This is a genomic window from Arthrobacter sp. Leaf337 (assembly GCF_001423745.1).
In the GTDB taxonomy this organism is placed as follows: Bacteria; Actinomycetota; Actinomycetes; order Actinomycetales; family Micrococcaceae; genus Arthrobacter.
In genome coordinates this window covers 1-115,343 of sequence record NZ_LMPC01000023.1, presented here as the reverse complement: position 1 = coordinate 115,343, position 115,343 = coordinate 1, and the positions used below count along the sequence as shown (strand labels likewise).

Genomic DNA, 115,343 nt, shown 5'->3' with positions numbered 1-115,343 from the left:
TGGCCCGCTGTTGCACGCCGGTACCCCCCGATCCCATCCTGGGGTTCGTGACCAGGGGATCAGGAGTGTCGGTGCACCGCACGGACTGCACCAATGTCTCCGATCTGAAGGACCAGCCGGACCGCATCGTGGAGGTTGACTGGGCTCCCACCCAGTCCAGCGTGTTCCTCGTGGAGATTCAGGTGGAGGCCCTGGACCGGAAGTCGCTGCTGTCCGACGTCACCAGGATCCTCTCCGAAAATCATGTCAACATTCTTGCCGCCAGCGTGCATACTTCAACGGACCGGGTGGCCATCTCGAAGTTCGCATTCGAGATGGGGGACCCCAAGTACCTCAGCCACGTGCTCAGTGCCGTGCGGCGGATCGACGGCGTGTTTGACGTTTACCGGACCACTGGAAACAGGCGGCGCAGCTAACAACACGTCGGGGTAACTGGGTTCGGCCATCCGGGCTCGGGCTTCAGGGCCGAAAGTATTTCCAGGGCCGCCTTCTTATGCGGAACCCGGGGAGTGGCCTCGACGGCCAGGGTGAGCAGCCGCAGCCTGACATCCAGCTCGGGACGCGCCAGCATCTTCCGCAAGGCCGGCAATGCCCGCTCTGCGTCCACGTGCAGCGCGATGTCCAGGGCTGTCCGCAGCGGGCTGGAAACCATCAGCCCGCCCAGGCTGACGACGTCGAACGGGCCGAGCCTGACTTCGTGCAGGGTGCAACCGCGGGTGGACCTCAAGCTGGACACCCGGCGGGTGGCATCCACGAGGAGCGCAAGCCGGTCGGGTTCCCCGGCGCAGCCGTAGATCCATGCCGCCGTCATCCTGCCCGCAACGACCCGCTGCCTGATACCCGGCGGGACGGCAAAGGAGGCCGCGCGGGCCCGCAGCTGCGGAGTCGCCGCAGTTCCAGGCAGCATGTACCCCCGCTGGTACAACTGGCTGAGCAGACCGTCCGCGGCCATTGCCTGCAATTCCGGCCACGAGAATACGCGGCCGGGCGAATAGAGCTCTGTGGGCCCGGAAACGGTGGGCCCGGGGACTGCGAGCCCGTTGTGTGCTGGCGCGGTGCGTGGGGTGAGCGGAGACGAGGTAGCCATTCAGCTATCTTTTCCTGCCGCCTTAAACGGGTACAGGCCCCGTTCCGGATATGTGGATAACCGGAACGGGGCCTGTACTTGGAGCCTGCGTGCTTACGACAGTTCGCTGGCCGAGCGGGAAATCTGGTCCAGCCACGCCTCGCGTGCCTCCAGGGCTTCCTGGGCGGCCTTGATCTTACGCTGGTCGCCGGCCTTCTCCGCCTTCGCGAGGTCTTCCTTGAGCCCGGCGATCGCGGCCTCCAGCTGCGACAGGGCGCTGTTGGTCCTCGCCTTGGTCTCCGGGTTGGACCGCTTCCAGTTTTCGTCCTCGGCGTGGCGGACAGCGTCCTCCACCTTCCGGAGACCGGCTTCGATCCGGCCCATGTCCGCGCGGGGAACCTTGCCGGCTTCCTCCCAGCGGTCACGGATGGACTGGAGCGCCTTCTTGGCTGCGGCAAGGTCCTTGATGGGCAGCAGGGCGTTCGCCTCGACCAGAAGGGCTTCCTTCACAGTCAGGTTCGCGCCGTACTCCTGGTCGATCTCGTCGTTGGCTGCCTGCCGCGAGGTGAAGAAGACGTCCTGCGCGGCGCGGAAACGCGCCCACAGTGCGTCGTCGTCCTTGCGGCTTGCCCGCGGTGAGGCTTTCCATTCGTCCATCAGGCGGCGGTATTCACCGGCGGCGAACCCCCAGTCCGTGGAGGAGGACAGTGCTTCAGCTTCAGCGATCAGCTTTTCCTTCGCGGCCTTGGCTGCGGAGTTGTTGCTGTCCAGCTGGGAGAAGTACGCCCGGCGGTGGCGGTCGAAGACCGTCCGCGCTGCCCGGAACCGCTTCCAGAGAGCGTCCTCGTTGCTGCGGCCCAGCCGGACGCCGTTCTTCTGTGCTGTCTTCCAGCTTTCGAAGAGCTCGTTCATCCGCGCGCTGGAGGTCTTCCACTGGATCTGCGCAGGATCGTGGCCGGAAATTTCTTCCGCTTCCGCAACGATCGCTTCGCGGGCGGCCAGTTCGGCAGCGCGCACGGCGTCGTGTTCAGCCTTTTCGGCCTTCTCGAGTTCCGCGATCTGGGTGGACAGCGTGTCGAGACGGGCTTCGGCCGAACGGAGATCGCCTACCATGTTCCGTTCGGCAAGCTGCTCGCGCAGGTGTGTCACGGTCTTCTGCATGTCGGTGGTCGGGGCCTTGGAGCTTACCCGCTGTTCGAGCAGCACAATCTGGGCCACGACGTCGTCGTACTTCCGGGCGAAGTAGCCGAGGGCTTCCTCGTCGCTTACATCCGGGTACTGGCCGACGGGGTGTTCCTCGCCGTCGATGGTCAGGAAGACGTGGCCGTCGCCTTCAACCCGGCCCCAGCGTGCGGCTTCGGCCAGGGACGCAGCCGAGGAAACCGGTGCGGGCACAGGGACGGCAGGGGACGAGGCAGCCTTCGGCCGCGCCGCGAAGGCAGCCGGTGAAGGCGCCGGGCGGGCTGCCGGACGCGGAGCCGGAGCGGCGGGCGCCTCAGCCTCCGCGGCGGCCGCCTCAGCCTCCGCAACCGGTGCCTCCGCAGCGGAAGCCTCCGCAGCGGAAGCCTCGGCCGGAGCGACGGGCACCTCAGCCTCTGCAGCCGGCGCTTCAGCAGGTACCTCAGCCTCAGCGGCAGGGGCCTCAGCCTGAGCCTCCGGTGCGGAAGTTTCCTGGTCCGCTGACTTCGCATCTGCCGTAGCTTCGGGAGCTGCGTCGTTGCCAGCCGCCTGTGCGTCGTCAACCACCTGAGCGCCGGTCTCGGCTTCGTCGGAGGCTGCTGTTACTGTTTCGTCGGATTTCTGACTGTCTGTCACCGCTAAAAGTCTTTCGCTTGGAGGGAAATACCTGCACCCGCAGCGTGGAGGCCGGGGCTGGTTACTTCAGAGAGAACGAGTCTATCGTGACTGGTTCCGCAGGAGCGCCGTCTGTTGCGCTTCCGCCTGTCTTAATACCGCCGGCGGCGATCTTTGTCACCACATCAAGGCCGGATGTCACCTTGCCCACTACCGTGTACCCACCGGCCGCATCGGACGGAATGACCGTGTCCTTGTAGACGATGAAGAACTGGGTGCCGTTTCCATAGGCGTTGCCTCCGGTCCGCGCCACGGCAATGGTGCCGGCCGGATAGTTGTTGTCCGCCGGCGTGTTTTCCAATGGACCCCAGGTGTACGCGGGGTCGCCCTGTCCGTCACCGGTTTTCGACCCGCACTGCAGGACGCCGAACGTCTCGCCCGTGGTCAGCCGGTGGCAGCTGATGCCGCTGTAGTAGTTCTCGTCGGCAAGGGATTTGAAGACCGCCGCCGCCTGCGGTGCCTTGGTTCCGTCCAGTTCAACGCCCAAAGCCCCGCTGTTCAGCTTGAGCTCGCCGGTAAACACCTTGCCCGCCGCAGTCTCCGCTTTGGGGATGTTGGGGCCGTTTGTGGCCGCTGGCGTCGGTGACGCCGAAGGGCTGGTCAGCCCGGCCTGCGCTGCCGCGTACTCGTCCTCCGAGGGGTTGCTGGCGAAGACGGTGAGTTGGAGGACGACGGCGAGGACCAGCGCCCCGGCGCCCGCCCCGACAGCAAGGAGGTTGTCGCGCTTACGGCGTTTTTCCTGCTGCCGCCGCAGCTCGCGCTTCGCTTCCATCTGCAGGATGCGCCGCTTTGCCTCGCGGGCGCTCCGTGAACTGGCCGCCAAAAGTCCTCCTGGGTGTCGGGCCGGCCCGCCGGACGGGCCAAGGGCGACGTCCGGTGTCCGGCAGCAAGCGGCAGGCGGTGCTCCGGCCCCTCCATTAGAAGTTGCAGGCGCCGAAAGCATAAACTGACTGCCGCACATAGTTTATGCATGACTGGCTGGACTCCCGCCCTTACCGCCGCTTTTTGATCACATGGCGGAATCGGATCACCGGGCAGGGTACTCCGGCCTTCTGTTACCTGAGGAGAAAATCCACCATGGCACGCACCGCCTCCCTGTCCGGATTCCCCGAGTGGCTTCCCGAGGAGCGGCTGGTGGAGCTGCATGTGCTGGACACCCTGCGGCGTATCTTCGAACTGCACGGCTTCTCCTCGATCGAAACGCGCGCAGTGGAAACCGTGGGCCAGCTGCTCCGCAAGGGCGAGATCGACAAAGAAGTGTATGGTCTCAGCCGCCTGCAGGATGATGAAGAGGAATCCAGGGCCGCCAAGGGTGACCACCATGCCCTCGCCCTGCACTTCGACCTGACCGTGCCGTTCGCCCGTTACGTCGTGGAGAACGCCGGCTACCTTGCGTTTCCGTTCCGCCGCTACCAGATCCAGAAGGTGTGGCGCGGCGAGCGTCCGCAGGAGGGCCGTGCCCGCGAATTCACCCAGGCGGATATCGACATTGTCGGCGACGGCGAGCTGCCGTTCCGCTACGACGTCGAAATCGCGCTGGTCATCGCCGAGGCCCTGGGCGCCCTCCCGATTCCCGACTTCCGCCTGCGCATCAATAACCGCAAGCTGGCCGAAGGCTTCTACCGCGGCATCGGCCTGACGGACACCGCCGGAGTCCTGCGGAGCATTGACAAGCTCGAGAAGATCGGCCCTGCCAAGGTGGCCGAGCTGCTGAAGACCGAGCTGGGAGCCTCCGAGGAACAGGCGCAGGCCGCCCTGAGCTTGGCCGGCATCCGCACCGAGGACACCTCCTTCGTCGAAAAGGTCCGTGCCTTGGGCGTGAAGGACGAGCTGCTGGAGGAGGGCCTGAACGAGCTGGAGCAGGTCATCGCAGCTGCGGTGCACCGTGCGCCCGGCAAAGTGGTGGCGGATCTCAGCATCGCCCGGGGCCTCGACTACTACACCGGAACCGTGGTGGAAACCGTCCTGGTGGGCCATGAACAGCTCGGCTCCATCTGTTCCGGCGGGCGCTACGACGCGCTGGCCAGCAAGGGAAACCGGAAGTTCCCGGGCGTGGGCCTGTCCATCGGCGTCACCCGCCTCGTCTCCAGGATCCTGAGCCAGGAACTGGCCCAGGCCACACGCAAGGTACCCACGGCAGTGCTCGTCGCCCTGAACAACGACGACAGCTGGGGCGCGGCCCAGGATGTCGCCGCACAGCTTCGTTCCCGCGGTATTTCCACCGAGGTGGCCGCCAAGGCCGAAAAATTCGGCAAGCAGATCAAGTTCGCCGACCGCCGGGGCATCCCGTTCGTCTGGTTCACGGACGACGACGGCAAGCACCAGGTGAAGGACATCCGCTCGGGTGAGCAGACGGACGCCGACCCCGCCACGTGGACTCCGTCGGACGAGGACCTGCACGTCCGGGTCCTTAACGCCTAAGCGGCCTTCAACGACGCAGCGGCCGTTTCCGGAAGCGCAGCACCAGGAAGCGGCCGGCAACTCCGGCGGCCAGTACTGCCGCCATGCCGGCCACCGAGGCCGGCGGCAACGTGAAGGCCAGGACCAGGCACCCGCCAAAACCCGCGGCATTCAGCCAGCGGGGGGCGCTTCCCGGCCGTTCGGTCATGGTGAAGGCGGCAGCATTCGTCACCGAGTAGTAGATCAGCACGCCGAAACTCGAGAAGCCCACCACGGTGAGGACATCCGTGGTGACAAGCAGTGCCACCACGGCGGCGGCCACTGACAATTCGGCGACGACAGGCACGGTGTGGCGTCCGCCCACCCGGGCCAGGGGAGCCGGGAGGTCGCGTTCCCGGGCCATGGCCAAGGCTGTGCGGCCCACTCCCGTAATGAGGGCCAGCAGGGCTCCCAAGCAGGCGGCGGCTGCTCCGGCCTGGACGAATGGTCCCCCCGCGCTGAAGCCGGAGAGGGCCACAGCGTCCAGCAATGGCGACACGGATTCCGCCAGGCGGGCAGGGGAGAGGTGCCAGAGCAGCAGCACGGCAAGGCCCAGATAGACCACGAACGCACCGGCCAGAGCCGCCAGTATTGCCCGCGGTATGGTGCGGGCGGGGTCCTTGACCTCTTCGCCCAGCGTGGCGATCCGCGCGTAGCCGGCAAAGGCGAAGAACATCAGTCCCGCGGCCGGGAGGATTCCCCAGGCGCTGCCAACGCCCGCCCCGGGACCGTCGGGTTCAGGATGGGGCCCCGCAAGGCCCGCCACTGCCACGAACACGAGGGTGGCAAGGACAACGCCGAGCAGGATCCTGGTCAACAGCGCGGTGCGGGTGATGCCCATGAGGTTGACCACTGTGAGCACGGCGACGGCGGCGATGGCTACCGGCGTTGCATAGCCCGGTGCCACGTAATGGCCGAAGGTCAGGGCCATGGCCGCGCAGGATGCCGTCTTTCCGGTGACAAAACCCCAGCCGGCGATGAAGCCCGGCCATTGGCCCAGCTGTTTGCGGCCGTAAACATAGGTTCCTCCGCTGGCCGGGTATTTGGCAGCCAGCTGGGCGGACGCAACGGCATTGCAGTAGGCAATCGCGCCGGCGACCAGCACAGAGACAATCATGAGCGGGCCGGCCAGGGCGGTGGCCGGGGAGAAGACGACGAACACGCCGGCGCCGAGCATGGAGCCAAGCCCGATTGCGGTGGCGTCAAGCACTCCGAGCCGGCGCTGAAGCCGGTGATGGGTCTGCATGGCGGAAGGAAAGCCTCTCCAACGGGTAAACTCGAACGGGGCTGTTCCCGTAACGTTCCTATTCAACATCATCTCTGTATTCCTGCTGTCTCCTTCAGAAAGGCGTGCTGTGCTGCGCACACATGACCTCGGATCCCTTCGTTCCGAGCACATTGGACAAACCGTAACCCTGGCCGGCTGGGTGGGCCGGCGTCGTGATCACGGTGGTGTGGCATTCGTTGACCTTCGCGATGCCTCCGGCGTCGCCCAGGTGGTAGTCCGGGAAGAAGAGGTTTTTCACGGACTCCGCAATGAGTACGTGCTCCAGGTCATCGGCACGGTTTCGCAGCGTCCGGAGGGCAACGAGAACCCGGCCCTGGCCACCGGCCAGATCGAGGTCATCGCAGAGAAGGTGACCATCCTCAACACCTCGGATCCGCTGCCCTTCCAGATCGACGAGCACGTCGAGGTGGGCGAGGAAGCCCGGCTCAAGCACCGTTACCTCGACCTGCGCCGCCCTGGCCCCGCCCGCAACATGCGCCTGCGTTCAGAGGCCAACCGCGTGGCGCGCGAGCTGCTTCACCGGGACGGTTTCGTGGAGATTGAAACCCCCACGCTGACGCGCTCGACGCCGGAAGGCGCCCGCGACTTCGTGGTCCCCGCACGCCTCGCGCCGGGTTCCTGGTACGCCCTGCCGCAGTCACCGCAGCTTTTCAAGCAGCTCCTGCAGGTGGGCGGCTTCGAGAAGTACTACCAGATCGCGCGCTGCTACCGCGATGAGGACTTCCGCGCGGACCGCCAGCCGGAATTCACCCAGCTGGACATCGAAGCGAGCTTCGTGGAGCAGGACGACATCATTTCGCTCGGCGAAAACATCGTCAAAGCCCTGTGGCAGCTGATCGACGTCGAAATCCCGACGCCCATCCAGCGCATCACCTACGCCGACGCCATGGCGCGCTACGGCTCGGACAAGCCGGACCTCCGCTTCGGCCAGGAACTGACCGAACTCACGGAATTTTTCAAGGACACCAACTTCGGCGTGTTCAAGGCGCCCTACGTCGGTGCCGTGGTCATGCCGGGCGGCGCCTCGCAGGCACGCCGTGCCCTGGATGCCTGGCAGGAATGGGCTAAGCAGCGCGGAGCCAAGGGCCTTGCTTACGTCCTCTTCAAGGAAGACGGCGAGCTGACCGGTCCGGTGGCCAAGAACCTCACGGACACTGAGCGGGCCGGCCTGGCCGACGCCGTCGGTGCCAAGCCGGGGGACTGCATCTTCTTCGCTGCCGGCGAGAAGACGCCCTCCCGCGCGCTCCTCGGCGCCGCACGCGTTGAAATCGGGCACCGCACCGGACTGATCAACCCCGCGGACTGGGCGTTCTGCTGGGTTGTGGATGCCCCGATGTTCGAGCCCGCCGCAGCCGCAGTGGCCTCGGGCGACGTAGCCGTCGGTGCCGGCCAGTGGACCGCCGTCCACCACGCCTTCACCTCGCCCAAGCCCGAATTCATGGATTCATTCGACCAGGATCCCGAGTCGGCCCTGTCCTACGCCTACGACATTGTCTGCAACGGCAACGAAATCGGCGGCGGCTCCATCCGTATCCACGAGCGTGACGTGCAGGAACGCGTGTTCGAGCTCATGGGCCTGGACAAGGCGGATGCCGAGACCAAGTTCGGATTCCTCCTGGAGGGCTTCAAGTTCGGCGCTCCGCCGCATGGCGGCATCGCCTTCGGCTGGGACCGCGTGGTCGCACTGCTGGCCGGCGTGGAGTCGATCCGCGACGTCATCGCCTTCCCGAAGTCCGGCGGCGGCTACGACCCGCTGACCCAGGCTCCCGCGCCGATCACCGCGCAGCAGCGCAAGGAAGCCGGCGTCGACTTCAAGCCCGAGGCCAAGAAAGCCGCGCCCGTCCCGCAGGACCCCGAGGACGCAGCAAAGTAGCGGTAACTGAATGCCAGCAAAGGCTCTCCGGGAAACCGGGGAGCCTTTGCTGTCCCCCCAAAGCAAAATGAGGAGTCCGATGGAACGGCAGACGATACCTGCCCTAGAGGCATTGATGGATGCCGCGTGGCCCGCTCCCGATCGGGAGGACTCCGGCGGCTGGGTGTTTCGCGCTGCGGGCGGCGTGACCCAGCGGGCCAACTCGGTCTGGCCGCGGTCCGAGCCGGACGGAACCCTGCACCAGCGGATGGCCATGCTCCGGGATGCCCGGGCCTGGTACCGCAGCCGCCGTCTTCCCGTTATCTTCCAGGTCTTCGACGATTTCCGCAGTGCGGCCCTGAACGCTGCTCTCGACGAGGAAGGCTTCACCCGGCAGTCCGAGACCGTGATCCTGGTGCGCGACGCCGGCGCGGAGACCGCAGTTCCGGTGGCGGCACCTGACGCCGGCGTCACGCTTTCAGCAGAGCCGTCGGACGAATGGCTTCGGCTCTGGTGGAGCGTGGACGGCCGCGGTGGCGAGGAACCCCTCGCCACCGCCCGCACCATCCTGGAAGGCTGCCGGTCGGTTTACGCCCTGGTGAGGGACGACGACGGGTTGCCGGCCGCCGTCGGACGCCTTGCCGTTCCTCCCGTCGGAGAGGTGGGTGGCCTGTACTGCATGGCCACGCGTCCGGATGCCCGACGGCGGGGCTTCGCCTCGCGGGTCCTCGGGTCCCTGCTGCGTGAAGGTGACGCCCTGGGCATCCGCAGCTACTGGCTCCTGGTGACGGCGGCCAACGCCGGCGCCCGGGAGCTGTATGCCCGTTCGGGATTCACGGAAGCGGGCCGCTACTACTACCGGCAGGAGCGGCCCAAGCGGCACCTGACCGGCTGCTAGGAACCCTCGGCTGCCGTGCGGCGGGCGGTACCGGCCAGGTAGGGAGCGCCCAGTTCCTCGATCGGCGTCCTGAATGTCTCGCGGGAGTAGTACACCGAGGCTGCCGCGACCAGCATGCAGGCTGTGCCGAAGACAGCCACGGGAACCCAGCCGGTGACACCCGGGGTCAGGAGCATGCCGGCGATCATCGGGGCGAAGCCGGCCAGGACGAGTCCCAGCTGGTTTCCCATCGCCATGCCGGTGTAGCGCACGGGTGCGGCAAACTGTTCGGCGAAGAACGAGGGCCAGATGCCGTTGAACCCCGAGTACAGCACGGTCATGTTCAGGAAGGCCGCCAGGAACACCAGGACGATGTTCCCGGAGGACAGCGCGAGGAAATACAGGAAGATCGTGGCTGAGCACCCGAAGGCGGCGGTCAGCAGCAGCGGCCGGCGGCCGATCCGGTCCGAAAGCCTTGCCGCCAGCGGCATGGCGAACATCGACAGACCAATGGCGACGGCGTTGACGGTCAGGATGGAGGCGCGGTCGAAACCTGCCGTGGAGGTGGCGTATGCCAGTCCGAAGACCGTGAAGATGGTCTGCATGACCGACATGATCGACATGCCCACAACACGCAGCACGTCCGGGCCTTGGAATTTGAGCACTTCCTTGAGCGGCATCGGGGCGACCTGGCGGCTCTCCTGGGCTTCCTCGAAAACCGGTGTTTCGTCCAGGTGCGTCCGCACCCAGTAGGCGATCGCCAGCACCACGATGGAGAGCCAGAACGGGATGCGCCAGCCCCAGCTCAGCATCGCTTCCTGGGGGAGTGCGGTGACCGGAATGAAGACCAGGGTGGCCAGCACCATGCCGGAGGCGTAGCCGGTCATCACGAAGCTGGTGAAGAAGCCGCGCCTGCCCTCGGGTGAGTGCTCCAGCGTGAGGGTGGAAGCGCCGGCCGACTCCGCGCCCGCGGAGAAGCCTTGTGCCAGCCGTCCCGCCACCAGCAGGATCGGGGCCCAGACGCCGACCTGTTCGTAGGTGGGCAGGAACCCGATGCCGAGCGAGGCCAGGCCCATGATGCCAAGAGTGAGCAGCAGGATCTTCTTCCGGCCCAGCTTGTCTCCGAAGTGTCCCATGACCAGGCCGCCCACCGGCCGTGCCACGTAGGCCACGCCGAAGGTGGCAAAGGCGCCGATCAGGCCGATGGCGGGGTCCGCGGAAGGGAAGAACAAGTGCGGGAAGACGAGCGCGGCGGCGGTCCCGTAGATGAAGAAGTCGTAGTACTCCAGGGTGCTGCCGAGGAATGATGCCAGGGCTGCCTTGCCGGGCGTCTTGCGCGGGGTGGTGCTTTCGGTCTCGCGCCGGGTCTCGCGCGGTGCGCCGTGAGTTGCGGGTGCTGTGTTCATGGGGATCTCCTTAAGACGTCTGTGTCTTAGTGGAAGCCGGCCGGGAATCCCCGAGGCGGAAGTCCACCGACAGGATTTGCTGGCTGTTGGGGAATGAGTAGGCCTTGAGCGGCTCGTGCAGCGGATGGGTGTTGTACACCGCAATGTCCTCGACCGTTTCGAAATCGGCCACGATGGCGTAGTCGAAGGAGCGCTCGGTGTTGAGCACGTCCGGGCCGTGGGTCAGGCTGAGCATGCCGGGGATGTTCCCGGTCATCCTGTTGAGTCCGGCGATCCAGGCATGCTTGTCGGCGGGCGGGAAGTCCGGTTTGAACTTGAAGAGCACGGTGTGGCGGATCATCTCAGGCTCCCACCAGTTCCACGGTCGCTTCGTTCTGTTCAGCCGGACGGTAGTCCGGTGACTGGCCGGTGATGGTGCGCCCGGCTAGGTAGCCCATGGTCATGATCGGTCCAAGGGTGGCGCCGGCGCCCGGGTAGCCCGCGGCGTAGGCGTTTTCGGTGGTGTTGCCTGCGGCGAACAGGCCGGCTATGGGCTGGTTGTCGACGTCGAGCACGCGGGCCAGCCCGTCGGTGGCCACGCCGCCGTTGGTGCCGAAGGCGCCGTTGACCACTTCCATGGCGTAGTAGGGCCCGGTCTGTAGCGGTCCCAGGGACGGGTTCGGGTACAGGTACTCCTCGTCGCCCCAGTATTTGTCGTACGCGCTTTCGCCGCGGCCGAAATCGGGGTCTTCGCCCCTGACGGCGTATTCGTTGAACCGGGCCACGGTTGCGGTGAGGTTCTCTGCCGGTACGTTGATCTTTTCCGCCAGTTCTTCCAGGGTTGCCCCTTCGGTCAGGTACCCGGGGGTGGGCTGGCCGGCGCGGTGGGCCAGGATGCCGTAACGCTCCATGTAGGCGTGGTCCACGATCACATGCGCGGGCGTGTTGAGGGTCCGGTTTGCGGCGGAATCCCAGGACTGCAGGCTCCGGGCGAGGTCGTTGTAGTTTTGCGACTCGTTGGCGAAGCGGCGGCCGTGGCGGTTCACCATGATCGATCCCGGGCCCTGGCGCTCGAAGCGCAGCAACGTGCCGATCGGCTGGCCGTCGCGGGTGTCGCCGGTGACGGACATCGGGGCCCACCAGGCCTCCCTGGTGCCCCGGGTCTGGCCGCCGATCCGCTGGGCCATCCGCAGCCCGTCGCCGGTGTTCGATGGCGGCGAGCACATCGTGTAGAGCCGCGAGGCGAGCATCGAGTCGGCCAGTGCCTTGTCCCATTCGAAGCCCCCGGTGGCCAGGACCACGCCGTCGTTTGCGTGGAACACCTCACCGGATTCAAGCTCGACGCCGGTCACCCGGCCGCCGCCGGTGAGCAGGCGGTGCCCCCGTGCTCCGGTGACGAGCGCTGCGCCGTCGCGGACCAGGCTGGCGAGCAGCATGGACACGAGGGCCTGCCCTTTGGCCACCAGCCCCTCTTCCTGGCGCTGGTTGAGGTCGTCCCAAGGGAACTTGGTGAAGGCGCCCCAGTTTTCGTATTCCTGCATCGTGAACGGGGCACGGCCGTCGCTGCGGACGTGTTCCTTGAGGCCGCCCAGGGCTTCCCGGCTGTTGAACAGTTCCGGTTCCACTGTGCGGCCGCCTTCCACGGCGCCGGGGAGGTCCTGGCGGTAGTCGGGGAAGTTGTTGAGGAAGATGAAGCGGAGCCCGCACTCCTCTTCGACGAAACGGAGCATCCGGTCGCCGTAATTGAGTGCCGCATCCAGCAGCTCGTCGCGGCCGCGTCCCCGGGCCACGGCCCGCACGTACTCTGCGGCCGCTTCCTTGGAATCCCAAATACCGGCCTCGCGGGCGTGGTGGTTGTCCGCCACCCACAGCATGCCGCCGGAGACGGCCGACGTCCCGCCCAGCAGGGCGCTCTTTTCCAGGACGACGACGGACTTGCCGGCGCGGGCAGCGGTGGCCGCCGCGGTGAGGGCGCCGGCACCGGAACCGACGATGACGACGTCGTACTTTTCGGCTGCGGTTCCATTAACGAATTTCATGGGTGTTGCCTTTCAAAAAAGAAAAAGTGCGGAAGATGAGGGGCCGGGTCAGACGGCGGTGTAGCCGCCGTCGATGACGAGCTCGGAACCTGTGGTGAACCGTGATTCGTCGGAGGCCAGGTACAGCACGCCGTAGGCGATTTCGTCCGGCTTGCCCTGCCGGGGAAGGGGGTTGGAGCCCACCAGCTGCTTGTAGTAGGCCTCGGCGCCGATCTCCGACTGCTCGGCGGAGCGGCGGCTCATCCGGGTGTCCATGGATCCGGGGTGGATGGAGTTCACCCGGATGCCGTGGGCTCCGTACGCCGCGGCATCGGACTTGCTCAGGAGCCGGACGGCGCCCTTGGTCGCGTGGTACAGGGGCACGTTCCGTCCGCCCGTGATGCCGTGGATGGAGGAGAAGTTGACGATGCTGCCGGCGCCTTTTTCGATCATGCCGGGGACCACATGCTTGGTCATCAGCCAGACACCCTTGACGTTGACGTTGAAGATCGTGTCGAAGTCCGTCACCGATGCGGTGTGGGAGGCTCCGGCGGGGCCGATGATTCCGGCGGCGTTGACCAGGATGTCCGGCGTGCCCAGGTCGTCACGGACCCGGCGGATAGCGTCCGCGACGCTGTCCTCGCTGGTGACATCGACGTCGTACTCGCTGATATTTGCATGGGCCGCCCCGGCCGGGATGCCGGCAACGTCCAGGCTGGCTACCTTTGCGCCGTGCTGCGCCAGCAGGGCGGCGGTGGCGCTGCCCAGGTCGCCGCGGCCGCCGGTGACGATGGCAGTCTTGCCGGCCACGCGGTTCGCTGTGGTGTTCATGTGGTGTGCTCCTCCGTAACTCCTGCAGCCTCATTGCTGCGTCCTAGCCAGAGTTGCAGGGGAGGTGTGACTGGAACCACATGATTGCCGATGAACGGAAAAGACGGCACTGGCTGGATCTGCTCAGTGCCTCTGCTCAGTGCCTCTGCTCAGTGCCTCTGCTCAGTGGCTCTGCTCAGTGGCTTTGGCGAAGTGTGCCCTTCAGCTCGCCCCGCCAGCCAAGGGCCCGTGAGATGCCCCGGGCCGCAGCCATCAGGACGGGGACCCGGGCGGCCGCGTTCTCCTCGTTGCGCGGCACCACCACGCTGAGCGCGGCGCGAACAGTGTTGTCCGGTCCGAAGACGGGGACGGCGATGCCGCTGGATTCGGGCACGATCACGCCCGGCATGGCCGCAAAGCCGCGCTGCCTGATCTCGGCCAGGTGGCGGCGCAGCAGGGATGGTTCGGTGAGGGTGGTTTCGGTGAACTTCGTCAGCGGCCGGGCAAGGAAGCTGTCCTGGTAGGCGGCCGGGGCGTGTGCCAGCAGGACCAGGCCCGACGACGTTGCGTGCAGCGGCAGCCTGCCGGCGATTTTGGTGATATCCACGATGGTCTTGTCGGAGCCAAGCCGCTCGATGTACAGCACCTCGTCCGAATCCAGGATGCCGAGGGTGGTGGAGTGCTGCACGACGGCCTGCACGTCCTCCATGAACGGCAGGGCCGCCTCCCGCAGTCCGAGCATTTTGGACCCGCGGGAGACGAGCTCCCACATCCTGGTTCCGATGTGGATGTCTCCGCCGGGTTCGCGTTCGAGGAGCCGTTCCCGGAGCAGGTCGTTGACCAGCCGGTAGGTGGTGGTGACGGGCAGCCCGGTCCGGCGCCCGAGTTCGGCGACGGTCATGGAGGTGTGGCGGTCGTCGAACGCGCTCACGATTTTCACGAAGCGGCCGATGATCGACTCGCCGGACGCGGAATTGGCCACTGTTCCTCCTCAGGATTACCGCTCAATGGTAATCCTCCTGCCAGTGGCCGGAACTGCCGGGTCTACTGGGGCTTTAGCCTTCCACCCGGCTGCCGCGAGGATGCGGTCGGCTGACTGAATGGAGCAGGATCTATGAGCACGGCAAGCAACAAGAGCAAAGCACCAGTCACGGGGACCACCGTTTGTGATGTCCTCGTTATCGGCTCCGGCGTGGCCGGGATGGCAGCCGCATTGAAGGCCGCGTCGCAGGACCTGACGGTAATCGTTGCGGAAAAGGAGCAGTACTTTGGCGGGACCACGGCCATTTCCGCCGGCTGGGCGTGGGTCCCCGGCAATAAGCAGGGTGTGGCGCAGGGCGACACCCGGGAGGACGCCGAGACGTACCTGAGGAACCTGGCCCCGGAGACGTTCAACGAAGCGGGCGTTCGGGACTTCCTGGATACGGTGCCCGAGGCGATCTCCTTTTTCGAGGACGAAACCGAGGTGAAGTTCACATACCCGGAGAAGTCCCCGGACTACCAGATGGACCTGCCCGGGGCGAAACTCTCGGGCCGTGCCATCCTGCCGCAGGATGTTGACGCACGCGTGCTCGGGGACAAGCGGCTCCTGATGCAGCCGTACATGAGCTCCTACACGGTGTTCGGCTACATGCCGCAGGTGGGTCCCGACATCAACGAGTTCTTCCACGTGAACCAGTCGGTGAAATCGTTCGTCTATGTGGCGAAGAAGCTGCTGCGCACGTGGGCCGACGCTGCCCGCTACAAGCGTCCCGTCCTGCGTTCCAACGGCAACGCCCTGATGACCCGCATGGTGAAGAGCGCCGACGACCTGGGCGTGCGGTTGTGGAAGTCTTCGCCCGCCCTGTCGCTGACCCGTGACGATGCCGGAACCGTGACCGGGGCCGTCCTTGGGGGAGAGCATGCGGGCACGGTGACAGCACGGCTCGGCGTGATCCTCGCGGCCGGCGGCTTCTCGGGCAATAAGGAGCTTCGGCAGCAGTACTTCCCGCACGACGCCGACGGCGACGACCACTTCACGCCGACAGTGGGCCACGGCGGGGACGCCGCCACCCTGGCGATGAGTGCCGGCGGACATATCGATGACTCCGTGTTCAGCGTGGGCTCCTGGGCACCGGTAACCGTGTTCAAGTACCTGAGCGGCAAGGAGCGGCTCTTCCCGCACCTGCGGGCCATCGGCCTGCCCGGCCTCATCGCCGTCGACCGTCACGGCAAGCGCTTCGGCAACGAGGCGCTGAGCTACCACGACTTCGGCGGCGCGATGATCCGGCACAACAAGGACGAAGACAAGACGTTCGGCTACGTGATCGGCGACGCGAAGACGATGCACAAGTACGGCATCGGCTACGCTAAGCCCTGGCCGATGCCCCGCGGTTATTTCTACCGGACCGGATACCTGGTCAAGGGGAACACGCTGGCGGAACTGGCCGGAAAGCTCGGCATCGATGCACGGGGCCTTGCGGCCACAGTGGCTGAATTCAACCCGGCAGCTGTGCGCGGTGAGGATCCGGCGTTCGGCCGCGGCTCCACCCTGTACAACCACTTCCGCGGCGACCTTGAACACAAACCGAATCCGAACCTGGCCCCGATCGGCAAGGGTCCGTACTACGCCGCAAAGATCCAGATGGGCGACCTGGGCACCTTTGCCGGAGTGGGGGTCAATGAGCATTCGGAAGTTGTCACCACGGAGGGAACGGCAGTCCCCGGCCTGCTTGCCGTCGGCGCGGCTGCCGTGAGCGTTTTCGGCGGCGGCTATCCGGGCTACGGTTCGCACATCGGGCCGGCCCTTGTATTCGGGTACCGGGCGGGCCGGGACATCGCCAAACTCGCGGTCGGCCGGGATGCGGACCGCGCGGCCAGCGTCGTGGCGGGCTAGGGGAGCGGCCGGAGGCCGGCCTGCCCCTGACCACAGCCCACCGGCGCGTGGACGATCTGGTCCTGCACGGCCTGATTGAGCGGCTACCGGACGGGAACCTGCGCTCCGCGATGCGGACTCCTTACATGACAGGGTCGCCCTGTGCCTGTGGCACGAAAGGCTCGCGACGGACTCCCGGCATGGTGGCGGCGGCCGGTGCAGGCTGCGTTGGCCGATAGACGACCTTGGAGTGGTAGAGATACCTCACGGTGAACGCAGCCAGCAGCGTCAGTCCCTGGGCAACGACGCTGTTGATCATGAGCGTTTCGACGGCGACCATCAGAACAGGCAGCCGCAGCAGTGCCTCGGCGTTGTTGAACCCGAAGGAGTGCAGGAACCGGGTTGTCCGCGACCTCGCTGTGGGCAGGCTCGCGCCGAAAACCAGCCGCTCCTGCATGACGAAGTTCGAAACGATGGTCAGTTCCGCAGCGACGACGGCCGCGAAAACGTAGTGTGTCCCCGCTGCCAGCAGGAGGCCCATAATCAGGAGGTTGAGCACCGCGCCGACTGCGCCCACGCCCGCAAAAACCCCGGCCCGGCCAATGCGAAGCTGCACGAGTTGAAGGAGGAAGCCCATGCCTGCGCGGACGCCTGCCTTGGATGTTCCGGCCGTGCGCTTGTCGAAGATGAAGGGAACTTCCGAGACAGCCAGGCGATGCCTGCCGAGAATCTCGAGAAGGATTTTGAATCCACCGGGGCGGAGCCTGTCGTAATCCACTGTCGAGCGGCGCAGGGCGAAGAATCCGGTCAGGGGGTCGGAACAGTCACGCAACTTTGAGGGGAACAGGCAGCGTGTCAGCAGGGACGCACTGCCGGAAACTATCCGCCGGTAAAGGCTGGGGAGCCCATCGGCGCTACTGCCCGGGCCGCAATACCGGGAGGCCAGGGCTACATCATGGCGGCCGCCTTCGAGCTCTGCGAGCAGGACGGGAATCAGCTCCGGCGGGTGCTGGAGATCACCAGCCATGACGAGGCAGTAGTCGGCTGAGCTCGACTGCAACCCCTCGACGACGGCCCCGCTCAAACCGCCCTCGGGCTCTGTCCGGTGGATCATCCGGACCGGAAGGGCCGCGGTCGACGCAACGCGGCCAATGACCTCGGGCGTGTCGTCCGTGGAGTCATCAACGAAGATGATTTCGGCGTCGATATCCTTGCAGGCTCCCGCCACACGGTTGACGAGCTGCTCGATGTTGGGTGCTTCATTGGCAGTGGGTACGATCACTGAAAGTTTCACGGTACCTGCTCCTATCGCTCGTTGGCCTGTGGCCGGACGGGGGCTTCCACCCTGCGGATACTCCACTCGCCAAAAGTCCGGACAGTCGTGGAATGCTGCAGGGCGGAGGCTGCCCGGTTCAGGCCCAGGCTGTCGATGTTGGCCGTGACGGACGGTCCGACGATGATCCAGTCGATCTCCTGCCATCCGTCGGGATGGGCTGTTTCAAATTGTTTGTCGAGGTCGGGTTTCTCCGTGGCGATCATGGTCCAGGAGTCGTTCCAGCCGCTGGAATTGAGGTCGTACCACATGGAGTATGGCGCCAGGACGACGTCCTCGCGGGAGATGTTGTCCTGAACCCAGGAGAGCGTCTGCCGCCAGTTGGCATTGTTTTCGGCCGTCAGGAGGTCCCTGTCCTGTTCGAACCATTGCGGCACGGACATGAGCACCAGCGAGGAGCAAAGGACCGCCACGAACGCTGCCCGCAACGGCCTTCGTAGGCTCGGCCGGGTCCTTACGTACTTCTCAAGCCCGGACCACGCGATGTCGACGCCGGTGCCCAGCGCCAGGGCGAGGAACGGGATCACCCCGATGATGTACATCGCCGGGAGGTAGCCCTGGCCGAGAACAATAGGAATGGCGAAGGAGAGAATTGCGACTGTTAGGACCCGGGCCTGTTTCCTCAATAGGCAGAGGGCGGCTGCCACAAGGCCGGCGGCAATGAGGTACTTGTCGAAGTAGAGCCAGCCCGCCAACAACTCCGCGCGGCTCGAACCGGCTTCGAAGATTCTTCCCGAACCTGAGCGTTCCAGGAACTGGTACGAGAGGGCGTCCTGCAAGGAGACGTGGTTGGATCCGGAGAAGAGCTCGTTCCTCAGCAGCGCCGACAACGGATAGAAGGCGAGGATCAGCCCTCCCACCGTAAGGAATCCCACCACGGAGAACGAACGGTTGCTCCAGCGCGGACGGTAGGTGAGCGCCATCAACAGCGCCGGGCCGAAGATCGCAAGGGTCTCCTTCGAAAGGACCGCCACGGCGAAGCAGATCCCCGCGCACACGTGGTGCCACAGGGCGTCGCGGGAAGAGAGGGCCAGATAGAAGGCCAGCAGGAGCCAGGGAACGCCGATGTTGTCGAGGTAGATCTGCCGTCCCAGGACCAGGGAAAGCGGTGACAGGATGAAGATCACGGTTGTCAGCGCGGCGAAGGGAATACGGACTTTCAGGCGCCTGGCAACCATGTAGAGCAGGACGGCGCTGGCAACGAAGAATGCGGCGATGACGTACCTCGTTGCACCGATGGCCGTCCCGTCGCCCAGCCCCAGCATCGTCGGGAGCCAGTTGAGGGCCGCGATCTGGATCCACCCCAGTGGCGGGTGGTCATACCAGTAGGTGTAGGGGGCCAGGCTTCCCGAATGAACGGCAAAGGCCTGGGCCGTGTAGGTCCCCTCGTCGTCCTGGTAGCTGGGGGCGCCGGTCAAATTCCACAGGCTGAGGACGGCCGCCGCTGCTGTGAGCACCCACAACGTGATGCGGTCCCAGAAGGACAGCTGCGTCAGGGAAAACGGTGCATCGGGTCCCGGGCCCCGGTGCTGGGGTGAGCCGCTGTTCTTGCCTTCAATGACGGCCGGTTCCATCTCCGCAACTGCCATGATTTCCTCCTTCTTTGCCTGGTTGCTTCGAATCTAGGGACGGACGGGGGTGAATTTAGGGACGGACCGGGGCGGCCGCCGCGGGTTCGAGGTAGGAAAGATGCGCGCCCGAGTGGTCGGTCTTTTCCCAGCCGAAGTCGCGGCGGATGAACTTGAGCAGGGCGCGCAGGGCGGAAAACGCAAGTACCAGCTGGTAGAGGGGTGTGCCGACAATGAGGCGCAGGTAGTCGTACCAGATGATGGTGAACTTATGGTCCCGGCCGAATTCCTGGAGCATGCAGATGTCGAAGGCAATGGTCGCCAGGGTGGGGATGAGGGGGAGGAAGGCCACGAGCGTGACAACGAGCGGGAACCCGCCCCACACTGCTGCGAAGATTGCCACGGGAATGCAGACGCCGGCGAAGGCCATGAAGTGCTGCTGCATCAGCGTCCACCAGGCAATGGCACGCATCTTTCGGGTGGGCAGGTTCTTCCAGTCGCCTTTGGCGAATACCTGCATGAAGCCCAGCGACCAGCGGGTCCGCTGGCGCACCAGGGCCTTAAGGGTGTCCGGAGTCTCCTCGCGGGTGACCAGTTCGGGGGAGTAGGCAACGATGATTTTCCGGCCGAGGGTGGATAGTCGGACCCCCAGGTCGCAATCCTCGGCAAGGCAGTTCCCGTCCCAGCCGCGGACTTCGTTGAGGAGCTCACGTTTGATGAACACTGTGTTGCCGCCCAAGGGAATGAACCCCTGCCGGGAGTGGGCATGCAACCGGGACCTGAACCACGTGAAGTACTCCAGGCAGTTACGCAGTGAGTACCAGGTGTCACGGTAGTTGATGAGCTGGACGGCCCCTTGGACCACGTCGGCATTCTTCGTCGCGAAAACGCTGTCAATGTGGGCCAGTAACTCTTTCGCCGCGATCGATTCGGCATCGAACACGCCCACCACGCTGTTGCGGCACATGGACAGCGCCTTGTTGAGCTGCCGTGGTTTGTTCTTGGTTTCACTGACGTCCACGCTTACCCGGACGAGGTCCGGGTGTTCACTGGCGAGCTTGTACGCCGTCTGAACGGTTTCCGGGTCGTCGTGGCCCACCGAGATGACCACTTCCTTGCGGGAATGCGTCTGGGCCAGCAGCGCTGAAAGGGTGGCCCGCATCACGTCCTCCCGCTCGTTCCTGCACGGCATGATCAGCGAGAAGGAGCACGCTTCCGTCTCCTGCAGGCCCGAGTAGGACGTGCGGATTTGGGTCTTGGGATCCCACCACGCATACGTATTGAGGTACAGGGTGGACAACGCAATGGCGAACAACGCCAAAGCGATCAGGACGACCAGGGCGCTGGCCAGCACGGAAACGGGCATGGGGTAGCTCCAATGAAAGGTGGCGGGCCGGGAATGGCTTGGTGGGTGAAACTCAGGTGGGGGCGGCTCGGGGTGCAGTGCTGTGCTCAGTCGGCCGGGCCGCAGGCCATCCCGTCGTCGTTCGGGTCCAGCTTCTGGGGGTCGACGCCTTCCTGCCGGACGACGATGCCATTCGGGAAGTACTCGCGGACTTCAGCGCAGTTCCAGTCGTGGGCCATCGAACCGGGGTCCATGCCTGCGCTCTTCATGTCCTGGAGATGCTGGCTTTGGCTTGGCGGAACAGCGGGCAGGCACTGGCCGTCCGCGCCGTACTGGGGGAGGCAGCCGCCAAGGGAAACGTCCCCGGAGCCCAGCACCGCGGCCGGGTCCACGGCAGCTTGCTCCGCGAGGCCGGACGAACGGTCCCGGCCGTCGCGCCTGGCGCCTGCTGCCGGACCTACTTCAGCCCCTGCAGCCTCACTGAGTGAAACCTCAGCCCTGTTCCCGAGCCCGGGTGCTTCATCAGCGCGGCCCGCCGCAGTGCTGTCGTTCCGGGCACTCTCCGGGAGTACCTCCGGTTGGCCCGCCGGCCGTGCGGCGGAGTCGTGGTGTGTGGGGCCGGCCGTCCCGCCGGACACTGACGCCGGTACTGGTGCAGGCAGGGGTTCCCCCGGGGCCGCGGCCAGGTGTGCGGCAGCATCAACTGTCGCCACGGTGGAGACGGCGGATATGCCGCCCCATGTCACGACGGCCGCCACGGCAAGGCCTGTAGTGGCCAGCACAGTGGTCCAGCGCCTGCCGCGGCCTGGTGTGCGCCGGTCTACTTTCCTGAGATTCATCATGAGATCCACACCCACTTGGAGATGCTGGGGACGCCGTCAGTATCGAGGACCGAAAGCATGTAGGGTCCCGGTGGAAGAAGGTTCGGGTTGTCCGGTATCTGTGCTGTGCGGCTGCCGCCTGTTCCTGCGATGGGGAGGTCGACCAGACGGGCGTTGGTGTCCGTCTGATGGGTTGCGGACATCGGCGACATGAGGGAGGCGGAGGAGACGTTGCCCGCGACCCCCAGTTCAATGGTCTGGCCATAGCGTGCCGATCCCGGAACAGCCGTGACCGTGGGGCGCGTGCCTTTGAACAGGTAGGGCGGGCTGTAGACGGAGATCCGAAGCTCGAAGGAGTTGTCCAGCGGATTCGAACCCAGGATGGCCACCTTGCCGTCGGGCAGCAGGATCGACGTCGAGTGGTAGTTGCGTCCCACCGGATCAGCCCCGATTTCCTTCCAGGAGTTGCTCACGGGGTTGTACAGGGAAGCGGTCTGAACATTGCCGGCGCGGTTCAGTTGCGCGCCGTTCGCCGCGAGCACCGTCCGGTCCGGAAGATTGACCAAGTTGACGTACGTCTTGCCGGGCCCGGGAAGGTCCGGGCCGGGGACGTAAGCAGGTGTTGCCTGCTTGAAGTCGATGATGTCCACGAGGTTGATGCCCGGGGCGTTTCCGTCCGTATTACCGCCGCCCACAATCATCAGCTTCTGGTCCTGGGCGGGCCCGATGAAGACGGAACCGGCCTGGTCCCTCATATCCTTTTGCCGTAGCCCCGGGACGTCCCACATCTGCGCCGTGGTCCAGTCGTATACCCTGGCGCCGGTGCCGGGCAGGCCGTTTCCGAAGGTATGGCCGCCCGTATAGAACATTTTGCCGTCGTCCAGCAGGAACATGTGCGGGTAGGTGCCCCAGTAGCTCCACGTCTGCGGGACCTGGTTCTGCGGCAGCCAATCCATAGCCGAGGTGTCAAACATTTCCGTCAGGACGGTTCCCTGAGCCTGCTCGTCGATTCCGCCCGCGGACCACACATCCCCGTTACCCAGCTTGGTAAGCGACGGGTACCAGTGGGCGCCGGTCATATCGCCGATCTGGTGGAACTGGTCGTCTGCCGGATCGAAGTAGTAGCTCTTCTTCGCGCCCTTGAATGCGGTCGGTCCGTCAGTGCCGGCCGGGAAGGCTTCAGTGCCGCCAGCCAGCAGGACCTTGCCGTCAGGCAGGGTCACGTGGCCGGCGCAGAACATGTCGTAGGGGACCGGGACGTCCTTGAAGGCGTTGGTGCTTGGCGTCCAGACCACGGCCTTGAACGATCCCGCCGTGAAGGCTGCCCCGTCGTTCCCCGAACCCGCGATCAGCAGCAGGCGCCCGTCATGAAGCAGGGTCGAATGGATGGCGCGGATGGGGAGCTGGGTGGTCAGGACGTCCCACGAGCCCACGAGTTCCGGTCCGCCGGCAACCGGAGGCGGTGAAGGGTCGTACTTGACCATGGAGTAGTTGGTGGTCTTCAGCGAACCGTTGGCGCTGAGGGACAAACCAAAGGAGATCCGGTCAACGCCCTGGGGTATCACCGGGGTCCGTGCCTGGGCCGTGGTCCAGGCCGCACTGGCCGGCAGCGTCTTCAGGTCGGTCCAGTATTGCCAGCCCGTGGCAGTGTGAGCGAAGACCGTCAGGTTTGTGCCTGGAACGGCGGTTGTCTTGTAATCGACTTTGAGGTCGTATTGCGCTCCAGGTACGACGGCGGGGGCGCAGCCGGCCTGCTCCGACTGAATGAGTTTCGCGTCGCCGGAAACGTAGGAAGCAATTGTCAGGTCCTGCGACCGGGTGCCGACGGTTGAATTTGCGGGCACATCGGTGGACAGTGAAGAGGTCAACTGGCGATTTCCCCAGCCGCCTATGCTAAAGCAGGTCGGCATTTGCGCACCGGCGGCCAAGTTGCCATTAATAACAAGTTGCCCCGTGTTCGGCACCGGTTCAGTAACCACATTTTGCACTAATGAATAGTCGTCGGTGATTAACGTCCCATTAGCCGAGAGCGAAAGGCCGAAGGCAATTTGATCGGTACCTTCAGGAACTACCGGAGTAGTGGCGGCGGCAAGGGTCCAGCCGACCGCTGGCGCCTGCCGCTCGATGTCGCCCCAATAGCTCCACCCCTGCGCAGTATGCCGGAAGACGGTGAGCGACACAGATGCGGTGGACTTGTACCAGATGCCCATCTCGTAGGTTTGTCCCGCGGTGACCTTGGGGGCGCAGTCAATGCTCTCCGTCTGAAGCAGCTTGCGATCCCCCTGGGTGTACCCAGTGACCGTCACCCCATAAGATCGGCCGCCGTTGCGGCCTTGGGCGAAGGCCCACTTTCCTGGTGTTCCCCAGCCTGAGGGCTTGAAACAGGTGGGCTGGCCGTTGCCTAGTTCCAGCGAGGGATTCTTCACCAAATTCACGGGTTCGGCGGCGGAGGCAACCCGTGGATCGCCGGCTAAATAGTTTGCCGTAAACAGGAGCGCAAGGGTTGCCGCAATGATGCCGCTAATTCGAGGTGACTTTTTCATCACGCTGCCCTTGTCCACGGGGCGCGGATAGTCAATGAAAAGACACCGTAGCGGAATTGCCGAACATTCGCGACCGATTCCATAAAGGCATCCATTGAGCGACCCCCCGCTATTATTCGAGACGTGAGACGAATTGATGGAGTGAGTCTAACTTTGGGAATATTTGGCAGAAACGAGTGGTGACTACTTGTTCCTTGCACGCGCGAACTCTCAGGAGGCCACGCCTACCTGATGAGTAGCCTGAGTGCGCCTGTTGCAGTAGTGCGCAACGAGCAGGAAACGCTAAGCCGGATCGGTCACCAGGATCCGCACCGAGCAGGCGTCCGCCGCGGCCTGCTTCAACACGGCGGCGCGCGGATCCGGGACATCCAGGAACGGCAGCCGGGTCAGCGCCGCGTAGCGTTTCAACGCCGGTTCGCCGAGTACCTGTTCCGCCAGGGCCCGGTCGCCGCCCGGCACCAGATATTCGATCCGGTGCTCGCTGAAGATCCGGCCGGCGTGCTCTGCGACTGCCTCCACCAGCGCATCCGCCTGGTTGGCCCGCCGCCGGGCGAAGCGCTGCTGGGACCAGCCGCCGGCAGCGGTCCTGGACGGGATGTGGCGGGTGCCGGTCTTCGCGGCCAGGGCGGCACCGTCACGGACCACGGCCACGGAGTATCCGCCGCGGCGGACCAGCACCAGCCCGAGCGTCCGGGACTGGGCGGCCAGCGATGCCATGCGAGGCACGGCATCGCGGCCGCTGCCGGGCCGTCCGTCCGCAGGCCACGGCGGCTGCAGCAGCGCCACGGCACCGTCCGCCGCGGACAGTTGCAGGCCGCCGTCGACCTCTTCCGCGGCGACGCTGCCGTGGCTGGCAGCGAAACGCTCCACCCAGCCGGGCAGGCGCTCACCGGAGACGAACGCCACACGGGAGTCTGGGGTGGGCATTTCGCGGGTCTCCGTTGTTAGTGGGGTGATGAACTAGAAGTAGCCTATCTATGTGGATGATCTCTTTGGCCAAGGGCCGGACAACGACGACGACGGAACGGCGGCGCCGTCCGGGTCGGCGGTTTCCGGGCCGGCCGCCGGGCGGACGCAGCCCCGGAGCCCGCTGGCCGTGCGGATGCGGCCGAGGACCCTTGACGACGTCGTGGGCCAGCAGCACCTGCTGGGGCAGGGATCGCCGCTGCGCCAGCTGGCCGCCGGCGCAGGAGCCGACTCCTCCGGACCCGCGGGACCGACATCACTCATCCTGTGGGGACCCCCGGGAACAGGAAAGACCACTCTCGCGCATGTGATCGCCAAGGGTCCGGGCCGGAAGTTCGTCGAACTTTCCGCAATCACCGCGGGCGTCAAGGACGTACGCCGCGTGATGGACGAGGCGCTCACGGCCCGGGACCTTTACAAGACCACCACCGTGCTTTTCCTCGACGAGATCCACCGCTTCAACAAAGCCCAGCAGGACGCGCTGCTGCCTGGCGTAGAAAACCGCTGGGTGGTGCTCGTGGCTGCAACCACCGAGAATCCGTCCTTCTCGGTGGTCTCCCCGTTGCTGTCCCGTTCGCTGCTGCTCACGCTCCGCCCCCTGACGGATGCCGACGTCGAGGGGCTGGTCCAGCGGGCCGTGGCTGATCCCCGCGGGCTGAACAGCGCGGTCAAGCTCAGCGAAGAGGCACTGGCCCACCTTGTCAGGTTGTCCGGCGGGGACGCTCGCCGCGCGCTGACAGCGCTGGAGGCGGCTGCCGGTGTGGCGTTCGGTGACGCAGACGACGCCGACGAGGGCCCGGTGGCCGTGGAACTGCGGCACACCGAACGCGCCCTTGATGTTGCCGCCGTCAGGTACGACCGCGCGGGTGACCAGCACTACGACGTCGCGAGCGCCTTCATCAAATCCATTCGCGGATCCGACGTGGATGCCGCATTGCACTACCTGGCACGCATGCTGGAAGCGGGGGAGGACGCGAGATTCATCGCCCGGCGGATCGTGATCTCGGCCGCGGAGGATGTCGGCATGGCGGATCCCACCGCGCTGCAGACCGCCGTCGCCGCGGCGCAGGCCGTGCAGCTGATCGGCATGCCCGAGGGGCGGATTGTGCTTGCCGAGGCGGTCGTCCACCTGGCAACGGCCCCGAAGTCCAACGCCGCGTACATGGGCATCAACAAAGCCACTGCCGACGTCCGGGCGGGCCTGGGCAACGGCATCCCGGCGCACCTGCGGGACGCGCACTATCCGGGATCCAAACAACTCGGGCACGGCCAGGGCTATAAATACGCGCACGACGCCCCGCACGGCGTGGCCACACAGCAGTATCCGCCGGACGACCTCGTCGGCCGGGACTACTACCAGCCCACCGCGAATGGCGCCGAACGCGATATTTCCACCCGGCTGGAGCGGCTCCGGAAGATCATCCGCGGCGGCTGAGGGATGGCGCCGGGACCCGGACTGCCGCGGCGGACAGCCGCCGGCGTCCGCCCCGTTGACTTCCGGCGGGGGAGGGCTAACGTTGAATTACGCCAGCACAGATCTGTTGGACGTGCGTGCCTTGAGGGGGACATCGCACAAATGCCGGTTACTCGCATCCTCAGGCCCCAGGTCGGCGGCCGGCACAGAATTTGCTTGGCACAACCTTTATGCGTCTCCGTCCCAGTCTTCAGGTAGTGTCCCATGTCCGTAAATTTCGTCACAGCAGTATCCGTTAAGTCCTTCGATCTCCCGGACAAGAAACGGTGCCCGGACAAGGCGGAATTCGACCTTGTCACCGTCAACGACTACTCAGTGGCCCGGCTGATCCTCAACCCCGGCTGGCGGTGGTCCGAAAGCATCAAACCGTTCGAGAAAACCGACTTCTGCCAGCACAACCACCTCGGATTCTGCGTGTCCGGTGTGATGGAGGTGGAAACCTCCGACGGTGTCCGTTCGACGATCCATGCCAACGACACCTACACGCTGCCTCCCGGCCACGATGAGTGGGTGGTGGGCGACAAGCCGTTCATCGCCGTCGAGTTCCTGGGCGCCGCTTCCTTCGGCCGGCAGGCAAGCCGCGGAGTCCACGCGCGGATCTGACAGCAGGCGTCGGTGGGGGCAGGCCGCATCATGGTAGGATAGTTCGTTGTCTGGCAAGGCACGGACGCGCAATCCACCAAATTAACTTTGTTGAGGTTATGCCCTGTGCCCAGTAGCAAAAGGCGGCGGTTGGCCGATGCTCTCCATCGTGGAGGCCAGTAACACTGACACACCGCAGATATTGGAAGGACACAAGTGGCTAACAACACTCGTGCTCGCCGTACCGCACGCCTCTCGCGTGCACTCGGCATTGCTCTGACCCCCAAGGCCGCCAAGTACATGGAGCGCCGCCCGTACGGCCCCGGTGAGCATGGCCGTGCCCGCAAGAAGCAGGACTCCGACTACGCCGTACGTCTGCGCGAAAAGCAGCGTCTGCGCGCCCAGTACGGTATCCGCGAAGCCCAGATGACCCGTGCCTTCGAAGAAGCACGCCGCACCAAGGGCCTGACCGGTGAAAACCTGATCGAACTGCTCGAAATGCGTCTCGACGCCCTGGTGCTGCGTGCCGGCTTCGCCCGCACCATCGCCCAGGCCCGCCAGCTGGTTGTGCACCGCCACATCCTGGTTGACGGCATCCGCGTTGACCGCCCGTCCTTCCGCGTCGGCGAGGGCCAGCTGGTCCACGTTCACAGCCGCAGCGAAACCATGCCTCCGTTCCAGGTTGCAGCGGCCGGCGCGCACCGCGACGTCCTGCCCCAGGTTCCGGCTTACCTGGACGTCAAGCTCGACGCCCTGCAGGCTCGCCTGGTTCGTCGCCCGAAGCGCTCCGAGGTTCCCGTAACCTGCGAAGAGCAGCTCGTCGTCGAATTCTACGCACGCTAAATACCAGCAGCGTATACAGAGAAGCCCGTGGCAAGCGCCGCGGGCTTCTTTGTATGTAAGGTACTGGGGGGAGTTCCGCAAGGGCGGCCATCAGGCTGCTGCGGGACCCGCCGCAGTCCACGGAAACACAAGGAGATGAACGTCTATGTCTGGTGGCGATATTGCCGGCCTGATCGCGGCAGGGGTGTTTGCGCTCCTCGTGCTGATACTCGCCGTGCCCATCCTGAAGCTCGGACGGGTTTTCGACGAAGTCCGGACGTCCATCCGTGCGATCAGCGACGGCGCTACGCCGCTCATGGACGAAGTGACCGCCACGGTTTCCACCACCAACCAGCAGCTCAAGAAGGTTGACGGCATCTCGTCCAACGTCTCGGACGCCTCCGCCAATATTTCCGCGTTGTCGTCCCTGGTGGCGGCCACTGTCGGATCGCCGCTGATCAAGGTGGCAGCGTTCAGCTACGGAGTCCGCTCCGCCCTCTCCGCCCGCAAGAAACCCGCCACCGGCCGCCGCAGCCGCTAATTCCGACGGAGCACTCAATGAAAAGAATCCTCTGGATGGGAATCGGCGTCGCCATTGGCGTGATCGCCTTCCGCAAGATCACCGAGGCGCAGACCACCCTGGGGCCCGAAGGCCTCAACCGGGCCGTGGGCCGGCTGGCCGACGGCATCTACGATTTCGCCGACGCCGTCCGTGAAGGCATGCAGGAACGGGAAACCGACCTGAGGGCAGCCCTGGGCATCGAATCCCAGGACATGGTGCGGCGCTAGCCGCCGCTGCGGGAGAATTAAACGGGCAGTATCCGTTGTTCCGGTACTGGCCATCAGAATCAAACTGTCGCGCGGCAGAACGCGTGAACCAAGAAGGGTAAGTAACCAGGTTATGAAGTCGCAGGAGATCACCAAGCGCTGGATCGACTTTTTTGTCAGCAAAGGCCACACGGCGGTGCCTTCGGCGTCCCTGGTTTCCAGCGACCCCTCCCTGCTGTTCACGGTGGCCGGCATGGTCCCGTTCATTCCGTACCTGACGGCACGCGAAGAGGCGCCTTACAACCGGGCCACCAGCGTGCAGAAGTGCATCCGCACGGGTGACATCGAGGAAGTCGGCAAGACGGCACGGCACGGCACCTTCTTCCAGATGTGCGGCAACTTCTCCTTCGGCGACTACTTCAAGGAAGACGCCATCAAGTTCGCCTGGGAACTGCTCACCACGAGTGTTGCCGATGGCGGCTACGGCCTGCCGCCCGAGAAGCTGTGGGTTACCGTCTACGAAGAGGATGACGAAGCCGAGCAGCTGTGGCTCAAGAACACCGGCATGCCGGCAGAGCGGATCCAGCGGATGGGCAAGGCGGACAACTACTGGTCCACCGGCCAGCCCGGCCCGGCCGGTCCCTGCTCCGAGATCTACTACGACCGCGGCCCGTCCTATGGTGTCGAGGGCGGCCCCATCGCCGACGAGAACCGTTACGTGGAAATCTGGAACCTGGTGTTCATGCAGTACCAGATCGATAACGTCCGCTCGAAGGTGGACTTCGACATCACCGGCGAACTGCCTAAGAAAAACATCGACACCGGCCTCGGCATGGAGCGCCTCGCGATGATCCTGCAGGACGTCGAGAACATGTACGAGACCGATCAGGTCCGTCCCGTGATCGACCGGGCCGCGGCACTCTCCGGCCGGGAGTACACCTCGGCGGAATCCGCCGAGGACCCCCACCACACCGACGACGTCCGGATGCGTGTTGTTGCCGACCACATCCGCTCCTCGCTCATGCTGATCGCCGACGGCGTGACGCCCTCCAACGAGGGCCGTGGCTACGTGCTGCGCCGTCTCATCCGCCGTGCCGTGCGCTCCATGCGCCTCCTCGGCGTCGAAAAGGCCTGCCTGCCCGAGCTGTTGCCGGCCTCGCGGGACGCCATGAAGGGCGTCTACCCCGTAGTGGAGACCGACTTCGAACGCATCAGCCGCATCGCCTACGCCGAAGAGAAGGCGTTCCTGCGCACCATCGCGTCCGGCACCGCGCGCCTCGAGGACGCCGTGAAGGATTCCAAGGAAGCCGGCCGGCCGCTGTCCGGTGCCGATGCCTTTGCCCTGCACGACACCTACGGTTTCCCGATCGACCTGACCCTGGAAATGGCCGAAGAAGCCGGCCTCAAGGTTGACGAGCCCGAGTTCCGCAAGCTGATGCTCGAGCAGCGCCAGCGCGCCCAGGCCGACGCCAAGGGCAAGAAGGGGTCCCACGCCGACCTCAGCGCCTTCCAGGAGCTGCTGGCCGAGGGTGAGACGGTCTTTACCGGCTACACGGAGCTGGCCGGCGAATCGAAGGTCCGCGGCATTCTGTCCGGCGGCCGCAAGGTTTCCCAGGCCTCCACGGGCGACGAGATCGAACTCGTCCTCGCGGAGACCCCGTTCTATGCCGAGGCCGGCGGCCAGGCCGCCGACACCGGTCTGATCACGGGCGACGGATTCGTCGTCGAGGTCTTGGACGTCCAGCGTCCCGTCAAGGGATTGAGCGTGCACAAGGCGATCGTCCGCGAGGGTGAAATCGGCGCGGACTCGCTCGTGCAGGCCGCAGTGGACCGGGAGCGGCGCCACTCCGCAGAGCAGGCCCACACCGGAACGCACATCGTGCACGCGGCCCTGCACCAGATCCTCGGCCCGGAGGCCCTGCAGCGCGGTTCCTACAACAAGGCCGGCTACCTCCGCTTCGACTTCGCCTGGGGCGAGGGGCTCAGCGCCGCCACGCGCTCCGAGATCGAGGAAGTTTCCAACCTCGCCATCCGTAACAACTTCACCGTTGAGACCAAGGTCATGCAACTGGCAGAGGCCAAGGCCCTCGGCGCCATGGCGCTCTTCGGCGAGAACTACGGCAATGAAGTCCGCGTGGTGGAGATCGACGGCGCCTGGTCCCGTGAGCTTTGCGGCGGCACCCACGTGGCCAACACCTCGCTCATCGGCAGCCTGTCCCTGCTGGGCGATCAGTCGGTAGGGTCCGGAAACCGCCGCGTGGAGGCTTTTGTGGGAATGGAGGCGTTCCGGCACCTCGCCGCTGAGCGCGCCCTCGTCACGGAGCTCACCGAAATGCTGAAGGTACCCTCCGGCCTGCTGGCGGACCGCATCGCCACCACGCTGACCAAGCTCAAGACGGTTGAGAAGGAACTGGAGCGCCTGCGCAAGGAGCAGCTGACCGCTGCCGCGGCGCAGCTGGTCGGTACGGCCAAGGACGCTTCCGGAGTAAAGGTCATCGCGCACGACGCCGGACAGGTCAGCGGCGCTGACGACCTCCGCGGACTGGCCCTTGACCTGCGCAGCCGGCTGGGGTCCGAGGCAGCCGCCGTTGCAGTGGCCGGCGTGAGCAACGACCGTCCCGTCATCCTGGTCGCCACCAACGAGGAAGCCCGCGCAGCGGGTGTCAAGGCAGGGGCCCTTGTCCGGCTCGCGGCCGGGATCCTCGGCGGCGGCGGCGGAGGCAAGGACGACGTCGCCCAGGGCGGCGGCACCGACGCTTCGAAGGTGCCGGCGGCTCTTGCCGCCGTCGTGGACGCCATCACGAGGCGATAACCGAACCGTGAATGAATCTGCTGCACCCGACGCCTACCCCCGGGGCATCAAACTGGGGGTGGACGTGGGCACCGTCCGTGTGGGCGTTGCCGTCTGCGACCGCGACGGCATCCTTGCCACACCCTTGAAGACGCTCGAACGGAATGCCAAGAAGAACACGGACGTCCGGGTGCTGGCTGCCCTGGCGACAGAGCTGGGCGCCGTCCAGATTTTCGTTGGCCTGCCGCGCACGCTCAAGGGCGAAGAGCACGCTTCGGCCAGGATGGCTACGGACTACGCGGAACTTCTGGCCGGAGCCCTTGCGGGACTCGGGTCAGACATTCCGGTGCAGCTTATTGATGAGCGTTTGAGCACGGTGACGGCCCACCGCAACCTGCACGAAGCTGGCATGAGCAGCCGGAATCACCGTAAGGTGGTGGATCAGGTTGCCGCCGCAGGAATTCTGCAGCACGCGATCGACATGCAAAAAGCCAGGGGAACGGATGTTGGAAGCCGCGTGTTCGCGGTTTCGCAGACGGGGCTTTCGGGGGACGCCGCAGCGGGAAACGCTGAGCAGGCAGTCTCCGGAAACAATGTGCAATCTTCAGAAAATGGAAGGCTACAGTGAGCCCGGTCAACAGCGGCGAGTCCTCAGGTGAGGAATTCAGTGACTCCGGACGTCAACTGACGCGCAAGGAAATTCGTGCCAGGGAGAAATTCCTGACAACCGAAGGCAATGACGTCGTCCCACCGCAGGCGTTCGAGACACCCGGTGACGAGCCGCAGGTGCCGCCCGCCATGCCGGCGGAGCCGCCCACGGTGCAGCAGCAGGCGGTCCCGCTCCACGACGAACGTCCTGTGCACCCTGCGGCAGCAGTGCACCCCGAGGATGCCGTGCCCGCTGCGCCGCTCCACCACGAAGAGGCAGTGCACCCCGAGGAAGCCGCGCCCGCTGCGCCGCTCCACCACGAAGAGGCTGTGCACCCCGAAGGCTCCGCGGAGTTCGATGCACATGCCTACGACCCGCACACTGAGCTGCACCCGGAAGCCGGGCACCACGACGCCGGGCACCACGAGTATGTGGAGCACGGCTACGCAGAGCACGGTTACGCTGACAACGCCGCTTACGCAGGGCACCACGAGGACGAGGCACACCATGTCTACGACGACGCCGACGTCTATCCGCCCGCGGAGCACCACGAACATCACGCTGACGAACCCGGCCACCCGCTGATGGCCGGTGCCTCTTCCGTTGGCGTCGCCCCGGCCAAGTCCAAGAAGGTGCGCCGCCGCCGCCGCTGGCTGGCGCTCCTGCTGACGCTTGGGGTCTTCGTCACCGCCCTCGTGGTGGGCGCCCAGTTCTTGAAACCGCTGCTCGGCGCGGACACCATCGCCGATTACCCCGGACCCGGTGCAGGAGAAGTGAACGTGTCCGTGGAGCCCGGCGAAGGCACCAGGTCCGTTGCCACCAAGCTCCAGGACCAGAAGGTCGTGGCCAACGCAGACACCTTCCTGCGGGAGCTCACCGCTTCCGGCGGGACCATTGCTCCGGGGCAATTCCAGTTCCGCCAGGAAATGAAGAACTCCGACGCGGTGGCCGTCCTGCTGGGCAAGGGCGAGGGCAAAGTCATGTACTTCGCCCTGAGCGCGGGACTCCGGATTGGCGAGTCGTTGCAGGCAATTTCCCAGGGATCCGGAATCCCCGTCGCGGAGCTCAAGGCCCTGAGCGACTCCCCGGCGCAGTTCGGGCTGCCGGAGAAGGCCAAGAACCTGGAAGGCTACCTGGCCCCCGGTGAGCACCGGTTCCCGGTGGGGACGCCGGCCAAGGAGATCCTCCAGAAGCTCGTCACCGTTACGACTGACGAGCTGAAGGCGCAGGGAGTCACCGACCCCGCAAAACAGTACGACGTCGTCACGGTCGCCAGCATCGTCCAGGCCGAAGGCGGGCAGGCCGAGTACGGAGATGTTGCCGGCGCCATCTACAACCGGCTCAAGCCGAACAACACCGAGACGGCCGGCCTGATCCAGTCCGACGCCACGGTGACCTACGGGCTGGGAATCAAGAGCTTCCACATCGACGAGGCTCAGAAGGCCGATAAGTCGAACCCCTACAACACGTATGCCAACCAGGGTCTTCCGGTGGGACCCATCGGTTCACCGGGCAAGAACGCCATCGACGCGGCAGCGAAGCCAAAGGCCAACGAGTACATGTACTGGGTGACCATCAACCTGGACACCAAGGAGACGAAGTTCTCCAAGACGCTGGCTGAGCACAATGTGTATGTGGAGCAATACAACACCTGGTGCGCCGCCAATGCGGGACGCTGCACGTGACCCTGAAGGCTGCCGTCCTTGGGCATCCGATCGGCCATTCGAAGTCCCCGGCACTCCATCGGGCCGCGTACGCCCGCCTGGGCGTTGACGTGGCGTATTCCGCCATCGACGTGACCGTTCCTGAGCTTCCGGCATTCATGGCGGCCGTGCGCAACGAGCCAGGCTGGCGCGGACTGTCCGTCACCATGCCGCTCAAGACCGCCATGGTTTCCGAGGTTGACGAGGTCCGCGGAGTGGCAGGCATCCTGGGCGTGGTGAACACCGTGGTGTTTGAAGCCGAAGGCGGTTCCGTGCGCCGGGTCGGCTACAACACCGACGTCGCCGGCATCGTGAACGCCGTGCGGCATGCCGGCGTGGCCGCCGCACCGTCCGCGGTGGTCCTGGGCGGCGGCGGCACAGCTGCGGCTGCAGTCGCCGCGCTCAAGGACCTCGGCGCACCGTCTGCGGACATTTACGTACGCGACGTGCGGCGGGCGGCGGAAGCCCGGGCCGCGTCCGACGGCGTGGGCCTTCCGGTCCGTATCCTTCCACTGACCGGCGCGGCCGACGCAATGGCCGCCGCCGACGTCGTAATTTCCACCCTCCCTCCCCACGGGGCAGACGCCCTGGCGGAGCAGCTCGCGGGCCTCAGGACCCCGACTCCCGGGGTCCTGCTCGATGTCGCCTACGATCCCTGGCCCAGCCGGATTGCCTCCGTCTGGCAGCACGGGGGAGGATCCGTGGTTCCCGGCCTGGAGATGCTGCTGTACCAGGCGGTGGAGCAGGTGCGGTTTTTCAGCGGCCTCGGCGACGACGTCACGGCCGATGTCATAGATGTGATGTGTGACGCAGTCGGGGCACCCCGACGAGTGTTCTAACCGCCCTACGTGGCAGGATGGATTTTATGTTGCGTTGGTTGACTGCCGGTGAATCCCATGGCCCGGCACTGGTCGGAATAATTGAAGGCGTGCCTGCCGGTGTAGAACTCACCAGCAGCCAGATCGCCGATGCCCTGGCCCGTCGGCGCCTCGGCTACGGCCGCGGTGCCCGGATGAAGTTCGAGCAGGACGTCGTGACCGTGCTTGGCGGCGTCCGCCACGGCATCACGCAGGGCGGTCCCGTGGCCATCCAGGTGGGCAACACCGAATGGCCCAAATGGGAGCAGATCATGGCCGCGGACCCGGTGGCGCCGGAAATCCTCGCCGACCAGGCGCGCAACGCACCACTGACCAGGCCCCGCCCCGGACACGCGGACTTCACGGGAATGCAGAAGTACGGCTTCGACGAGGCCCGCCCCGTTCTGGAACGGGCCAGCGCCCGCGAAACCGCCACCCGCGTAGCACTCGGAACCGTGGCCGCGCAGTTCCTCAAGCAGCTGGGCATTGAGCTTGTCAGCCACACCGTCTCGATCGCCAGCGTGACCGTGCCCGAAGGACGGCCGTTGCCGGTTCCGGACAACGTCATTGCCCTTGATGCGGATCCGCTCCGCTGCTTCGACCGGGAAACCTCGGACGCCATGGTGGCCGAGGTCGACGCCGCGCACAAGGAAGGCGAAACCCTGGGCGGCGTGGTCGAGGTGCTGGCCTACGGCCTTCCCCCCGGACTTGGCAGCTACGTCCACTGGGACCGCCGCCTGGACTCCCGGCTTGCCGCTGCCCTCATGGGCATCCAGGCCATCAAGGGTGTGGAGGTGGGCGACGGGTTCCTTACCGCCTCGCGCCGCGGCTCCGCCGCGCACGACGAAATCGTCAAGGACTCCGACGGGCGGATCATCCGCACCAGCAACCGGGCGGGCGGCATCGAGGGCGGCATGAGCATCGGCGACGTCCTGCGCGTCCGTGCCGCGATGAAGCCTATTGCCACCGTTCCGCGCGCCCTGAAGACCATCGACGTGAGCACCGGCGAGGCCGCCAAGGCCCACCACCAGCGCTCTGACGTCTGTGCCGTCCCGGCCGCGGGCGTCGTGGCCGAGGCAATGGTGGCCCTGGTGCTCGCCGAGGCAGTGGCAGAAAAGTTCGGCGGAGATTCGGTCGCGGAGACCGCCCGCAACATCAAGGGTTACCTGGACAACATTCCGGCGTCCCTGGACTCGATCGGCCAGTAGTGCCGGGCAGCATCAGGCACGGCGCTGTGCCACGACGGCCCATCGCCCTCATCGGACCCATGGCGGTGGGAAAGTCGGCGATCGGCCACCAGCTTGCGCAGCAGCTCGGTGCGGCGTTCGTCGACACCGACGTCGTCATCGTGGAAAACCACGGCACCATCGCGGACATCTTCGCCGCCCGCGGCGAGACCGCGTTCCGGGAGATCGAAGCCCGGACCGTGGCGCGGGTCATCGAAGACGCCGGGAACGCCGCCACTGTCATTTCGCTCGGCGGGGGAGCCGTGCTTGACTCCGGCACCCAGCAGCTGCTCCGCCGCTGCACCGTGGTGTACCTCGAATGCGACGCCGACACGGTTTCCGAGCGGATTGCCCGGAATTCGGGCCGGCCGCTCCTGGCAGGTGACGCCATGGGCCGCTGGCGTGCACTGTTTGCCACCCGGCAGCCCGTGTACGAACGGCTTGCCGATCTCGTTTTCGATGTCCGCCACGGAACTGTCGCGGATCTCGGGCATCGGCTGGAAGAGGCGCTGCGTGAGTACGCGGCGGCACAGACCGCGGCGGCGGAGCCAGTGGCCGCAACAAAGGAAGTTGAAAAGTGAGTAGCGAATCAACCGTCATCAAAGTCACTGGCAAGTCTGCCGCTGACAACTACGACGTCGTTGTGGGCCGCGGCCTGCTCGAACGCCTTCCGGAGCTGCTGGGGGAGCGGGTCAAACGCGTCCTGGTCATCCACCCGCGGGCCCTGCGGCTCACCGGGGATACCGTCCGCGACGAACTGGCCTCGGCCGGATTCACCGCGCTGACAGCCGAAATCCCGGACGCCGAAGAGGGCAAGCACATCCAGGTGGCCGCCTTCTGCTGGCAGGTCCTCGGACAGAACGACTTCACCCGCTCCGACGCCGTGGTGGCTGTCGGCGGCGGCGCAGTCACGGACCTCGCCGGGTTCGTGGCCGCGACCTGGCTCCGCGGGGTCAAGGTCATCCACATGCCCACCAGCCTGCTTGGCATGGTGGACGCAGCCGTTGGCGGCAAGACCGGCATCAACACGGCCGAGGGCAAAAACCTGGTGGGCGCATTCCACCCGCCCGCGGCCGTACTCGCCGACCTTGACACCCTCAGCACGCTGCCCAGGAACGAGCTGATTTCGGGGATGGCCGAGGTCATCAAATGCGGCTTCATCGCAGACCCCGCCATCCTGGACCTGGTGGAAAAGGACCCGTCCGCCGTCACCGATCCGCAGTCGGCGATCCTCCGCGAGCTGATCGAACGGGCCATCGCAGTCAAAGCCGAAGTGGTGTCGGAGGATCTGAAGGAGACCGGCCGGCGGGAGTTCCTCAACTACGGGCACACGCTCGGACACGCGATCGAGCTCGTGGAACGGTACTCGTGGCGGCACGGCGCTGCCGTGTCTGTGGGCATGATGTTCGCCGCTGAACTCGCCCGCAGTGTGGGACGCCTCAGCGACGCTGATGCCGACCGTCACCGCGCCATCCTGGAATCTCTCGGACTGCCGATCACCTACCGCCGCGACCGGTGGCAGGGGCTGTTGGACGGCATGCGCCGGGACAAGAAGTCCCGTGGCGACCTGCTGCGGTTCGTCGTCCTCGACGGCGTTGCGCGGCCCGGAATCCTCGACGTTCCGGACACGTCCCTGCTGTTTGCCGCCTACCAGGAGATTGCCTCTTGATGACGACCGACGTCATGATTGATTCCATGGGCGGCACGAGCGAGTGGCCGGATGCGGGGTTCCCGGGTATCAAAATCAACCCGGACACGCTGATGCCGGGAATTGTCAACGAAGAAGTATGTAACCTGGCGCTGCAGGCATCGACCGACCCGGCGGACCGCATCATGGTCCTGCTCGCGGAAGGCCATGCCGCAGACGCCGCGGAGCTCCTCGCCGAGGCACGCTACAACGACCCCGAATCCTTCAGGCTGCGCACGTTTGAAGCCGAAGTCCTTCGCGTGTCCAAGCGTTTTGACCGGGCTGTGGACCTTTTCCGCCAGCTCTTGGGCGAAGTCCAGGGAACCGAGCTGGAGGCCCTGGCGCACCAGCACCTGGGGCGGGCCTACTATGCCGGCGGCAACACCGCAGCGGCCGTCGACGAGTTCGCCAAGGCCCTTGACCTGCGCGTCGCGGGATCTGCCGATGCAGCGCTGATCTACTCATCCACCGTCGCACTGCAACGGGCGCGGAACGTCCTGGAAATGTCGTCCTAGGGGCCCTCGCAGCAGCCCGCCCGCATTACCGGTAGAATGGTTCTTGGATTTTTGACAAACACTCGCTGGCAGCCTTTTGGCGTGCCTGCGTGACATAACCGGCTGGCGGCTTGAAGCGGTCAGATACAAACCAGAGGATACCAGTGGCAACCACAAACGACATCAAGAACGGAACCGTGCTGAAGCTTGAGGGCCAGCTCTGGAACATCATCGAGTTCCAGCACGTCAAGCCGGGCAAGGGCGGCGCGTTCGTCCGCACCAAGATGCGCAACGTCATGTCGGGCAAGGTGGTCGACAAGACCTTCAACGCCGGCCTCAAGATCGAGACTGCCACGGTTGACCGCCGCGACTACCAGTACCTGTACCAGGACGGCGCCGACTTCGTGTTCATGGACACCTCGGACTTCGACCAGCTCACCGTGTCCGCCGAGACCGTTGGCGACGCCACCAACTTCATGCTCGAGAACCAGATGGTGAACATTGCCATCCACGAAGGCACCCCGCTCTACATCGAACTGCCGCCGAGCGTCGTTCTCGAAATCACCTACACCGAGCCGGGCCTGCAGGGCGACCGCTCCTCGGCCGGCACCAAGCCCGCCACCCTCGAGACCGGCTACGAGATCCAGGTGCCGCTGTTCGTTGAGAACAACACCAAGGTCAAGGTCGACACCCGCGACGGCAGCTACCTCGGCCGGGTCAACGACTAGTGAGCGCCCGCGGTAAGGCCCGTAACCGGGCCCTGGATGTTCTTTTCGAGGCGGAGCAGCGCTCCCTCTCGGCTTTTGATGTGCTGCGGTCGCGGCGTGAAATAACCGACCAGATCGTCAACCCCTACACCCTTGAAATCGTTGAAGGCGTGGTCTCCCACCAGACCGCCATCGACGAATTCCTGGAGACCTACTCCCAGGGCTGGACGCTGGAACGCATGCCGTCCGTGGACCGCATCATCCTGCGCATCGGTACGTGGGAACTGCTCTATAACGACGACGTTCCCGACGGCGTGGCTGTCAGTGAAGCTGTGGCCCTGGCCAAGACGCTGTCCACGGACGAGTCGCCGTCGTTCATCAACGGCCTCCTGGGCCGGCTGCAGCAGCTGAAGCCTTCGCTGCTGGCGTAGTCGCCCGGTGCCTGGCTGCGGTCGTAACCGCAGCGTGTCACCAATGGAAAGGACCGGTCCCCGCCAAAAGGCGGGGGCCGGTCTTTTTCGTTTCCGCCCAGCCTGTTTCCGCCCAGCTGGCGACCGCTCAGCGAAGCACGGCGTCCCGCCGCGCCGAGATTTCCGCGAGCTGGCGGTGCTCGTCGAGCTGGTGTGCGGGAACGTCCCGGCCGCTGAGGATCCGCTGCCGGATGAAGGCAAGCTGCGTGGCCGCGTGCAGGAAGGCCTTCATCTGTTGCCCCCGGCCGAACTGCTTCGCCCAGCGGACCGCTGCACGGCGGCCGCCGGCGGTCGCGAGCATGTCCACTTCCGGCGGCGTGAACCACCCCGCGGCCGCATATTCCAGGAGCCGCTGGCGCGTCAGCCGGTTCTCCGCCACGCGCAGCAGGACTATCACGATGACGGCCAGGACGAAGATGGGCACCTGGACCACGATGTACTGCAGCAGGAAGTCCTGGCCCATGCTGTTCCACATGCTGTGCAGCAACATGGCCGGGACCAGGCCGGCGAAGAACGCCACGACAGACATCCCGGTGTGCCAGCGGCGCGCCGCAAAGCCGAGGATCAGCCCCGTGGTCCCGGTAAAGATGGCGTGGGCGAAGGGGGACATCACGCCCCGCAGGAAGAAGACAACCGCGAGGTCCGCGCCCGGAGTGCTGGACTCGGCGATGGCCCGGCCGAAATAGAGGATGTTTTCAGTGAAGGCAAAGCCGCCGGCGATCGTGAAAGCGAACACCACACCGTCCACTGGTCCGTCGAAGTGCTTCCGCGCCAGCAGCAGGAGCAGAAGCAGGCCCAGGGACTTCGCGAATTCCTCCACCACCGGGGCCTGGACCGTGACGGCAAACGTCCTGTAGTCCATGCCGGCGGGCGGCGCCGCGGCCAGTGCAAAGAACGGCTGGATCAGCAACGTGACGGAAATGGACACCACTGCGCCCCAGAGGAAGGCGAACAGCAGCAGGCGTTTCGGCTCGGGTTCCCAGCGGTCAATAAGGTAGACGGCCAGAAGAACGGCGCCCAGTGGAATCAGGGAGGCGATGAAGCCGATTACGAACCCGGTGACGCCGGTGTTGCCCACCAGGTACGGGAGGACCAGGAAGAGGCTTGCGAAGGCCAGGAAACCGCCGCCGCCCACAAGGCCTGCCACCCCCGCACTCGAACGTTTGCGCACGGCGGCCGGCGGCATGACAGTGGTCACCGCAGGCGCGTTGTTGTTCGCGGGTGCCGCACGGTAGAGGTCGGGACGGACCTGGCCCATCCAGGTGGGGTTGGTCTGCTGCGGCAGGTCCCGCCCGGGCCATGGGGGCTGCTGCCCGTTTCCACGGCCGCCGGACGGATCGTGCTGCGGCCAAGGCGCGTTCGATGTCATGAGATTGAGCCTATGTCCCGCCAACCGCCGCATCCAAGGCCGGCTTTGGTGCGGCGGCGGCGGACTGGAGGCAACCATAGGCAACACCGTGCCGGCGACCAGCCCCGGGCAGCCTCACCGGCCGGCGGATGTGATGTTAAACGCTCTCCGCGCGCCCGGCGGGCAGCCGGGCCGGGATGGCGCGTGTGGTAATTTTGAAGGGCAAATGTTCCTTTTTTAATTCCGTCCCGTGAGGCGGGGAAAGGGGAGACGAGCGTTGACATCAGTCACAGAAGCACCGGTTCCGGCCAGGGTTGTACTCAACTCTGCGGACATTGACCGTGCACTCACTCGTATCGCCCATGAGATCCTCGAGGCCAACAAGGGTTCCCAGGATCTGGTGCTGCTGGGCATTCCGCGCCGCGGCTATCCGCTGGCCGTGCGCCTGGCCAAGAAAATCGCCGCCGCCGATCCCACCGTGGATGCCGCCGCCATCGTGGGCCAGCTGGACGTCACCATGTTCCGGGACGACCTCTCCCACCAGCCCACGCGGCCGCCCTATCCCACGCAACTGCCCCGAACCGGCATCGACAACAAGGTCGTCGTGCTGATCGATGACGTCCTCTACTCCGGCCGGACCATCCGCGCGGCACTGGATGCCATCGTCGACCTGGGCCGCCCGCGCATCGTCCGGCTCGCGGTCATGATCGACCGCGGACACCGTGAACTTCCGATCCGGGCCGACCACGTCGGAAAGAACCTCCCCACGTCCTCCTCCGAAAAAGTCCGGGTCCGGCTTGAAGAGACCGATTCCGTTGACGGCACACCGGTCAACGAAGTGGTCATCGAGGCAGGCGCATGAAGCACCTGCTTTCCACCGAAGACCTCAGCCTGGCCAACGCCATCCGCATCCTCGACACGGCCGAGGAGATGGCCGCGGTGGGGGAACGCGAGGTCAAGAAGCTCCCGGCCCTGCGGGGCCGCACCGTGGTGAACCTGTTCTTCGAGGACTCCACCCGCACGCGCATCTCCTTCGAGGCCGCCGCGAAGCGGCTGTCGGCGGACGTCATCAACTTTGCTGCCAAGGGATCCTCCGTCTCCAAGGGCGAATCCCTCAAAGACACGGCGCAGACGCTGGCCGCCATGGGGGCAGACGCCGTCGTCATCCGCCACTGGGCCTCCGGTGCGCCGCACCGGCTGGCCGCCACGGACTGGATCGACGCCGCCGTCATCAACGCCGGTGACGGCACCCACGAACACCCCACCCAGGCGCTGCTGGATGCCTTCACCATGCGGCGGCACTGGGCGCAGCTCCACGGGACGCCGTCCGCCGGGGCTGACCTGAAGGGCATGCGGGTGGCCATCGCCGGTGATGTCCTGCACTCCCGGGTGGCCCGGTCGAACGTCTGGCTGCTCCGCACGCTCGGCGCGGAAGTCACGCTGGTGGCGCCGCCCACGCTGCTGCCCATCGGCGTCGGACAGTGGCCCTGCAGCGTCAGCTACGACATGGACGAAACCCTGGCGAAGGGCGTGGACGCCGTGATGATGCTGCGCGTCCAGGGCGAACGGATGAACGCCTCGTTCTTCCCCACAACGCGTGAATACTCCCGCCGCTGGGGCTTCGACGACAACCGCCTCCGGGCCCTGGACACCCTGGGACTGAAGGACACCATCATCATGCACCCCGGCCCCATGAACCGGGGCCTTGAAATATCGTCCGCCGCCGCGGACTCTCCCCGTTCCACCGTGCTGGCACAGGTCCGCAACGGCGTATCCGTCCGGATGGCCGCCCTGTACCTGCTGCTGTCCGGGGACACCCGGGAAGCGGCAGCCACCGCCTCTTCCGGCACAGCCTCTTCCAGCACCGCATATTCCAACGCCGCCCATTCCACCAAGGAGAGCCACTGATGGCACACGAACAACAGGATGCAGCCCGCACCGGGTCATACCTCATCCGCGGCGCGGCGATTCTCGGCGGCGCAGCCCAGGACCTCCTGATCCGCGACGGCATCATCACCGGACGCGGCACCGACCTGGCCGGCAGCGACGCGGCTGACGGCGCCACCGTCATCGAAGCCGCCGGCCTGGTGGCACTGCCCGGCATGGTGGACATCCACACGCACCTCCGCGAACCCGGACGGGAAGACGCCGAAACGGTGGAGACCGGCACCCGCGCCGCCGCCCTCGGCGGCTACACGGCCGTGCACGCCATGGCCAACAGCAACCCCGTCGCGGACACCGCAGGCGTGGTGGAACAGGTGCACACCCTGGGACGCGCCGCCGGCTGGGTGGACGTCCGTCCCGTGGGCGCGGTCACCGTAGGCCTCGCCGGCGAACAGCTGGCCGAGCTCGGCGCCATGGCCGATTCCCGCGCCAAGGTGCGGGTGTTCTCCGATGACGGCATCTGCGTCCACGACCCCGTGCTGATGCGCCGGGCCCTCGAATACGTCAAGGCGTTCGACGGCGTGGTGGCCCAGCACGCCCAGGAACCCCGGCTCACCGCCGGCGCCCAGATGAACGAAGGCGACGTCTCGGCAGTTCTCGGACTGACGGGCTGGCCCGCCGTCGCCGAGGAAAGCATCATCGCCCGTGACGTCCTGCTGGCCCAGCACGTCGGGTCCAGGCTGCACGTCTGCCACGTCTCCACGGCAGGTTCGGTCGAGATCATCCGCTGGGCCAAGGCCCGCGGCATCAACGTCACTGCCGAAGTGACTCCGCACCACCTCCTCCTGACCGACGAACTTGTCCGCAGCTACGATCCCGTCTACAAGGTGAACCCGCCGCTGCGCACGGACTCCGACGTCCAGGCGCTCCGCGCGGCCCTGGCAGACGGCACCATCGACGTCGTCGGCACGGACCACGCCCCGCACCCGAGCGAACACAAGGAATGCGAATGGGCGCAGGCGGCCATGGGCATGACCGGCCTGGAAACCGCACTGTCCGTGGTGCAGGCGACCATGATCGAGACCGGCCTCATGGGCTGGGAGGACTTCGCCCGGGTCACCTCCACCGCTCCCGCCGTCATCGGACGGGTGGCGGACCAGGGACGTCCGCTGGAGGTGGGCGAACCCGCGAACGTCATACTGGTGGACCCGGCTGCGCGCTGGACCGTGGACCCTTCTAAGATGGCAACCATGGGCCGTAACTCTCCGTTCGCCGGAAGGGAACTCCCGGGCAAGGTTGTGGCGACGTTCTTCAAGGGTCATCCCACCGTCCTGAACGGCGAGCTCAATACCCCGTACCGTCACGGATCCCACCCGGAAACAACCGGTCCGGCGGGCGCCAACTGATGGACAACAAAGCCCTCACCCTGGTCATCACGCTGCCGCTCATCGCGCTCGTGCTGGCCATGATCGGCGCCGGCTGGCGGAGCCGCCTGCGGCGCCAGTCCGACGTCGAACAGTTGCCTGCGGTGCCGGCGGAACTGAGCCTGCCGCTTGCCGCGGCCGACGGCCAGTACGTCGCCACCACCACGGCGGGGGACTGGCTGGACCGCATTGCCGTTCAAGGCCTGGGAATCCGCACCAACGCCGAACTGACCGTCCACCCCGAAGGCGTGCTGTTCGAGCGGTCAGGTGCCGGACCGGTCTTCATCCCGGCCGGCAGGCTCACCGGAGTCCGGCAGGACAGCGGCATGGCCGGCAAGTTCGTCGAGAAAGACGGACTCCTGGTGCTCAGCTGGACACTGGGCGGCCGTGAACTGGACACCGGATTCCGGACCCGGCGCGCCGCCGACAAACCGGCCATCCTCGACGCCTTTCAAGAATTGATCTCCGCAGCCCCTCAGGCAGATGCCGATAGTGGAAAGTAACAACGTGACAGAAACCCAAGTAACAGCAAACGCAGATACTGCACCTGAACAGGGAACGTCGGCGCCCGCCGTGCTGGTGCTCGAGGACGGCCGCTTCTTCCGCGGCAGCAGCTACGGCGCCACCGGCACCGCCCTGGGCGAGGCGGTCTTCGCCACCGGCATGACCGGCTACCAGGAGACCATCACCGATCCCTCCTACGCCCGTCAGCTGGTGGTCCAGACGGCACCGCACATCGGCAACACCGGCGTCAACGCCGACGACGCCGAGTCCCGCCGCATCTGGGTGGCCGGCTACATTGTCCGCGACGCTGCGCGCCGGCCCTCCAACTGGCGCTCCGAGCGGTCCCTCGACGACGAACTCGTGGAACAGGGCATTGTGGGCATCCAAGGCGTCGACACCCGGGCCATCACCCGGCACCTGCGCGAACACAAGACCATGCGCGCCGGGATCTTCTCCGGCGACGCGGCCCGGGCCACGGACAAAGAACTGCTCGACGCCGTACTGGCCAGCGCGCCGATGGAAGGCGCCCGCCTCGCCGAGGAAGTCAGTGTTGACGAGGCCTACATCGTGGAACCGAAGGACTGGGGCTGGGACGGCGAGCCGCGCTTCAGCATCGCCGCAATCGACCTCGGCATCAAGCGCATGACCCCCATCCGCTTCGCCGAGCGCGGCGTCCGCGTCCATGTCCTGCCGGCGACGGCCACCCTGGCCGACGTGAAAGCGGTCAACCCGGACGGATTCTTCATGTCCAACGGTCCGGGCGACCCCGCCACGGCCGACAACCAGGTCAAGCTGCTCCGCTCGGTGCTGGACGAGAAACTTCCGTACTTCGGCATCTGCTTCGGCAACCAGATCCTGGGCCGGGCCCTCGGCTTCGGCACGTACAAGCTCCGCTACGGCCACCGCGGCATCAACCAGCCCGTGATGGACCGCCGCACCGGCAAGGTGGAGATCACCTCGCAGAACCACGGCTTTGCCGTGGACGCCCCGCTCGACGGCGCCACCCAGGCCCCCGAGGAACGGTTCGGCCGCGTCGAGGTCAGCCATGTGAGCCTCAACGACGACGTCGTGGAAGGCCTTTCCTGCCTGGACATCCCCGCCTTCTCGGTTCAGTACCACCCGGAAGCCGCCGCCGGGCCGCACGATGCCGCCTACCTTTTTGACCGCTTCATCGAGCTGATGGCGGACACCAAGAAGGCTGCCGCCGACTCCAAAACTTCCACCGAATCCAAGACTGAGGACAAGAAGTAATGCCCAAGAGAACTGACCTTAAGAGCGTCCTGGTCATCGGTTCCGGTCCGATCGTGATCGGCCAGGCCGCCGAGTTCGACTATTCCGGCACCCAGGCTCTCCGCGTCCTCAAGGAGGAAGGCCTGCGCGTTATCCTGGTCAACTCCAACCCGGCCACCATCATGACGGACCCCGAGTTCGCCGATGCCACCTACGTGGAGCCCATCACCCCCGAGGTGGTGGAAAAGATCATCGCCAAGGAACGGCCGGATGCGGTCCTGCCCACCCTGGGCGGCCAGACGGCCCTCAACACCGCCATCGCGCTGGACAAGAACGGCGTGCTCGAAAAGTACAACGTGGAACTGATCGGCGCGAACATCGCCGCGATCGAACTCGGCGAAGACCGCGAAAAGTTCAAGGGCGTTGTGGAACGCTGCGGTGCGGAGTCCGCCCGCAGCCACATCATCCACACCATCGACGAGGCCCTGAAGGCCGCCGAAGACCTCGGCTACCCGATGGTCGTCCGGCCTTCCTTCACCATGGGCGGCCTTGGCTCCGGCCTGGCCTACGACGAGGGCGACCTCCGCCGGATCGTCGGCCAGGGCCTGCAGTACAGCCCCACCAGCGAGGTGCTGCTCGAAGAGAGCATCCTCGGCTGGAAGGAATACGAGCTCGAGATGATGCGGGACAAGAACGACAACGTGGTGGTTGTCTGTTCCATCGAGAACTTCGACCCCGTGGGCGTGCACACCGGAGACTCCATCACGGTGGCTCCCGCCCTGACCCTCACGGACCGCGAATACCAGCGCCTGCGCGACATCTCCATCGCGGTCATCCGTGAAGTGGGCGTGGACACCGGCGGCTGCAACATCCAGTTCGCCGTCGAACCGGACACGGGACGCGTCGTCGTCATCGAAATGAACCCGCGCGTCTCCCGGTCCTCGGCGCTGGCCTCGAAGGCCACGGGGTTTGCGATTGCCAAGATCGCCACCAAACTGTCCCTGGGCTACACCCTGGATGAGATCCCGAACGACATCACGCAGAAGACCCCGGCGTCGTTCGAACCGACGCTCGACTACGTCGTGGTCAAGGTTCCGCGGTTCGCGTTTGAGAAGTTCCCGGCAGCGGACCCGACCCTCACCACCACCATGAAGTCGGTGGGCGAGGCCATGGCCATGGGCCGCAACTTCACCGAGGCACTGCAGAAGGCGCTCCGCTCCCTCGAGCAGAAGGGCTCGCAGCTGGACTTCAGCCACGTTCCCGAATGGGAAGTCCCGGAGCTGATCGAAAAGTCCAAGCGGCCCACCACCGAACGCCTGCACCAGGTGCAGCGCGCCCTGCTGGGCGGCGCCACGGTGGAGCAACTCTTCGAAGCCACCAAGATCGACCCGTGGTACCTGGACCAGCTCCAGCTGCTGAACGAGATCTCGCAGGAAATCCGCAAGTCCACCGCCCTGACCCAGGAGATGCTGCAGCGCGCCAAGCGCCACGGCTTCTCCGACGAGCAGATCGGCGCCCTCACCAACAACCAGGAGGCCGTGGTCCGCGGCGTCCGCCAGGCGCTGGGCATCCGCCCGGTCTACAAGACCGTGGACACCTGCGCCGCCGAGTTCGCCGCCTACACCCCGTACCACTACTCGTCCTACGACGAGGAGGACGAGGTGGCGCTGCACTCCAAGCCGTCCATCATCATCCTGGGTTCGGGCCCCAACCGCATCGGCCAGGGCATCGAGTTCGACTACTCCTGCGTGCATGCCTCCATGGCGCTCCGCAAAGCCGGCTACGAGACCGTCATGGTCAACTGCAACCCGGAAACCGTCTCTACCGACTACGACGTCTCCACGCGCCTCTACTTCGAACCGCTGACCCTCGAGGACGTCCTTGAAGTCATCGCGGCGGAGGAGCGCACCGGCGGCGTCATGGGCGTGTTCGTCCAGCTCGGCGGCCAGACCCCGCTCAAGCTCGCCCAGCAGCTGGCCGACGCGGGCGTGCCGATCCTCGGCACGTCACCGGAAGCGATCGACCTCGCCGAACACCGCGGCGCATTCTCCCGCGTGCTGGACGAGGCCGGGCTCATCTCGCCCAAGAACGGCACCGCAGTGTCCTTCGAGGACGCCAAAAAGATCGCCGACGAAATCGGCTACCCGGTCCTGGTCCGCCCGTCCTACGTGCTGGGCGGACGCGGCATGGAGATCGTCTACGACGAGCCCAACCTCTCCCGCTACATCGCCAACGCCACCGAGATCACCACCGAACACCCGGTGCTGATCGACCGGTTCCTGGAAGACGCCGTCGAAATCGACGTCGACGCCCTCTACGACGGAACCGAAATGTACCTCGGCGGCATCATGGAGCACATCGAAGAGGCCGGCATCCACTCCGGCGACTCCGCCTGTGTGCTGCCTCCGATCACGCTCGGCAACAACGTGATCGAGCGCGTACGCACCGCCACCCTGGCCATCGCCGAGGGCGTCGGCGTCCGCGGCCTCATCAACATCCAGTTCGCCCTGGCCTCCGACGTCCTGTACGTCCTCGAAGCCAACCCGCGGGCCTCTCGCACGGTGCCCTTCGTCTCCAAGGCCACGGGCGTGCAGATGGCCAAGGCCGCCGCGCTGATCGGCACCGGCGTGACCATCAACCAGCTCCGCAGCGCCTACAAGATGCTGCCGGAAACCGGTGACGGCTCCACCCTGCCGTTCGACGCACCCGTCTCGGTCAAGGAAGCCGTGCTGCCCTTCAGCCGCTTCCGTACCCCGGAGGGCAAGGTTGTGGACTCCCTCCTCGGCCCGGAAATGCGCTCCACCGGCGAAGTCATGGGCATCGACAAGCACTTCGACACGGCCTTCGCCAAGAGCCAGGCGGCCGCCAACAACGCGCTGCCCACCGAAGGGAAGATCTTCGTCTCCGTGGCCAACCGGGACAAGCGCTCGGTCATCATGGGCGTCAAGCGCCTCTCCGACCTCGGCTTCGAGATCGTCTCCACCGGCGGCACCGCGGACGTCCTGCGCCGCAACGGCATCCAGGCCACGCCGGTCCGCAAGGTCGCCGAAGGCAGCAGCGCCGAAGGGGAAGGCACCATCGCCGACCTCATCATCGCCGGCGAGATCGACATGGTCTTCAACACGCCGTCCGGCGGAGAAGCCCGCATCGACGGCTACGAACTGCGCGCGGCGGCAACGTCCATCGGCATTCCGTGCATCACCACGGTGGCCGAGTTCAACGCGGCCGTCCAGGCGATCGAAGCATTGCGCACCTACGAATGGTCGGTGACCAGCCTGCAGGAGCACGCTGAGAACCTGAAGGCCCTGCAGAATGGCTGAGCAAGCGGCAGCAATGACGGCCGGCCGGGAGTCCTTCGGCTCCCGGCTCGGCCGGGCCATGGCGGACCGCGGTCCGCTGTGCGTGGGGATCGATCCGCACCCGGCGCTGCTGAAGGCCTGGGGGCTGAACGACGACGCCGCCGGCCTGGAGCGCTTCTCGCTCACGGTCGTGGAGGCAGTGGGTTCGCTCGCTGCCGCCGTGAAGCCGCAGGTGGCCCTCTACGAACGCCACGGCTCGGCCGGCATGGCCGTGCTGGAACGCACCCTCGCAGCGTCTGCCGATGCGGGCGTGCTGACCATCGCCGACGCCAAGCGCGGGGACATCGGCTCCACCATGGCAGCCTACGCCGACGCCTGGCTCCGGGACGGCTCTTCGCTGGCCGCGGATTCGGTGACCCTGAGCCCCTACCTGGGCTTCGAGTCGCTGCGCCCGGCCCTGGACCTTGCGGCAGAATACGGCCGCGGCGTCTTTGTCCTGGCCCTGACGTCCAACCCGGAAGGTGCCTCCGTCCAGCACGTCGGCGGCGCGGATTCCGTGGCCCGCCGGATCACCGAGGCGGCGGCTGCTGAAAATCTCCGCTATACGGGCGCGCTGGGCTCTGTGGGCCTGGTGGTTGGCGCCACTGTGGGTGGAGCGCTGGCGGACCTGCAACTGGACCTGGCGGCGGTACGCGGAATCATCCTCGCGCCGGGGCTCGGCGCCCAGGGCGCCACGGCCGCGGATCTGCGGGCAACGTTCGGTGCCGCCTATTCGCAGGTCCTGGGCACCTCAAGCCGGGACATCCTCTCCGGAGGGCCCTCCGTTGGCGGACTCCGGGAGGCCGCCCTGCGCACCTTGGAGCCCCTGCTGACCAGCTGATCCATCGATTTTCGCGTCCATTGATTTCTGCGCCAGGCAAAGGGTAGGTTCGGAGGACTCCCGGGACCTTTGCCTTGGATCCGACCGACGATATCGGGGTGACTTGAGTGAGCCTGCGGCCCCTGACAGACCAGGAACGCGCGGAAGCGCTGGGTAAGGCGGCGGCCGCCCGGGCGGCCCGGGCGGAAGCCAAGGAACAGCTAAAGCTCGGAACGCTCACGGTGGCTGAACTCCTCGCCTCCGGGGACGGTGATTCCGCCATCGCGCGGATGAAGGTTTCCGAGATGCTGGAGGCGTTCCCCGGTGTGGGCCGGGTCACGGCCGCTGCCATCATGGACGAGCTGGGCATTGCCGTATCCCGCAGGCTGCGGGGGCTCGGCATTCACCAGCGCCGGGCGCTGGTAGATTTTATGAACGAGAATCACGTCCATCCGAATAACGCCCAAAGGAATATGTGAGCAAGAAACCGGGACTGACAGTCCTCGCCGGCCCGACGGCTGTTGGTAAAGGCACCGTGTCCACCTACATCCGGGACAACTATCCCGAAGTCTGGCTTTCCGTCTCGGCCACCACCCGGGCTCCGCGCCCGGGGGAGCAGGACGGCGTTCACTACTTTTTCAAGTCGGCCGAGGAATTCGACGCCCTGGTGGCCGACGGCGAACTGCTCGAATGGGCCGTGGTCCACGGCCGCAACCGGTACGGCACGCTTCGCAGCACCGTGGACGCGGCCATCGCCGATGGCCGTTCGGTGCTGCTGGAGATTGATCTGCAGGGCGCGCGCCAGGTCAAGCAGGCCGTCCCGGAAGCCCAATTCGTGTTCCTCGCCCCGCCTACCTGGGAGGAAATGGTCCGCCGCCTGGTGGGCCGCGGCACGGAATCAGCCGAGGAACAGCAGCAGAGACTGGAAACCGCTAAACTAGAACTTGCCGCTGAGCCGGAGTTCGATCACACCGTCATCAATGATGACGTTCGACGCGCAGCGGACGAGCTTGTTTCACTCATGGGGCTGACCCCGCACCCGCACTAGCCGCAGGGTCGGATCGGCCCGTTAGAATTTGGAGAATTCGTGTCCACGAACCTTGAAGGCATCATCAACCCGCCGATCGACGAGCTGCTGAAGGCAGCTGATTCCAAGTACGGCCTGGTGATCTTCGGTGCCAAGCGTGCACGTCAGATCAACGCATACTACGCCCAGCTGCACGAGGGCCTGTTCGAATACGTTGGCCCGCTGGTCGACACCAAGCTGAACGAGAAGTCGCTGTCCATCGCCCTGCGCGAAATCAACGAAGGCAAGCTCGTTTCCACGCCGATCGAACCCGCAGAGTAGATCTCCTTACACAAAAAGACTGCCTGTTGACGGAGGTCACGTGCGCATAGTCCTCGGAGTCGGGGGAGGGATTGCCGCCTACAAGGTGGCATCGCTCCTCCGGCTTTTTACTGAAGCCGGACACAACGTCACGGTGATCCCCACGGAGGCGGCCAACCGCTTTGTTGGCGTGGCCACCTGGGAAGCCCTGTCCGGGAACCCGGTCAGCAACAGCGTCTTCGACGACGTTCCGTCGGTCAACCATGTACGCCTGGGTCATGAGGCGGACCTCATCGTGGTGGCCCCGGCCACGGCGGACCTCCTGGCGCGTGCCGCCGGCGGCCATGCCAACGACCTCCTCACCAACACTCTCCTGATGGCCAGCGGCCCGGTGCTGATGGCCCCTGCCATGCACACCGAAATGTGGCTGCACGCTGCCACCCAGGCCAATGTGGAAAAGCTGCGCAGCCGGGGCGTAACGGTCCTTGAACCCGCCAGCGGCCGGCTCACCGGCTCCGACTCAGGCCCCGGCCGGCTGCCGGAGCCCGACGCCATCTTTGCCGCCGCGCTGGCCCTGATGCAGGGCAACGCCGTTCCCGGGCAGCTGCCGCTTGCCGGGCGCACCGTCACCATCAGCGCGGGCGGCACACGGGAACCGCTGGACCCGGTACGGTTCCTCGGCAACCGCTCGTCCGGAAAACAGGGAGTGGCACTTGCCGTGGCAGCCCGCGACGCGGGCGCGAGCGTCCGGCTGCTGGCCGCCCACATGGACGTACCGGCTCCCGCCGGCGTCGAAGTGGTCCGGGTCGAAACTGCGCTGCAGCTCCGGGAAGCGGCGCTGCGCGCGGCAGCCGATTCCGACGTCGTCATCATGGCTGCCGCCGTGGCGGACTTCCGGCCCGCCGAGGTGTCGGACACCAAGATCAAGAAGCGGGATGACACCGCCGATCCAGTGATCAACCTGCTCCGCAACCCGGACATCCTGCACGAACTCGTGGAGGTCCGCGCGGCGGGCAGGCCCGGTCAGCTGATTGTGGGTTTTGCCGCGGAAACCGGCGACGCCGAGGGGGACGTGCTGGACCACGCCGAGGCCAAACTACGGAAGAAGGGTTGCGACCTGCTGGTGGTCAACCACGTGGGCGAGGGCCTGGTGTTCGGCCAGGACAACAACTCCGTGGTCATCCTTTCCCGCACCGGCTCCGAACCACAATCGGCATCCGGCTCGAAGGACGAAGTTGCGGCGGCCGTCATTGACCGCATCAGCTCCGAGTTGAGCCGCGTATTCCCACGAGCTTGAACGGCCGGCGTGTGCAAGGCCTCCTTAGCAGGGGGACACATGCCGAGGCCTGACCGATTCCCAACCAGTAAGGTAGTTGAGTGACTTTACCGCTGCACATTCCCGCATCCCATGGCGCGACGCCGCCATCCCTTCGTCTCTTCACGTCGGAGTCCGTGACTGAAGGCCATCCGGACAAGATTTGCGACCAGATCAGCGATGCGATCCTGGATGCCCTGCTGGCGAAGGACCCTGAGTCCCGCGTGGCAGTGGAGACGCTGGCCACCACCGGACTGGTGCACGTAGCGGGCGAAGTCACCACAGACGCCTACGTGGAGATCCCGCAGATCGTGCGGGAGACCATCCTGGGGATCGGCTACGACTCCTCGGCCAACGGGTTTGACGGTGCACGCTGCGGCGTCTCCGTCTCCATCGGCCAGCAGTCCAACGACATTGCCGGCGGCGTGTTCAACTCCCTGGAAGCCCGCGAAGGCCGCCAGGAAGACGACTACGACCTCCAAGGCGCCGGCGACCAGGGCCTCATGTTCGGCTACGCCAGCGACGAGACGCCGTCCTACATGCCCGTGCCGATCTGGATTGCGCACCGCCTCTCAGAGCGCCTCACCGAAGTGCGCAAGAACGGTGAGCTTCCCTACCTCCGCCCGGACGGCAAGACCCAGGCCACGATCGGCTACGACCGCGACCGGCCGGTCTCCGTCGAAACCATCGTGATCTCCAGCCAGCACGCGGAGGGCGCCAGCCTCGAGCAGCTGCGCGCCGACCTTGCCACGCATGTGATTGACCCGGTGCTGGCGGCAGCCAACCTGGACATCTCGCGTACCCGCAACATCCTCAACCCCGCCGGAGCGTTCGTGATCGGCGGCCCCGTGGGCGACGCCGGCCTGACCGGCCGCAAGATCATCGTGGACACCTACGGCGGCATGGCGCGCCACGGCGGCGGTGCCTTCTCCGGCAAGGATCCGTCCAAGGTTGACCGCTCCGCGGCCTACGCGATGCGCTGGGTGGCCAAGAACGTGGTCGCTGCCGGACTTGCCAAGCGGGCCGAGATCCAGATTGCCTACGCCATCGGCCAGGCACGGCCCGTGGGCACGTATGTCGAGACCTTTGGCACGGAAACGGTGGATCCCGAGCGCATCAGCGCGGCTATTTCGGAAATCTTCGACCTCCGCCCGCGTGCGATCATCGATGCGCTGGACCTCAAGCGGCCCATCTACGCAAAGACTGCTGCGCACGGACACTTCGGCCGCGACGATCCCGACTTCACCTGGGAACGCCTTGACCGCGTGGATGACCTCAAGGCTTTCTTCAACGCCTGAGGGCCGCCACCGGAGTCAATGTCGGTGCCGTGTGTTTGGCTGTAGCAGGGCCCCCGTTCGGGCGGCCCTGCTACTGTGCTTTCCGGCTGGTGGAGCATTGCTCCACCGCGCCGGACCCATGACCACCACAACTGGCAGATGCTGAACGGAGACTGGTCCCATCGCTTCCTTTCCCGGTGAGGCAGCCGCCGCCGAAGAACCCCTCCAGCTGTCGCTCCTCCAGGGGTTCCCGGCCGCCCGGACGCAGTCTTCCGGCGGTCCTCCGCTCGCGGCGTCGCTGCCCGTAGCCAGAGTGCTCATCGAATCCTCACTGCCGCATCTGGACCGGCCCTTCGACTACAGCGTGCCGGCCTCGGTCGACGACGCCGCGCAGCCGGGTGTGCGGGTCAAGGTCAAATTCAACGGCCAGGAGCTCAGCGGCTACATCCTTGACAGGGTGGCTGATTCCGACGCCGGGCACGTGCTCGTACCGCTCCATAAAGTCGTGTCTGCCGTGCAGGTCCTCACGCCGGAAATGGCCGCGCTGGCCGGCACTGTGGCAGCCCGCTACGCCGGAACCGTCAGCGACGTCCTGCGCGTGGCCATCCCGCCGCGGGTTGCCAAGCTTGAGAAGGAGCTGGCCACCGAGGGAAAGCTCTCCGCAAGCCCTCAAATGACGGAAGCCGCTGCGGACGCGGAGCCGGAGGCGTCCCGCATTCCACACCCACCCGGGAACTGGTCCCGCTACGTCAACGGGACCGCCTTCCTCCGGCACCTCGCTGCGGGCGAGTCGCCGCGCGCGGTGCTAAGCGCGCTCCAGGGTTTCGGCCCTGCCGGCTGGCCCGAGCTCATTGCCGAAGCCGTGGCGGCCGTCCGTGCCGCGGGCCGTGGCGCGGTGGTGGTGGTTCCGGACCAACGCGACCTGGACCGCGTCGAGGCCGCCCTGGCGCGGCTGCTTCCCCGGGAAGACATCGCCCGGCTCACTGCCGACGACGGGCGGACGCCCCGCTACCGCAGCTACCTGCGGGTGTTGACCGGGAACGCGGGCGTCGCGGTCGGCACCCGCTCGGCGGCCTATGCCCCCGTGCACAACCTTGGCCTGGTGGTGTGCTGGGACGACGGCGACGACCTCCACATCGAGCAGCGGTCGCCCTACGCCCACACCAGGGAGGTCCTGCTCCTGCGCGCGGAGCAGGAGGGCGCAGCGTGCCTGCTGGCGGCGCACACCCGCAGCACCGAACTGCAGCGCCTGGTGGACGCAGGCTGGGCCCGGACCGTGGAAGCCGCCCGCCCGGAGGTCCGGAGGACTGTACCGCGTGTCCTGAACACCGCGGACAGCTTTGAACAGGAACGCGACCCCCTCGCCCGGATCGCCAGGCTGCCGGGGGCGGCCTGGCGCGCCGCCAAGGAAGGCCTGGAACGCGGCCCCGTCCTGGTGCAGGTGGCCCGCGCCGGCTATGCGCCCTCGCTGGTCTGCGACTCCTGCCGGGAACCTGCCCGGTGCACGGCCTGCAGCGGGCCCCTGGCTATTGCCGGCGCCGCCGGATCGTCCGCCGTACCGCAGTGCCGCTGGTGTTCAGCGCCGGCGCCGGCCTGGCGCTGCAGCCACTGCACCAGCCCCAGGCTCCGCCGCTCCGCCACCGGTGTGCTGCGGACCGCGGAGGAGCTGGGCCGGGCGTTCCCGGGCAAACCCGTCATCACGTCGTCAGGCGACCACGTCAAAGCCACCGTCCCGGACACAAAAGCCCTCGTAGTGGCCACCGTGGGAGCGGAACCTGTGGCGGCTGGCGGCTATGCCGCCGCACTGCTGCTGGATGGGGACTCCTTGCTGCGCCGGGAAAACCTCCGCGCAGGGGAGGACGCCGTGCGGCGCTGGTTCAACGCCGCGGCGCTCGTCAAGCCTGCCGCTGAGGGGGGCCTCGTGGTGATCACCGCGGACGACGCCGCCGGGGTGGGCGCGCTGCTTCGCTGGGACGCCAGCGGGTATGCGCAGCGCGAATTGTCATTACGGCAGGAGCTCCAGCTGCCCCCGGCGGTGCGGGTTGCCTCGGTGACCGGCGGCCGGACCGCCGTCGGGCACTTCACCGAGGCCATTGAGCAGAGCCTGGCCCGGCAGGGCATTACCCTGCGCATGGCTGGTCCGGCGCCCGTGGTGCTGTCGAATGCACGGGCAGCCAGGCAGGAGTCCGGCGAGGACGTCCGGACGCTGCTGTTCATTCCCTATGCACAGGCGGCGGAAGCAACGCGTGCGATGCGGGCCGTCAAGGCCGCGGCGGCGGCACGGCGCAGCGACGATCCCGTCCAGCTCCGGCTTGACGGCGTGGACGTGCTCTAGCTGATGTGCTCCAGCCGACGTGCCCTGGTTGTGTGCCCCGGCTGACGGCGAACTGCGGCTGAGGAGCTTCCGCAGGGGCCGGCCTCAGCGCCTGCTGATCCGGGCGGCCTCTTCGGCCAGGTCCACGAGTTGCCGGGCGGAGTGGTCCCAGCTGAATTCCGCAGCCCGTTCCACGGAACGGCGTGACAGTGCCTTCCACACCTCCGCCTGTTCCAGCCGCCGCACCGCTTCGGCGAACTCGGACGGGGAATCAGGGTGGACGTACGTCACGGCGTCCTGCCCCACTTCGCGGAAGATCGGGATGTCACTGGCGATGACGGGCGTGCCGTGGGACATGGCCTCCACGAGCGGCAGTCCGTAGCCTTCCGCGCGTGAGAGGCTGATCAGGGCAGTGGTCCGGGTCAGCAGGGCCTCGTACTCGGCATCCGTCACGCCGTTATGGAAGACGACTTCCGCTCCCGGCGGCACCAGGGCCTCGAGTTCCGCCCGGCGCTGCGGCGTGATGCGGCTGAGGAGATGGAGCGTCATGCCGGGCAGTTCGGCCATTCCCCGCACCATGGTGTCCACGTTTTTGTACGGCATGAACGAACCCATGTAGAGCAGGGTGGGGTCCGCGCCGGCACCGGGGTCGCGGGGCGTGTGGCCGTGCTGCGGAGCGTTGCCCACAATCCGGACCGGCCGCTTCGTCAGGCGGTATTTGGCGATCAGGGCCTCGGTGGTGCGGCTGATGGTGGCCACCACATCCGCCCGGTTCAGGAGCAGCCGCTGCGGCCAGAACGCCTTGTGGTAAAGGCGCCACAGCACTCGGACCGGGGCAGGCAGGAAGCCTGGCGGAGCGGGGTGCTCGTAGTAGATGAGGTCGTGGAGGGTCAGGACCAGGCCGTACTTCCGGCCCAACGTCCCCATCGTCTGCATCGGGCACACCACCACGTCGGCGCCAAGCTTGTTGACCTTGGCGGCAACGAAGAGCTCCGCGGGGGAGAGCGGGCTGTTGATCATCGTGTAGGGCACGTCCGGGAGCAGGGCCAGCTGCCGGGGATCGCTGACGAGCATCGAGACGTCGGCGATCTTGGCCGTGGCGGCGATCAGGCTGGCCCCGTACCTGCTGATTCCGTCGTGGTGGTCCAGGCGGGTGAAGCGGGCATCGATAATTATTTTCACGCGGGATGGTCCTTCAGGAAGCGTCTGATGTAGCCGGCGGCCGGTGCGGGTGTCTCATAGTGGATAAGGTGCCCCACACCCGGAATGACCTCGAGGGTGCCGTCCGGCAGGAGGGCCTTCAGCTTGTGCTGGTCCGGGAGCATCGCAATCTCATCCTTTTCCCCGGCAACCAGCAGCACCGGAAGGGCCAGGTCCGCAGCAACTTCGGAGACGTTGCTGCCCACGGACGCCTTGAAGGACTCAAGCAGGCTGTCCCGGTTGGCAAAGGCCGAGAAGTACGCGCTGTGCTGGCCGTGGATAAAGCGACGGAGCTGCTTGTCCCTGGTCTTTGCCATGGCGACGCTCATGACCCTGACAATGAGCCTGCTGCGTAGCAGGTACAGGCCCAGGGGGCGGGGGAGCCTGGCAGAGGCCTCGTAGTAGAAGACTGCCAGTTTGGTCATGACGCCCTTGGGCCCCTCCAGTGCCGGCGCGGCAATGGGATTGATGAGGATGAGCGGGAACACGGCGCCGGGGTTGGCCGCCACGAAATGGCTGGCAATGATGGATCCGAAGGAGTGTCCCAGCAGCACCGTTTCCGGACCCAGGCCCATGGCGGTCATGAAGTCGCGGATGAACTGCCCGTACCGCGCGACGCTGTGCTCACCATCGGTGAACGCACCGGAGCTGCCGAAACCGGGCAGGTCGGGCATGATCAACCGCATGTCGGGGAGCTGGTCCGCAACCCGGAGCAGGCCGTGGTGGTCCCCGCGGAATCCGTGGATCACCAGGATCGTCCTGGTCTCCGCTGTGAAGGTAACCGGCTCGTACACCCAGTAGTCCACAGTGCAGCCATCCAGGTCCACGCTGGCGGCCCGCGTCCTGTCGTCCAGTGCGCCGCTGAAAAGGTGCAGGGCCTGTGCCGGTCCTGTGTCCACTTGTTCCATGGTGTCGAATCCTAGTTGACGTTGTCCGGGTGGGAGCCTGTGCGCTGGTTGCGTTCCAGGGCGGCAAGGGCGGCCATGTCCGAGGCGTCCAGGGTAAAGCCGAAGACATCAAGGTTTTCCCGGATCCGGGTGTAGGAGCTGGCTTTAGGAATGACCACGTTGCCCAGCTGCACGTGCCACCTCAGGACGATCTGGGCCGCGGTCCGGCGGTGCGCCGCTGCCAGCTCCACAACCACTGGATCCTCGAGCACCTGCCCCCGGCCCAGCGGGCTCCAGGCCTCCGTGCGGATGCCAAGCCGGTCATGCAGGCCCCGGAGTTCGTCCTGCTGCAGCCAGGGATGAAGTTCCACCTGGTTTACGGCGGGGACCACTTCGGCCGTCTCGAGCAGGCGCTCCAGGTGGGCAGGCTGGAAGTTGGAAACTCCGATGGCCCGGATCCTGCCCTCGCGGTACAGGGTTTCCATGGCCCGGTAACTTTCGGTGAAGAGTCCGCGGCGGGCGCAAGGCCAATGGATGAGGTAGAGGTCGATGTATTCCAGGCCGAGGTTGGACATCGAGGTCTGGAAGGCCCGCATCGTTGCGTCGTAGCCGTGGTCGTCATTCCACACCTTCGTGGTGACGAAGAGGTCCTCCCGGGAGAGCGACGGCGCCGCCTCGCCGGAGCCGCCGCCGGCTCCGCTGCCGCCGAAGCCGGAGAGGGCGCCGATGGCCTTGCCCACCCCGGTTTCATTTCCGTACATGGACGCAGTGTCGAAGTGCCGGTAGCCGGCTTCGAGGGCCATGGTCACCAGGCCGGCAGCGTCCGCCGGGGGAACCTTGTAGAGCCCGAAGCCCAGCTGGTCGATCAGCACACCGTTGTTGAGGCTTAGCCGGGGCGAGGTTTTCATAGCACTGACTCTACCGACTCCCCGCGGCAGGCTCCCCGGGACAGGCCGTGAAGCCTGCCGCTGCCGGCGTCACGACAACCCGTCGAAACTCACCAGGCGCCGCGCCATGGCTTCATCGAGGATCAGGTCGGTGGCGAGCCCGGCAGCGAGCGCGCCGCGCAGTCCGTTGATCTTCGAGGCTCCTGATACGACGCAGATCCGCCGCCGGACCTGCCGCAGCTGTGCCAGCGCCGGGCCGGTGGACCGTTCGTTGAGCGTGATGCCGTCGGAGGAACCGTCGCCGCGGAAGAACACGGTGGCAACGTCACCCACCACGTCCGAGCTGGCCAGAATGTTCAGGTCGTTCTCGTCGAGGTAGCCGCCGGCATAGACGTGGCTCGGGTAGTCGGCGTCCACTGATCCCACACCGAAAATGGCAATGCTCATGCGTGACTGCAAATCCAGGATGCGCTGGACGCTGCGCTCATTCCACATGGCGGTCTTCGTGGCGGCGTGGTCAAAAAACGCCGGAACGGGAAACTGTTCAACACGCGCCCCGTAGGCGCTGCCGAACCTGCGCATGATGTCGCTGGCGTAGGTAATGCCGGTGGTCTGCATGTTGCCCGCGCCGTTGAGCTGGACGATCACGCTGTCGTGGGTGATCTTGCGGGTCAGGTGGCGGCTGACCGCGCTGAGGGTGGATCCCCACGCGACGCCGATGATCGCGTTTGAGTCGACCAGCGGACCGATGGTCCGTGCAGCCTGCATGGCCACCCTGTCAAGTGTCTCCGCCTCATTCAGGGTGTCCACCACCGGAACGACGTGCACATCGACGCGGTATTGGGCGCGGATCATGTTCTCCAGTTCGGGTCCCGTGTCGAGCGGATTGCGGATCTGGATCTGCACCAGGCCGGTTTCCCGGGCAGTCGATAAAAGCCGGGAAACCGTGGATCTCGAGGTCCGGAGCTCCCTGGCTATGGCGTCCATCGTGAGGTCCTGGAGGTAATACAGTTGTGCAGCCCTGAGGGCTTCTGAGTGGCGTGAACGCGGCATTGGGCTTCCGTTCTGCACGTTTGTGCATAGTGCTTGACTCCATTTTCCATTAGTCCAAACAATAGTGGTGAACGGCGCCGCGCTGAGGCGTGCCGCACAGAACCAAACCCAAAGGAGCAGATTTGGGAACCAACGATTCATCCGGCCATCCGTCTTCCAGCCGCCAGCGGTCCTCAGTGCAGAGCCTGCGAAAGCGGCCCCGCGCGCAGGTCCTGATCATCGGCGGCGGAATCAACGGAGTGGGCACGTTCCGCGATCTGGCACTACAGGGCGTCGATGTTGCGCTCGTCGAACGCGGAGACTACTGCCAGGGGGCCAGCGGTGCATCGTCGCACATGATCCACGGCGGAATCCGGTACCTCGAAAACGGTGAGTTCCGCCTGGTCCAGGAGTCCGTTGTAGAACGCAACAGGCTGCTGCGCATTGCCCCCCACTACGTCAAGCCGCTCCAGACCACCATTCCCATCTTCAGCACCTTCTCCGGCGTGCTGTCCGCGCCGCTGCGGTTCCTGACCCACAAGCAGCAGGGCAAGCCGAAAGAACGCGGCGCCTTCCTGATCAAGCTCGGCCTGAGCATGTACGACTTCTTCTCACGCGACGGCGGCACAGTTCCGCGCCACCAGTTCCGCGGCCGGAAGCGCGCCCTGGCGGAACTGCCGCGGCTGCACCCCGGAATCAAGTACGCGGCCACCTATTTCGATGCCTCGGTCCACAACCCCGAGCGGCTCACCCTGGACGTGCTCCAGGACGGCGAAAAGGCCGGCGCCGCGGGTCCGAGTGACGCCCGGGCCAGCAACTACCTTTCGCTCGTGTCCATGGGCGGGGCGGCCGGAAATTCGTCCGGTTCCACGGGCGGCAGCACTGTCCAGCTGCGCGATGAACTCACCGGCGAAGTCTTCGACTTCACGGCGGACGTGATCGTCAACACCACGGGGGCCTGGGTCGACCTGACCAACCAGGCCATGGGTGCTGCCTCCTCCTTCATGGGCGGAACAAAGGGTTCGCACATCGTGCTGGACCACCCCGGGCTGCTCGAGGCCTGCAACGGCCGCGAAATCTTCTTTGAACACACGGACGGCCGGATCGTGCTGATTTACCCGATGGGCGACCGCGTGCTGGTGGGCACCACCGACGTCGATGCGGACATGGCAGAGGATGCCGTCTGCACCGACGCCGAGATCGACTACTTCTTCGACCTGATCGGCCATGTCTTCCCGGACGTCCCGGTGAGCCGGGACCAGATCGTGTACACCTTCGCCGGTGTCCGCCCGCTGCCCCGGCACGACGCCACCCAGCCCGGCTTCGTCAGCCGGGACTACCGGATCGAGCGCGGCGGACAGCATACGTCGGCCGGCGGCGCCGTCGTGCTCAGCCTGGTGGGCGGCAAATGGACCACGTTCCGGGCCCTGGCAGAACACCTGACAAATGACGTGCTCAAGGAACTGGGACTGGAACGGAAAGTCTCGACGGCGAAACTCGCCATCGGCGGCGGCGCCGGCTTCCCGGACACAGCGTCCGGCATCGAACAGTGGATCAAGGCACACATGTCCGCCGGCCGCGACGCTGACCGGATCTCCGGATTGCTGACCCGCTACGGCACCCGCGCCGAAGAAGTCCTGCGCTACCTCGACGCCGGACCGGACCGGCTCCTGCACTCCACCCGCGAACTCAGTGTCCGCGAACTCGAGTTCATGGCCCGCAACGAACAGGTGGGGCACGTCATCGACGTGCTGATCCGGCGCACGTCGCTGGCCTTCCGCGGGCTGGTGACCGGCGAACTGCTCAACGAGGTCGCAGAGGTCCTTGCCGTTCCGCTGGGCTGGGACGCCGCCGCCCGGGCAGCCGAAATCCACTACGCCCAGGAGGTGCTTGAACGCTTCCACGGCGTCCAGGTCCACAGCCTGGTCGCCTAGATAGTTTGCGTGCCCGGGGAGGGAGTGCCCGGGCGCAAGGGCTGCGCGGTTCCGCTGGAGGAACAGCCGGCGCAGCAGCCGGCCGGCAACGCAACAACGTTGCCGGCCCAACAGCCCTTCAAACTCGCGAAGGGCTGACAACAGAAAATAGAGGAGTCAAAGATGTCTCTTGGAATTGTTTTCCTTTCCGAAGTATTCGGAACCGCAATGCTGACCCTGCTGGGTTGCGGCGTTGTGGCAAACGTCGCGCTCAAAGGCACCAAGGGCAACAACGGCGGATTCCTGATGGTCACATGGGGCTGGGGCATTGCAGTCTTCTGCGGTGTTTTCGTGGCTGCCAAGTCCGGCGCACACCTGAATCCCGCCGTCACTTTCGGCCTGCTGCTCAACGGCAAGGCGGAGTATGCTCCCGGCGTCAGCGTCGACTTCGCATCCACACTGACCTACTTCGGCGGTGAATTCCTGGGCGCGTTCCTGGGTGCAGTGGTCATGTGGCTGGCCCACAAGCAGCACTTCGACGCCGAACCGGAACCCGCCAGCAAGCTCGCCGTGTTCTCCACGGGCCCTGCCATCCGCTCCACCCCGTGGAACCTGATCACCGAGATCATCGGCACCTTTGTCCTCGTCTTCGTCATCCTGACCCTCGGCGGGACCCCTTCCGGCCTTGGCCCGCTGGCCGTGGCCCTGCTGGTTGTCGGTATCGGTGTGTCCCTCGGCGGTCCCACCGGCTACGCCATCAACCCCGCCCGCGACCTCGGTCCCCGCATCGCCCACGCACTGCTGCCCATCAAGGGCAAGGGCTCCAGCGACTGGAGCTACTCCTGGATCCCGGTAGTGGGCCCGCTGGTAGGCGGCGGACTCGCCGGCGCCGTCGCAGCAGTAGTGCCGATCATCGCCTCGGCAGCTTCCTGATCCCCGTCCCGCGTTCCAACATCCCCACCAAGCCCTTCAGACAACAGACAAGGACGTCAACATGAACCAGTACGTAATCGCCATCGACCAGGGCACCACCAGCACCCGCGCCATCGTCTTCGACCACAGCGGCAGCATCGTCTCCTCGGGCCAGATGGAACACGAGCAGATCTTCCCGCAGGCAGGCTGGGTGGAACACGACCCCGCCGAAATCTGGAACAACACCCGCGAGGTCATCGCCTCCGCCCTGTCCAAGGCGAACCTGACCCGGCACGATATCGCCGCCGTCGGCATTACCAACCAGCGCGAAACGGCCGTTGTCTGGGACAAGACGACGGGCGAGGCCGTGTACAACGCGATCGTCTGGCAGGACACCCGGACCCAGGACATCGTGGACGAGCTGGCCAAGGATGGCGGCCCGGAGCGTTTCAAGCAGAAGGTGGGGCTGCCGCTGGCAACGTACTTCTCCGGCACCAAGATCAAGTGGATCCTGGACAACGTGGAGGGCGCCCGCGCCAAGGCCGAAGCCGGCGACCTGGTCTTCGGCAACACGGACTGCTGGGTCCTGTGGAACCTCACGGGCGGAGTGGACGGCGGCGTGCACGTCACCGACGTCACCAACGCCTCCCGGACCATGTTCATGGACCTTGACACGCTGTCCTGGGACCAGGAGATCCTGGATGCCTTCGGCGTTCCGGCCTCCATGATGCCTGCCATCAAGTCATCCTCCGAGGTCTACGGCACGGTCCACACTTCACAGCTCCTCCGTGAAACGCCGGTTGCCGGCATCCTTGGCGACCAGCAGGCGGCCACCTTCGGCCAGGCGGCGTTTGAGGCCGGCGAGGCCAAGAACACGTACGGCACCGGCTGCTTCCTGATCTTCAACACCGGGGAGGAAATCGTCCACTCCAAGAACGGCCTGCTGACCACTGTGGGCTACAAGCTGGGGGACGCTGCTCCGCACTATGCGCTGGAAGGCTCCATCGCCGTCACCGGATCCCTCATCCAGTGGCTGCGGGACAACCTCGGGTTGATCAGCAGTGCCCCGGAAGTGGAAACGCTCGCCGCCTCGGTCAAGGACAACGGCGGCGTGTACATCGTTCCGGCGTTCTCGGGACTGTTCGCGCCGTACTGGCGGTCCGATGCCCGCGGCGCCATCGTGGGCCTGACCCGTTTCGTCAACAGGAACCACATTGCCCGTGCGGCGCTGGAGGCCACCGCCTTCCAGACCCGTGAGGTGCTCGACGCCGTCAACGCGGACTCCGGTGTTCCGCTGACGGAGTTGAAGGTCGACGGCGGCATGGTCGCCAACGACGCCCTGATGCAGTTCCAGGCGGACATCCTGGGCGTTCCGGTGATCCGGCCGAAGGTCGTGGAAACCACCGCCCTCGGTGCCGCCTACGCCGCCGGCCTGGCCGTCGGCTTCTGGAAGGACCTGGGGGAGTGCTCGGCCAACTGGTCCGAGGACAAGCGCTGGGAACCGCAGATGGACGAAGGGGAGCGGGACCGCCAGATGCGCCTCTGGAAGAAGGCCGTGACGAAGTCCATGGACTGGGTCGACGAGGACGTGAAGTAGACCCGGCGAGCCTTTGCCTTCGCTGTTAAGGGGGCCCCGCCCGTCCCCTGCTGCTCCCGACGCTCGCAAGCTCGCGTCGGGGCCCTCGCAGCAGTGGGCCCATCGCGGACGCCCGAAGCCGCTCCCGGGCCCCCTTAACAGCTCGGCATGTCCGAGCCGGTCGATTCAGCCGCTCGTGGCGACTTACGTTTAGGTGATGGTGGAGGTGCGCTAAAGTAGTTCTATGCGTGCGATCCTTCTGCTTAGCTAGCCGCGCGGTATCCCGACCAAGTACGGATTGCCGAGCGGCCGCCCCTCCATGTCGAGGGGCTTTTGTGTGTCTGGGGCTATCTCCCGGCCGCAAGCAGGGGATCAGGGGCCGGGGCGGACAGGACGCCAGGGCCGTACGAAAAGCGGTACAGAACAGAAGAGGGCAGCAGTGAGCGTTCAGCCGGAGACAGAGACCGGAACAGCAGCAGTCGCGACCGAAGGTCCCGAGGAGGGCACCTACAGCTTTGCCGCGATGGAGGCCAAATGGCCCCAGGTGTGGGAAGACCTCAAGGTGTTCACGCCCGTCGATGACGGTTCCCGGGAGCGCCGCTATGTCCTCGACATGTTCCCTTACCCGTCGGGTGACCTGCACATGGGCCACGCTGAAGCGTTTGCCATGGGCGACGTCGTGGCGCGGTACCTGCGCCAGAAGGGCTTTGACGTCCTGCACCCGATCGGCTGGGACTCCTTCGGCCTGCCCGCGGAAAACGCAGCCATCAAGCGCAACGCGCACCCCAGCGAGTGGACGTACGCCAACATCGACACCCAGGCGGCGTCTTTCAAGCGCTACGCGATCTCCGCTGACTGGTCGCGCCGCCTGCACACCTCGGACCCGGGGTACTACCGCTGGACCCAGTGGCTGTTCAAGCGCTTCTATGAGCGCGGCCTGGCCTACCGGAAGGACTCCCCGGTCAACTGGTGCCCCAAGGACCAGACCGTGCTGGCAAACGAACAGGTGGTCAACGGCGCCTGCGAACGCTGCGGCACCGCCGTGACCAAGAAGTCCCTTAACCAGTGGTACTTCAAGATCACCGAATATGCCGACCGCCTGCTGGACGATATGGACGAGCTGCGCGGCCACTGGCCCGAGCGCGTCCTGGCCATGCAGAAGAACTGGATCGGGCGCTCCGAAGGTGCGCACGTCAACTTCGTGATCGAAGCCGACGGCGGCAAGCCGGCCAAGGACGTCACCGTCTTCACCACCCGCCCGGACACCCTGTACGGAGCCACGTTCTTCGTGGTCGCTGCAGATGCGCCGCTGGCAGTGGAACTGGTCACGGACGAGCACGCCGCAGCCCTGGACGCCTACCGCGAACAGGTCAAGGCACTGTCCGAAATCGAGCGGCAGTCCACCGAACGGGAAAAGACGGGCGTCTTCACCGGCCGTTACGCCGTCAACCCCCTGAACGGCGAAAAACTGCCGGTGTGGGCAGCGGACTATGTCCTGGCTGACTACGGCACGGGCGCCATCATGGCTGTCCCCGCCCACGACCAGCGCGACCTGGACTTCGCCAAGACCTTCGACCTGCCCGTCCGCGCCGTGCTGGACACGGGAGAAGACGACCCCGCAGTCACCGGGACGGCGACAGCGGGGGAGGGAACCCTGATCAACTCGGGTGTTCTCGACGGCCTGCCCAAGGCGGAGGCCATCCCCGCCGCGATCGACATCCTGGAGAAGCAGGGCACCGGCGAAAAGTTCGTCAACTTCCGGCTGCGCGACTGGCTGCTCAGCCGCCAGCGCTTCTGGGGCACGCCCATCCCGATCATCCACTGCCCCGCCTGCGGCGAGGTTCCTGTTCCCGACGAACAGCTGCCCGTCACCCTGCCGGCCGACCTGCGCGGCGAAGACCTGTCCCCGAAGGGCACGTCCCCGCTGGCGGCCGCCGAAGCCTGGGTCAACGTTGAGTGCCCCAACTGCCACGGCCCTGCCAAGCGCGACACCGACACCATGGACACGTTCGTCGACTCGTCCTGGTACTTCCTGCGGTTCGTTTCCCCGCAGTACACCGAGGGTCCCTTCGACCCGGAGAAGATCAACGACTGGATGCCGGTGGGGCAGTACGTGGGCGGAGTGGAGCACGCCATCCTGCACCTGCTGTACGCACGGTTCTTCACCAAGGTCATCCACGACCTCGGGATGATCGACGCCGACGAGCCGTTCAGCGCACTGCTCAACCAGGGCCAGGTCCTCAACGGGGGCAAGGCCATGAGCAAGTCCCTGGGCAACGGTGTTGACCTCGGTGAGCAGCTGGACAAGTACGGCGTGGACGCCGTGCGTCTCACCATGATCTTCGCCTCCCCGCCGGAGGACGACGTCGACTGGGCGGACGTGTCGCCGTCGGGCTCCGCGAAGTTCCTGGCCCGGGCCTGGCGCTTGGCGCAGGACGTCACCAGCACGCCCGGAACGGATGCCGCCCAGGGAGACCGTGCGCTGCGCTCCGTCACGCACCGCACCATCGCCGACGCCGCCGCGCTGCTGGACAGCAACAAGTTCAACGTTGTGGTGGCCAAGCTGATGGAGCTGGTCAACGCGACCCGCAAGACGATAGATGCAGCTGCCGGCGCGGGCGGCGCGGATCCTGCGGTCCGCGAAGCAGCGGAAGCCGTAGCGGTCATCCTGAGCCTCTTTGCGCCCTACACGGCCGAGGACATGTGGAACGTGCTGGGGCATCCCGCCTCGGTGGCGAACGCCGGCTGGCCATCGCACGACGAAGCCCTCCTGGTGCAGGACACTGTCACCGCGGTGGTCCAGGTCCAGGGCAAGGTCCGCGACCGCCTGGAGGTCTCCCCGGAGATCGGCGAGGACGAGCTGCGTGAACTGGCCCTCGCATCGGAAAATGTCCAGCGCGCCCTCGACGGGCGGGGTATCCGCACGGTCATCGTGCGAGCCCCTAAACTGGTCAACATCGTCCCGGCTTAGCCGGGGCACCGGCCGCCGGCAATGCCGGCGGCCGGTCATCACGTTTGGCCGGAATAGCAGGGGGACACCGTGAACGACCGGGAACCGGCCGGCTGGCCGTGGCTGAAGGAACGCCTGGTCCGCCTGCGGCCGGCCAACCGACCGGGAGCAACCCCGGACGTGGTGGCGGCCGCCGTCGTGCGCACTGCGGTGGTGACCGATTCCGCAGCGGCGCTTCCGGCCGACTGGGTCGGCGACTTCGCCGCCGACGGCCGGCTGACTGTGGTTCCCATGCCCGTCATGGTGGGGCCGGAGATTTACGGCGAAGGCGAAGACGACATCACCGAGACCATTGCGGTGGCGCTGGCCACGGGCACTCCGGTCAAGACCTCACGGCCGTCGCCCGGCCAGTTTGAGCAGGCCTATCTTGCGGCGCAGCGCCGCGGCTTCGAAGCGGTGGTCTCCGTTCATATCTCGGGAGCACTTTCCGGCACGGCGGACTCTGCCAGGCTCGCGGCATCGCGCGTGGGCATCCCCGTGGAAGTGCTCGACTCGAAGACGGTGGGCATGGCGCTGGGCATGGGTGTGCAGAGCGCGGTGGTCGCGGCGGCAGACGGCCGGGGAGCCGCTGACGTGCGTGCCTTTGCGGAAGAACGGCTGGCGCGTACCAGGGTCTATTTCTATGTACCCAGCCTGGAGCAGCTCCGCCGCGGCGGCCGGATCGGAGCGGCGGCATCCCTGTGGGGGACAATGCTTGCCATCAAACCGATCCTCGCCGTGGACGGCGGGAAGATCGTTCCGCTGGAAAAGGTCAGGTCCGCCGCGCGGGCCGTGGCGCGCCTCGAGGAAATTGTGGTGGCGGATGCCGCCGCGCGTCCTGACGGCCAGGCGCGCCTGGCCGTCCACCACTTCGGCAATCCCGGGGAAGCCGCTGAGCTTGCGGAACGGCTGGCGGCCTCGCTCCCGGGCATACCCCCGGCGCAGATCAGTTCGCTGCCGGCCGTCCTCGCCGCCCACGCGGGGCTGGGTGTCCTCGCCGTGATCGTGGGGGAGAGCAGCACACCGCAAAAGGAGCCCGCTCTGGCCCAATAGCGGCGCCGGTAGTACAGTCTCCCCACCAAGCACGCTCCCTACCGAGCAAGGAGGCTTCCATGACAATGCAGGTGCACCACGTGGCGCAGTTCGACAAGGACGTGTCCGAAGAAGTGACGAACTGGCTGAAGTATCTCAAGGGCCAGGTGACGAGCGTCCAGTTCCTCACCACGACGGTGCCCGATCCGAAGGCGCCTGACGCATGGCGGGTCCAGTACGAGGCCTACATCACTTACCAGAAGTAGCCAGTCGGAACAGTCCGGGTCAGGGGCTGCAGGTCACCGTGTCACGGTTGTAGCGGCTTTTCTCGAGGACGCTGATGCTGTCCGACACGATGGTGCAGGAGGCACCATCGGGAAACGTGTAGACACTTGTCGCGCCGGTTTTGATGACATTAGCGTCGAAGGACCACGGGCTTTCGTAGTAGGCAAACACGCTGACGAACTTGTGCGTGTTGTCCACTGTGATGGTTTCGCCGTCGGGGGAGATCTGGGTGGCGCTCACGTCACCGCTTCCCTGGAAGACTGCGACTCCGCTCGGCGTATGCACCTCGATATGCCGTTCAGTGCCCGTCTGGCAAAACGTCCAGCCGGAAAGCTCATCCGTGATACACGACGAGTATTCGGTGAACTGGGTCCCTTGACTGCCTGCCGCGCTGGCTGGCGTCGCGCCGGTCGCAAGCAGGAGCCCCAGACCCACTCCGCAACCGGAAAAAGAGCACAGACCTTTTTGCCATCATGACCGTCCCCATTCTTCAGACTCATTCCCCGGATTCGGGGCAGGGCAAAATGCTAAGGCGGCGGCGCCTCCCCGTCAATATGTAAATTCAATGGTGAAAATACTGGCTGTCGTCCCGGTGACCTGTTGTGCGGCCGCTTTCCACATACGGCCCTCCGCTGTGTCCGTTCCCGACGTGTTCTCCTAGCGTTGCGGGTATGTCACGCCGGAAAGCGGAAGCGGGAGCACCTGCCGCGGCCACGCGTGCACGGCGGCGGCTGACGGCTTCCCTTGGGCCGGCCGGCGGTGATGACAGCGGCGGGCCAGGAACAGCCGGGGCCACAGGACAGGGGCTGCTGGAGCACGGAGCCCCCTGCCAAGGGACTTTCACCTACGACGGCGGTGCGCAGCGGGATCTGGATACGCCTGACGCCTCCGTCGGTGGCAGGGCCTCCGGACCCGCGAAGTTCAGGTGGCGCACCGGCATCCGCATTGCGGTGCTGCTGGGAATAGTGAGCCTCCTGCTGGGCGGCTGGTTCTGGTGGGACGTCGCCAGCAGCCGCGGCCAGGTGGTGCCGCTGGGCGACGTCAGCACCCCGGACTCACGCGGGCAGCCGGATGGAAGCACCGGGACACCAGACCCGGGGGAGTCCGGCGGGACGTCAGAAGGAGGGCAGGCTTCCGGGCCTGCCTCCGGCAGGAAGATCGTGGTTCATGTCACGGGGGCGGTCAACAGCGCAGGTGTTGTGGCACTGCCGGAAGGCAGTCGGATCCACGAGGCAATCGCCGCCGTCGGAGGCAGTACGGCCACGGCTGACCTGGAACGGCTGAACCTGGCCGCCGTGCTGGCAGATGGCCAGAAGGTCCACGTTCCGCAGGCGGGGGATCCGGCGGAGGCCCAGGGAACGGCTGGCAACGAAACCGGGTCCGACGGAACAGGTTCCGGCGGGCAGGGAACAGGCAGTGCCAAAGTCGACCTGAATACGGCGTCAGTGGAGGAACTGGGGACACTGCCCCGGGTAGGGCCCGTCCTGGCCCAGCGCATCTTTGATTGGCGGAAGGAACACGGCCGGTTCAGCGCCGTCGAGGAACTCGACGCCGTGGACGGCGTCGGCCCCAAGATGCTGGAAACGCTGTTGCCGCTCGTGCGGGTGTCCTGAGATGGGCAGCCCCAGTCCATGGCAGCGCTTCGTCGACGCAGCCGTCCGGGGCGGGCAGGACGAGGCCTTGCGGCCGCCGCCGCATGCTCCCGGTGACCCGACGTCGATTTTTCCCAGTACACCGCGAACACGCTCCGCCGGTATCCAGGGCATCGTGCCCCGGACGTCTGCGGGACTGCGGGCTATGGTTGCCGCCCGCCTTCTTCCCCCGCCGGAGGACAGGGCGCAGGGAATCGGAAAACCTGCGTCCGGAGCCGGCGGAAGACCACGGCGCAGGACTGACCTGCGCCTGGCGCCTAGTGCCCTCCTCACCTGGGCGGCCGCCGTCGGCGGTATCTGGTTGCCGTTGCCCGCGCTCTGCGTGTTGATCGGGGGACTCCTCCTCTCGGCCGTGGTGCTGCTTGTGGTGATCAGCCGGCGCCGGGTGCGGACCCATGGGACTAGGCTGGCGCCGCGCAGCTTCCTGACCACTCTTGCCGTTGCCATGGTGCTATCGGCAGCCGTCGCGTCCCACTCGGCGGTAGCAGCGTCCCAGAAGCATGACGGACCCGTGGCCGACGCCGTGACGGCCCGCTCCGCAGTTGTGGTTGAGGCGGAGATAGAAGGCTCGCCGCGTGAACTCAAGGTTCCTGGCCGCGCCGGATCCGGCCGGTGGGCTGTCCAGGCAATAGCGATCACGATCATCGCCAACGGACGCCTCATCAGGGGTGATGCACGCGTGCTGATCGTGGGCGGTGACGACTGGCAGCACGTGGTCCCCGGGCAGCGGGTCCGGACCACAGGAAAACTGCAGCCGCCCGATGCCGGCCAGGCACAGGCGGGCACTTTGTCCGCCACCACCGGCCCGGCCACCACGGTTGCCCCCTCGGCATGGCGGGAAGGACCTGTCGCGCTCCGGAGCGGGTTTGCCGCTGCCGCGGAATGGATCGGCGGCGATGCCCGCGGCCTCCTGCCAGGAATGGTCACGGGTGATACGGGCTTCCTCGATGAACAGCTGGAAAGCGCCATGAAGACTGTCGGCATGACCCACCTGACCGCTGTCAGCGGGGCCAACTGCAGCCTCATCCTGGGGGCGCTGTTGCTGGCCGCGCGGAGTGTTCGACTACCCCGGGCCCCGGCCGCGGCAGCCGCGCTCACAGGACTGGCACTGTTCGTCCTGATGGTGGGTCCGGATGCAAGTGTCCTCCGGGCCGCGCTGATGGGGGCGATCGGGCTCGTCTCCCTGTCCGGCGGCCGGGCCGGTCGCGGGCTGAGCTTCCTTTGCCTCGCGGTGATCGGACTCCTCATGGCAGACCCGGCACTCGGTACCAGTTTCAGCTTCCTGCTGTCCGTGCTGGCAACGCTCGGCATCGTCCTTGCCGGGCCGCGGATCATGGAATGGCTGCCGCCGGTTGTCCCGCGCTGGCTTGCCGCCGGCCTGGCGGTACCGCTTTCCGCCCAGCTCTTCTGCGGGCCGGTCATCGTCCTGCTGCAGCCCCAGTTTTCGTCCTACGCCCTCCTGGCAAACATGGTGGCTGCGCCCCTCGTGGCACCGGTCACCATCCTCGGCACTGCGGCCGTGCCGCTGGTGCCGCTCGCGCCATGGGCGGCCAATGTTCCCATGGCGGTTGCGGGTGGCTGCTCGGCCGGAATCGCCGCCGTCGCCAGGTTCTTCGCTGCCCTGCCCGGCGCGGCCCTGCCATGGCCGGAGGGGCCGTTCGGCGCGGCCACCATGGTGTCATTCTCCGCCTGCACCGTCCTGCTCCTCTGGCTCATTCTGCACCCGCGCGCCGTGGGCACACTCGTCCTGGCGGCGCACCGGAGGACCATCGACCTGCTGGAGTTGGTGCCACTTTTCACCGGCTTGGATGAGCGCCGCCGCCGTGGGAGCCTTAGAGGTATTAATCGGAATTCCGGGAGGAACCAAGAGTGGCCGCTGCGCAAAAAGCACGATCCAAACCGGCAACGTCAGCGACGGCCACCTGGCGCGATGTAACGCCGGCCAGTGTCGTGCTGATCGGCGGACCCGAAGAATACCTCGGCATCCGCGCCATGGACCGGATCAGGTCGCAGGTCCGTGCAGCCCAGCCGGATGTCGAAATCACCAGGCTCAACGCAGGCAGTTACGAACCCGGCGCCCTCGCCATGAACGTCAGCCCTTCGCTGTTCGGCGAATCCAAGCTCATCGAGGTGGAGTCCGCTGAAGCGATGAATGACGCCTTCCTCGCGGATGCCCTCAAATACCTGGCGGATCCGGAACCTGACGCAGTGCTGGTGGTCCGCCACTGCGGCGGAGTCAGGGGCAAGAAGCTGCTGGACGCCATCAAGTCTGCCGGCTGGCCCGTGGTCGATTGCCAGCCTCTGAAAAAGGACGCTGACAAGTCGGCGTTCGTGCTCTCCGAATTCAAGGCGGCAGGGCGCCGCATCGAGCCCGAGGCCGTTCATGCCCTCGTCAACGCGGTGGGGGCCAACCTGTCGGAACTCGCCGCGGCCTGCAGCCAGCTCATCGCGGATGCAGCCACGACTGTCGATACAGACATGGTGGACCGCTACTACGGCGGCCGGATCGAGGCGACAGCCTTCAAAGTTGCCGACGCCGCGCTGGCAGGCAACGCTCCGCTGGCACTCTCCACGCTTCGCCACGCCCTGGCAACAGGGGCGGACCCTGTTCCGCTAGTGGCCGCGCTGGCCGCCAAACTCCGCACGGTAGCCAAAGTTGCGGGCGCACACGGTTCCTCGGCCCAGATTGCGCGGCAGCTTGGCATGCAGCCGTGGCTGGTGGAACAGGCGCAGCGGGACGTCCGGCGCTGGACGCCGGAAGGCCTGGTCCGCTCCATCCAGGTGACGGCCGAAGCGGATGCGCAGGTCAAAGGCCTTTCCCGGGACCCCGTGTACGCAGTGGAACACGCGGTCACCGTCATCGCGACGTCGGTGCGCCGCTAGGCCTGCGGTGACCTACACGCCTGCGAGCTACCTGGCTGTGAGCTGGAGCGTGTCAACGAGCTAAGAGGGTTAAATGGATGTGGCCGGCACCCGCGAGGGGTGCCGGCCACGATCATCAGTTCAGTTGAACTGGAAAACCTTAGAGTGCGTTGACCTTCTTGGAGATCGCCGACTTGCGGTTTGCAGCGTTGTTCTTGTGAAGAACGCCCTTGCTGACAGCCTTATCCAGCTTTCGGCTTGCAGCAACCAGCGCAGCAGCAGCGGCATCCTTGTCGGTGGACTCAACGGCGGTGTTGACGGCGCGGATGGCCGTCTTCAGCTCGGACTTGACTGCGTTGTTGCGCAGGCGAGCCTTCTCGTTGGTGAGGATGCGCTTCTTCTGGGACTTGATATTAGCCACGTGTGAACTCTCTTTTTAATGCGGAAATGGTCTAGAGGGCTTTCAGATTGGCCATTGACTGAGCGGCGTGGGGATACCTATGGCGGCCAACCATCAGTGGCCGTCGACCTGCACGGACACACAGCTGTCAATAGTAGCAGATGCCCTGCAATGCTGCTGCCTCGGCTGATGCCTGCCCTGCTGATCCCGTGCCCCTTCGGAACTTTCGTCAGCTCCAGCCGTGAAACTCGCGGAGTGCAGACGCGACGCCGTCAAAACGCTTCCGGTCCAGGACGGCGCCTTCCCTGCGGATGTCCGCCGCGCTGACCTGGATGATGCGGTCCAGTTTGGCTTCGCTGGGCCGGCGCTGCCGGTCCCAGCTGCCTGTGCCGATATCCACGTAGCTGTCGTCATTCCTGCGGTCCTGGTCGTGGTCCTTGCTGGTGAGCATGAGCCCCAGCAGGTACCGCCCGCGGCTTCCGATTAGGAGCACCGGCCGGTCCTTGCCCTGCGAATGGTCCTCTTCGTAGGGTACCCACGTCCACACCACTTCACCCGGTTCCGGCTTGCCGTTGGGGGAGGGGGCGTACCGGACATGAGCGGCGCCCGTGAAGTCACCCGGGTATGTCCCGGTGATGCCCGCGCCGGTCTCCAGCTGTGCTGACGGCTTCGTGGCACGGCCCGGCGCCGGTCGGACCGGTCCGGCAGGGCGCTTGCGCCGTCGATCCGTGGCATCCTCGGCCGGGCGCCCCTCCAGGAGGCGGAATACGGTACGGACGGCGTTGCCAAGGGAGCGGAGGTTGAATGCCATCCTGCAACGATACTGTGCCCCGGATCGGTGCCGTTCGCGGTCCCGCAGCCCGATCACGCAAACAATGCACCGAGCGGGGGCAGGACGTGGGACACTATAAGTTCACGTGCGGCAGGTCCTGCGACGGCTTCGGCCGTCCTGAGCACAGCCGCGGAAATGCCAACAGTAAGGACCCTGCGTGTCTCCCATGGCCCGCACCGCCCCGGTGCCCGCCGCAACAGATCCGGCCATCATCCGGAACTTCTGCATCATTGCGCACATTGACCACGGTAAATCCACTCTGGCTGACCGCATGTTGCAGTACACCGGCGTCGTTCAGTCCCGCGACATGAAGGCCCAGTATCTGGACCGCATGGATATCGAACGTGAGCGTGGCATCACCATCAAGTCCCAGGCGGTCCGCATGCCCTGGGAAGTTGAAGGCACCAGCTATGCCCTGAACATGATCGACACTCCCGGCCACGTCGACTTCACCTACGAGGTATCCCGTTCCCTGGCTGCCTGTGAAGGTGCAGTTCTGCTCGTGGACGCGGCCCAGGGCATTGAGGCCCAAACCCTCGCCAACCTGTACCTGGCGATGGAGAACAACCTCACGATTATTCCGGTCCTCAATAAGATCGACCTTCCCGCGGCCCAGCCCGAGAAGTACGCGGAGGAACTCGCCAACCTGATCGGCGGCGACCCCGACGACGTGCTGCGTGTCTCGGGAAAGACCGGCATGGGCGTCGAAGTGCTGCTCGACAAGATCGTCCGTGACCTGCCGGCCCCCGTGGGCGACCCGAACGCCCCCGCCCGCGCCATGATCTTCGACTCGGTCTATGACACCTACCGCGGTGTTGTCACCTACGTCCGGGTGGTCGACGGAATGCTGCACCCGCGTGAACGCATCCAGATGATGTCCACCCGCGCCACGCACGAACTCCTTGAGATCGGTGTCAGTTCTCCGGAGCCCACCCCGTCCAAGGGCCTCGGCGTCGGCGAAGTGGGCTACCTCATCACCGGCGTGAAGGACGTCCGCCTGTCCAAGGTGGGCGACACCGTCACCAACCTGGCCAAGCCTGCTTCCCAGTCCCTCCCGGGCTACGCAGACGCCAAGCCCATGGTTTTCTCCGGCCTGTACCCGCTGGACGGCACCGACTACCCGGTGCTCCGCGACGCGTTGGAGAAGCTCATGCTCAACGACGCCGCGCTGGTGTACCAGCCGGAAACCTCGGCTGCGCTGGGCTTCGGATTCCGCGTCGGTTTCCTGGGGCTCCTGCACTTGGAAATCACCCGTGAACGGCTCGAACGCGAGTATAAGCTGGACCTGATTTCCACCGCCCCCAACGTGGAGTACGAGGTAACGCTGGAGGACAAGAAGGTTGTCCACGTCACCAACCCCAGCGAATACCCCACCGGCAAGGTCGCGGAGGTCCGTGAGCCGATGGTGTCCGCCACCATCCTGGCGCCGAACGAGTTTGTCGGGGCCATCATGGAGCTGTGCCAGAGCCGGCGCGGCGTGATGGGCGGCATGGACTACCTCTCCGAGGACCGGGTGGAAATCCGTTACCGCCTGCCGCTGGCCGAAATCGTCTTCGATTTCTTCGACATCCTCAAGTCCAAGACCCGCGGCTACGGCTCGCTGGACTGGAAGGCCGACGGCGACCAGGTGGCCGACCTTGTGAAGGTCGACATCATGCTCCAGGGCGAACAGGTGGACGCCTTCAGTGCGATCACCCACCGGGAGAAGGCCTACGCCTACGGTGTGATGATGACCGGCAAGCTGCGTGAGCTCATTCCCCGCCAGCAGTTCGAAGTGCCGATCCAGGCGGCCATCGGTTCCCGGATCATCGCCCGTGAAAGCATCCGTGCCATCCGCAAGGACGTCCTTGCCAAGTGCTACGGCGGTGACATATCGCGTAAGCGCAAACTGCTCGAAAAGCAGAAGGAAGGCAAAAAGCGGATGAAGATGGTGGGCCGCGTCGAGGTTCCCCAGGAAGCCTTCATCGCCGCGCTGACCACGGACGAATCCAAGGACAAGGCCAAGAAGTAGTGATGACCGTGGCCGCAACCCTGCGGAGCCGCCGCAATGCCTAGCGTTCTTCCCCTGGGTGACCCGGCGCCGTCGGACGGTCTGCTGCCTCCCCAAGCAGCGGACGGTGCGGCGGACCGGGCCTTCGGGCTCTACGTGCACATCCCGTTCTGCGCCGTCCGCTGCGGTTATTGCGACTTCAACACCTACACCGCAACTGAACTTGGCGGCGGTGCATCCCAGGATGCGTATGCCTCCACCGCCATATCCGAGGTGAGGCTGGCCGCCGAGGTGCTCAAGACCTCCGGGCTACCGGACCGTCGCATGAGCACTGTCTTCTTCGGCGGCGGCACGCCCACGCTGCTCCCCGCAGAAGACCTCGCCCGGATCCTGGGCGCCGCCATCGAGGTATGGGGGCTCGAGCCCGGGGCTGAAGTCACCACCGAAGCCAATCCGGATTCCGTCACCCCTGAATCGCTCCAGCTGCTGGCTGATGCCGGCTTCACCCGCGTGTCCTTCGGGATGCAATCAGCAGTTCCGCACGTGCTCAAAGTCCTGGACCGCACGCACACGCCCAGCCGCGTGCCGCAGGTGGTGCGGTGGGCGCGGGAGGCGGGACTGGCCGTGAGCCTGGACCTGATCTACGGAACACCGGGGGAGTCCCTGGCCGACTGGCGGTACTCGCTGGAGACCGCGCTGTCCTATGAGCCGGACCATATCAGCGCCTATGCGCTCATCGTTGAGGACGGCACCAAACTGGCAGCCCAGATCCGCCGCGGTGAAGTCCCTGGAATCGACGACGACGACCACGCCGACAAATACGAACTCGCCGATCAGCTGATCGGCGAGGCAGGGCTGAGCTGGTACGAGGTCAGCAACTGGGCGCGGACACCTGAGCAGGCCTGCAGGCACAACCTGGCGTACTGGCGTGGTGACGACTGGTGGGGGATCGGCCCCGGTGCCCATTCACATGTCGGCGGAGTCCGCTGGTGGAACGTGAAGCACCCTACGGCGTACGCGGGGAGGCTTTCCGGCGGCGTGTCGCCGGCGGCGGGCCGGGAAACGCTCGACGCCGAAACCCGGAATGTCGAGCGGGTCATGCTCGAAGCCAGGCTCAGCAGTGGACTCGATGTGTCCGGGCTGGGAACGTCCGGCCAGCACGCCGTCGCCGGGCTGATCGCGGATGGCCTGGTGGATCCCGTGTCGGCCTTCCGCGGACGGCTGGTGCTCACCTTGAAGGGCCGGCTGCTTGCCGACGCCGTGGTGCGAAGGATCCTGCCCGACTGAGCGCACCCGGCCGGTGCTCGAAGCCGGTATTCGATTGTGCCGGTTACTTGATCCAGCGCAGGTTGAAGTCGTAGCGGTGCGGCTGGCCGCGGTTCACATGGATACCGGCTGCCACGGAGAAGCACGTCACGGCGATCCAAATCAGTGTGGCCAGCACCGCGAAGATGTTCCCCACCACCGGCAGCAGCACCAGGATGTTGCAGATGACTGCAGCGATCGTGGGAGGCAGGGTGAAGTTCAGCGCTTCCTTGGATTCCTGCGCCGTGAACGGTCCGCGGTCCTTGAAAATCAGGTAGATCAACAGCGACGGGACGCACCCAAGGATGCCGCCGAAGTGCGCGAGGGTTGCCCACTGCCGGTCTTCGTTGGCCGTCAGCGGCAGGGCGTTGGCGGGGACACCATGATACTGGGGCTGGCCATGGCCGGCCTGGTTGTCCCGTTGTTCACGTGCGTCTTCTGCCAAGGTGTCGTCCTTCGGATTGCAGTGGTGCGGTGGTTCCCGGATAAGCGGACGCTGCCACAGGAGCAACAACCGCCGTATCAAGAATACTGGGTCAGGGGTGCATTCGGAGAGTTCGACTTCCGCCTAACGCACTGGTAACTTCCGCCTAAGGCACCGTGAGGAAGTCGATGACTTCTTCCACGCGGCCCAGCAGGGACGGTTCCAGGTCGGCGTAACTACGCACCGCCCCCAGCAGCTTCTGCCAGCCGAGGCCAATGTCTTCCTTGGTCTCGTGCGGCCAGCCGAAGGCTGTCAGGATCCCGGTCTTCCAGTCCACGCCTCGCGGAATAACCGGCCACGCGTCAATGCCGAGCACTGCCGGCCGGATGGCCTGCCACACATCCACATAGGGATGGCCCACGATGAGGACGTTGCCCGCAGCGCCCGGGGACGCCATCACGGCATCGGCGATCCGTGATTCCTTGGAATTGGCAACCAAGTGGTCCACCAGCACTCCCAGCCGGCGGCCCGGACCCGGCCGGAATGCGGCTACCGCAGCCGTAAGATCGTCAATTCCGTGCAAGGGCTCGACGACGATGCCCTCCACCCTGAGGTCGTCACCCCAGACCTTTTCCACAAGTTCGGCGTCGTGTTTGCCTTCCACCCAGATGCGGCTGGCCTTGGCCACCTGGGCGCGCTGGCCTGCCACCCGCACGGATCCGGAGGCCGTCCTGCCGGATGTGCCGGAGGCTGCCTGGGCGCGCGGTGCCGGGGGCATCAGCCGGATCGGCAGGCCCTCCAGGAGGAATCCGTAGCCGAGTCGGAACGTGCGGGACTTCCCGCGCCGGTCCTCCAGGGCAACAACATGCATCCCGCCGGACTTCTCCACCCTGGTGACCGCGCCCACCCAGCCGGACTGCACGTCTTCCAGCACCATGCCGCGTTCAACCGGCACTTCGGGAAGCTCGGTTTTCCGGGGAGCCGTGATGTCCTGCGGGCCCCAGTTCTGGTACGACATCGGATAGACACAACCTTGCGCTAGAAAAAGTGAACACAGAAAGTGAAACAGGAGAAGGGGAACAGCGGCGCCCGTGGCGTCACGGAGGCGCATGTCCTGTCCTGCTCCGGAGTTTCGCCCGGAGCGGTACCAATGCTAACAACGCGGCGACTCATATTAGACTGGTTAGCACTTAGACATGACGAGTGCTAACGGTAGACGGGATCTGGCAGGCGACAGAGCCGGTCCGCGGCCCGGGTTAAGCCGATCGGAGGTGGAGAATGAGCGAACCACGCAAGCTTGAAGTCCTGCGCGCCATCGTGGAGGACTACGTCCATTCCCGCGAACCTGTGGGCTCCAAGGCCCTGGTGGAGAGGCACCATCTGGGGGTCTCCAGCGCCACCATCCGCAATGACATGGCGGCCCTGGAAGACGAGGGCCTGATCACGGCGCCGCACACCAGCGCCGGGCGCATCCCTACGGACAAGGGCTACCGGCTCTTCGTCGACCAGATTTCCGCCGTCAAGCCGCTGTCGCAGGCGGAACGCCGGGCCATCCAGACGCTGCTCGAAGGATCGGAAGACCTGGACGACGTCCTGGAGCGCACGGTGCGGCTGCTGTCGCAGCTGACCAACCAGGTGGCCGTGGTGCAGTATCCGCACCTCAGTCGTGCCATGGTGCGGCACATCGAGTTCGTGCTGCTGGCGCCGCGCCAGGTCCTCACCGTCCTGATTGCGGACACCGGAAAGGTCGAGCAGCGGGTCATCGACGTCGGCCAGGAACTCAGCGACGAGGCCCTTGCCGGCCTTCGCTCACGGTTCCTGAAAAGCCTGTCGGGGACGCCGCTGAGCCTGCTCCCGCAGGCGCTGCCCGCCGTCGTCGCAAGCTGCGAACCGGCACGCCGGCACGCCGCCCAGGCGCTGGCCCGCGGCCTGGATGCCCTGGCCAGCAGCACCCGCGAAGAGCGGATGGTCATGGCCGGCACCGCCAACCTCGCGCGGTCCAACGTTGACTTCCCGCTGAGCATCGGCCCGGTCCTCGAGGCGCTTGAGGAACAGGTGGTCATGCTCCGCCTGCTCAGCGAAATGGCGCAGGACCCCCGCGGCGTGACCGTCAGCATCGGCCGGGAGAATCCCTACGACGGCCTCGCGGAAGCCTCGGTGGTGGCCACAGGCTACGGGCCAGGTTCCAGTGCCAAGGTTGGCGTCCTTGGCCCCACCCGGATGGACTATCCCACCACCATGGCCGCGGTCCGTGCCGTGGCACGCTACCTTTCCAGGATCCTCGGGCCGTGACCGGCCCTTCATCAGCCAACCCGGCCTCCGTGTCCCGGCTTCCGGGGTGCGGCAGCAGCATCACAGGCAGTACAACCAGGAAGAGATACGAACTTTGAGCAGCCACTACGACGTTCTTGGAGTCTCACCCGAAGCGACGGGCGAAGAGATCAAGAAGGCCTACCGAAAGCTTGCGCGCACTTTGCACCCGGACGTGAACCCCGGTGAGGATGCCTCGGACCGATTCAAGGCTGTCACGCACGCCTATGAAGTGCTGTCCGATCCGCAGAAGCGCCGCGTCTACGACACCACCGGCAACGAGAACGGCACCGATAACGGTTTTGGCGGCGCCGGCTATTCGGGACAGGGCTTCGCCTTCCAGGACATCTTCGACACCTTCTTCGGTGCGGGCGGCTCATCCGGACCTGCCTCGCGTGTCCGCCGGGGGCAGGATGCCCTCATCAGCGTCCGCATCGACCTCCGCGACGCCGTCTTCGGCGTCAACAAGAAGCTCGAAGTGGACACTGCCGTAACGTGCCCCACCTGCGAGGGTTCCTGCTGCCAGCCCGGGACCCACCCCGTGCGCTGTGACATCTGCGGCGGCAGCGGCCAGGTCCAGCGGGCCGTCCGTTCCATCCTGGGCCAGGTCATGACGGCGGCGCCCTGCGGCTCCTGCGAAGGCTTCGGAACCGTCATCAAGGATCCCTGCAATGAATGCAACGGGCAGGGCCGCATCCGCAGCCGGCGTTCGCTGACGGTCAAGGTCCCTGCCGGCGTTGCCACCGGAACCCGGATCCAGCTTGGCGGCCAGGGCGAAGCCGGCCCTGCCGGCGGACCCTCCGGCGACCTGTATGTGGAGATCCGGGTCAACAATGACGCGACGTACGTACGCGACGGCGATGACCTTCACGCGACCCTGCACATCCCGATGACTGCCGCAGCCCTTGGCACCGAACTCAGCCTCGACACCTTCGACGGCCAGCAGGAAATCGACGTCAAGGCGGGCACCCAGTCCGGTGAGGTCATCACCCTTCGCGGGCTCGGCGTCACCCACCTCCGGGGCTACGGCCGCGGCGATCTGAAAGTGCACCTGCAGGTCGAGACCCCGGCCAAGCTTGATGCCGCGCAGGAAGACCTGCTGCGGCAGCTCGCGAAACTCCGTGGCGAGCAGTACACCGAAGGGAAACTCTCCGCCAGCGGCGGTGTCTTCGCCAAGCTGCGGGACCGGCTCGGTAACCTGTAGCGGTGAGCAACCCTGTCTTTTTCGCAACCCCGGGAGCCCTGGACCACCAGGTTCCCGGTTCGCACTTTGTCCTCGAGGGCGCAGAGGCGAGGCACGCGGTCACCGTCAAGCGGATTGCCGTGGGGGAATCCGTTGACATCGCCGACGGTGCCGGCAAAAGGCTCACTGGCACGGTCGCCGCCGTTGGCCAGGGTGAACTGACGGTGGAGTGTTCAGTCCTCGACACGGAGGAGCGCCCGGACCTTCGCCTGGTCCTGGTCCAGGCACTGGCCAAAGGGGACCGGGACGAACTCGCCGCAGAAACCGCCACCGAACTGGGGATCGACGCGATCATCCCGTGGCAGTCCGAACGCTCCATCGTCCGGTGGAAAGGCGAGCGGGCCGCGAAGGCCCATGCCAAATGGCAGTCCGTGGTGACCGCAGCCGCCAAACAGGCGCGGCGGGCTTGGATTCCCGAAGTCCGTGCCGCCGTCGACGGTGCCGGACTTCAGGCAGCGGTCTCCGCCGCGGACCTGGCCATCATCCTCCACGAAGATGCCGTCCGTCCGCTGCGGAGCGTGCTCGAGGCGTGGTGCGAGAACAACGCCGGGGCACCGGAGCCGGGGCCGCGCGAAATCCTGCTGATTGTGGGGCCCGAAGGGGGCATCAGTCCGCGGGAGGTTACCAGGCTGTGCGGAGCCGGCGCCGTGACGGCGCTCCTGGGCCACCATGTGCTGAGGTCATCCACGGCAGGACCGGCAGCCACGGTGCTCGCCAGCGACATCCTGGGTCGCTGGTAGCCCCGCTAGGAAACCTTGAAACCGCGGGAGTCCACGTTCAGTTCCCGGTCGGGGTTCCCCGGGTCGACCTGGAATACCCGGATCTCATAGTTTCCCGGCGCCAGGTTGACATTCAGCGAGAAAAGTCCGGACTGTGCCTGGTCTGCCGAGGCAGTGACTTCGCCGCCCAAATAGGCGGTCTTGTCGCTGCTGCCGTCGACTTTCAGGATTTTCCACCGAAGTTTGCCCCCGGGCAGCGTGCTCCGTCCGCTGATCTTGACGCTGCCGTCGGGGACGCCCACACCTTCCTGGGGATCGATGATCCAGACCGGGGCCACCATGCCCGCCCCGCGGGGAGTGGGACTGCCCAGCCGAACGTGGTTGAAGGCGAGGTAATCGGTGTGCCCGTCAACCAGGATGACCACCTGGATTTGCTGGCCCGAGTCCACCAGCCCTGAGCTCGCTCCTGCGGCCGTTGCAGTGTAGACCAGCTGCTGGATGGCCCGCTTGGCCATGTCCTCGTCAAGGTTGCTGTTGAATGCATCCGGCGAGACGTCCACGGTGATCACGTTTTTGCCGGAAATCGACGTTGCCAGCTTCTTCGGGTTCTGCCACGGGGTAAAGAAATCCGGATCCAGCGGCTTCTGGGACATCATCGAACGCAGCGCCCGCGTGACAGGGTTTTCCTGCTCCGGGACGTCCCGGAATTCGCGGTACAGGTAGACGTTCTCGTTGCTGCGGCCGATCCAGTACACGGGTGCCTTGTTGGAAGCCTGCGTGGTTTCCAGTGGGGCACTCGTGCTGGGAACGCCCGCGGTGGCGGATCCGGTGACTGTCTGGGGGGTGCTGGCAGCGGTGTTTGTGGACGGCTGGGGAGTGGCGACGCAGGAGGACAGCACCATGGCGGCGGGCAGCACAAACAGGAGCACTGCGGAACGTGTCCGCCTGCCTCCTGCTGTCTGCCGGCGTCGTGGTTTCCTGGTCTCCATAGTGATCCCGGTACCTGCCCTGTCCTGATAAACGTTGCCGATGAAGTGGTCCAAGGCGGGCGAAAGCCCGCGATGGATTCCAGCATTACATAGAGTCCCAGGCGCCCTGCGGCGTTTGCGGACGGATTGCCGAACTGCAACGGGAACGATACGAGGCCGATACGAAGTTGATACCTAATGACGGGAATCTGCAACGAAGCGGTCGCGGCCAAACGCCTGGCAGCCACGCCCCGCGGCCCCCGGACGGCTTACTGGCGTAAGATATAAGGACTCGGCCGCGCACGGAGTCCGACGCTGAAGCAGCGGGGGCGAAGTGATCGGCCAGAGAAACAATTTTCCTAACTGGAGGGGACCAGAGGCCCGCAGGCCGGCACCATGACTGAAGCAACAAACGGAAGGCCCCGGTTCAGCGCCGGTGAGCGCACCACAGGTGAATTTCCCCACAGTCTTCCCGGTGTCCGGACGGAGGTGGTCATCTTCGACAACTCCGAACAGATGGTTCAGTCCCTCGGCAGTCACGACGAGGCCCTCCGTTTTATCGAGGAACAGTTTCCTGCCGTGGATTTCCATGTCCGCGGCAATGAACTGGCCATCAGCGGCCCCGCGGCCGACGTTCCCAGGATCATGCGCCTGCTCCACGAAGTAAGGGGACTCGTTGACCGGGGCACGGTCATTACACCGGCAGTGCTCCAGCAGCTCGCGGCCCTGCTCCGGAGCCAGTCGCTCCAAAATCCGGTTGAGGTGTTGACCTACAACATCCTGTCGAGCCGTGGCAAGACAATCCGGCCGAAGACGCTGAACCAGAAGAATTATGTGGACGCCATCGACGCGAACACGGTGATCTTTGGAATCGGACCGGCAGGCACCGGCAAAACCTTCCTTGCCATGGCAAAGGCCGTCCAGGCCCTGCAGCAGAAGGAAGTCAGCCGCATCATCCTTACCAGGCCGGCGGTGGAGGCCGGCGAACGGCTGGGCTTCCTGCCCGGGACGCTCAGCGACAAGATCGATCCGTACCTGCGTCCGCTCTACGACGCGCTCCACGACATGATGGACCCGGAGTCCATCCCGCGGCTGATGGCGGCGGGCACCATTGAGGTGGCCCCGCTCGCTTACATGCGCGGCCGAACCCTCAACGACGCGTTCATCATCCTGGATGAAGCCCAGAACACCACGCCGGAGCAGATGAAGATGTTCCTGACACGGCTCGGGTTCGGCTCCAAAATGGTGGTCACCGGCGACGTCACGCAGGTGGACCTGCCGTTTGGCACCCGTTCCGGGCTCCGGATCGTGGAGGAGATTCTCCAAGGCATTGACGACGTCAACTTCAGCGTGCTGGATTCCTCGGACGTAGTGCGCCACCGCCTCGTCGGCGACATTGTCAACGCTTACGGTATTTGGGACGAGGCACAAAGGAACCGGGTGAAGCATTCCGTGCCCCGGGAGAAGCGGGGAGAGCACGCATGAGCATCGAAGTAAACAACGAATCGGGCGTCCAGGTGGATGAAGCCGAGTTGGTTGCCCTGGCCCGGTATGTGTTCGAACGCCTGTATATCCACCCGCAGGCTGAGCTTTCCATCCTGCTCGTGGACGAACCCGCCATGGAAAAGCTGCACCTCGAGCTCATGGATGAGCCCGGGGCCACCGACGTCTTGTCCGTTCCCATGGACGAACTGACCCCGGGTACGCCGGACAAACCGACACCGCAGGGCATGCTCGGCGATATTGCCGTTTGCCCGCAGGTGGCGGAAGTCCAGGCCCGGAACGCGGGACATTCCACCCAGGACGAGATGCTGCTGCTTACCACGCACGGAATCCTGCACCTCCTTGGTTACGACCACGCCGACCCCGAAGAAAAAGAAGAGATGTTCGGCCTGCAGCGGGAACTGCTTGAGGGCTTCACCGGCAAAGAAGCCCCGTCAGAGACGATGCAGTGACCCCACTGATCCTCGTTGGCATGGCGGTAGTCTTCCTGAGTTTCGCCGCCCTGCTGACAGCGGCCGAGTCCGCCTTTAATTTCCTGCCCCGCCACGACGCCGAAGAAGCTGTTCTTCGCAGCGACGGGCAGGCCCTCAAACGCATCCTGGACCAGCCGATGGCGCACATGCGCTCCCTGAGGTTCTGGCGCATCTGGTTCGAAATGGCCTCGGCCGTGGCGGTCGCTGTCCTTTTGCACAGCCTGTGGGACAGTGTCTGGCTCGCCGGGCTGGCTGCCACCGGGATCATGGCCCTCGTAGGCTTTGTGATCGTGGGCGTTTCTCCGCGGCAACTGGGCCGGGCACATGCCGCCGCCGTCGCCCGGTCCACGGCGCCGGTCATCCGCTTCCTGTGCTGGGTCCTAGGTCCCATCCCCGGCTGGCTAGTCGCACTGGGCAGCGTCGTGGCACCGGGCGGACGCGGTGTGGATGAGGCCTCGTTCAGTGAAGAGGAATTCCGCGAGCTCGTGGACCGCGCGACCGAATCGGACATGATCGAGGACAACGAGGCCGAACTGATCCAGTCCGTCTTCGACTTCGGTGACACTCTGGTTCGCGCGGTGATGGTGCCCCGGACGGACATCCTGAGCATCGACGCCGGCTCGAGCCTGCACCGGGCCATGTCCCTGTTCCTGCGGTCAGGCTACTCGCGGATCCCCGTCATCCGGGACAACACCGACCAGATCCTGGGCATTGTCTACCTCAAGGATGTAGCCGCGGCGCTGCACAGCCTCCGCCCGGGGGAGGAACCCCCCATCGTGGATGAACTTGCCCGCGAAGTGCGCTACGTGCCGGAGTCCAAACAGGTCAGCGACCTGCTGCGCGAACTGCAGAAGGAATCCACGCACGTCGCGATCGTGATCGACGAGTACGGCGGGACGGCCGGCCTGGTCACCCTCGAAGACCTGATCGAGGAGATCGTCGGCGAGATCGTGGACGAGTATGACACGGAGAGCGCCGAGGCCGTTGCGCTGGGTGACGGCAGTTACCGCGTGAGCGCGCGGATGGGCATCGACGACCTCGGTGAGCTTTTTGATGTGGAACTCGACGACGACGAAGTGGATACCGTCGGCGGCCTGCTTGCCAAGGCCCTGGGCAGGGTTCCCATCGTCGGCAGCACCGTCGAAGTGGACGGGATCTCGCTGCGGGCAGACCGCCTGGAAGGCCGCCGCAACAGGGTCAGCCACATCATCGCGGCGCCCGTTGCAAAGGGCGCTGTTCCAGAACAAACTGACCTTGAAGACCTACTCGACGAGGCCGAAACAACGCAACAGGGAGTTCCACGTGAGCAAGCAGAATAAAGCGGACGGCGAGGCCTTTGGCGGCTTCCGTGCCGGATTTTCGATCCTTGTGGGCAGGCCGAACGCCGGTAAGTCCACCCTGACGAACGCCCTGGTGGGCAAGAAGGTGGCCATCACCTCGGCCAAGCCGCAGACCACGCGCCACACCATCCGTGGAATCGTCCACCGGGACGACGCCCAACTGATCCTCGTCGACACTCCCGGCCTGCACCGGCCGCGGACGCTTCTTGGCAAGCGCCTCAACGATCTCGTGGCGGACACGCTTTCGGAAGTGGATGCCATCGGATTCTGCCTTCCGGCCAACGAGAAGATCGGCCCTGGCGACCGTTTCATCGCCGCGCAGCTGGCCGCGGTGGGCAAGAAGCCCATCATTGCGATTGTGACCAAGGCCGACCTCGTGGACCGGCAGGCACTGACTGAACAGCTGCTTGCCGTCGCCGCACTGGGACGCGAAGTCCTCGGCGAGGAAGGCTGGAAGGACATCGTTCCGGTGTCGGCCACTGATGGCTTCCAGGTGAGCACGGTTGCGGACGTGCTGATCAGCCACATGCCGCCGTCCCAGCCGCTGTATCCGGACGGGCACCTCACTGACGAGCCCGAGGCCGTCATGGTGGCCGAACTGATCCGTGAAGCCGCACTGGAGGGCGTCCGCGACGAGCTTCCGCACTCCCTCGCCGTCGTGGTTGAGGAGATCGTTCCCCGAGAAGGCCGGCCCGAGGACAGCCCTTTCCTCGACGTCCGGGTCAACCTTTACGTGGAGCGGCCCTCCCAGAAAGCCATCATTATCGGCAAGGGCGGCGCCCGGCTCCGGGAAGTCGGCACCAATGCGCGTAAAGGCATCGAAGCGCTGCTCGGAACGCGGATCTACCTTGACCTGCACGTCAAGGTTGCCAAGGACTGGCAACGGGACCCGAAGCAGCTGGTCAAGCTCGGTTTCTAGCAAGCACCGCTATTCGCGGCAGCCTCCCGGTCCACGGCAAACCGGCCGCCGCGCGATTGCCGCAGGCATGCCCGGCTGTGCCCGCACAACGGCGGCCTCCGGGCATCGGGCATTTTCCCAGTCTCGGCCACTAAAATGGACCGAACCCGTTTTATAGAGGAAGGTAACACCACGTGGTGCGACGCCGAGACACTCCCGGACAAGGCATTGGTTCGCCAGCGTCCGACGCCGCCGCCCGGCACTCTGACAACAAGGCCATGGGCCCGGCCAGGCACCTCGGCGCCATGCGGGGCAAACCCGGCTGGTTCAAAGTGGCCAGCGCGATTGTGGCTCTGCTCCTCGTTGGCGGTCTGGCTTTCGCCGCCTTCTGGGTAATCCGGTTGCAGCTGAACATCAACAAGGCACCCCTGGGTGCCGGCAGCAGCCGCACCGAAGATCCCGTCAACGATTCCAAGGACCGGATGCAGATCCTGATCCTGGGCTCAGACACCCGCGACGGCAAGAATTCGGAGTACGGCACCGCCGAAGATTCGACGGGGTACGGCCAGTCCGACGTCATGATGATGATGGACATCTCTGCCGACAACAAGCGGGTCAGCGTCATCAGCTTCCCCCGCGACCTGCTGGTGGACATTCCGGAATGCACGGACCAGAAGACCAAGCAGGTGTACCCCGCCCAGAGCGGAGTGATGATCAACGAAGCCATGAAGCAGGCCGGAATCGGCTGTGCGGTGGATACGGTGAACAAGATCACTGGCCTGGAAATCGACCACTTCATGATGGCGGATTTCAACGCGGTGAAGGAGCTCTCCAACGCCGTGGGAGGCGTGGAAGTCTGCATCAGCGACGCCGTCTATGACCCCGACTCCCGCCTGCGGCTCCCCGCCGGAACTTCGCAGGTGCAGGGCGAGCAGGCACTGGCGTACCTGCGGACCAGGCATGCGTTCGCGGACGGCGGCGATCTGGGCCGCATCAAGGCGCAGCAGGGCTTCCTGTCGTCCCTCACCCGCAAGATCAAGGATGACGGCACGCTGTCCGATCCCCAGAAGATGCTCAAGATTGCCGACGTCGTGACACAGAACCTCACGGTGGACGATGGATTGGCTTCCGTCCCGTCACTGCTGACCATCGGCAACCGGCTCAAGAACATCGACATCAGCAAGGTGGCGTTCGTGGCCGTGCCCACCACGGCGGCGCCCAGCGATCCCAACCGGCTCACCGTTGCCGAGCCGGCCGCATCGCAGCTTTTCGCCGCATTGCGCAAGGACGTTGACCTGACGGACCCGACGACCCCGCCGAGCCCCAGCGCGGCACCGACCGAGTCAGCACCCGCCCCCTCGCCGTCGACGCCAACTGCAACCCCGCCGCCGGCCTACGACAAGGCGCTGCAGCCGGTGACCGTCGCGAACGGTACAGGAGTTCCGGCGCGGACCCAGGAAATCACCCAGGCAATTATCGCCGGCGGCTTCACCCAGGTGGCTCCGCTGGTGGCGCAGTCCGTCTCGAAGACGGCTGTCTATTACGGACCCGGCTTCGAGGATGTGGCGGCCGACGTCGCGGCGCTGCTTGAAATTCCCGCCACGCAGGTCCTCCCCGCCACCGGGGTCGGCGGCGTGCAGGTCTACCTCGGCACCGACTTCATGTCCGGAACAAAGATGGGCGCCGTGGCGCTCCCCACCGACATCGTCAATCAGACTGCCGGCGACACCGTCTGCCAGCAGGCCAATCCGGAATTGATCACCCAGTAACGGCACGGCGGCGCTGCGTCTGTTCGACGACGTGCCCTGATCGAAGACCTGCGGGGCCGGCCACAACAGTGGCCGGCCCCGCAGGTCTCTTCGTTACTGCCCGGTCACCAAATGCTGACGCGGTCCTCCAAGGGCAACCACATGCCGTCCTGCTCCGATACGTCGAAGGCTTCATGGAAGGCGTCCAGATTCTTGGCGATGGCGTTGGTGCGGAACTCATTGGGGGAGTGCGGGTCCGTGGCGAGCCTGCGGATGGCTTCCTCATTCCGGATGACCTGCCGCCAGCCGGCAGCCCAGGACGCGAAGAACCGCTGCTGTCCGGACAGGCCGTCCAGCACCGGAGGCTCGGCACCGTCGAGGCTGATCAGGTAGGCCTTGTAGGCGATGGTGAGCCCGCCCAGGTCTCCGATGTTTTCCCCGAGGGTGAGCTTGCCGTTGACATGGTGCCCCGGGGCCGCGGTGGGCGACAACGCGTCGAACTGGGCCACCAGCTTGGACGTCAGAGCCTCGAACGCCGTGCGGTCATCCTCGGTCCACCAGTTGCGGAGGGCGCCGCCGCCGTCGAACTGCGAGCCCTGGTCGTCGAAGCCGTGCCCGATCTCGTGTCCGATGACGGCACCGATGCCGCCGTAATTGACGGCGTCGTCGGCGTCGGCTGTGAAGAACGGGGCCTGCAGGATTGCGGCCGGGAACACGATCTCGTTCAGGAGCGGGTGGTAGTACGCGTTGACTGTCTGCGGCGTCATAAGCCATTTGTTCTTGTCAACCGGCTTGCCCACCTCGTCCAGGTGCCGGTCGACGTCGGCGTTATGGGCCCGTTCAACGTTTCCGAGGAGGTCGGTGGGATCGATCTCCACCGCGGAATAGTCGATCCATTCCTCCGGATAGCCGATCTTGGCGCGGAATGCCTCGAGCTTTTTGAGGGCTTCGAGCTTGGTGTCCTCGCTCATCCACGCCAGCCCTGTGATGCTTTGCCGGTAGGCCTCGATGAGGTTGGCCACCAGGGTCTGCATGCGGGCCTTGTGGGTTTCCGGAAAGTGCCGGGCGACGTAGATCTGGCCGACCGCTTCACCCAATGAGGCTTCAACGACGGCAACGCCACGCTTCCAGCGGTCCTTGTTGCGCGGCGTCCCGCTGATGGTGGTGCCGTAGAACGCGAAGTTGGCATCCACGAACTCGGCGGAGAGGTAAGCTGCCGCTGAGCTGACAACACGCATGGCCAGCCAATCCTGCCAAGCCTCCAGCGGTTCGGTTTCGAGCAGGCCGGCAGCCCCGGCGAAGAAATCAGGCGTGCTCACCACCAACTCCTGGCGCTTGTCCGGGTCGATTTCTGCGGCGTCGAACCACACATCCAGCAGCGGGAACAGCTCGCGCGCCTCCGCGGCGGATTTCAGGTTGTACGTCTTCTGCGGATCCCGAAGCGTCACGTTGTCCCAGTGGTGCGAGGCAAGGGCCGTCTCCAGGCGCACCACACGCTCCGCTGCGCCTTCCGGATCCGCGGTCCTTGCGAGGCCGAGCATTGTCCCCACGTGGTCCCGGTATGCCGTGACCATGGGAGCGAACTTCTCTTCGCGGTAGTACGACTCGTCCGGCAAACCGAGCCCGCCCTGGCCGGTGTACAGCAGGACCCGGTCCGGGTTTCCCGCGTCGGGGGCCGGGTAGATATAGAAGAGCCCGGATACATCGGAACGGAAGAGCCGTCCGGCCAGTTCGATCACTTCCGTGGCGGACTCCGTGGCATAGACCTCGGCAAGCCGATCCCGGATAGGATCCATGCCCTTGGCCTCCACTGTGGTTTCGTCCATGAAGCTCCGGTAGAGGTCCCCGACCTTCTGTTCGATGCCCGTGGCGTCGGAGCCGCGGGCGGCGGCTTCTTCGATGATTTCCCTGACCGCCAGCTCGGAGCCGTCCCGCAAGGCTGTGAAAGTGCCTTCGAGGGGCCGGTCGTCCGGGATCGTCGTGCTCTTCAGCCACGCGCCGTTGATGTGCTGGTACAGGTCATCCTGCGGCCGCACGGAGTGGTCGATGTTGGACAGGTCGATCCCCGAGTTTGGCACAAGTGCTCCTTCAGGTGAAGGCTGCCCCGGCGCTTGCACCGGTGGCAGCGTCTGCATGGTGGACGTTGCTGGAGGTGTTGCTCCTTCATCTTACGCACCCGTGTTACTGTGAAATGGTGCGCGCAGAACTCCTTCTTCTTAGCTGCCGCGGCGAGGCCTCAGACGCGATCTAGCGCAAGGCCAATCCTCGTCGCGGAGTTTGTGTTGCCCGGCCACCTTTCACTCAGGAACCACAGAAAAGGCCCCGATAGTAATGCGAAACGCACAGAAGCCCTCCGGAATGCCCGTCCACCGCTACCTGCCCTTCCAGGACCAGATCAAGGTTGAGCTGCCGGACCGGACCTGGCCGGACAAGGTCATCACCAAAGCCCCGCGCTGGTGCGCCGTGGACCTCAGGGACGGAAACCAGGCCCTGATCGACCCCATGAGCCCGGCGCGCAAGATGAAGATGTTCGACCTGCTGGTCCGCATGGGCTATAAGGAAATCGAGGTCGGCTTTCCGTCCGCCTCGCAGACCGACTTCGACTTCGTCCGCCAGCTGATTGAAGGCAACCACATTCCGGGCGACGTCACCATCCAGGTGCTGACGCAGGCCCGCGAACACCTGATCGAGCGGACCTACGAATCCCTGGTTGGCGCCAAGCAGGCCATCGTCCACCTCTACAACTCGACGTCAGTCCTGCAGCGCCGCGTGGTGTTCAACCAGGACGAGGACGGCATCCTGGACATTGCTCTACAGGGTGCACGCCTGTGCAAGAAATACGAGGAAACACTGGCGGACACGCACATCACCTACGAGTACTCCCCGGAGTCCTTCACCGGCACGGAACTCGAATACGCCGTGCGCGTGTGCAATGCCGTGGCCGATGTCTTCGAGGCCTCGGCTGACAGCCAGGTAATCATCAACCTGCCGGCCACGGTGGAAATGGCCACACCCAACGTCTATGCCGATTCCATCGAGTGGATGAGCCGCCACCTGCACCCCCGCGAGGGCATCATCCTCTCGCTGCACCCGCACAACGACCGCGGAACCGGTGTTGCCGCCGCCGAGCTGGGTTACCTCGCCGGCGCAGACCGGATCGAGGGATGCCTGTTCGGAAACGGCGAGCGGACCGGCAACGTGGACCTGGTCACGCTGGGCCTGAACATGTTTGTGCAGGGCATCGACCCCATGATCGATTTCTCCGATATCGACGACGTCCGGCGCACCGTGGAGTACTGCAACCAGCTGCCCGTCGCAGAGCGTTCACCCTATGGCGGCGACCTGGTCTTCACGGCGTTCTCCGGCTCGCACCAGGACGCCATCAAAAAGGGCTTCGAAGCACTTGAAAAAGACGCAGCGGCCGCCGGCAAGGACGTCGCCGACTACACGTGGCAGGTCCCGTACCTGCCGGTCGACCCCAAGGACCTGGGCCGCAGCTACGAAGCGGTGATCCGGGTCAATTCGCAGTCCGGCAAGGGCGGCGTGGCGTACCTGCTGAAGAACGAGCACAGCCTGGACCTGCCGCGCCGTGCGCAGATCGAATTCTCCGGCGTGATCCAGAAGCAGACGGACACTGTTGGCGGCGAAGTCAGCGGCTCCCAGCTGTGGCAGATTTTCCAGGACGAGTACCTGCCCTCCAGCAAGGAGGACGGCCAGTGGGGCCGCTATTCGCTGGGATCGTTCAGCACGGAAACTGACGACGACGGCGCCATGACCTTGCACGCGACGGTCACCGTTGACGGCGTCCAGGTCCGCCGTACCGGGTCCGGCAACGGCCCGATTGCGGCGCTGCTGTCGATCCTGGGCCAGGACGGCGTGGACGTCCGGGTTCTCGACTACAGTGAGCACGCCCTTTCGGAGGGTGGCAATGCCCGTGCCGCCGCGTACGTTGAGTGCGCTGTCGGCGAGCGGGTGCTGTGGGGCGTCGGAATTGACTCCAACACCACCACCTCCTCGCTGAAGGCCGTCATCTCGGCCGTCAACCGCGCGGTCCGGGACGCACAGGCCTAGGATCATCATTCGATCCGCTGAGACGCTGCGCGCCCGGACCGGTCCGGGGGCGCAGCGTCCGCGTTTTCCAGAAGGTCAGTGCGAAGATTAACTGTGGCCCAACAATCCTCCTTTTCTGCGCGTGCCTATCGTGATGACGCCGTGGTGCTGCGTACCCATAAGCTGGGCGAAGCGGACCGCATCATCACGCTCCTGACAAAACACCACGGCCAGGTCCGTGCGGTGGCAAAGGGAGTGCGGCGCACCAGCAGCCGCTTCGGCGCCCGCCTGGAACCGTTCATGGTGGCGGACCTGCAGCTGATTTCCGGCCGGACATTGGACATCGTCACCCAGGCGGTGGCCAAGGGCGCCTACGGCGGCAGCATCGCGGCGGACTACGGCCGCTATACCGTGGCGGCGGCCATGACCGAGACCGCCGAAAAGCTGACAGACGTGGACGGCGAAGCCGGAACCGCGCAATACAACCTCCTGGTCGGGGCGCTTGCCTCGCTGAGCCGCGGCGAGCACACGCCGGAACTTATTCTCGACTCGTATCTCCTGCGTGCCCTGGCAACGGGGGGATGGGCGCCCAGCTTCACGGTGTGCGCCCGCTGCGGTGCGCCGGGGCCGCACACCGCTTTTTCTGCGCCGCTGGGCGGCATGGTGTGCGCCAACTGCCGTCCGCCCGGATCTCCCGCGCCTGCGGCCGAGACGGTCTCCCTGCTCGGGGCACTGTTGACAGGGGACTGGGCGACGGCGGATGCCTCCGTTGCGGTCCACCGGCGTGAGGCTGCCGGTTTGGTGGCCAGCTATCTGCAATGGCATCTTGAACGTGTGCTGAAATCACTTAAACATGTGGAGCGTAGCTGACTGTGGCCCTTGGAAAGAAGAAAACTCCCGTCCGGCAGCGGACCGCACCGGTGGCAGCACCGTATCCGCATAGCTCCGGGGCCGTCCCGCCGTCGATTCCTGAGGAATTCATCCCGCAGCATGTGGCAATCGTGATGGACGGCAACGGCCGCTGGGCCAATCAGCGCGGGCTGCCGCGGATCGAAGGGCACAAGGCTGGCGAACCTGCACTGTTGGACGTTGTGGCAGGTGCCATTGAACTGGGCATCAAGTACGTCACGGTGTACGCGTTCTCGACGGAGAACTGGCGGCGCTCCCCGGAGGAAGTCCGTTTCCTGATGGGTTTTAACAAGGATGTGCTACGGCGCCAGCGGAACCAGCTGGACGATTGGGGCGTCCGCATCCGCTGGTCGGGGCGCCGGCCCCGGCTCTGGGGCTCGGTGATCCGCGAACTGGAAGAGGCAGAGGATTACACCCGGGGCAACAGCACGTGCACGTTGACCATGTGTGTTAATTACGGCGGCCGCGCCGAAATCGCCGATGCGGTGACGGCCATCGCCGAAGACGTGGCGGCAGGCAGGCTTAAGCCGGGCGCCATCACCGAACGGACCATCCAGAAGTACCTGGACGAACCGGACCTGCCCGACGTCGACCTCTTCCTCCGAAGCTCCGGCGAACAGCGGCTCTCCAACTTCATGCTGTGGCAGTCCGCCTATGCCGAGTTCGTCTTCATGGACACGCTCTGGCCCGATGTCGACCGCCGCACGCTCTGGGACGCCGTCGAAGTCTACGCCCGGCGGGACCGGCGGTACGGCGGCGCTGTGGATGCGGCACCGGCAGGGGCTTAGCCGGAATGGGAATGCAGCCATGCCACCAGGTCCCGGTACGCCTCCTGGCGTAGTTCGCGGCGTGAGAGGAAGACGTCGTGGATGGCTCCCGGATAGCGGAATACCGACGTCCGGCGTCCCAGGCCGAGGGCGCGGCGGGCTGTCTGATCCACATCGATCACGGCGTCTGCGGACATCAGCTCCGCAGACCACTCGGCCTGTATTTTGGTGCGGTCCGACAGCATCACCAGGACCGGTGCGGCGATGTCCAGGCGACGTTCGACGGCTGCATGTCCGGCCAGGACCGCGCGGGTCCAGCCCGCACGGATGGGGAACGACGCCGTCGGGCGCCACTGCGGATCCAGGAACCACTCGCCGTGGGCCTGGTCGCTGACGCTCTCCCAGTAGCCTGGCATTTCCGGAAAACGGAACGGCCGCCGCGGATCCGTCCGCGCGATCGGCTCCACCAGGTGCATGGCGATGTTTCGGATCAGGCTGCTCCCCTGGAGCTCCAGCCATGGCGCATTCAGCACAAGGCTCCCCAGCGCGCCCGGATTGCGGTCTGCCCACAGCGCGCCGATCAGCCCGCCCAGTGAATGCGCCAGCATGTGGATTGAAGGCTCCCCGGTCTGACCGGTGCGCTCCGCCATGTCCGTCCTGATCGCATCCATGGCCGCTGCGATGTCTTCGTCATAGACAGCCAGGTCTGTGGTGTAGCCCGGCGTCTGCCAGCTCCGCAGGCTACGGCCGAATTTCCGCAGGTCCAGCGCGTAGAAGTACAGTCCGTGGGCGCCGACGTATTCAGCAAGTTCGGACTGCAGGAAGTAGTCCGCCCAGCCGTGAAGGTAGATGACGGCGACGGGATGCCCGGGATTGTCGCCCGCAGGTGAGTCCGGGGACGGCCAGGCCAACGTCCGGAAGCCTTTGTTCCGCAGCGCCGAAAGAAACGGTCCGGCCGTCGCGGCAGGCACATGGCGGACCAGCGTGGCACATACCGCGCCTTCGTCGTCGTCGGGCAGCGGCAGTGCCAGGGACTCGAATGCTGCACCGAGTTGGTCGGCCTGCCAACGCGGCGCGACCCGGCCCGCAGCCTTCACTCCTGTCCGCCGTCGTCCAGGACGTATCCCCGGATCCAGCGGCTCAGCCGGGCATACGCGTCAGCCCGGACGTGCGCCGGCGACAGGAAGACATCGTGGAGGGCGCCGTCAATCCGTTCCAGGGTGACCGTGCGGCCCAGGGCCATGGCCCTGATCGCGATCGTGTTCACATCCAGCACGGCGTCGGCCCTTCGCATGGCTTCGGTCCAGAACATGCCGTTCTCGCTGGTTTCGGACAGGAGCACCAGGATAGGGATGTCGATCCGGAGTCCACGGGCCACCCGGGAATGCCCGGCCAGGACTGCACTGAGCCAGCCGGCCCGGACGGGAAAAGCGAGGGGCGGCCGGTACTTGTTGTCCAGGGTCCACTCACCCTCGGCCTCGCTGCTGATACTGCGCCAGTAGAAGCCACGTTCCGGCAGACGCAGGACAGCCTCCGGCCGGTACCGTGCCAGCGGTCCCACCATGGACCGGGTGGCGCGTCGAACCAGGGAATTGCCGTGCATTTCCAGCCACGGGCTGTTCAGCACCAGCTGGGCGACAACCCCCGGATGCCGGCTGACCCACAGGGCTGCGATGAGGCCGCCGGTCGAATGGCCCATGAGGGTCACCGGCACCCCGCCGGCCTGTTCCGGCCAGAGGGAACCGATGATCCCTATTGCCTTGCTGATCTCGGCGTCGTAGTCGTCGAGGTTGGCCACATAGCCGCCGTGGGTATCGGGCTGCAGGCTCCGCCCGTGGTTGTGCATGTCGATGGCAAAAAACTCGAAGCCCTTGTCTGTCCAGAACCGGGCGAGCTCAACGTTGAAAAAATAATCGCTCCAGCCGTGCAGGAACAGCAAGGCCCGGCGGGGGAGCGGCCGGCGTCCGGGACGGACGGTCCCTGCTTCGCCCTTAGGCGCGTGCCGGACCAGGGTAGCGGTGCGCTCCACCCCGTCGTCGCCCGTGGCCTGGTAGGAACAGGCTTCGAAGTCGTCCCCCAGGATATCTGTGTGCCACCTCATTTCATTAGCCTAAACAACGCAGGCCACAGCAGCGAGCAGGCCGGGACGCCTGCAGGATCCGTCACACCGCACGCCGCACGAGCGCGCCGGTTTGGTCTGCGGAGCCTGAACCGGAAAACTGGTGTCATGCGCGTATATCCCACCTTCTTTCGCCTGGCCTTTTCATGGATGGACGCCGAACGCGCCCACAAGATCGGCTTCCGTGCCATCAGGCTGGCCCACAGCTCCGGGGCGGGCAAAGTGCTCGCGAAGTTCACTGCCCCCGCGCCGTCGCTTCAGACCGAGGCCTTCGGCATCACCTTCCCGTCGCCGTTCGGCCTTGCCGCCGGCTTCGATAAGGAGGGACACGGCATTGAAGCGCTGACCGAACTCGGGTTCGGCCATGTGGAAGTCGGAACCATCACCGGACAGGCCCAGCCCGGCAACGAAAAGCCCCGGCTCTTCCGCCTCATCGAGGACAAAGCCGTCATCAACCGGATGGGATTCAACAACGACGGCGCCGCCGCCGTCGCCCCCCGGCTCAAGTCCGCGAGGGCTGCCTTGCAGCGCCGCCACCCCGGCGTACGTCCGGTCATCGGCGTCAATATTGGCAAGAGCAAGGTGGTGGAGCTCGATGACGCGGTCAGTGACTATCTCACCAGCGCCCGGAGCCTTGCGCCCGCGGCTGATTACCTCGTGGTCAACGTCAGTTCCCCCAACACGCCGGGGCTCCGCCTTCTGCAGAACGTCGAAACCCTCCGCCCGCTGCTCAAAGCCGTGGGCGAAGAAGCGGACAGTGCCGCCGGCAGGCACGTCCCCCTGCTGGTGAAGATCGCACCCGACCTGACGGACGAGGACATCGACGACGTCGCGAGGCTGGCCCTCGACCTCAAACTGGACGGGATCATCGCCACCAACACCACGATCAGCCGGGAGGGGCTCACCTCCGACCCGGCAAAAATTCAGGAGTGCGGGGCCGGCGGCCTCTCCGGCGCGCCCCTAAAGACCAGGTCCCTTGAAGTTCTCAAGCGCCTCAAGGAAGCAACCGGCGGTGCCCTTACCCTGGTGTCGGTCGGCGGCGTGGAAACAGCGAAGGACGTCCAGGAACGGCTCGACGCCGGCGCCACCCTGGTCCAGGGCTACACGGCGTTCCTGTACGAGGGGCCGTTCTGGGCCGCCGGCATCAACCGCCTGTTGGCCAAGCACCCCGCCCGCCGCCAGTCCCGCGCGTAGCCGACACCCCGGCCGCAAGCGCCCGGAAACGACAAAACCCCCGGCAGTCCAGACTGCCGGGGGTTTTTTTGTGGCCTGAGTCAGGCGGGGAATTCTCCGCGCTTGACGAGCGGCTTGGGAAGGCGAAGACGGCGGAACTGGAGGGAACGCATGGAGCCGTACCAGACAGTGCCGCGTTCCACCTCGCCAAATTTCTCTGTGAGGCGTTTCCGCAGCTTGCGGGACAGGATGAAGACGTCAACGAAAACAGCCAGGAACATGACCCAGAAACCACCGAGCACATAAATCATCGCCTCGCTGGTGGAAGGCACCAGCAGGGAGACAATGACGAACACCAGGGCGCCGAACATCAGGTACTCGCCCAGGCTGAAGCGGGCATCCACGTAATCACGCGCGTAGCGCTTCTGCGGGCCCTTGTCCCGAAGGGGCAGGAACTTTTCATCGCCCGTGTCCAGCGCCTGGCGCATCTTGATCCGCTGCTCCTGCACGGCCGCCCGTTCTGCTGCCTTTGAGGCCTTTCGGTCCTCAGGCACCAGGGGACGCTTCCGCGCCGCTTCCTGTGCCTTGCGCTTAGGCGTGGGCGCGCCCTTGCCGAGGGCAGTGTCCCGGGCCAAGGCCTCGGCTGCCTGCTGGTCAACTACGTCCTGCGCCGTCGGCGCTTCCTTTTTACGTCCAAACACCCCTACAGAATACCTTGCACGCGCAGGCGAAAAGTCATGTGTCACAGGGTTCCGGCAACGGCGGAACCGTGGGGACTGGCGGCCGGTTCCGGAGTGTTTCCTGTGGTCACGGACACAGGTAGGGTTTTGGCCATGACTTCATCACCGGCGGGGACCCCGCAAAAAATCAGCGCAGGATTCGACGGGATCGACGTCGATGCCCTGCGCCGGACCGTACACGTGTCGTTCGACACCACTGTTGGACAGCTGAAGGACCTCGTGAGGCTCCCGGGAATCGCCTGGCCGAGCTTTGATCCCGCCCCGCTGGACCGCAGCGCGGATGCCGTCGCGGAGCTGGTGCGCGCCGCGGGGATCGAGGACGTCCGGATCCTGCGTTGCAACAAAGAGGACGGCACGCCGGGCGGACCGGCTGTCGTGGCGCGGCGGGCCGCTGCCGAAGGGAAGCCGACCATCCTGCTCTACGCCCACCACGACGTCCAGCCGACCGGGGACCTGGCGCTGTGGGAGACCGAACCGTTTAGCGCCGTCGAGCGCGACGGCCGTCTCTACGGCCGGGGTGCGGCCGATGACAAGGCCGGCATCATGGCCCATATAGCCGCCTACGCCGCTGTCACCGAGGTGTTGGCCGACGAGCTGGGCCTGGGCGTGACGTTCTTCTTCGAGGGCGAAGAGGAAGCCGGTTCGCCCACCTTCCGCACGTTCCTGGAAACCCACCGCGAACTGCTGCGCGCCGATGTCATCGTGGTGGCGGACTCCAGCAACTGGAAGGTAGGCATTCCCGCGCTCACCACCAGCCTGCGCGGACTGGTCGACGGGACCATCGAGGTGCAGGTGCTGGAGCACGCCGTCCACTCCGGGATGTTCGGTGGCGCGGTCCTGGATGCTCCGACGCTGCTCTCCCGGCTGATCGCGACCCTGCACGACGACGACGGGAACGTTGCAGTGAAGGGCCTGGTCAGCAGGGACGACGTTTCCGTCGACCTCACGGAAGCGGAATACCGGGCCGACGCGTCCGTGCTGGACGGGGTCCGCCTCGCCGGCAGCGGAACAATCGCCTCCCGGCTGTGGACCAAGCCTGCTTTGTCGATCATCGGCTTCGACGCTCCCGCCGTGGATGTGGCGTCCAACACGCTCCTCCCGCGGGCGCGCGCCAAGTTCAGCATGCGGCTGGCGCCGGGGCAGGACCCGGCCGATGCCATGGAGGCCGTGCGGAACCATGTTGAATCCAATGCGCCGTTCGGCGCGAAGGTGGTGTTCACGCCGGGGGAGAGCGGTAACTCCTTCCTGACCGACACGGGTTCCACCGCCGCCGGGATGGCGATGTGGGCGCTCGGAGAAGCGTGGGGCGTTCCGGCAGTGGAGATGGGGATCGGCGGTTCGATTCCCTTTATTGCCGACCTGACGGAGGTGTACCCGGACGTGCAGATCCTGGTGACCGGCGTCGAGGACCCCGATTCCAGGGCACACAGTGCCAACGAGTCGCTGCACCTGGAGGACTTCCGCAACGCCGTAGTGGCCGAAGCGCTCCTGCTGGCACGGCTCAACCGTGAGGGTCTTGCCTGACGCCGGCCGCGCAGCATCGGGGATGTTCCCTGGCGGTTACGGAACCGTCAGGGAACATTCAGGGTATGGCCACGGTTACGTCAGGAGTTAGAGCTACACGCAGGATCGACGTAGCATGTAGCTATAGCCCATACCGTTTCCGTAGGGGCGGGCAACGCGCAAGCCGAGTCGCCACCACCGTCGTAAGAAGGTAGGCCAATGAGCACTACAACCAATGAAAACAGCGCCGCAGCCACAGGCACCGCAAGCGAAGAGTTGCCCACGCACGAGGTCAAGCTGACCGACGTCGCTGCCGGCAAGGTCCGCAGCCTCCTGGAGCAGGAAGGCCGCACCGACCTGCGCCTGCGCGTTGCTGTCCAGCCGGGCGGTTGCTCCGGCCTGATTTACCAGCTCTACTTCGACGAGCGGCTGCTTGACGGAGACGCTGTGCGCGACTACGACGGCGTCGAAGTCGTTGTCGACAAGATGAGCGTCCCGTACCTCAGCGGCGCCAGCATCGACTTTGAGGACACCATCTCGAAGCAGGGCTTCACCATCGATAACCCCAATGCCGGCGGCTCCTGCGCCTGCGGTGATTCTTTCCACTAACCCGGCTCTTTTGCCCCATGACAGCTTGCTCTCGGCACCGGTGGAAACCGGTGCCGACGCACGGTGCCGACATGTGAGCGAAAACCCCCGGGGAGCGGTAAGCTCTACATCGAGTAGTAAAACTTTTAGTGTGCCCGGGGAGCCATCTACGGCCCGGGCAACAGCAACAAGTAGGAAGGGCCGTCTGTGAGTTCGCAGAACCGAACCGGCAGCCGACGCAAACAGATCACTACGATCACTGGCTTGGCACTAGCCGGCGCGTTGGCATTGACTGGATGTTCACCAGAGGTACAGAGAGGCTGGTTGCCCACCGAGCGTGGCACCACCAATCACACTGACCGCATCATGGACCTCTGGGTCAACTCATGGATTGCCGCGTTGGTCGTGGGCATCATTACCTGGGGACTCATGGTCTGGTGCATCGTCGCCTACCGTCGCCGCAAGGGCACTGTCGGGTTCCCGCGCCAGACCAGCTTCAACCTTCCCCTTGAGGTCTTTTACCTGACCATCCCGCTCTTCATGGTGCTGGTGTTCTTCTACTTCACCGACCGCGACCAGCAGGCGATCGATGACCGCTCCAAGCCGGCCGACGTCGTTGTGGACGTCCGCGGCAAGCAGTGGGCATGGGACTTCAACTACAAGCAGGGCGAGGTCGTCACCGAAGACGTGCACGAAGCCGGCGTGCAGGCGCACCTCACCGGCGCTGAAGTGGACAAGGAAAAGCTGCCCACCCTGTACCTCCCCGTCAACAAGTCTGTTGACCTGGAGCTGAACTCCCGCGATGTTATCCACTCTTTCTGGGTTCCCGCCTTCCTGCAGAAGCGTGACATGATCCCCGGCAAGACCAACTACATCAGGTTCACCCCCACCAAAGAGGGCACCTATGACGGCAAGTGTGCCGAACTCTGCGGCGAATACCACTCCGAAATGCTGTTCCGCGTGAAGGTTGTCTCCGAATCGGAGTTCCAGGCCCACATGGACCAGCTGCGCCAGGACGGCAACACCGGCCTGCTCGGCGAAGAGTACGACCGCAACCCGAACCTGAACGAAATTAAGTAAGGGGAGCGACGTGGCTACTTACACTCAATCCGCACCTGTCGGGAGCCTTGGGGCGCCCGTTGTACCGAAGTCCAAGGGACGCATCGTCGTCAACTGGATCACTTCGACCGACCACAAGACCATCGGGTACATGTACCTGATCGCGTCCTTCGTGTTCTTCTGCTTCGGCGGCGTCATGGCCCTGCTGATCCGTGCCGAGCTGTTCGAGCCCGGTATGCAGATCCTGCAGACCAAGGAGCAGTACAACCAGCTGTTCACCATGCACGGCACCGTCATGCTGCTGATGTTTGCGACTCCGCTGTTCGCGGGCTTCGCCAACGTGATCATGCCGCTCCAGATCGGTGCACCCGACGTCGCCTTCCCGCGACTGAACGCACTGGCCTTCTGGTTCTTCCTCTTCGGCTCCACGATCGCCGTCTCCGGCTTCATCACCCCCCAGGGTGCCGCGTCGTTCGGCTGGTTCGCATACGCGCCGCTCTCCAACACGACCTTCAGCCCCGGCGTGGGCGGTGACCTCTGGGTCTTCGGCCTCGCGCTCTCCGGCTTCGGCACCATCCTCGGTGCGGTCAACTTCATCACCACCATCATCTGCATGCGTGCCCCGGGCATGACCATGTGGCGCATGCCGATCTTCACCTGGAACACTCTGGTGACGGCCATCCTGGTCCTGATGGCGTTCCCGCCGCTGGCCGCTGCCCTGTTCGCACTTGGTGCCGACCGCCGCTTCGGTGCACACATCTTCGACCCCGAGAACGGCGGTGCGGTCCTGTGGCAGCACCTGTTCTGGTTCTTCGGCCACCCCGAGGTGTACATCATTGCGCTTCCGTTCTTCGGCATCGTCTCCGAGATCTTCCCGGTCTTCAGCCGCAAGCCGATCTTCGGCTACAAGGGCCTCGTATACGCAACAATCGCCATCGCGGCGCTGTCCGTCACCGTGTGGGCCCACCACATGTACGTGACCGGCTCGGTGCTCCTGCCGTTCTTCTCGTTCATGACCATGCTGATCGCAGTGCCTACCGGCGTGAAATTCTTCAACTGGATCGGCACGATGTGGCGGGGGTCTATCACCTTCGAAACCCCCATGCTCTGGAGCATCGGCTTCCTGGCAACCTTCCTCTTCGGTGGCCTGACGGGCATCATCCTGGCTTCACCGCCGCTTGACTTCCACGTCTCGGATTCCTACTTCGTGGTGGCGCACTTCCACTACGTGGTGTTCGGCACCGTGGTGTTCGCAATGTTCGCTGGCTTCTACTTCTGGTGGCCGAAATGGACCGGCAAGATGCTCAACGAGCGCCTTGGCAAGATCCACTTCTGGTTGCTGTTCCTCGGCTTCCACGGAACCTTCCTGATCCAGCACTGGCTGGGCGTTGAAGGCATGCCGCGCCGCTACGCGGACTACATGCCGCAGGACAATTTCACCTGGATGAACCAGTTCTCCACCATTTCCTCCTTCGTGCTGGGCGCTTCGCTGATCCCGTTCTTCTGGAACGTGTACATCACTTGGCGCAGCAACGAACGGGTAGAGGTGGACGACCCCTGGGGCTTCGGTGCTTCGCTCGAGTGGGCCACCTCGTGCCCGCCGCCGCGGCACAACTTCACCTCGCTGCCCCGCATCCGCTCGGAGCGTCCTGCCTTGGACCTCCACCACCCGGAGCTCGCACAGTCGCACACCGTTGAGTCACCGGCACCGGCAGCAGCCGTGCTTGGCAACGCAGATCAGAAGGACACCGCCAAGTGAAGATCGAATCATGGATTTTTGGAGCCGGAGTCTTCTTCTTCGTGCCGGTCTCCGTGGTGTACGGATTCCTGACCAACTGGACCGAATGGGTCGGCATCCTTGGCGTACTGCTTGTTGGCGGCCTGGCCGGCATGATCGGTGCCTACCTCGGATTCACCGGCAAGCGCGTGGGAATGCGTCCCGAAGACCGTAACGACGCCGAGATCCACGAAGGCGCCGGCGAGCAGGGCCACTTCAGCCCCTGGAGCTGGTGGCCGCTGGTCCTGGGCCTCTCCTGCGCGGGCGGTTTCCTGGGCCTGGCGATCGGTTTTTGGGTCACGTTCATCGCCGGCGGACTGGCAGTCGTCGCCCTCGTTGGCTGGGTCTACGAATACAGCCGCGGGGACCACGCCCACTAGCAAATACAGGCTGAACTGACAACGACGGCGGCCCCACCACTTGGTGGGGCCGCCGTCGTTTTGTCGTCTTGCCGAGCGGTCGTCCAAGGGCGGCCGTCCAGGGGCCGCCGACCGAGGGGTCCTGCAGAGCCTTTAGGCGGCCGCGTCAGCCTCCAGCAGCAGCATCAGGCCTTCCAGTGCCGCCTCCGCTGATTCAACGCTGTAGCGGGCGGGGAGCGCATCGGGGTCAATCGACAGTTCCACTTGACAGCCGCAGTGGAAATCGGCCGTCATTACCTCGAGCAGGGACCGCGCGTCGACGGGCGCGATGCCCTCTTTTCCGATCCGGACCGGCAGACCGGAATCGGTGACGGCCCGGACAAAGACGGCGGCCGGCCGCGCGTGCAGGCCTATTGGTGATTGAACGATCGCCTTGCGCACTGGCAACAGGACTCCTTTGTTCCGACGGGCTTCGTCCGTCATGACTGCATTCCTGAACAAGCGTAGCGGCGGCGGACTGGGTCACCGAAACCGTCGAGGCGGTGGTCTAGACCTGCCCGCCGGGTGCCCTACCCTTAAAGCATGAATGTTGATGTGAAACGTTGCCATGCCGGCCTCTGATGCAAGCAGGATGGCGGGGGAGATCGACCGCACCAGCGGGACGCCCATCTACGTCCAGCTGCGGGAGCTCCTCAGGGCGCACATCGCGGCATCGTGCCCGCCCGGTTCCTCGCTGCCTTCGGAACGTGACCTTGCCGAACGATTCGGCCTGGCCCGGATGACCGTTCGCCAGGCCATTGACGCGCTGGTCGGTGAGGAAGTCATTGAACGCGTCGTGGGCCTCGGGACGTTCGTCCGGAAGCCGAAGCTCGATCTGCAGGTCAAGCTCACGTCCTACAGTGAGGAAATGCAGCGCCGCGGCATGGTGCCCGCAGCGAAAGTGCTGAGCTTCGAACAGATCAGCGCGAGTGCCTTCCTGGCCCGCGAGCTCCAGCTGGACGAGGGGACACCCCTGGTGCGGTTCAGGCGCCTCCTGCTGGCCGACAACGAACCCATGAGCGTGGATGAGAACTTCATTCCCGCGCATCGGGTGCCGGGGCTGCTCGACGGTGAACCCCCGACCTCGCTGTACAACGTCCTGAGCGAACGGTTCGGGCTGGTCATGGAGTGGGGGGAGGACATGATCGAGGCCACGGCAGCATCACCGTCCACGGCAAGGCTGCTCAATGTCGAGGTCGGGTCCCCGCTGCTCAAGATACAGCGGCACGCCTTTGTTGCCCGGTCGATGGTGGACTACTCCGTGTCGTACTACCGGGCAGACCGTTACAAGCTGTGGGTGCCGCTACAGCGACCGGGTGTGCGGCCCACGCGCAACTACGCCTCTGGCTACCGGAACCCCTAGGGAACACAGAGCCGCGGAACACAGAGCCGAGGAACACAGAAAGAGGCCCGGTCCTTGCGGACCGGGCCTCTTTGTACTGCAATTTTGACCTAGTGGCTCAGAGTCTTCTGTGCTTCGGCCGATTCGACTTCGTGCTGACCGTGGTGGCCATGGGCCGCCTCGAGTTCAGCCGGCGAAGCCGGAGCAACCCTGTCTTCGAAGAAGAAGCGGGAGAGCGCTGCACGGCGCTTTTCCTTGCGGGTGACCACGCCGTGTTCGTTCGGAACTGCGGGCAGCGGTACCGGAGATTCAAAGCCCACCAGCTTGTAGCGCTTGTAGTCGTCCAGCGGTGCGTGGACCTCGATGAACTCACCGTGCGGCAGGCGCACGATACGGCCGGTTTCACGGCCGTGCAGGGCGATTTCACGGTCCTTGCGCTGAAGGGCAAGTGCCACCCGCTTGGTCACGATAAAGGCGATGACCGGGCCGATGAAGAACAGCGCCCGCAGCCAGTACGTGACATCGTTCAGGGCCACGTGGAAGTGCGTTGCGATGAGGTCGGAGCTGGCCGCGGCCCACATCACGCAGTAGAACGTGAAGCCGGCCATGCCGATGGCGGTGCGGGTGGGAGCGTTGCGCGGGCGGTCCAGGACGTGGTGCTCGCGGTCGTCCTTGGTGATCCAGCGTTCAATCCACGGGTACATGAACAGTACGGTGAAGACCAGGCCGGCGGGAACCAGTGCCGGGAGAAGTACGTTCAAGGTCAGGACCTGGCCGAAGATGACGTACTCGAAGTGGAAGTCTCCGATGACACCGGGCATGAGGCGCAGGGCGCCGTCAACCCAACCGATGTACCAGTCAGGCTGTGTGCCTGCGGAAACCGGTGAGGGGTCGTACGGGCCGTAGTTCCAGATCGGGTTGATGGTGAAGAACGCCGCCATGAGTGCGACGACACCGAACACGATGAAGAAGAAGCCGCCGGCCTTGGCCGCGTAAACGGGGCCGAGGGGGTAGCCGACGACGTTGCCGTCGTTGCGGCCCGGGCCGGGGTACTGGGTGTGCTTGTGAACAACCACCATGAACAGGTGGATCACGATCATCAGCAGGATCAGGGCCGGAACCAGGAGGATGTGCAGCATGTAGAGACGGCTGATGATGACGGTACCGGGGAACTCGCCGCCAAAGAGGAAGAACGAGATGTAGGTGCCGATGACGGGGATCGACTTGATGACGCCGTCGATGATTCGCAGGCCGTTGCCGGAGAGGAGGTCATCGGGGAGTGAGTAGCCGGTGAAGCCTGCTGCCATGGAGAGGATGAGCAGGACGCCGCCCACCACCCAGTTCAGTTCGCGGGGCTTGCGGAACGCGCCCGTGAAGAAGACGCGCAGCATGTGTACGGATACCGAGGCCACGAACAGCAGCGCTGCCCAGTGGTGCACCTGGCGCATGAACAGACCGCCGCGGACATCGAAAGAGATATCCAGCGAAGAGCTGTAGGCAACCGACATTTCGACGTTCTTCAGCGGCGTGTATGAGCCGTCGTAGTGCGTCTCCGCCATGGACGGATCGAAGAAGAACGTCAGGAATGTGCCGGAGAGCAGCAAGATGACGAAGGAGTACAGGGCAACTTCGCCAAACATGAACGACCAGTGGTCCGGAAAGACCTTGCGGCCGAACTCACGGAGAATACCCGAACCGCCAACGCGCTGGTCAACGAAGTCGGTAATGCGGCCGCCTTTGGTTTTGGCGACGAAGGCGGGGGCATTAGCTGTTGATGTTGCGCTCATGCTCATCACGCTCCCAGTAACTCGGTCCTACGGGTTCTTTGAAGTCGCTCGTAGCGACCAGGTAGCCCTCGGCGTCAACTGCGATGGGCAGCTGGGGGAGAGGCCGGCTTGCCGGGCCAAAGATAACCTTGCATTCCTGGGTCAGGTCGAAGGTTGACTGGTGGCACGGGCACAGCAGGTGGTGGGTCTGCTGCTCGTAAAGAGCAACAGGGCAACCAACATGGGTGCAGATCTTCGAGTAGGCAACGATGCCGTTGTAGCTCCAGTCCTCGCGGCCTGCGGAAGGCTTGAGGGACTCGGGGTTCAGGCGCATAAGCAGGACGACGGCCTTGGCCTTTTCGTTCAGCTTGCCTTCGTGCAGCTCGTTCAGGCCTTCCGGGATCACGTGGAAAGCCGAGCCGATGGTGACGTCAGAGGCCTTGATGGGCGTGCCGTCCGGGTCACGGGTGAGGCGCTTGAGCTTGCCCTCCTGCGGGGCCCACATGGTGTGTGCAAGCTTGTCGTCAGGGCGGGGACCAAGGTCACCGAAGATGGCCAGTGCGGGCAGCGGAGCCAGCGCCACGGCGCCGAGGAGCGTGTTGCGGATCAACGGCCGGCGCTTGATGCCGGTTTCTTCGACGATGTCATCAACAATGCGGACTGCCGCCTGGCGGTCGTCCTCGGTGCGGATGGCATGGCGCTCTTCGGAAACTTCATGGTCCGGCATAAGGGCCTTGGCCCAGTGGACGATGCCGGTGCCGATGCCGAGCATGGCAAAGGCGGTGCCAATGCCCAGCAGGGCATTCTGCAGCCGGATGGTGGCGATCGTGGAGTCGGGTCCAAGATCGATGGCGAAGTACGCCACCAGGAAGATCACGGTGCCCACGACTGAGCTGCCGAAGAGGACGGCAACCTGCCGTTCTGCACGCTTTGCGGCCTTCGGGTCCGTGTCAGCCAGGCGCAAACGATGCGGGGGAATTCCAGGATCCTGGAACTTCTCCACCTCATTCTGACCAGCCGTAGCTACGGTGCCCGAGTGGTTCGGACTGCCGTCACTATGGTTGCCCATAATTCGCCTCATCCTTCTCTCGTCCCGGCAGGTGCCGGGTTAGTTTTCAATTCCATACTGCTGACTCGTCAGCAGGAGTTCTTACAGTTGCGGACGCTGCTAGGACGTCCGCGAGGTCAGCCAGATGGTGAAGGCGATAATGACGCCCAGGCCGGCGATCCAGACAAACAGACCTTCGGAAACCGGGCCCAGGGCGCCGAGATCGGCTCCGCCGGGTGAACCATTGGCTTCGATCTGCTTCAGGAAGGTAATGATGTCGCGCTTGCCTTCAGGGGTGACGTTTGCGTCATTGAAGACCGGCATGTTCTGCGGTCCGGTAACCATGGCTTCGTAGATGTGCTTTTCGGATACATCTGCGAGGGCGGGTGCGAACTTGCCCCGGGTGAGCGCGCCGCCGGCGGCCGCTGCGTTGTGGCACATCGCGCAGTTCACCCGGAAGAGCTCGCCACCTTCTGCAGCATTGCCCTGGGCATCGAGGAGGCCCTCTTCGGGGATGGACGGGCCAGGCCCGAGCGAAGCGACGTAAGCGGACAGCTGGTGGGTCTGTTCGTCGTTGAACTGTGCCGGCTTCTTGTAAGCCTGCGGGCCGTTCATCTGCATGGGCATGCGCCCGGTGCCTACCTGGAAGTCAACGGCGGCGGCACCGACGCCCACAAGTGAGGGTCCGTCCTTGGTTCCGCTCGCACCCATGCCGTGGCACGTGGCGCAGTTTGCGGCGAAGAGCTTTCCGCCTTCTTCAGTGTCGTTTGCACTGAAGCTGGTGGTGGAAGCCTTGGCCTCGTTGACGGTGGTGGCAACGGCGTACAGCCCACCAGTGAGGAGGAGGCCCATCAGCAGCAGCGCTATGGCTGCCAGTGGGTGACGTCGCTTCTGCGAGAGTGCCTTCACGTGGTGGTTCCTTTATTCGATCGTGCGTCGGCTCCGGGAGCCGCTTCTTGAAATTCTGCCTCTTGTAGAAAAAGAGTCAAGTCGGGGCTACCTGAGGACGTAGATGACCAGGAAGAGGCCGATCCACACGACGTCGACAAAGTGCCAGTAGTACGAGGTGACGATCGCGGACGTGGCTTCGAAGTGACCAAACTTCTTGGCGGCGAACGAACGGCCGATGATAAAGAGGAAGGCGATGAGGCCGCCGATGACGTGCAGGCCGTGGAAGCCGGTAGTCATGTAGAAGGCCGAGCCGTATGCATTCGACGAGAGCGACACATGCTCCGAGACGAGCATGGCGTATTCGGTCGCCTGGCCGGCAACGAAGAAGGCACCCATGATGAACGTCAGGGTGAACCATTCGTTCATCCCCCAACGCGTGAATGCAAGGGGGCCGCCGGCGCGGCGCGGCTGGAGCCGCTCAGCGGCGAAGACGCCCATCTGGCAAGTGAAAGAACTTGCCACGAGGACGATCGTGTTTACGAGCGCAAAGGGGAAGTTGAGCTTGGCTGTCTCTTCAGCCCACATCTGTCCGGACGTCGAACGGAGTGTGAAGTACATGGCGAAGAGACCGGCGAAGAACATCAACTCACTGGACAGCCAGACAACGGTTCCTACGGAAACCATATTCGGGCGGTTCAGCGTCGGGTGCGCCGGGGTACTGGGGGCATGGGTCGCAGATGTCACATAGACATTATGTCTGTAAAAGTTCCTCCTGCCCAACGCAAACCGCCTTTTGCACGGACTTTTTCTACAAAGACGCGAATTCGCGCGGAAAAGTTCCCGGACCGGTTCATATTGGTCATCAGGGCAGGTGCCTCGATAGCATCAGGAGGTGACTTCACAGGCATCTGCACAGGCGGCCGGCAACACCTGGCCCCGGCTCATTTCGGCACTGATCAACGGCACGGACCTGACGGCCGAGAACACGGAATGGGCAATGGACACCATCATGTCCGGCGAAGCCAGTCCGGCGCAGATCGCCGGATTCCTGGTGGCCCTGCGGGCTAAGGGCGAGACGGTGGATGAGATTGCCGGCCTGGTCGAGGCCATGCTGGACCATGCAAACCCCATCGACATCGGCGGCGAGAAGCTCGACATCGTGGGCACCGGCGGTGACCAGCTGAACACAGTGAACATTTCCACCATGGCAGCCCTCGTCTGCGCGGGAGCCGGTGCAAAGGTAGTGAAGCACGGCAACCGTGCGTCGTCGTCGTCGTCGGGTTCAGCGGACGTGCTGGAGGCGCTCGGCGTCCGGTTGGACCTGCCGATTGATCGCGTGGCCCGCAACGCCGAAGAAGCCGGCATCACCTTCTGCTTCGCCCAGGTGTTCCATCCGTCTTTCAGGCACACTGCGGTACCCCGCCGCGAACTCGCCATCCCCACGGCGTTCAACTTTTTGGGCCCGCTGACCAACCCGGCGCGGGTTCAGGCCTCGGCGGTTGGCGTCGCCAACGCCCGGATGGCGCCGCTGGTTGCCGGCGTGCTGGCCAAGCGCGGCAGCCGCGGCCTGGTTTTCCGGGGAAGCGACGGTCTGGATGAGATGACTACTACGGGACCGTCCACCGTCTGGGAGATCCGGCACGGCGAAGTCATCGAGCAGACGTTTGATCCGCAGGTTCTGGGTATCCGTCCCGCAACGGTGGAGGAGCTCCGTGGCGGCGACGCCTCAGCAAATGCCGCCGTCGTCCGTGATGTATTGCGCGGGGAAGCAGGTCCGGCACGTGATGCTGTTCTGCTGAATGCCGCGGCGGGCCTGGTGGCCTTCGACGTCGATGCCGAAGGTCCCCTGGCCGACCGGATGGCGGCGGCACTGAAGCGCGCGGAAGAGTCGATTGACTCAGGTGCCGCAGCAGCCGTACTGGAAAAGTGGGTCGCCCTTACCCAGGGCTAGGGAGGCGACGGGCTTACTGTTCGAAGCCCAGCGCGAAGGCGGCGTCCAGGTCGTGCTGGGAGTAGGCACGGAAGGCGATGTGCGTTGTGGTGTGCACCACCGCGGGAACCTTCGACAGCTTGTCCGCAATGACGTCGGCCAGTTCCTCATGCTTCGCCACCCGCGCGACGGCGATCAGGTCCCATTCCCCGGTTACGGAGTAGACCTCGCTAATGCCCGGAATCGCCGAAATTTCCTCTGCCGTCTCCGGAATGCGGGAGGCGTCTGTCTTGATCAGGACGAATGCGGTGATCACTCTTGACCTTTCGGATCGGTGCGCCCCTGTGGGCACGGCAGGCGTTGCTGTGTGCTGCCAGCCTAGTACATGAGGGGGTGGATCAGCGGAGCAGCCGGCGCCGTTTCAGCCTGCCGGCGGCGGCCGCAATGAGTCGGTACCCCAGGAGGAATGTGCCCAGGCTCAACAGTGCGACGATGACAAACGGCAGGACCACCGTTTGTCCGGTCACTGCCCGCAGCCCCATCCCCAGGGCCACGGTCCCAAGCCAGACGGCGACGCCCGCGGGCCATACGCGCAACGGCGCCCGCCACACCCGCAGCCCAAGCCACGCTATGGCCGCTCCGGCCAGGAACGGCCAGGCGGTCAGGAGAACCCCGGAGATCACATCCCCGCGCTGGTGGGCGTCCCGGCCGATGGCTGCGAACGTCAGGATCAGGGCAGCGTCGGCAAGGGCGGCAAGCAGCACCGCATTCCTGGCGGTGGCGGCGCGGACGGGGGCTGGATCAGTACTGGAAGGCATATCTCCAACAGTAGTTCCGGTTTCCCGCTGCTACGACCTGACGTGAGCGCCCGGGGCGGCCGTACACTGTGACCGGGGACCCGTACCCCGCCGCCTTATTGCGTCACCCGCCAGCTAATCCCGGACGGCAGCATGAGACTTGTCCAGATCGCGCAACATGCCAGCGACCTCCAGCGGGCTGCGGAATTTTATGCCGCGCTGCTCGGTGCGGAGCCCCGTGCCGTGTTCGACCCGCCCGGTCTGCTGTTTTTTGACCTCGACGGCGTCCGGCTACTGCTCGAGTCCGGAGCGCCGTCGGCCCTGGTGTACCTGGCGGTCGCCGACGTCAGGGACTCTGTGGCCCGGCTCCGGAGCAGGGGAGTGGAGATCGTCGCTGAACCCAATGTGATCTTCAGCCATACAGACGACCGTCTGGGCCCCGCAGGGACCGACGAGTGGATGGCCTTCATCCGCGACAGCGAGGGCAACACCGTTGGACTGGTCAGCCAGCTGCCGCACTAGTGGCTAGTTCCGGTTGAAGTATCAGGCTTTGCTGGCCGCGATTTTCGCCGCAAAAGCGACAAGTACGACGCCGGCGATGCGGTCGGTGGCTTTGCCCGCCCCAGGGGACTGCAGCCAGCGCCGGGCATACTGCGTGGCAACAATGATGCCCGCGAACCAGAGCATGCCCTCAACGTTATGGACGAGGGGGAGCAGTATGCCCATGAGTAGGGGCGGCACATCCTGGGGCAGGAACTGCGGGATCATGGCCATGTAGAAGACACCCACTTTCGGATTCAGCAGGCTGGTGGTGACGCCCGTCAGCCAGGCGCTCCTGGCGCCCGGTCCGCCCTGCGGCGATGCCGCTGGCAACGCCGGGCTGCTCCTGAAAGTCCTGATGAACATCGAGACGCCCAGCCACGCCATGTAGCAGGCGCCGGCCACCTTCAGCATCGTGAAGGCGGCCTCCGAGGCAGCCAGCAATGCGGACGCACCGAGGGCGGCAGCCACACCCCAGGCAACGGTGCCCGTGCAGATTCCCGCCGCCGTTGCAAAGGCAGGAGCGCGGCCGTTGCTGATTGCCGTGCGAAGCACCAGGACGGTGTCCAGCCCGGGAATTATGGTTAGCAGGGCAGCGACGAGGGCGAACTGGAGGAGGGCGTCGGCGACGGACATACTCGATGATAACGGCGGGCCGGGCCGGTTTGGGCGGCCATTGTGCCGGGAACCGGGCCCGGCTAGGCTCGCAACGCGACTGAAGGGTCGCCGTCGGGAATCCGTTCCGGCGCTGCCTGCGAGATGAGGGAACACTGTGACCCAAAAGATCACCACCTGCCTGTGGTTTGATACCCAGGCCGAGGAAGCCGCCGACTTTTACGTCTCGGTCTTCGACGGCTCCAAAATCCTCAACGTGGCGCGTTACGGCGAGGGTGGACCCGGCCCCGCCGGCCAGGCGATGACGGTGGAGTTCGAAATCGAGGGCCGGAAGTTCCTTGCGCTCAACGGGGGACCGGCGTTCACGTTCAACGAAGCTGTTTCCTTCGTGATCGACTGCTCCTCGCAGGAAGAAGTGGACCGCTACTGGTCGGCGCTGACCGCAGGTGGCACCGAAAGCCAGTGCGGCTGGCTCAAGGACAGATTCGGAGTGTCGTGGCAGGTGGTGCCGTCCGTCCTGGGCCAACTGCTGGGAGGCCCTGATCCTGACGGTGCGCAGCGGGCCATGCAGGCGATGCTGGGTATGCGGAAGCTTGAGATCGCCGAACTTCAGGCCGCTTACGACGGGGCCTGAACGAACCCGGCCCCGGGCCCGGGCCCGGGGAGTGGACCACATGCCATCCGGCCCTACCCGGCCCGGGACTGCCGGACGATAATCGGGAATACTTACCCCGGCACCTGAATGGAGGCATTCGCGATGTCTGTTTACACGCTCGGAATCTGGCTGGTGAAGCCCGGCAGGGAGAATGATTTTGTGCAGGCCTGGCGGGACCTCGCCAGAAAGACACAAGAGGATTTCCCCGGGGCAAAAGCCATCCTGATGCACGACCGCGATGTTCCCAACAGGTTTATCAGCACGGGCCCGTGGGAGTCGCTCGAACAGGTTGAAGTGTGGCGCGCCTCGGACGTCTTCACACAAGGATATGAGGCCATGCGAGGGTTGCTGGAACACTTTGAACCGCACACCCTGGATGAGGCCGCGAGCATCGGTTGAGAGCAGGAGGGAATCCTGCTCAACGTCAACGGAGGGGGACCGCGATGACGGAAACGAAGGGCGATGCTGCAAAACCTTCGACGCCAGGCGAGGGCGGTGCGACGGAAACGCGCCGCGCTCCGGCATGGAAGGTCAAGTACGGCTGGAGCGAGGACCCTGACGAAGTGGTCCACATTGTCTGTTGCCGGGATCTGGACTGGCGGCGGGCAATGTGCGGCTATGAGGAACCGGAGATGACGATCGCCCGTGATCCGCAGATCCTGTGCTCGATGTGCATGGAAGTCTTTGGGCGGGCGCTCGGACCGGGGCCATGTCCCATCGATGATCAACCGTGCCCTGACGACGAGGAAATAGACCGGTGTCCTGTCTCAAATAAGTTGGCCCACGAAAACCCCGGAAACTCGCGGTTGGGCCAACTGTAGTGAGACATATTTTCTCCGATTTGTCTCACTACAGTTGGCCCAAAACGCAGAATCGCAGCAAGTGCCGATGACGCCAGGTCCCCGGAAATACGCGGCTATGAGTCTGCCTTGGAGGCCTCGGAGGCAGCATTGGAACTTGAACCGCTCTATGNGGTGTCCTGTCTCAAATAAGTTGGCCCACGAAAACCCCGGAAACTCGCGGTTGGGCCAACTGTAGTGAGACATATTTTCTCCGATTTGTCTCACTACAGTTGGCCCAAAACGCAGAATCGCAGCAAGTGCCGATGACGCCAGGTCCCCGGAAATACGCGGGTTATGGGCCGGTGGTCCACCTGAAGTGAGACAGATGTCCCGTCTCATCTAAGTTGGCCCCCGAAGACCCCGGTATCTCGCGGTTGGGCCAACTGTAGTGAGACAAATTTTCATGGTTTGTCTCACTACAGTT

Annotated in this window: 105 protein-coding genes (1 of these 105 running past the window's edge); 67 read left to right on the top strand and 38 right to left on the bottom strand. The window is 65.4% G+C overall.

Annotated elements, in window-relative coordinates:
* Positions 1-416: the 3' end of a RelA/SpoT family protein gene (locus tag ASF98_RS15330; RefSeq protein WP_055803313.1), read on the top strand. It extends 1,978 nt beyond the left edge of the window; only the last 416 of its 2,394 coding nucleotides appear in the window; its start codon lies off the left edge, out of view; its stop codon occupies positions 414-416.
* Here the strand turns inward: ASF98_RS15330 and ASF98_RS15325 are convergent.
* The 3 genes from ASF98_RS15325 to ASF98_RS15315 form a co-directional block, all read right to left on the bottom strand.
* A complete protein-coding gene (locus ASF98_RS15325) occupies positions 413-1,087 on the bottom strand; it encodes a type IV toxin-antitoxin system AbiEi family antitoxin (protein WP_055803310.1) in 675 nt (224 codons plus the stop codon). The genes ASF98_RS15330 and ASF98_RS15325 overlap by 4 nt on opposite strands.
* A gap of 93 nt (positions 1,088-1,180) precedes the next feature.
* Positions 1,181-2,881 (bottom strand): DUF349 domain-containing protein, encoded by a 1,701-nt coding sequence (locus ASF98_RS15320; RefSeq protein ID WP_055803307.1) that lies wholly within the window; start codon positions 2,879-2,881, stop codon positions 1,181-1,183.
* A gap of 61 nt (positions 2,882-2,942) precedes the next feature.
* Positions 2,943-3,743 carry a peptidylprolyl isomerase gene (locus ASF98_RS15315; RefSeq protein ID WP_055803304.1) on the bottom strand — a complete coding sequence of 267 codons (801 nt, stop codon included), beginning with the start codon at positions 3,741-3,743 and terminating at the stop codon, positions 2,943-2,945.
* A 254-nt stretch (positions 3,744-3,997) separates the two neighbouring features.
* Here ASF98_RS15315 and hisS point away from each other — a divergent pair, with 254 nt between their 5' ends.
* Complete coding sequence (gene hisS / locus ASF98_RS15310) at positions 3,998-5,341, top strand: histidine--tRNA ligase (protein ID WP_055803302.1); 1,344 nt, start codon at positions 3,998-4,000, stop codon at positions 5,339-5,341.
* A gap of 7 nt (positions 5,342-5,348) precedes the next feature.
* Here the strand turns inward: hisS and ASF98_RS15305 are convergent, their stop codons facing one another.
* Complete coding sequence (locus ASF98_RS15305; RefSeq protein WP_055803299.1) at positions 5,349-6,605, bottom strand: APC family permease; 1,257 nt, start codon at positions 6,603-6,605, stop codon at positions 5,349-5,351.
* A 109-nt stretch (positions 6,606-6,714) separates the two neighbouring features.
* Between ASF98_RS15305 and aspS the strand changes: the two genes are divergently transcribed.
* Complete coding sequence (gene aspS / locus ASF98_RS15300) at positions 6,715-8,520, top strand: aspartate--tRNA ligase (protein ID WP_156372428.1); 1,806 nt, start codon at positions 6,715-6,717, stop codon at positions 8,518-8,520.
* A gap of 79 nt (positions 8,521-8,599) precedes the next feature.
* Positions 8,600-9,397 carry a GNAT family N-acetyltransferase gene (locus ASF98_RS15295; RefSeq protein WP_055803296.1) on the top strand — a complete coding sequence of 266 codons (798 nt, stop codon included), beginning with the start codon at positions 8,600-8,602 and terminating at the stop codon, positions 9,395-9,397.
* Here the strand turns inward: ASF98_RS15295 and ASF98_RS15290 are convergent.
* The 5 genes from ASF98_RS15290 to ASF98_RS15270 form a co-directional block, all read right to left on the bottom strand.
* Entirely contained in the window at positions 9,394-10,782 is a 1,389-nt protein-coding gene (locus ASF98_RS15290) for an MFS transporter (protein WP_055803293.1), read from the bottom strand. The two genes, ASF98_RS15295 and ASF98_RS15290, sit on opposite strands and share 4 nt — an antisense overlap.
* A gap of 10 nt (positions 10,783-10,792) precedes the next feature.
* Positions 10,793-11,122: a Dabb family protein gene (locus tag ASF98_RS15285; protein ID WP_055803290.1), complete on the bottom strand. Its 330-nt coding sequence runs from the start codon at positions 11,120-11,122 to the stop codon at positions 10,793-10,795.
* A 1-nt stretch (position 11,123) separates the two neighbouring features.
* A complete protein-coding gene (locus ASF98_RS15280; RefSeq protein ID WP_055803288.1) occupies positions 11,124-12,800 on the bottom strand; it encodes an FAD-dependent oxidoreductase in 1,677 nt (558 codons plus the stop codon).
* A 48-nt stretch (positions 12,801-12,848) separates the two neighbouring features.
* Positions 12,849-13,610 carry an SDR family NAD(P)-dependent oxidoreductase gene (locus tag ASF98_RS15275; RefSeq protein WP_055803285.1) on the bottom strand — a complete coding sequence of 254 codons (762 nt, stop codon included), beginning with the start codon at positions 13,608-13,610 and terminating at the stop codon, positions 12,849-12,851.
* Positions 13,611-13,785: 175 nt separating this feature from the next.
* Complete coding sequence (locus ASF98_RS15270) at positions 13,786-14,571, bottom strand: IclR family transcriptional regulator (RefSeq protein ID WP_055803283.1); 786 nt, start codon at positions 14,569-14,571, stop codon at positions 13,786-13,788.
* Between the two features lie 132 nt (positions 14,572-14,703).
* Here ASF98_RS15270 and ASF98_RS15265 point away from each other — a divergent pair, with 132 nt between their 5' ends.
* Entirely contained in the window at positions 14,704-16,464 is a 1,761-nt protein-coding gene (locus tag ASF98_RS15265) for an FAD-dependent oxidoreductase (protein WP_055803280.1), read from the top strand.
* A 121-nt stretch (positions 16,465-16,585) separates the two neighbouring features.
* Here ASF98_RS15265 and ASF98_RS15260 read toward each other — a convergent pair whose 3' ends face one another.
* The 6 genes from ASF98_RS15260 to ASF98_RS15235 form a co-directional block, all read right to left on the bottom strand.
* The gene (locus ASF98_RS15260) at positions 16,586-17,737 is read right to left on the bottom strand and encodes a glycosyltransferase (protein WP_082506872.1); all 1,152 of its coding nucleotides are present in this window, start codon (positions 17,735-17,737) and stop codon (positions 16,586-16,588) included.
* Positions 17,738-17,748: 11 nt separating this feature from the next.
* The gene (locus ASF98_RS15255) at positions 17,749-19,365 is read right to left on the bottom strand and encodes a glycosyltransferase family 39 protein (RefSeq protein WP_055803277.1); all 1,617 of its coding nucleotides are present in this window, start codon (positions 19,363-19,365) and stop codon (positions 17,749-17,751) included.
* A gap of 55 nt (positions 19,366-19,420) precedes the next feature.
* Positions 19,421-20,710, bottom strand: a complete 1,290-nt coding sequence (locus ASF98_RS15250; RefSeq protein WP_055803274.1) for a glycosyltransferase — start codon at positions 20,708-20,710, stop codon at positions 19,421-19,423.
* A gap of 86 nt (positions 20,711-20,796) precedes the next feature.
* Positions 20,797-21,528, bottom strand: coding sequence for a hypothetical protein (locus tag ASF98_RS15245; RefSeq protein WP_055803270.1), 732 nt, complete (start codon positions 21,526-21,528; stop codon positions 20,797-20,799).
* The gene (locus ASF98_RS15240) at positions 21,528-23,378 is read right to left on the bottom strand and encodes a galactose oxidase early set domain-containing protein (protein WP_235506037.1); all 1,851 of its coding nucleotides are present in this window, start codon (positions 23,376-23,378) and stop codon (positions 21,528-21,530) included. The genes ASF98_RS15245 and ASF98_RS15240 overlap by 1 nt, the downstream gene beginning before the upstream one ends.
* A gap of 957 nt (positions 23,379-24,335) precedes the next feature.
* Positions 24,336-24,980 (bottom strand): acVLRF1 family peptidyl-tRNA hydrolase, encoded by a 645-nt coding sequence (locus ASF98_RS15235; RefSeq protein ID WP_055803267.1) that lies wholly within the window; start codon positions 24,978-24,980, stop codon positions 24,336-24,338.
* A 52-nt stretch (positions 24,981-25,032) separates the two neighbouring features.
* Between ASF98_RS15235 and ASF98_RS15230 the strand changes: the two genes are divergently transcribed.
* The 15 genes from ASF98_RS15230 to nusB all read left to right on the top strand — a co-directional run bounded on the left by ASF98_RS15230 (position 25,033) and on the right by nusB (position 39,210).
* The gene (locus ASF98_RS15230; RefSeq protein ID WP_028269106.1) at positions 25,033-26,454 is read left to right on the top strand and encodes a replication-associated recombination protein A; all 1,422 of its coding nucleotides are present in this window, start codon (positions 25,033-25,035) and stop codon (positions 26,452-26,454) included.
* 243 nt (positions 26,455-26,697) lie between these two features.
* Entirely contained in the window at positions 26,698-27,096 is a 399-nt protein-coding gene (locus ASF98_RS15225) for a cupin domain-containing protein (protein WP_055803264.1), read from the top strand.
* 195 nt (positions 27,097-27,291) lie between these two features.
* The gene (gene rpsD / locus ASF98_RS15220) at positions 27,292-27,918 is read left to right on the top strand and encodes a 30S ribosomal protein S4 (protein ID WP_011692125.1); all 627 of its coding nucleotides are present in this window, start codon (positions 27,292-27,294) and stop codon (positions 27,916-27,918) included.
* Between the two features lie 145 nt (positions 27,919-28,063).
* The gene (locus ASF98_RS15215) at positions 28,064-28,438 is read left to right on the top strand and encodes a DUF948 domain-containing protein (RefSeq protein WP_028269108.1); all 375 of its coding nucleotides are present in this window, start codon (positions 28,064-28,066) and stop codon (positions 28,436-28,438) included.
* 17 nt (positions 28,439-28,455) lie between these two features.
* Complete coding sequence (locus tag ASF98_RS15210) at positions 28,456-28,686, top strand: DUF6167 family protein (RefSeq protein ID WP_028269109.1); 231 nt, start codon at positions 28,456-28,458, stop codon at positions 28,684-28,686.
* A 112-nt stretch (positions 28,687-28,798) separates the two neighbouring features.
* Positions 28,799-31,477, top strand: coding sequence for an alanine--tRNA ligase (gene alaS / locus ASF98_RS15205; protein ID WP_055803261.1), 2,679 nt, complete (start codon positions 28,799-28,801; stop codon positions 31,475-31,477).
* 7 nt (positions 31,478-31,484) lie between these two features.
* The gene (gene ruvX / locus ASF98_RS15200; protein ID WP_055803259.1) at positions 31,485-32,084 is read left to right on the top strand and encodes a Holliday junction resolvase RuvX; all 600 of its coding nucleotides are present in this window, start codon (positions 31,485-31,487) and stop codon (positions 32,082-32,084) included.
* Between the two features lie 170 nt (positions 32,085-32,254).
* Positions 32,255-33,790: an endolytic transglycosylase MltG gene (mltG, locus tag ASF98_RS15195; RefSeq protein WP_082506890.1), complete on the top strand. Its 1,536-nt coding sequence runs from the start codon at positions 32,255-32,257 to the stop codon at positions 33,788-33,790.
* Positions 33,787-34,647 (top strand): shikimate dehydrogenase, encoded by an 861-nt coding sequence (locus tag ASF98_RS15190; protein WP_055803254.1) that lies wholly within the window; start codon positions 33,787-33,789, stop codon positions 34,645-34,647. The genes mltG and ASF98_RS15190 overlap by 4 nt, the downstream gene beginning before the upstream one ends.
* A 26-nt stretch (positions 34,648-34,673) precedes the next feature.
* Entirely contained in the window at positions 34,674-35,873 is a 1,200-nt protein-coding gene (gene aroC, locus ASF98_RS15185) for a chorismate synthase (protein WP_028269114.1), read from the top strand.
* A 59-nt stretch (positions 35,874-35,932) separates the two neighbouring features.
* A complete protein-coding gene (locus ASF98_RS15180; protein WP_055803709.1) occupies positions 35,933-36,472 on the top strand; it encodes a shikimate kinase in 540 nt (179 codons plus the stop codon).
* Positions 36,469-37,560 (top strand): 3-dehydroquinate synthase, encoded by a 1,092-nt coding sequence (gene aroB, locus ASF98_RS15175; RefSeq protein WP_055803251.1) that lies wholly within the window; start codon positions 36,469-36,471, stop codon positions 37,558-37,560. The genes ASF98_RS15180 and aroB overlap by 4 nt, the downstream gene beginning before the upstream one ends.
* Positions 37,561-37,574: 14 nt before the next feature.
* The gene (locus ASF98_RS15170) at positions 37,575-38,093 is read left to right on the top strand and encodes a tetratricopeptide repeat protein (protein ID WP_028269117.1); all 519 of its coding nucleotides are present in this window, start codon (positions 37,575-37,577) and stop codon (positions 38,091-38,093) included.
* A gap of 143 nt (positions 38,094-38,236) precedes the next feature.
* Positions 38,237-38,800: an elongation factor P gene (gene efp, locus ASF98_RS15165; protein ID WP_028269118.1), complete on the top strand. Its 564-nt coding sequence runs from the start codon at positions 38,237-38,239 to the stop codon at positions 38,798-38,800.
* Positions 38,800-39,210, top strand: a complete 411-nt coding sequence (nusB, locus tag ASF98_RS15160) for a transcription antitermination factor NusB (RefSeq protein WP_028269119.1) — start codon at positions 38,800-38,802, stop codon at positions 39,208-39,210. The genes efp and nusB overlap by 1 nt, the downstream gene beginning before the upstream one ends.
* A gap of 127 nt (positions 39,211-39,337) precedes the next feature.
* Here the strand turns inward: nusB and ASF98_RS15155 are convergent, their stop codons facing one another.
* Complete coding sequence (locus tag ASF98_RS15155) at positions 39,338-40,618, bottom strand: PrsW family intramembrane metalloprotease (RefSeq protein WP_055803248.1); 1,281 nt, start codon at positions 40,616-40,618, stop codon at positions 39,338-39,340.
* A 256-nt stretch (positions 40,619-40,874) separates the two neighbouring features.
* Here ASF98_RS15155 and pyrR point away from each other — a divergent pair, with 256 nt between their 5' ends.
* From pyrR to ASF98_RS15090, 13 genes are all read left to right on the top strand, one after another.
* Entirely contained in the window at positions 40,875-41,459 is a 585-nt protein-coding gene (gene pyrR, locus ASF98_RS15150; protein ID WP_028269121.1) for a bifunctional pyr operon transcriptional regulator/uracil phosphoribosyltransferase PyrR, read from the top strand.
* A complete protein-coding gene (locus ASF98_RS15145; RefSeq protein ID WP_055803244.1) occupies positions 41,456-42,505 on the top strand; it encodes an aspartate carbamoyltransferase catalytic subunit in 1,050 nt (349 codons plus the stop codon). The genes pyrR and ASF98_RS15145 overlap by 4 nt, the downstream gene beginning before the upstream one ends.
* A complete protein-coding gene (locus ASF98_RS15140; RefSeq protein ID WP_055803241.1) occupies positions 42,505-43,887 on the top strand; it encodes a dihydroorotase in 1,383 nt (460 codons plus the stop codon). The genes ASF98_RS15145 and ASF98_RS15140 overlap by 1 nt, the downstream gene beginning before the upstream one ends.
* Positions 43,887-44,408 carry a PH-like domain-containing protein gene (locus tag ASF98_RS15135; RefSeq protein WP_028269124.1) on the top strand — a complete coding sequence of 174 codons (522 nt, stop codon included), beginning with the start codon at positions 43,887-43,889 and terminating at the stop codon, positions 44,406-44,408. The genes ASF98_RS15140 and ASF98_RS15135 overlap by 1 nt, the downstream gene beginning before the upstream one ends.
* Positions 44,389-45,660: a glutamine-hydrolyzing carbamoyl-phosphate synthase small subunit gene (carA, locus tag ASF98_RS15130; protein WP_055803240.1), complete on the top strand. Its 1,272-nt coding sequence runs from the start codon at positions 44,389-44,391 to the stop codon at positions 45,658-45,660. The genes ASF98_RS15135 and carA overlap by 20 nt, the downstream gene beginning before the upstream one ends.
* Positions 45,660-48,959, top strand: a complete 3,300-nt coding sequence (gene carB / locus ASF98_RS15125; protein ID WP_028269126.1) for a carbamoyl-phosphate synthase large subunit — start codon at positions 45,660-45,662, stop codon at positions 48,957-48,959. Before carA ends, carB begins: the two co-directional genes overlap by 1 nt.
* A complete protein-coding gene (gene pyrF, locus ASF98_RS15120) occupies positions 48,952-49,818 on the top strand; it encodes an orotidine-5'-phosphate decarboxylase (RefSeq protein ID WP_055803237.1) in 867 nt (288 codons plus the stop codon). The genes carB and pyrF overlap by 8 nt, the downstream gene beginning before the upstream one ends.
* A 107-nt stretch (positions 49,819-49,925) precedes the next feature.
* On the top strand, positions 49,926-50,276 hold the full coding sequence (gene mihF, locus ASF98_RS15115; protein WP_055803235.1) for an integration host factor, actinobacterial type: 351 nt from the start codon (positions 49,926-49,928) through the stop codon (positions 50,274-50,276).
* A complete protein-coding gene (gene gmk / locus ASF98_RS15110; RefSeq protein WP_028269129.1) occupies positions 50,273-50,845 on the top strand; it encodes a guanylate kinase in 573 nt (190 codons plus the stop codon). The genes mihF and gmk overlap by 4 nt, the downstream gene beginning before the upstream one ends.
* Positions 50,846-50,884: 39 nt before the next feature.
* Positions 50,885-51,145, top strand: coding sequence for a DNA-directed RNA polymerase subunit omega (rpoZ, locus tag ASF98_RS15105; protein WP_011692102.1), 261 nt, complete (start codon positions 50,885-50,887; stop codon positions 51,143-51,145).
* Between the two features lie 40 nt (positions 51,146-51,185).
* Positions 51,186-52,421 carry a bifunctional phosphopantothenoylcysteine decarboxylase/phosphopantothenate--cysteine ligase CoaBC gene (gene coaBC / locus ASF98_RS15100; RefSeq protein WP_055803232.1) on the top strand — a complete coding sequence of 412 codons (1,236 nt, stop codon included), beginning with the start codon at positions 51,186-51,188 and terminating at the stop codon, positions 52,419-52,421.
* 80 nt (positions 52,422-52,501) lie between these two features.
* Positions 52,502-53,737 carry a methionine adenosyltransferase gene (gene metK, locus ASF98_RS15095; protein ID WP_028269131.1) on the top strand — a complete coding sequence of 412 codons (1,236 nt, stop codon included), beginning with the start codon at positions 52,502-52,504 and terminating at the stop codon, positions 53,735-53,737.
* 160 nt (positions 53,738-53,897) lie between these two features.
* Positions 53,898-56,051, top strand: a complete 2,154-nt coding sequence (locus tag ASF98_RS15090; protein ID WP_055803230.1) for a hypothetical protein — start codon at positions 53,898-53,900, stop codon at positions 56,049-56,051.
* Between the two features lie 84 nt (positions 56,052-56,135).
* Here the strand turns inward: ASF98_RS15090 and ASF98_RS15085 are convergent, their stop codons facing one another.
* The 4 genes from ASF98_RS15085 to ASF98_RS15070 form a co-directional block, all read right to left on the bottom strand.
* The gene (locus tag ASF98_RS15085) at positions 56,136-57,212 is read right to left on the bottom strand and encodes a glycosyltransferase family 4 protein (RefSeq protein WP_055803227.1); all 1,077 of its coding nucleotides are present in this window, start codon (positions 57,210-57,212) and stop codon (positions 56,136-56,138) included.
* Positions 57,209-58,138 carry an alpha/beta fold hydrolase gene (locus ASF98_RS15080; RefSeq protein WP_055803225.1) on the bottom strand — a complete coding sequence of 310 codons (930 nt, stop codon included), beginning with the start codon at positions 58,136-58,138 and terminating at the stop codon, positions 57,209-57,211. Before ASF98_RS15080 ends, ASF98_RS15085 begins: the two co-directional genes overlap by 4 nt.
* 11 nt (positions 58,139-58,149) lie before the next feature.
* Positions 58,150-59,025, bottom strand: coding sequence for an aldo/keto reductase (locus ASF98_RS15075; RefSeq protein WP_028269135.1), 876 nt, complete (start codon positions 59,023-59,025; stop codon positions 58,150-58,152).
* 69 nt (positions 59,026-59,094) lie between these two features.
* On the bottom strand, positions 59,095-60,057 hold the full coding sequence (locus ASF98_RS15070; RefSeq protein ID WP_028269136.1) for a sugar-binding transcriptional regulator: 963 nt from the start codon (positions 60,055-60,057) through the stop codon (positions 59,095-59,097).
* 122 nt (positions 60,058-60,179) lie between these two features.
* On the opposite strand from ASF98_RS15070, the gene ASF98_RS15065 reads away from it, so the two are divergent.
* From ASF98_RS15065 to ASF98_RS15040, 6 genes are all read left to right on the top strand, one after another.
* Positions 60,180-61,970 carry a glycerol-3-phosphate dehydrogenase/oxidase gene (locus tag ASF98_RS15065; protein ID WP_055803222.1) on the top strand — a complete coding sequence of 597 codons (1,791 nt, stop codon included), beginning with the start codon at positions 60,180-60,182 and terminating at the stop codon, positions 61,968-61,970.
* Between the two features lie 162 nt (positions 61,971-62,132).
* Positions 62,133-62,882, top strand: a complete 750-nt coding sequence (locus tag ASF98_RS15060) for an MIP/aquaporin family protein (RefSeq protein ID WP_028269138.1) — start codon at positions 62,133-62,135, stop codon at positions 62,880-62,882.
* 61 nt (positions 62,883-62,943) lie between these two features.
* Complete coding sequence (gene glpK, locus ASF98_RS15055) at positions 62,944-64,458, top strand: glycerol kinase GlpK (RefSeq protein WP_055803219.1); 1,515 nt, start codon at positions 62,944-62,946, stop codon at positions 64,456-64,458.
* A 418-nt stretch (positions 64,459-64,876) separates the two neighbouring features.
* Positions 64,877-67,408: a leucine--tRNA ligase gene (gene leuS, locus ASF98_RS15050; protein ID WP_055803216.1), complete on the top strand. Its 2,532-nt coding sequence runs from the start codon at positions 64,877-64,879 to the stop codon at positions 67,406-67,408.
* Between the two features lie 69 nt (positions 67,409-67,477).
* On the top strand, positions 67,478-68,479 hold the full coding sequence (locus ASF98_RS15045; protein WP_055803214.1) for a DegV family protein: 1,002 nt from the start codon (positions 67,478-67,480) through the stop codon (positions 68,477-68,479).
* Positions 68,480-68,538: 59 nt separating this feature from the next.
* Positions 68,539-68,724, top strand: coding sequence for a hypothetical protein (locus tag ASF98_RS15040; protein ID WP_028269142.1), 186 nt, complete (start codon positions 68,539-68,541; stop codon positions 68,722-68,724).
* A 19-nt stretch (positions 68,725-68,743) separates the two neighbouring features.
* Here the strand turns inward: ASF98_RS15040 and ASF98_RS24200 are convergent, their stop codons facing one another.
* Positions 68,744-68,983 carry a hypothetical protein gene (locus tag ASF98_RS24200; RefSeq protein ID WP_156372427.1) on the bottom strand — a complete coding sequence of 80 codons (240 nt, stop codon included), beginning with the start codon at positions 68,981-68,983 and terminating at the stop codon, positions 68,744-68,746.
* A gap of 431 nt (positions 68,984-69,414) precedes the next feature.
* Here ASF98_RS24200 and ASF98_RS15030 point away from each other — a divergent pair, with 431 nt between their 5' ends.
* The 3 genes from ASF98_RS15030 to holA are packed head-to-tail and all read left to right on the top strand — an operon-like array spanning position 69,415 to position 73,278.
* Complete coding sequence (locus tag ASF98_RS15030) at positions 69,415-70,356, top strand: helix-hairpin-helix domain-containing protein (protein WP_082506871.1); 942 nt, start codon at positions 69,415-69,417, stop codon at positions 70,354-70,356.
* 1 nt (position 70,357) lies between these two features.
* Positions 70,358-72,331 carry a ComEC/Rec2 family competence protein gene (locus tag ASF98_RS15025; protein ID WP_055803208.1) on the top strand — a complete coding sequence of 658 codons (1,974 nt, stop codon included), beginning with the start codon at positions 70,358-70,360 and terminating at the stop codon, positions 72,329-72,331.
* The gene (gene holA, locus ASF98_RS15020; protein WP_055803206.1) at positions 72,265-73,278 is read left to right on the top strand and encodes a DNA polymerase III subunit delta; all 1,014 of its coding nucleotides are present in this window, start codon (positions 72,265-72,267) and stop codon (positions 73,276-73,278) included. Before ASF98_RS15025 ends, holA begins: the two co-directional genes overlap by 67 nt.
* 139 nt (positions 73,279-73,417) lie before the next feature.
* Here holA and rpsT read toward each other — a convergent pair whose 3' ends face one another.
* Both rpsT and ASF98_RS15010 read right to left on the bottom strand, forming a co-directional pair.
* On the bottom strand, positions 73,418-73,678 hold the full coding sequence (gene rpsT, locus ASF98_RS15015; protein WP_011692086.1) for a 30S ribosomal protein S20: 261 nt from the start codon (positions 73,676-73,678) through the stop codon (positions 73,418-73,420).
* 208 nt (positions 73,679-73,886) lie between these two features.
* Entirely contained in the window at positions 73,887-74,468 is a 582-nt protein-coding gene (locus ASF98_RS15010; RefSeq protein WP_055803204.1) for a type II toxin-antitoxin system PemK/MazF family toxin, read from the bottom strand.
* A 178-nt stretch (positions 74,469-74,646) separates the two neighbouring features.
* Here ASF98_RS15010 and lepA point away from each other — a divergent pair, with 178 nt between their 5' ends.
* A complete protein-coding gene (lepA, locus tag ASF98_RS15005; RefSeq protein WP_200939380.1) occupies positions 74,647-76,500 on the top strand; it encodes a translation elongation factor 4 in 1,854 nt (617 codons plus the stop codon).
* Positions 76,501-76,536: 36 nt separating this feature from the next.
* Positions 76,537-77,766: a radical SAM family heme chaperone HemW gene (gene hemW, locus ASF98_RS15000; protein ID WP_055803196.1), complete on the top strand. Its 1,230-nt coding sequence runs from the start codon at positions 76,537-76,539 to the stop codon at positions 77,764-77,766.
* Between the two features lie 43 nt (positions 77,767-77,809).
* Here hemW and ASF98_RS14995 read toward each other — a convergent pair whose 3' ends face one another.
* A complete protein-coding gene (locus ASF98_RS14995) occupies positions 77,810-78,229 on the bottom strand; it encodes a DUF4870 domain-containing protein (RefSeq protein WP_028269150.1) in 420 nt (139 codons plus the stop codon).
* Between the two features lie 145 nt (positions 78,230-78,374).
* On the bottom strand, positions 78,375-79,226 hold the full coding sequence (locus tag ASF98_RS14990; protein ID WP_055803193.1) for a DUF3097 domain-containing protein: 852 nt from the start codon (positions 79,224-79,226) through the stop codon (positions 78,375-78,377).
* 260 nt (positions 79,227-79,486) lie between these two features.
* Between ASF98_RS14990 and hrcA the strand changes: the two genes are divergently transcribed.
* The 3 genes from hrcA (at position 79,487) to ASF98_RS14975 (ending at position 82,501) form a co-directional block, all read left to right on the top strand.
* Positions 79,487-80,500 (top strand): heat-inducible transcriptional repressor HrcA, encoded by a 1,014-nt coding sequence (gene hrcA, locus ASF98_RS14985; protein ID WP_055803189.1) that lies wholly within the window; start codon positions 79,487-79,489, stop codon positions 80,498-80,500.
* Between the two features lie 94 nt (positions 80,501-80,594).
* Positions 80,595-81,722, top strand: a complete 1,128-nt coding sequence (gene dnaJ, locus ASF98_RS14980; protein WP_028269153.1) for a molecular chaperone DnaJ — start codon at positions 80,595-80,597, stop codon at positions 81,720-81,722.
* Between the two features lie 2 nt (positions 81,723-81,724).
* Positions 81,725-82,501, top strand: a complete 777-nt coding sequence (locus tag ASF98_RS14975; RefSeq protein ID WP_055803188.1) for a 16S rRNA (uracil(1498)-N(3))-methyltransferase — start codon at positions 81,725-81,727, stop codon at positions 82,499-82,501.
* A gap of 5 nt (positions 82,502-82,506) precedes the next feature.
* On the opposite strand, the gene ASF98_RS14970 is transcribed toward ASF98_RS14975, so the two are convergent.
* Positions 82,507-83,469, bottom strand: a complete 963-nt coding sequence (locus ASF98_RS14970; protein WP_055803703.1) for a GerMN domain-containing protein — start codon at positions 83,467-83,469, stop codon at positions 82,507-82,509.
* A gap of 375 nt (positions 83,470-83,844) precedes the next feature.
* Here ASF98_RS14970 and ASF98_RS14965 point away from each other — a divergent pair, with 375 nt between their 5' ends.
* From ASF98_RS14965 to ASF98_RS14945, 5 genes are all read left to right on the top strand, one after another.
* The gene (locus ASF98_RS14965; protein WP_055803185.1) at positions 83,845-84,933 is read left to right on the top strand and encodes a PhoH family protein; all 1,089 of its coding nucleotides are present in this window, start codon (positions 83,845-83,847) and stop codon (positions 84,931-84,933) included.
* Positions 84,930-85,403 (top strand): rRNA maturation RNase YbeY, encoded by a 474-nt coding sequence (gene ybeY / locus ASF98_RS14960; RefSeq protein ID WP_055803182.1) that lies wholly within the window; start codon positions 84,930-84,932, stop codon positions 85,401-85,403. Before ASF98_RS14965 ends, ybeY begins: the two co-directional genes overlap by 4 nt.
* Complete coding sequence (locus ASF98_RS14955; protein WP_055803180.1) at positions 85,400-86,743, top strand: hemolysin family protein; 1,344 nt, start codon at positions 85,400-85,402, stop codon at positions 86,741-86,743. Before ybeY ends, ASF98_RS14955 begins: the two co-directional genes overlap by 4 nt.
* On the top strand, positions 86,727-87,683 hold the full coding sequence (gene era, locus ASF98_RS14950; protein WP_055803178.1) for a GTPase Era: 957 nt from the start codon (positions 86,727-86,729) through the stop codon (positions 87,681-87,683). The genes ASF98_RS14955 and era overlap by 17 nt, the downstream gene beginning before the upstream one ends.
* 173 nt (positions 87,684-87,856) lie before the next feature.
* The gene (locus ASF98_RS14945) at positions 87,857-89,431 is read left to right on the top strand and encodes an LCP family protein (protein ID WP_200939379.1); all 1,575 of its coding nucleotides are present in this window, start codon (positions 87,857-87,859) and stop codon (positions 89,429-89,431) included.
* Positions 89,432-89,535: 104 nt separating this feature from the next.
* Here the strand turns inward: ASF98_RS14945 and ASF98_RS14940 are convergent, their stop codons facing one another.
* Complete coding sequence (locus ASF98_RS14940; protein ID WP_055803173.1) at positions 89,536-91,488, bottom strand: M13 family metallopeptidase; 1,953 nt, start codon at positions 91,486-91,488, stop codon at positions 89,536-89,538.
* A 253-nt stretch (positions 91,489-91,741) separates the two neighbouring features.
* On the opposite strand from ASF98_RS14940, the gene leuA reads away from it, so the two are divergent.
* The 3 genes from leuA to ASF98_RS14925 all read left to right on the top strand — a co-directional run bounded on the left by leuA (position 91,742) and on the right by ASF98_RS14925 (position 95,157).
* Complete coding sequence (gene leuA, locus ASF98_RS14935; protein WP_055803171.1) at positions 91,742-93,481, top strand: 2-isopropylmalate synthase; 1,740 nt, start codon at positions 91,742-91,744, stop codon at positions 93,479-93,481.
* A 78-nt stretch (positions 93,482-93,559) separates the two neighbouring features.
* A complete protein-coding gene (recO, locus tag ASF98_RS14930) occupies positions 93,560-94,330 on the top strand; it encodes a DNA repair protein RecO (protein WP_200939377.1) in 771 nt (256 codons plus the stop codon).
* A 2-nt stretch (positions 94,331-94,332) separates the two neighbouring features.
* A complete protein-coding gene (locus ASF98_RS14925) occupies positions 94,333-95,157 on the top strand; it encodes an isoprenyl transferase (protein WP_055803166.1) in 825 nt (274 codons plus the stop codon).
* On the opposite strand, the gene ASF98_RS14920 is transcribed toward ASF98_RS14925, so the two are convergent.
* Both ASF98_RS14920 and ASF98_RS14915 read right to left on the bottom strand, forming a co-directional pair.
* Entirely contained in the window at positions 95,154-96,233 is a 1,080-nt protein-coding gene (locus tag ASF98_RS14920) for an alpha/beta hydrolase (RefSeq protein WP_055803163.1), read from the bottom strand. The two genes, ASF98_RS14925 and ASF98_RS14920, sit on opposite strands and share 4 nt — an antisense overlap.
* The gene (locus ASF98_RS14915; RefSeq protein ID WP_055803160.1) at positions 96,230-97,237 is read right to left on the bottom strand and encodes an alpha/beta hydrolase; all 1,008 of its coding nucleotides are present in this window, start codon (positions 97,235-97,237) and stop codon (positions 96,230-96,232) included. The genes ASF98_RS14920 and ASF98_RS14915 overlap by 4 nt, the downstream gene beginning before the upstream one ends.
* Before the next feature lie 126 nt (positions 97,238-97,363).
* Between ASF98_RS14915 and ASF98_RS14910 the strand changes: the two genes are divergently transcribed.
* Complete coding sequence (locus tag ASF98_RS14910; protein ID WP_055803158.1) at positions 97,364-98,449, top strand: quinone-dependent dihydroorotate dehydrogenase; 1,086 nt, start codon at positions 97,364-97,366, stop codon at positions 98,447-98,449.
* 80 nt (positions 98,450-98,529) lie between these two features.
* Here the strand turns inward: ASF98_RS14910 and ASF98_RS14905 are convergent, their stop codons facing one another.
* The gene (locus ASF98_RS14905; RefSeq protein ID WP_055803156.1) at positions 98,530-99,129 is read right to left on the bottom strand and encodes a DUF3043 domain-containing protein; all 600 of its coding nucleotides are present in this window, start codon (positions 99,127-99,129) and stop codon (positions 98,530-98,532) included.
* A 132-nt stretch (positions 99,130-99,261) separates the two neighbouring features.
* Here ASF98_RS14905 and ASF98_RS14900 point away from each other — a divergent pair, with 132 nt between their 5' ends.
* From ASF98_RS14900 to ASF98_RS14880, 5 genes are all read left to right on the top strand, one after another.
* Positions 99,262-100,692 carry a dipeptidase gene (locus ASF98_RS14900; protein WP_055803154.1) on the top strand — a complete coding sequence of 477 codons (1,431 nt, stop codon included), beginning with the start codon at positions 99,262-99,264 and terminating at the stop codon, positions 100,690-100,692.
* Positions 100,693-100,890: 198 nt separating this feature from the next.
* Positions 100,891-101,280, top strand: a complete 390-nt coding sequence (locus ASF98_RS14895) for a HesB/IscA family protein (protein WP_011692062.1) — start codon at positions 100,891-100,893, stop codon at positions 101,278-101,280.
* A 186-nt stretch (positions 101,281-101,466) separates the two neighbouring features.
* A complete protein-coding gene (ctaC, locus tag ASF98_RS14890) occupies positions 101,467-102,339 on the top strand; it encodes an aa3-type cytochrome oxidase subunit II (RefSeq protein ID WP_055803149.1) in 873 nt (290 codons plus the stop codon).
* Positions 102,340-102,349: 10 nt separating this feature from the next.
* Positions 102,350-104,077 carry an aa3-type cytochrome oxidase subunit I gene (ctaD, locus tag ASF98_RS14885; protein WP_028269171.1) on the top strand — a complete coding sequence of 576 codons (1,728 nt, stop codon included), beginning with the start codon at positions 102,350-102,352 and terminating at the stop codon, positions 104,075-104,077.
* The gene (locus ASF98_RS14880) at positions 104,074-104,475 is read left to right on the top strand and encodes a cytochrome c oxidase subunit 4 (protein WP_055803147.1); all 402 of its coding nucleotides are present in this window, start codon (positions 104,074-104,076) and stop codon (positions 104,473-104,475) included. The genes ctaD and ASF98_RS14880 overlap by 4 nt, the downstream gene beginning before the upstream one ends.
* 132 nt (positions 104,476-104,607) lie before the next feature.
* On the opposite strand, the gene ASF98_RS14875 is transcribed toward ASF98_RS14880, so the two are convergent.
* Complete coding sequence (locus ASF98_RS14875) at positions 104,608-104,937, bottom strand: HPr family phosphocarrier protein (RefSeq protein ID WP_055803145.1); 330 nt, start codon at positions 104,935-104,937, stop codon at positions 104,608-104,610.
* 124 nt (positions 104,938-105,061) lie between these two features.
* Here ASF98_RS14875 and ASF98_RS14870 point away from each other — a divergent pair, with 124 nt between their 5' ends.
* Positions 105,062-105,856, top strand: coding sequence for a GntR family transcriptional regulator (locus tag ASF98_RS14870; protein WP_055803143.1), 795 nt, complete (start codon positions 105,062-105,064; stop codon positions 105,854-105,856).
* An 89-nt stretch (positions 105,857-105,945) separates the two neighbouring features.
* Here ASF98_RS14870 and qcrB read toward each other — a convergent pair whose 3' ends face one another.
* The 4 genes from qcrB to ctaE form a co-directional block, all read right to left on the bottom strand.
* On the bottom strand, positions 105,946-107,622 hold the full coding sequence (qcrB, locus tag ASF98_RS14865; protein WP_055803140.1) for a cytochrome bc1 complex cytochrome b subunit: 1,677 nt from the start codon (positions 107,620-107,622) through the stop codon (positions 105,946-105,948).
* The gene (gene qcrA / locus ASF98_RS14860) at positions 107,600-108,670 is read right to left on the bottom strand and encodes a cytochrome bc1 complex Rieske iron-sulfur subunit (RefSeq protein WP_028269176.1); all 1,071 of its coding nucleotides are present in this window, start codon (positions 108,668-108,670) and stop codon (positions 107,600-107,602) included. The genes qcrB and qcrA overlap by 23 nt, the downstream gene beginning before the upstream one ends.
* 99 nt (positions 108,671-108,769) lie before the next feature.
* Entirely contained in the window at positions 108,770-109,558 is a 789-nt protein-coding gene (gene qcrC / locus ASF98_RS14855; RefSeq protein WP_028269177.1) for a cytochrome bc1 complex diheme cytochrome c subunit, read from the bottom strand.
* Positions 109,559-109,645: 87 nt separating this feature from the next.
* Entirely contained in the window at positions 109,646-110,284 is a 639-nt protein-coding gene (gene ctaE, locus ASF98_RS14850; RefSeq protein WP_011692053.1) for an aa3-type cytochrome oxidase subunit III, read from the bottom strand.
* Positions 110,285-110,432: 148 nt separating this feature from the next.
* On the opposite strand from ctaE, the gene trpD reads away from it, so the two are divergent.
* On the top strand, positions 110,433-111,491 hold the full coding sequence (gene trpD / locus ASF98_RS14845; RefSeq protein ID WP_055803139.1) for an anthranilate phosphoribosyltransferase: 1,059 nt from the start codon (positions 110,433-110,435) through the stop codon (positions 111,489-111,491).
* Between the two features lie 13 nt (positions 111,492-111,504).
* Here trpD and ASF98_RS14840 read toward each other — a convergent pair whose 3' ends face one another.
* On the bottom strand, positions 111,505-111,786 hold the full coding sequence (locus ASF98_RS14840; RefSeq protein ID WP_055803137.1) for an Lrp/AsnC family transcriptional regulator: 282 nt from the start codon (positions 111,784-111,786) through the stop codon (positions 111,505-111,507).
* Between the two features lie 82 nt (positions 111,787-111,868).
* Positions 111,869-112,288, bottom strand: coding sequence for a DUF3054 domain-containing protein (locus ASF98_RS14835; RefSeq protein WP_055803135.1), 420 nt, complete (start codon positions 112,286-112,288; stop codon positions 111,869-111,871).
* Between the two features lie 132 nt (positions 112,289-112,420).
* On the opposite strand from ASF98_RS14835, the gene ASF98_RS14830 reads away from it, so the two are divergent.
* On the top strand, positions 112,421-112,789 hold the full coding sequence (locus ASF98_RS14830) for a VOC family protein (protein ID WP_055803133.1): 369 nt from the start codon (positions 112,421-112,423) through the stop codon (positions 112,787-112,789).
* A 21-nt stretch (positions 112,790-112,810) separates the two neighbouring features.
* On the opposite strand, the gene ASF98_RS14825 is transcribed toward ASF98_RS14830, so the two are convergent.
* Positions 112,811-113,443: a LysE family translocator gene (locus ASF98_RS14825; protein ID WP_055803131.1), complete on the bottom strand. Its 633-nt coding sequence runs from the start codon at positions 113,441-113,443 to the stop codon at positions 112,811-112,813.
* A 136-nt stretch (positions 113,444-113,579) separates the two neighbouring features.
* Between ASF98_RS14825 and ASF98_RS14820 the strand changes: the two genes are divergently transcribed.
* The 3 genes from ASF98_RS14820 (at position 113,580) to ASF98_RS14810 (ending at position 114,898) form a co-directional block, all read left to right on the top strand.
* Positions 113,580-114,056 carry a VOC family protein gene (locus ASF98_RS14820; protein WP_055803129.1) on the top strand — a complete coding sequence of 159 codons (477 nt, stop codon included), beginning with the start codon at positions 113,580-113,582 and terminating at the stop codon, positions 114,054-114,056.
* A 108-nt stretch (positions 114,057-114,164) separates the two neighbouring features.
* Positions 114,165-114,476: an antibiotic biosynthesis monooxygenase family protein gene (locus ASF98_RS14815; RefSeq protein WP_235506036.1), complete on the top strand. Its 312-nt coding sequence runs from the start codon at positions 114,165-114,167 to the stop codon at positions 114,474-114,476.
* Between the two features lie 44 nt (positions 114,477-114,520).
* Positions 114,521-114,898, top strand: coding sequence for a hypothetical protein (locus tag ASF98_RS14810; protein WP_055803126.1), 378 nt, complete (start codon positions 114,521-114,523; stop codon positions 114,896-114,898).
* Positions 114,899-115,343: the final 445 nt, after the last annotated feature.

What these genes read in the sequence shown, in the direction of transcription:
- ASF98_RS15225 (WP_055803264.1), top strand. Translation starts at nt 26,698, where the DNA reads ATGTCCGTAAATTTCGTCACAGCAGTATCCGTTAAGTCCTTCGATCTC.
- ASF98_RS14835 (WP_055803135.1), bottom strand. Translation starts at nt 112,288, where the DNA reads ATGCCTTCCAGTACTGATCCAGCCCCCGTCCGCGCCGCCACCGCCAGG.
- ASF98_RS14900 (WP_055803154.1), top strand. Translation starts at nt 99,262, where the DNA reads ATGACTTCATCACCGGCGGGGACCCCGCAAAAAATCAGCGCAGGATTC.
- ASF98_RS15155 (WP_055803248.1), bottom strand. Translation starts at nt 40,618, where the DNA reads ATGACATCGAACGCGCCTTGGCCGCAGCACGATCCGTCCGGCGGCCGT.
- ASF98_RS15235 (WP_055803267.1), bottom strand. Translation starts at nt 24,980, where the DNA reads ATGCCCACCCCAGACTCCCGTGTGGCGTTCGTCTCCGGTGAGCGCCTG.
- ASF98_RS15305 (WP_055803299.1), bottom strand. Translation starts at nt 6,605, where the DNA reads ATGCAGACCCATCACCGGCTTCAGCGCCGGCTCGGAGTGCTTGACGCC.
- ASF98_RS15080 (WP_055803225.1), bottom strand. Translation starts at nt 58,138, where the DNA reads ATGGAACAAGTGGACACAGGACCGGCACAGGCCCTGCACCTTTTCAGC.
- carA (WP_055803240.1), top strand. Translation starts at nt 44,389, where the DNA reads ATGCCGATAGTGGAAAGTAACAACGTGACAGAAACCCAAGTAACAGCA.
- ASF98_RS15025 (WP_055803208.1), top strand. Translation starts at nt 70,358, where the DNA reads ATGGGCAGCCCCAGTCCATGGCAGCGCTTCGTCGACGCAGCCGTCCGG.
- ASF98_RS15140 (WP_055803241.1), top strand. Translation starts at nt 42,505, where the DNA reads ATGGCACACGAACAACAGGATGCAGCCCGCACCGGGTCATACCTCATC.
- ASF98_RS15245 (WP_055803270.1), bottom strand. Translation starts at nt 21,528, where the DNA reads ATGAATCTCAGGAAAGTAGACCGGCGCACACCAGGCCGCGGCAGGCGC.
- ASF98_RS15215 (WP_028269108.1), top strand. Translation starts at nt 28,064, where the DNA reads ATGTCTGGTGGCGATATTGCCGGCCTGATCGCGGCAGGGGTGTTTGCG.
- ASF98_RS15275 (WP_055803285.1), bottom strand. Translation starts at nt 13,610, where the DNA reads ATGAACACCACAGCGAACCGCGTGGCCGGCAAGACTGCCATCGTCACC.
- ASF98_RS15285 (WP_055803290.1), bottom strand. Translation starts at nt 11,122, where the DNA reads ATGATCCGCCACACCGTGCTCTTCAAGTTCAAACCGGACTTCCCGCCC.
- ASF98_RS14830 (WP_055803133.1), top strand. Translation starts at nt 112,421, where the DNA reads ATGAGACTTGTCCAGATCGCGCAACATGCCAGCGACCTCCAGCGGGCT.
- ASF98_RS14825 (WP_055803131.1), bottom strand. Translation starts at nt 113,443, where the DNA reads ATGTCCGTCGCCGACGCCCTCCTCCAGTTCGCCCTCGTCGCTGCCCTG.
- hrcA (WP_055803189.1), top strand. Translation starts at nt 79,487, where the DNA reads ATGAGCGAACCACGCAAGCTTGAAGTCCTGCGCGCCATCGTGGAGGAC.
- ASF98_RS14990 (WP_055803193.1), bottom strand. Translation starts at nt 79,226, where the DNA reads ATGTCGTACCAGAACTGGGGCCCGCAGGACATCACGGCTCCCCGGAAA.
- ASF98_RS15075 (WP_028269135.1), bottom strand. Translation starts at nt 59,025, where the DNA reads ATGAAAACCTCGCCCCGGCTAAGCCTCAACAACGGTGTGCTGATCGAC.
- qcrA (WP_028269176.1), bottom strand. Translation starts at nt 108,670, where the DNA reads ATGGGCAACCATAGTGACGGCAGTCCGAACCACTCGGGCACCGTAGCT.
- ASF98_RS14895 (WP_011692062.1), top strand. Translation starts at nt 100,891, where the DNA reads ATGAGCACTACAACCAATGAAAACAGCGCCGCAGCCACAGGCACCGCA.
- ASF98_RS14915 (WP_055803160.1), bottom strand. Translation starts at nt 97,237, where the DNA reads ATGAGGTGGCACACAGATATCCTGGGGGACGACTTCGAAGCCTGTTCC.
- hisS (WP_055803302.1), top strand. Translation starts at nt 3,998, where the DNA reads ATGGCACGCACCGCCTCCCTGTCCGGATTCCCCGAGTGGCTTCCCGAG.
- mltG (WP_082506890.1), top strand. Translation starts at nt 32,255, where the DNA reads ATGCCGGCGGAGCCGCCCACGGTGCAGCAGCAGGCGGTCCCGCTCCAC.
- ASF98_RS15170 (WP_028269117.1), top strand. Translation starts at nt 37,575, where the DNA reads ATGATTGATTCCATGGGCGGCACGAGCGAGTGGCCGGATGCGGGGTTC.
- ASF98_RS15060 (WP_028269138.1), top strand. Translation starts at nt 62,133, where the DNA reads ATGTCTCTTGGAATTGTTTTCCTTTCCGAAGTATTCGGAACCGCAATG.
- ASF98_RS15040 (WP_028269142.1), top strand. Translation starts at nt 68,539, where the DNA reads ATGACAATGCAGGTGCACCACGTGGCGCAGTTCGACAAGGACGTGTCC.
- ASF98_RS15250 (WP_055803274.1), bottom strand. Translation starts at nt 20,710, where the DNA reads ATGCCCGTTTCCGTGCTGGCCAGCGCCCTGGTCGTCCTGATCGCTTTG.
- ASF98_RS14965 (WP_055803185.1), top strand. Translation starts at nt 83,845, where the DNA reads ATGACTGAAGCAACAAACGGAAGGCCCCGGTTCAGCGCCGGTGAGCGC.
- ASF98_RS14810 (WP_055803126.1), top strand. Translation starts at nt 114,521, where the DNA reads ATGACGGAAACGAAGGGCGATGCTGCAAAACCTTCGACGCCAGGCGAG.
- ASF98_RS15145 (WP_055803244.1), top strand. Translation starts at nt 41,456, where the DNA reads ATGAAGCACCTGCTTTCCACCGAAGACCTCAGCCTGGCCAACGCCATC.
- ASF98_RS15290 (WP_055803293.1), bottom strand. Translation starts at nt 10,782, where the DNA reads ATGAACACAGCACCCGCAACTCACGGCGCACCGCGCGAGACCCGGCGC.
- ASF98_RS15255 (WP_055803277.1), bottom strand. Translation starts at nt 19,365, where the DNA reads ATGGCAGTTGCGGAGATGGAACCGGCCGTCATTGAAGGCAAGAACAGC.
- alaS (WP_055803261.1), top strand. Translation starts at nt 28,799, where the DNA reads ATGAAGTCGCAGGAGATCACCAAGCGCTGGATCGACTTTTTTGTCAGC.
- leuA (WP_055803171.1), top strand. Translation starts at nt 91,742, where the DNA reads ATGCGAAACGCACAGAAGCCCTCCGGAATGCCCGTCCACCGCTACCTG.
- ASF98_RS14815 (WP_235506036.1), top strand. Translation starts at nt 114,165, where the DNA reads ATGGAGGCATTCGCGATGTCTGTTTACACGCTCGGAATCTGGCTGGTG.
- ASF98_RS15325 (WP_055803310.1), bottom strand. Translation starts at nt 1,087, where the DNA reads ATGGCTACCTCGTCTCCGCTCACCCCACGCACCGCGCCAGCACACAAC.
- ybeY (WP_055803182.1), top strand. Translation starts at nt 84,930, where the DNA reads ATGAGCATCGAAGTAAACAACGAATCGGGCGTCCAGGTGGATGAAGCC.
- ASF98_RS15210 (WP_028269109.1), top strand. Translation starts at nt 28,456, where the DNA reads ATGAAAAGAATCCTCTGGATGGGAATCGGCGTCGCCATTGGCGTGATC.
- ASF98_RS15070 (WP_028269136.1), bottom strand. Translation starts at nt 60,057, where the DNA reads ATGCCGCGTTCACGCCACTCAGAAGCCCTCAGGGCTGCACAACTGTAT.
- carB (WP_028269126.1), top strand. Translation starts at nt 45,660, where the DNA reads ATGCCCAAGAGAACTGACCTTAAGAGCGTCCTGGTCATCGGTTCCGGT.
- ASF98_RS14970 (WP_055803703.1), bottom strand. Translation starts at nt 83,469, where the DNA reads ATGGAGACCAGGAAACCACGACGCCGGCAGACAGCAGGAGGCAGGCGG.
- ASF98_RS14870 (WP_055803143.1), top strand. Translation starts at nt 105,062, where the DNA reads ATGCCGGCCTCTGATGCAAGCAGGATGGCGGGGGAGATCGACCGCACC.
- ASF98_RS15265 (WP_055803280.1), top strand. Translation starts at nt 14,704, where the DNA reads ATGAGCACGGCAAGCAACAAGAGCAAAGCACCAGTCACGGGGACCACC.
- aroC (WP_028269114.1), top strand. Translation starts at nt 34,674, where the DNA reads ATGTTGCGTTGGTTGACTGCCGGTGAATCCCATGGCCCGGCACTGGTC.
- ASF98_RS15030 (WP_082506871.1), top strand. Translation starts at nt 69,415, where the DNA reads ATGTCACGCCGGAAAGCGGAAGCGGGAGCACCTGCCGCGGCCACGCGT.
- ASF98_RS15135 (WP_028269124.1), top strand. Translation starts at nt 43,887, where the DNA reads ATGGACAACAAAGCCCTCACCCTGGTCATCACGCTGCCGCTCATCGCG.
- ASF98_RS14910 (WP_055803158.1), top strand. Translation starts at nt 97,364, where the DNA reads ATGCGCGTATATCCCACCTTCTTTCGCCTGGCCTTTTCATGGATGGAC.
- glpK (WP_055803219.1), top strand. Translation starts at nt 62,944, where the DNA reads ATGAACCAGTACGTAATCGCCATCGACCAGGGCACCACCAGCACCCGC.
- ASF98_RS15295 (WP_055803296.1), top strand. Translation starts at nt 8,600, where the DNA reads ATGGAACGGCAGACGATACCTGCCCTAGAGGCATTGATGGATGCCGCG.
- pyrF (WP_055803237.1), top strand. Translation starts at nt 48,952, where the DNA reads ATGGCTGAGCAAGCGGCAGCAATGACGGCCGGCCGGGAGTCCTTCGGC.
- qcrB (WP_055803140.1), bottom strand. Translation starts at nt 107,622, where the DNA reads ATGAGCGCAACATCAACAGCTAATGCCCCCGCCTTCGTCGCCAAAACC.
- ASF98_RS15280 (WP_055803288.1), bottom strand. Translation starts at nt 12,800, where the DNA reads ATGAAATTCGTTAATGGAACCGCAGCCGAAAAGTACGACGTCGTCATC.
- ASF98_RS14875 (WP_055803145.1), bottom strand. Translation starts at nt 104,937, where the DNA reads ATGACGGACGAAGCCCGTCGGAACAAAGGAGTCCTGTTGCCAGTGCGC.
- hemW (WP_055803196.1), top strand. Translation starts at nt 76,537, where the DNA reads ATGCCTAGCGTTCTTCCCCTGGGTGACCCGGCGCCGTCGGACGGTCTG.
- ASF98_RS15010 (WP_055803204.1), bottom strand. Translation starts at nt 74,468, where the DNA reads ATGGCATTCAACCTCCGCTCCCTTGGCAACGCCGTCCGTACCGTATTC.
- ASF98_RS15180 (WP_055803709.1), top strand. Translation starts at nt 35,933, where the DNA reads ATGGCGGTGGGAAAGTCGGCGATCGGCCACCAGCTTGCGCAGCAGCTC.